General features: G+C 35.7%; 107 protein-coding genes (2 of these 107 cut by a window edge). 54 read left to right on the top strand and 53 right to left on the bottom strand.

The features are described 5' to 3' along the window. The 4 genes in view from gldG to QWY87_RS11900 are tightly spaced (at most 28 nt apart) and all read right to left on the bottom strand, a layout consistent with a single transcriptional unit that may run on beyond the window. Window positions 1-897, bottom strand: the 5' portion of a protein-coding gene (gene gldG, locus QWY87_RS11885) for a gliding motility-associated ABC transporter substrate-binding protein GldG (protein ID WP_290291431.1). The gene continues 756 nt to the left of window position 1, outside the view; 897 of the gene's 1,653 nt are visible here — the first part of the coding sequence; it begins with the start codon at window positions 895-897; its stop codon lies beyond the left edge, outside the window. Window positions 898-912: 15 nt separating this feature from the next. Then, window positions 913-1,635, bottom strand: coding sequence for a gliding motility-associated ABC transporter permease subunit GldF (gene gldF, locus QWY87_RS11890; RefSeq protein ID WP_290291432.1), 723 nt, complete (start codon window positions 1,633-1,635; stop codon window positions 913-915). 28 nt (window positions 1,636-1,663) lie between these two features. Then, window positions 1,664-1,966 (bottom strand): putative quinol monooxygenase, encoded by a 303-nt coding sequence (locus QWY87_RS11895; protein ID WP_290291434.1) that lies wholly within the window; start codon window positions 1,964-1,966, stop codon window positions 1,664-1,666. 8 nt (window positions 1,967-1,974) lie between these two features. Then, complete coding sequence (locus QWY87_RS11900; RefSeq protein ID WP_290291436.1) at window positions 1,975-2,805, bottom strand: SAM hydrolase/SAM-dependent halogenase family protein; 831 nt, start codon at window positions 2,803-2,805, stop codon at window positions 1,975-1,977. A gap of 151 nt (window positions 2,806-2,956) precedes the next feature. Here QWY87_RS11900 and QWY87_RS11905 point away from each other — a divergent pair, with 151 nt between their 5' ends. After that, on the top strand, window positions 2,957-3,901 hold the full coding sequence (locus QWY87_RS11905; protein ID WP_290291438.1) for a PhoH family protein: 945 nt from the start codon (window positions 2,957-2,959) through the stop codon (window positions 3,899-3,901). 21 nt (window positions 3,902-3,922) lie between these two features. After that, complete coding sequence (locus QWY87_RS11910) at window positions 3,923-4,876, top strand: phosphoribosylaminoimidazolesuccinocarboxamide synthase (RefSeq protein ID WP_290291441.1); 954 nt, start codon at window positions 3,923-3,925, stop codon at window positions 4,874-4,876. 37 nt (window positions 4,877-4,913) lie between these two features. Here QWY87_RS11910 and QWY87_RS11915 read toward each other — a convergent pair whose 3' ends face one another. Then, the gene (locus QWY87_RS11915; RefSeq protein ID WP_290291444.1) at window positions 4,914-6,128 is read right to left on the bottom strand and encodes an aminotransferase class I/II-fold pyridoxal phosphate-dependent enzyme; all 1,215 of its coding nucleotides are present in this window, start codon (window positions 6,126-6,128) and stop codon (window positions 4,914-4,916) included. A gap of 166 nt (window positions 6,129-6,294) precedes the next feature. Here QWY87_RS11915 and QWY87_RS11920 point away from each other — a divergent pair, with 166 nt between their 5' ends. After that, the gene (locus QWY87_RS11920; RefSeq protein WP_290291447.1) at window positions 6,295-6,753 is read left to right on the top strand and encodes an Lrp/AsnC family transcriptional regulator; all 459 of its coding nucleotides are present in this window, start codon (window positions 6,295-6,297) and stop codon (window positions 6,751-6,753) included. A gap of 44 nt (window positions 6,754-6,797) precedes the next feature. Here QWY87_RS11920 and QWY87_RS11925 read toward each other — a convergent pair whose 3' ends face one another. The 3 genes from QWY87_RS11925 to QWY87_RS11935 form a co-directional block, all read right to left on the bottom strand. Continuing rightward, window positions 6,798-7,391: a YceI family protein gene (locus QWY87_RS11925; protein ID WP_290291450.1), complete on the bottom strand. Its 594-nt coding sequence runs from the start codon at window positions 7,389-7,391 to the stop codon at window positions 6,798-6,800. A gap of 11 nt (window positions 7,392-7,402) precedes the next feature. Continuing rightward, window positions 7,403-9,664, bottom strand: a complete 2,262-nt coding sequence (locus tag QWY87_RS11930; RefSeq protein WP_290291453.1) for a M1 family metallopeptidase — start codon at window positions 9,662-9,664, stop codon at window positions 7,403-7,405. Between the two features lie 69 nt (window positions 9,665-9,733). Further along, complete coding sequence (locus QWY87_RS11935) at window positions 9,734-10,234, bottom strand: DUF6702 family protein (RefSeq protein ID WP_290291457.1); 501 nt, start codon at window positions 10,232-10,234, stop codon at window positions 9,734-9,736. 75 nt (window positions 10,235-10,309) lie between these two features. On the opposite strand from QWY87_RS11935, the gene QWY87_RS11940 reads away from it, so the two are divergent. After that, a complete protein-coding gene (locus tag QWY87_RS11940; protein WP_290291458.1) occupies window positions 10,310-10,918 on the top strand; it encodes a DNA-3-methyladenine glycosylase family protein in 609 nt (202 codons plus the stop codon). A gap of 8 nt (window positions 10,919-10,926) precedes the next feature. Here the strand turns inward: QWY87_RS11940 and QWY87_RS11945 are convergent, their stop codons facing one another. Continuing rightward, complete coding sequence (locus QWY87_RS11945; RefSeq protein ID WP_290291459.1) at window positions 10,927-11,661, bottom strand: carboxypeptidase-like regulatory domain-containing protein; 735 nt, start codon at window positions 11,659-11,661, stop codon at window positions 10,927-10,929. 136 nt (window positions 11,662-11,797) lie between these two features. On the opposite strand from QWY87_RS11945, the gene pepE reads away from it, so the two are divergent. Then, a complete protein-coding gene (pepE, locus tag QWY87_RS11950; RefSeq protein WP_290291461.1) occupies window positions 11,798-12,505 on the top strand; it encodes a dipeptidase PepE in 708 nt (235 codons plus the stop codon). Between the two features lie 3 nt (window positions 12,506-12,508). On the opposite strand, the gene QWY87_RS11955 is transcribed toward pepE, so the two are convergent. From QWY87_RS11955 to porU, 6 genes are all read right to left on the bottom strand, one after another. Further along, a complete protein-coding gene (locus tag QWY87_RS11955; protein WP_290291463.1) occupies window positions 12,509-12,919 on the bottom strand; it encodes a DUF5362 family protein in 411 nt (136 codons plus the stop codon). 76 nt (window positions 12,920-12,995) lie between these two features. Then, window positions 12,996-14,057 (bottom strand): 3-oxoacyl-ACP synthase III family protein, encoded by a 1,062-nt coding sequence (locus QWY87_RS11960; protein WP_290291466.1) that lies wholly within the window; start codon window positions 14,055-14,057, stop codon window positions 12,996-12,998. Window positions 14,058-14,153: 96 nt separating this feature from the next. Next, entirely contained in the window at window positions 14,154-14,531 is a 378-nt protein-coding gene (locus QWY87_RS11965; RefSeq protein WP_290291468.1) for a group III truncated hemoglobin, read from the bottom strand. After that, window positions 14,528-15,013 (bottom strand): cytidine deaminase, encoded by a 486-nt coding sequence (cdd, locus tag QWY87_RS11970; RefSeq protein ID WP_290291470.1) that lies wholly within the window; start codon window positions 15,011-15,013, stop codon window positions 14,528-14,530. The genes QWY87_RS11965 and cdd overlap by 4 nt, the downstream gene beginning before the upstream one ends. 121 nt (window positions 15,014-15,134) lie before the next feature. Beyond that, window positions 15,135-16,277: a type IX secretion system outer membrane channel protein PorV gene (gene porV / locus QWY87_RS11975; RefSeq protein WP_290291473.1), complete on the bottom strand. Its 1,143-nt coding sequence runs from the start codon at window positions 16,275-16,277 to the stop codon at window positions 15,135-15,137. Between the two features lie 37 nt (window positions 16,278-16,314). Beyond that, the gene (gene porU / locus QWY87_RS11980; protein WP_290291475.1) at window positions 16,315-20,172 is read right to left on the bottom strand and encodes a type IX secretion system sortase PorU; all 3,858 of its coding nucleotides are present in this window, start codon (window positions 20,170-20,172) and stop codon (window positions 16,315-16,317) included. 136 nt (window positions 20,173-20,308) lie between these two features. Between porU and gldJ the strand changes: the two genes are divergently transcribed. Both gldJ and QWY87_RS11990 read left to right on the top strand, forming a co-directional pair. Next, a complete protein-coding gene (gldJ, locus tag QWY87_RS11985; protein ID WP_290291477.1) occupies window positions 20,309-21,979 on the top strand; it encodes a gliding motility lipoprotein GldJ in 1,671 nt (556 codons plus the stop codon). A 71-nt stretch (window positions 21,980-22,050) separates the two neighbouring features. After that, window positions 22,051-23,328 carry a UDP-N-acetylmuramoyl-tripeptide--D-alanyl-D-alanine ligase gene (locus tag QWY87_RS11990; RefSeq protein WP_290291480.1) on the top strand — a complete coding sequence of 426 codons (1,278 nt, stop codon included), beginning with the start codon at window positions 22,051-22,053 and terminating at the stop codon, window positions 23,326-23,328. 3 nt (window positions 23,329-23,331) lie between these two features. Here QWY87_RS11990 and QWY87_RS11995 read toward each other — a convergent pair whose 3' ends face one another. Both QWY87_RS11995 and argS read right to left on the bottom strand, forming a co-directional pair. Beyond that, a complete protein-coding gene (locus tag QWY87_RS11995) occupies window positions 23,332-23,862 on the bottom strand; it encodes a DUF4468 domain-containing protein (protein ID WP_290291481.1) in 531 nt (176 codons plus the stop codon). Between the two features lie 123 nt (window positions 23,863-23,985). After that, window positions 23,986-25,743: an arginine--tRNA ligase gene (gene argS / locus QWY87_RS12000; RefSeq protein ID WP_290291484.1), complete on the bottom strand. Its 1,758-nt coding sequence runs from the start codon at window positions 25,741-25,743 to the stop codon at window positions 23,986-23,988. Between the two features lie 99 nt (window positions 25,744-25,842). On the opposite strand from argS, the gene QWY87_RS12005 reads away from it, so the two are divergent. Further along, a complete protein-coding gene (locus QWY87_RS12005; protein ID WP_290291488.1) occupies window positions 25,843-26,337 on the top strand; it encodes a YkgJ family cysteine cluster protein in 495 nt (164 codons plus the stop codon). Between the two features lie 35 nt (window positions 26,338-26,372). Here QWY87_RS12005 and QWY87_RS12010 read toward each other — a convergent pair whose 3' ends face one another. Further along, window positions 26,373-27,539: an exo-beta-N-acetylmuramidase NamZ family protein gene (locus tag QWY87_RS12010; RefSeq protein ID WP_290291490.1), complete on the bottom strand. Its 1,167-nt coding sequence runs from the start codon at window positions 27,537-27,539 to the stop codon at window positions 26,373-26,375. A gap of 110 nt (window positions 27,540-27,649) precedes the next feature. On the opposite strand from QWY87_RS12010, the gene QWY87_RS12015 reads away from it, so the two are divergent. The 13 genes from QWY87_RS12015 to QWY87_RS12075 all read left to right on the top strand — a co-directional run bounded on the left by QWY87_RS12015 (window position 27,650) and on the right by QWY87_RS12075 (window position 40,497). Further along, the gene (locus QWY87_RS12015) at window positions 27,650-28,885 is read left to right on the top strand and encodes an ABC transporter permease (protein WP_290291827.1); all 1,236 of its coding nucleotides are present in this window, start codon (window positions 27,650-27,652) and stop codon (window positions 28,883-28,885) included. A 72-nt stretch (window positions 28,886-28,957) separates the two neighbouring features. After that, entirely contained in the window at window positions 28,958-30,346 is a 1,389-nt protein-coding gene (gene lpdA, locus QWY87_RS12020) for a dihydrolipoyl dehydrogenase (protein WP_290291491.1), read from the top strand. A 259-nt stretch (window positions 30,347-30,605) separates the two neighbouring features. Beyond that, window positions 30,606-31,244 (top strand): peroxiredoxin, encoded by a 639-nt coding sequence (locus QWY87_RS12025; RefSeq protein ID WP_290291492.1) that lies wholly within the window; start codon window positions 30,606-30,608, stop codon window positions 31,242-31,244. Between the two features lie 37 nt (window positions 31,245-31,281). Beyond that, window positions 31,282-31,590: a thioredoxin family protein gene (locus QWY87_RS12030; protein ID WP_290291494.1), complete on the top strand. Its 309-nt coding sequence runs from the start codon at window positions 31,282-31,284 to the stop codon at window positions 31,588-31,590. A gap of 24 nt (window positions 31,591-31,614) precedes the next feature. Then, window positions 31,615-31,872: a DUF6952 family protein gene (locus tag QWY87_RS12035; RefSeq protein WP_290291496.1), complete on the top strand. Its 258-nt coding sequence runs from the start codon at window positions 31,615-31,617 to the stop codon at window positions 31,870-31,872. 96 nt (window positions 31,873-31,968) lie between these two features. Further along, window positions 31,969-32,469: a thiol peroxidase gene (tpx, locus tag QWY87_RS12040; protein WP_290291498.1), complete on the top strand. Its 501-nt coding sequence runs from the start codon at window positions 31,969-31,971 to the stop codon at window positions 32,467-32,469. A gap of 34 nt (window positions 32,470-32,503) precedes the next feature. Next, the gene (locus QWY87_RS12045; protein WP_290291499.1) at window positions 32,504-32,875 is read left to right on the top strand and encodes a diacylglycerol kinase family protein; all 372 of its coding nucleotides are present in this window, start codon (window positions 32,504-32,506) and stop codon (window positions 32,873-32,875) included. 67 nt (window positions 32,876-32,942) lie between these two features. Further along, the gene (locus QWY87_RS12050) at window positions 32,943-35,369 is read left to right on the top strand and encodes an FtsK/SpoIIIE family DNA translocase (protein ID WP_290291500.1); all 2,427 of its coding nucleotides are present in this window, start codon (window positions 32,943-32,945) and stop codon (window positions 35,367-35,369) included. Beyond that, the gene (gene lolA1, locus QWY87_RS12055; protein ID WP_290291502.1) at window positions 35,356-36,015 is read left to right on the top strand and encodes an outer membrane lipoprotein periplasmic chaperone LolA1; all 660 of its coding nucleotides are present in this window, start codon (window positions 35,356-35,358) and stop codon (window positions 36,013-36,015) included. Before QWY87_RS12050 ends, lolA1 begins: the two co-directional genes overlap by 14 nt. 28 nt (window positions 36,016-36,043) lie before the next feature. After that, window positions 36,044-37,480: an LptF/LptG family permease gene (locus QWY87_RS12060; protein ID WP_290291504.1), complete on the top strand. Its 1,437-nt coding sequence runs from the start codon at window positions 36,044-36,046 to the stop codon at window positions 37,478-37,480. Window positions 37,481-37,490: 10 nt separating this feature from the next. Further along, window positions 37,491-38,636, top strand: a complete 1,146-nt coding sequence (gene ribB / locus QWY87_RS12065) for a 3,4-dihydroxy-2-butanone-4-phosphate synthase (protein WP_290291506.1) — start codon at window positions 37,491-37,493, stop codon at window positions 38,634-38,636. A 33-nt stretch (window positions 38,637-38,669) separates the two neighbouring features. Then, window positions 38,670-39,692 carry a tetraacyldisaccharide 4'-kinase gene (gene lpxK, locus QWY87_RS12070; protein ID WP_290291508.1) on the top strand — a complete coding sequence of 341 codons (1,023 nt, stop codon included), beginning with the start codon at window positions 38,670-38,672 and terminating at the stop codon, window positions 39,690-39,692. Then, window positions 39,685-40,497 (top strand): purine-nucleoside phosphorylase, encoded by an 813-nt coding sequence (locus tag QWY87_RS12075; RefSeq protein ID WP_290291511.1) that lies wholly within the window; start codon window positions 39,685-39,687, stop codon window positions 40,495-40,497. Before lpxK ends, QWY87_RS12075 begins: the two co-directional genes overlap by 8 nt. Before the next feature lie 661 nt (window positions 40,498-41,158). Here the strand turns inward: QWY87_RS12075 and lipA are convergent. The 3 genes from lipA to hutI form a co-directional block, all read right to left on the bottom strand. Continuing rightward, window positions 41,159-42,028 (bottom strand): lipoyl synthase, encoded by an 870-nt coding sequence (gene lipA, locus QWY87_RS12080; protein WP_290291512.1) that lies wholly within the window; start codon window positions 42,026-42,028, stop codon window positions 41,159-41,161. Window positions 42,029-42,113: 85 nt separating this feature from the next. Then, complete coding sequence (locus QWY87_RS12085) at window positions 42,114-42,614, bottom strand: DinB family protein (RefSeq protein WP_290291513.1); 501 nt, start codon at window positions 42,612-42,614, stop codon at window positions 42,114-42,116. Window positions 42,615-42,714: 100 nt separating this feature from the next. Further along, complete coding sequence (gene hutI / locus QWY87_RS12090; RefSeq protein ID WP_290291514.1) at window positions 42,715-43,950, bottom strand: imidazolonepropionase; 1,236 nt, start codon at window positions 43,948-43,950, stop codon at window positions 42,715-42,717. 136 nt (window positions 43,951-44,086) lie between these two features. Here hutI and pta point away from each other — a divergent pair, with 136 nt between their 5' ends. The 9 genes from pta (at window position 44,087) to gnd (ending at window position 53,915) form a co-directional block, all read left to right on the top strand. After that, window positions 44,087-46,174 (top strand): phosphate acetyltransferase, encoded by a 2,088-nt coding sequence (gene pta, locus QWY87_RS12095; protein WP_290291515.1) that lies wholly within the window; start codon window positions 44,087-44,089, stop codon window positions 46,172-46,174. A 1-nt stretch (window position 46,175) separates the two neighbouring features. Then, entirely contained in the window at window positions 46,176-46,727 is a 552-nt protein-coding gene (locus QWY87_RS12100) for a GNAT family N-acetyltransferase (protein WP_290291517.1), read from the top strand. 24 nt (window positions 46,728-46,751) lie between these two features. Further along, window positions 46,752-47,942: an acetate/propionate family kinase gene (locus QWY87_RS12105; protein WP_290291520.1), complete on the top strand. Its 1,191-nt coding sequence runs from the start codon at window positions 46,752-46,754 to the stop codon at window positions 47,940-47,942. A 94-nt stretch (window positions 47,943-48,036) separates the two neighbouring features. Next, window positions 48,037-48,549 carry a DinB family protein gene (locus QWY87_RS12110; RefSeq protein WP_290291522.1) on the top strand — a complete coding sequence of 171 codons (513 nt, stop codon included), beginning with the start codon at window positions 48,037-48,039 and terminating at the stop codon, window positions 48,547-48,549. A gap of 178 nt (window positions 48,550-48,727) precedes the next feature. After that, entirely contained in the window at window positions 48,728-50,431 is a 1,704-nt protein-coding gene (locus QWY87_RS12115; protein WP_290291525.1) for a GMC oxidoreductase, read from the top strand. Next, window positions 50,428-51,054, top strand: a complete 627-nt coding sequence (locus QWY87_RS12120) for a gluconate 2-dehydrogenase subunit 3 family protein (RefSeq protein ID WP_290291527.1) — start codon at window positions 50,428-50,430, stop codon at window positions 51,052-51,054. Before QWY87_RS12115 ends, QWY87_RS12120 begins: the two co-directional genes overlap by 4 nt. 23 nt (window positions 51,055-51,077) lie before the next feature. Then, a complete protein-coding gene (locus QWY87_RS12125) occupies window positions 51,078-52,040 on the top strand; it encodes an SMP-30/gluconolactonase/LRE family protein (RefSeq protein WP_290291528.1) in 963 nt (320 codons plus the stop codon). Between the two features lies 1 nt (window position 52,041). Next, window positions 52,042-52,518 (top strand): gluconokinase, encoded by a 477-nt coding sequence (locus QWY87_RS12130; protein ID WP_290291529.1) that lies wholly within the window; start codon window positions 52,042-52,044, stop codon window positions 52,516-52,518. Further along, window positions 52,515-53,915 (top strand): NADP-dependent phosphogluconate dehydrogenase, encoded by a 1,401-nt coding sequence (gnd, locus tag QWY87_RS12135; protein ID WP_290291530.1) that lies wholly within the window; start codon window positions 52,515-52,517, stop codon window positions 53,913-53,915. Before QWY87_RS12130 ends, gnd begins: the two co-directional genes overlap by 4 nt. 283 nt (window positions 53,916-54,198) lie before the next feature. Here the strand turns inward: gnd and QWY87_RS12140 are convergent, their stop codons facing one another. The 4 genes from QWY87_RS12140 to QWY87_RS12155 all read right to left on the bottom strand — a co-directional run bounded on the left by QWY87_RS12140 (window position 54,199) and on the right by QWY87_RS12155 (window position 59,245). Beyond that, the gene (locus tag QWY87_RS12140; RefSeq protein WP_290291532.1) at window positions 54,199-54,606 is read right to left on the bottom strand and encodes a hypothetical protein; all 408 of its coding nucleotides are present in this window, start codon (window positions 54,604-54,606) and stop codon (window positions 54,199-54,201) included. Between the two features lie 15 nt (window positions 54,607-54,621). Beyond that, on the bottom strand, window positions 54,622-55,167 hold the full coding sequence (locus QWY87_RS12145) for a nucleoside deaminase (RefSeq protein ID WP_290291533.1): 546 nt from the start codon (window positions 55,165-55,167) through the stop codon (window positions 54,622-54,624). Between the two features lie 75 nt (window positions 55,168-55,242). Then, on the bottom strand, window positions 55,243-56,643 hold the full coding sequence (gene fumC, locus QWY87_RS12150; protein WP_290291536.1) for a class II fumarate hydratase: 1,401 nt from the start codon (window positions 56,641-56,643) through the stop codon (window positions 55,243-55,245). A gap of 127 nt (window positions 56,644-56,770) precedes the next feature. Next, a complete protein-coding gene (locus QWY87_RS12155; RefSeq protein WP_290291538.1) occupies window positions 56,771-59,245 on the bottom strand; it encodes a TonB-dependent receptor in 2,475 nt (824 codons plus the stop codon). Between the two features lie 107 nt (window positions 59,246-59,352). Between QWY87_RS12155 and QWY87_RS12160 the strand changes: the two genes are divergently transcribed. Then, window positions 59,353-59,568, top strand: coding sequence for a hypothetical protein (locus QWY87_RS12160; RefSeq protein WP_290291835.1), 216 nt, complete (start codon window positions 59,353-59,355; stop codon window positions 59,566-59,568). 33 nt (window positions 59,569-59,601) lie between these two features. On the opposite strand, the gene QWY87_RS12165 is transcribed toward QWY87_RS12160, so the two are convergent. Further along, window positions 59,602-62,034, bottom strand: a complete 2,433-nt coding sequence (locus QWY87_RS12165) for a TonB-dependent receptor (RefSeq protein WP_290291540.1) — start codon at window positions 62,032-62,034, stop codon at window positions 59,602-59,604. Window positions 62,035-62,133: 99 nt separating this feature from the next. After that, a complete protein-coding gene (arsC, locus tag QWY87_RS12170; protein ID WP_290291542.1) occupies window positions 62,134-62,472 on the bottom strand; it encodes an arsenate reductase (glutaredoxin) in 339 nt (112 codons plus the stop codon). 138 nt (window positions 62,473-62,610) lie between these two features. On the opposite strand from arsC, the gene QWY87_RS12175 reads away from it, so the two are divergent. From QWY87_RS12175 to QWY87_RS12185, 3 genes are read left to right on the top strand one after another with little or no spacing between them, the layout of a single operon-like run. After that, window positions 62,611-63,378 carry a TatD family hydrolase gene (locus QWY87_RS12175; protein WP_290291545.1) on the top strand — a complete coding sequence of 256 codons (768 nt, stop codon included), beginning with the start codon at window positions 62,611-62,613 and terminating at the stop codon, window positions 63,376-63,378. A gap of 9 nt (window positions 63,379-63,387) precedes the next feature. Beyond that, window positions 63,388-63,870, top strand: a complete 483-nt coding sequence (locus QWY87_RS12180; RefSeq protein WP_290291547.1) for a methylated-DNA--[protein]-cysteine S-methyltransferase — start codon at window positions 63,388-63,390, stop codon at window positions 63,868-63,870. A 49-nt stretch (window positions 63,871-63,919) separates the two neighbouring features. Further along, the gene (locus tag QWY87_RS12185) at window positions 63,920-67,336 is read left to right on the top strand and encodes a DUF8818 domain-containing protein (protein WP_290291549.1); all 3,417 of its coding nucleotides are present in this window, start codon (window positions 63,920-63,922) and stop codon (window positions 67,334-67,336) included. A 104-nt stretch (window positions 67,337-67,440) separates the two neighbouring features. On the opposite strand, the gene QWY87_RS12190 is transcribed toward QWY87_RS12185, so the two are convergent. Next, on the bottom strand, window positions 67,441-68,985 hold the full coding sequence (locus QWY87_RS12190; protein WP_290291551.1) for a glycine--tRNA ligase: 1,545 nt from the start codon (window positions 68,983-68,985) through the stop codon (window positions 67,441-67,443). A gap of 197 nt (window positions 68,986-69,182) precedes the next feature. Beyond that, entirely contained in the window at window positions 69,183-70,088 is a 906-nt protein-coding gene (locus QWY87_RS12195) for a DUF8428 domain-containing protein (protein WP_290291554.1), read from the bottom strand. A 148-nt stretch (window positions 70,089-70,236) separates the two neighbouring features. On the opposite strand from QWY87_RS12195, the gene QWY87_RS12200 reads away from it, so the two are divergent. The 7 genes from QWY87_RS12200 to QWY87_RS12230 all read left to right on the top strand — a co-directional run bounded on the left by QWY87_RS12200 (window position 70,237) and on the right by QWY87_RS12230 (window position 78,366). Then, window positions 70,237-70,926 (top strand): ComF family protein, encoded by a 690-nt coding sequence (locus QWY87_RS12200; protein WP_290291556.1) that lies wholly within the window; start codon window positions 70,237-70,239, stop codon window positions 70,924-70,926. A gap of 62 nt (window positions 70,927-70,988) precedes the next feature. Next, complete coding sequence (locus QWY87_RS12205) at window positions 70,989-72,590, top strand: Ig-like domain-containing domain (protein WP_290291557.1); 1,602 nt, start codon at window positions 70,989-70,991, stop codon at window positions 72,588-72,590. A gap of 121 nt (window positions 72,591-72,711) precedes the next feature. Further along, window positions 72,712-73,836 (top strand): Mrp/NBP35 family ATP-binding protein, encoded by a 1,125-nt coding sequence (locus QWY87_RS12210; RefSeq protein ID WP_290291559.1) that lies wholly within the window; start codon window positions 72,712-72,714, stop codon window positions 73,834-73,836. Window positions 73,837-73,886: 50 nt separating this feature from the next. Then, on the top strand, window positions 73,887-74,123 hold the full coding sequence (locus QWY87_RS12215) for a NifU family protein (RefSeq protein ID WP_290291561.1): 237 nt from the start codon (window positions 73,887-73,889) through the stop codon (window positions 74,121-74,123). 199 nt (window positions 74,124-74,322) lie between these two features. Further along, window positions 74,323-75,483 carry a homogentisate 1,2-dioxygenase gene (locus QWY87_RS12220; RefSeq protein WP_290291563.1) on the top strand — a complete coding sequence of 387 codons (1,161 nt, stop codon included), beginning with the start codon at window positions 74,323-74,325 and terminating at the stop codon, window positions 75,481-75,483. 10 nt (window positions 75,484-75,493) lie between these two features. After that, window positions 75,494-76,651, top strand: coding sequence for a 4-hydroxyphenylpyruvate dioxygenase (hppD, locus tag QWY87_RS12225; RefSeq protein WP_290291566.1), 1,158 nt, complete (start codon window positions 75,494-75,496; stop codon window positions 76,649-76,651). 176 nt (window positions 76,652-76,827) lie between these two features. Next, window positions 76,828-78,366, top strand: coding sequence for a YifB family Mg chelatase-like AAA ATPase (locus QWY87_RS12230; protein WP_290291569.1), 1,539 nt, complete (start codon window positions 76,828-76,830; stop codon window positions 78,364-78,366). Between the two features lie 2 nt (window positions 78,367-78,368). On the opposite strand, the gene QWY87_RS12235 is transcribed toward QWY87_RS12230, so the two are convergent. The 3 genes from QWY87_RS12235 to QWY87_RS12245 all read right to left on the bottom strand — a co-directional run bounded on the left by QWY87_RS12235 (window position 78,369) and on the right by QWY87_RS12245 (window position 81,214). Beyond that, window positions 78,369-79,796 carry an FAD-binding oxidoreductase gene (locus QWY87_RS12235; RefSeq protein ID WP_290291572.1) on the bottom strand — a complete coding sequence of 476 codons (1,428 nt, stop codon included), beginning with the start codon at window positions 79,794-79,796 and terminating at the stop codon, window positions 78,369-78,371. Window positions 79,797-79,985: 189 nt separating this feature from the next. Then, the gene (locus tag QWY87_RS12240; RefSeq protein WP_290291575.1) at window positions 79,986-80,822 is read right to left on the bottom strand and encodes an MBL fold metallo-hydrolase; all 837 of its coding nucleotides are present in this window, start codon (window positions 80,820-80,822) and stop codon (window positions 79,986-79,988) included. Further along, a complete protein-coding gene (locus tag QWY87_RS12245) occupies window positions 80,819-81,214 on the bottom strand; it encodes a PAS domain-containing protein (RefSeq protein ID WP_290291577.1) in 396 nt (131 codons plus the stop codon). The genes QWY87_RS12240 and QWY87_RS12245 overlap by 4 nt, the downstream gene beginning before the upstream one ends. 332 nt (window positions 81,215-81,546) lie before the next feature. On the opposite strand from QWY87_RS12245, the gene QWY87_RS12250 reads away from it, so the two are divergent. Beyond that, window positions 81,547-82,395 (top strand): hypothetical protein, encoded by an 849-nt coding sequence (locus tag QWY87_RS12250; RefSeq protein WP_290291579.1) that lies wholly within the window; start codon window positions 81,547-81,549, stop codon window positions 82,393-82,395. Between the two features lie 10 nt (window positions 82,396-82,405). On the opposite strand, the gene QWY87_RS12255 is transcribed toward QWY87_RS12250, so the two are convergent. Both QWY87_RS12255 and QWY87_RS12260 read right to left on the bottom strand, forming a co-directional pair. Next, on the bottom strand, window positions 82,406-82,969 hold the full coding sequence (locus tag QWY87_RS12255) for a protein kinase family protein (protein WP_290291581.1): 564 nt from the start codon (window positions 82,967-82,969) through the stop codon (window positions 82,406-82,408). A gap of 173 nt (window positions 82,970-83,142) precedes the next feature. Beyond that, entirely contained in the window at window positions 83,143-84,027 is an 885-nt protein-coding gene (locus tag QWY87_RS12260; RefSeq protein ID WP_290291582.1) for a dienelactone hydrolase family protein, read from the bottom strand. Window positions 84,028-84,212: 185 nt separating this feature from the next. Here QWY87_RS12260 and QWY87_RS12265 point away from each other — a divergent pair, with 185 nt between their 5' ends. Further along, window positions 84,213-85,103 carry a metallophosphoesterase gene (locus QWY87_RS12265; RefSeq protein ID WP_290291583.1) on the top strand — a complete coding sequence of 297 codons (891 nt, stop codon included), beginning with the start codon at window positions 84,213-84,215 and terminating at the stop codon, window positions 85,101-85,103. Between the two features lie 303 nt (window positions 85,104-85,406). Here QWY87_RS12265 and QWY87_RS12270 read toward each other — a convergent pair whose 3' ends face one another. From QWY87_RS12270 to prfB, 8 genes are all read right to left on the bottom strand, one after another. After that, window positions 85,407-86,048 (bottom strand): toxin-antitoxin system YwqK family antitoxin, encoded by a 642-nt coding sequence (locus QWY87_RS12270; protein WP_290291584.1) that lies wholly within the window; start codon window positions 86,046-86,048, stop codon window positions 85,407-85,409. Window positions 86,049-86,175: 127 nt separating this feature from the next. Beyond that, complete coding sequence (locus QWY87_RS12275) at window positions 86,176-87,243, bottom strand: dipeptidase (protein WP_290291586.1); 1,068 nt, start codon at window positions 87,241-87,243, stop codon at window positions 86,176-86,178. 3 nt (window positions 87,244-87,246) lie between these two features. Beyond that, window positions 87,247-87,711 (bottom strand): hypothetical protein, encoded by a 465-nt coding sequence (locus QWY87_RS12280; protein ID WP_290291587.1) that lies wholly within the window; start codon window positions 87,709-87,711, stop codon window positions 87,247-87,249. Window positions 87,712-87,727: 16 nt separating this feature from the next. Further along, the gene (locus QWY87_RS12285; protein ID WP_290291588.1) at window positions 87,728-88,831 is read right to left on the bottom strand and encodes a D-TA family PLP-dependent enzyme; all 1,104 of its coding nucleotides are present in this window, start codon (window positions 88,829-88,831) and stop codon (window positions 87,728-87,730) included. Window positions 88,832-88,842: 11 nt separating this feature from the next. Next, window positions 88,843-89,307, bottom strand: coding sequence for a RidA family protein (locus tag QWY87_RS12290; protein WP_290291589.1), 465 nt, complete (start codon window positions 89,305-89,307; stop codon window positions 88,843-88,845). Between the two features lie 12 nt (window positions 89,308-89,319). After that, complete coding sequence (locus QWY87_RS12295) at window positions 89,320-90,636, bottom strand: gluconate:H+ symporter (protein WP_290291590.1); 1,317 nt, start codon at window positions 90,634-90,636, stop codon at window positions 89,320-89,322. 473 nt (window positions 90,637-91,109) lie between these two features. Further along, on the bottom strand, window positions 91,110-91,733 hold the full coding sequence (locus tag QWY87_RS12300) for an HAD family hydrolase (protein WP_290291591.1): 624 nt from the start codon (window positions 91,731-91,733) through the stop codon (window positions 91,110-91,112). Window positions 91,734-91,735: 2 nt separating this feature from the next. Further along, complete coding sequence (gene prfB, locus QWY87_RS12305) at window positions 91,736-92,845, bottom strand: peptide chain release factor 2 (RefSeq protein WP_290291592.1); 1,110 nt, start codon at window positions 92,843-92,845, stop codon at window positions 91,736-91,738. 218 nt (window positions 92,846-93,063) lie between these two features. Between prfB and pxpA the strand changes: the two genes are divergently transcribed. From pxpA to msrA, 5 genes are all read left to right on the top strand, one after another. Continuing rightward, entirely contained in the window at window positions 93,064-93,777 is a 714-nt protein-coding gene (gene pxpA / locus QWY87_RS12310; protein WP_290291594.1) for a 5-oxoprolinase subunit PxpA, read from the top strand. Continuing rightward, window positions 93,774-94,505: a 5-oxoprolinase subunit PxpB gene (gene pxpB / locus QWY87_RS12315; protein WP_290291595.1), complete on the top strand. Its 732-nt coding sequence runs from the start codon at window positions 93,774-93,776 to the stop codon at window positions 94,503-94,505. The genes pxpA and pxpB overlap by 4 nt, the downstream gene beginning before the upstream one ends. Then, window positions 94,498-95,400: a 5-oxoprolinase subunit C family protein gene (locus tag QWY87_RS12320; RefSeq protein WP_290291597.1), complete on the top strand. Its 903-nt coding sequence runs from the start codon at window positions 94,498-94,500 to the stop codon at window positions 95,398-95,400. The genes pxpB and QWY87_RS12320 overlap by 8 nt, the downstream gene beginning before the upstream one ends. Window positions 95,401-95,419: 19 nt before the next feature. Next, window positions 95,420-96,454 carry a threonine aldolase family protein gene (locus QWY87_RS12325; RefSeq protein WP_290291598.1) on the top strand — a complete coding sequence of 345 codons (1,035 nt, stop codon included), beginning with the start codon at window positions 95,420-95,422 and terminating at the stop codon, window positions 96,452-96,454. Window positions 96,455-96,636: 182 nt separating this feature from the next. Next, window positions 96,637-97,176 (top strand): peptide-methionine (S)-S-oxide reductase MsrA, encoded by a 540-nt coding sequence (msrA, locus tag QWY87_RS12330; protein ID WP_290291600.1) that lies wholly within the window; start codon window positions 96,637-96,639, stop codon window positions 97,174-97,176. Between the two features lie 30 nt (window positions 97,177-97,206). On the opposite strand, the gene hemN is transcribed toward msrA, so the two are convergent. The 6 genes from hemN to hemA are packed head-to-tail and all read right to left on the bottom strand — an operon-like array spanning window position 97,207 to window position 104,802. Continuing rightward, on the bottom strand, window positions 97,207-98,568 hold the full coding sequence (gene hemN / locus QWY87_RS12335; RefSeq protein WP_290291602.1) for an oxygen-independent coproporphyrinogen III oxidase: 1,362 nt from the start codon (window positions 98,566-98,568) through the stop codon (window positions 97,207-97,209). A 28-nt stretch (window positions 98,569-98,596) separates the two neighbouring features. Then, window positions 98,597-99,622, bottom strand: a complete 1,026-nt coding sequence (gene hemE / locus QWY87_RS12340) for a uroporphyrinogen decarboxylase (protein WP_290291604.1) — start codon at window positions 99,620-99,622, stop codon at window positions 98,597-98,599. 37 nt (window positions 99,623-99,659) lie between these two features. Beyond that, on the bottom strand, window positions 99,660-100,964 hold the full coding sequence (gene hemL / locus QWY87_RS12345) for a glutamate-1-semialdehyde 2,1-aminomutase (RefSeq protein ID WP_290291606.1): 1,305 nt from the start codon (window positions 100,962-100,964) through the stop codon (window positions 99,660-99,662). A gap of 28 nt (window positions 100,965-100,992) precedes the next feature. Beyond that, on the bottom strand, window positions 100,993-101,958 hold the full coding sequence (hemB, locus tag QWY87_RS12350; protein ID WP_290291608.1) for a porphobilinogen synthase: 966 nt from the start codon (window positions 101,956-101,958) through the stop codon (window positions 100,993-100,995). Between the two features lie 11 nt (window positions 101,959-101,969). After that, window positions 101,970-103,550, bottom strand: a complete 1,581-nt coding sequence (gene hemC / locus QWY87_RS12355) for a hydroxymethylbilane synthase (protein WP_290291609.1) — start codon at window positions 103,548-103,550, stop codon at window positions 101,970-101,972. A 1-nt stretch (window position 103,551) separates the two neighbouring features. Beyond that, window positions 103,552-104,802, bottom strand: coding sequence for a glutamyl-tRNA reductase (hemA, locus tag QWY87_RS12360; protein WP_290291611.1), 1,251 nt, complete (start codon window positions 104,800-104,802; stop codon window positions 103,552-103,554). 353 nt (window positions 104,803-105,155) lie between these two features. Here hemA and hemH point away from each other — a divergent pair, with 353 nt between their 5' ends. From hemH to QWY87_RS12375, 3 genes are read left to right on the top strand one after another with little or no spacing between them, the layout of a single operon-like run. Then, window positions 105,156-106,178: a ferrochelatase gene (gene hemH, locus QWY87_RS12365; protein WP_290291613.1), complete on the top strand. Its 1,023-nt coding sequence runs from the start codon at window positions 105,156-105,158 to the stop codon at window positions 106,176-106,178. Between the two features lie 6 nt (window positions 106,179-106,184). Beyond that, on the top strand, window positions 106,185-106,736 hold the full coding sequence (locus QWY87_RS12370) for a CopD family protein (protein WP_290291615.1): 552 nt from the start codon (window positions 106,185-106,187) through the stop codon (window positions 106,734-106,736). A 29-nt stretch (window positions 106,737-106,765) separates the two neighbouring features. Beyond that, on the top strand, window positions 106,766-107,032 hold the full coding sequence (locus tag QWY87_RS12375; protein WP_290291616.1) for a hypothetical protein: 267 nt from the start codon (window positions 106,766-106,768) through the stop codon (window positions 107,030-107,032). Here QWY87_RS12375 and QWY87_RS12380 read toward each other — a convergent pair. Further along, window positions 107,025-107,330 carry a DUF6787 family protein gene (locus QWY87_RS12380; RefSeq protein ID WP_290291618.1) on the bottom strand — a complete coding sequence of 102 codons (306 nt, stop codon included), beginning with the start codon at window positions 107,328-107,330 and terminating at the stop codon, window positions 107,025-107,027. The genes QWY87_RS12375 and QWY87_RS12380 overlap by 8 nt on opposite strands. Before the next feature lie 151 nt (window positions 107,331-107,481). Between QWY87_RS12380 and QWY87_RS12385 the strand changes: the two genes are divergently transcribed. Further along, entirely contained in the window at window positions 107,482-108,786 is a 1,305-nt protein-coding gene (locus QWY87_RS12385; protein WP_290291621.1) for a dicarboxylate/amino acid:cation symporter, read from the top strand. Window positions 108,787-108,827: 41 nt separating this feature from the next. Here QWY87_RS12385 and QWY87_RS12390 read toward each other — a convergent pair whose 3' ends face one another. Continuing rightward, window positions 108,828-109,832, bottom strand: coding sequence for a 3-oxoacyl-ACP synthase III family protein (locus QWY87_RS12390; protein WP_290291622.1), 1,005 nt, complete (start codon window positions 109,830-109,832; stop codon window positions 108,828-108,830). A gap of 234 nt (window positions 109,833-110,066) precedes the next feature. On the opposite strand from QWY87_RS12390, the gene htpG reads away from it, so the two are divergent. Further along, window positions 110,067-111,980 carry a molecular chaperone HtpG gene (gene htpG / locus QWY87_RS12395; protein ID WP_290291623.1) on the top strand — a complete coding sequence of 638 codons (1,914 nt, stop codon included), beginning with the start codon at window positions 110,067-110,069 and terminating at the stop codon, window positions 111,978-111,980. Between the two features lie 255 nt (window positions 111,981-112,235). Here htpG and QWY87_RS12400 read toward each other — a convergent pair whose 3' ends face one another. Further along, a complete protein-coding gene (locus tag QWY87_RS12400; RefSeq protein WP_290291625.1) occupies window positions 112,236-112,937 on the bottom strand; it encodes a M15 family metallopeptidase in 702 nt (233 codons plus the stop codon). A gap of 222 nt (window positions 112,938-113,159) precedes the next feature. Between QWY87_RS12400 and QWY87_RS12405 the strand changes: the two genes are divergently transcribed. Then, the gene (locus QWY87_RS12405; RefSeq protein ID WP_290291628.1) at window positions 113,160-113,801 is read left to right on the top strand and encodes a hypothetical protein; all 642 of its coding nucleotides are present in this window, start codon (window positions 113,160-113,162) and stop codon (window positions 113,799-113,801) included. A gap of 308 nt (window positions 113,802-114,109) precedes the next feature. Here the strand turns inward: QWY87_RS12405 and QWY87_RS12410 are convergent, their stop codons facing one another. After that, on the bottom strand, window positions 114,110-114,892 hold the full coding sequence (locus QWY87_RS12410; RefSeq protein ID WP_290291631.1) for a S1/P1 nuclease: 783 nt from the start codon (window positions 114,890-114,892) through the stop codon (window positions 114,110-114,112). A 126-nt stretch (window positions 114,893-115,018) separates the two neighbouring features. After that, window positions 115,019-115,343: the end of an ammonium transporter gene (locus QWY87_RS12415; protein ID WP_290291633.1), read on the bottom strand. Its footprint extends 911 nt past the window's final position; only the last 325 of its 1,236 coding nucleotides appear in the window; its start codon lies beyond the right edge, outside the window; its stop codon occupies window positions 115,019-115,021.

The following is a 115,343-nucleotide window of genomic DNA, read 5'->3' on the forward strand; positions in this document are numbered from 1 at the left end:
GAAAAGCATGTCAGTAAGATTCAAATCTCTATTAAAAGCTAAGGTTTTGCCGCTTTGCATAAGACTGTCCATTTCAGCATAAACATTATCAATCAACCAAAGGGTTTTACCGCCTTGCATGATGTATTGATCTAAAACCAGTTTTTCCTGTTCATTAAAGCTTTGAGAAGGCTTTACTATGATTGAAAGATCAAACTGATTAAGGTTATATAAGGTTTGTTCAGGATTTGCTTCAACAGAATCTAAAGTAAACTCAGCGAGTTTATAATGTTCTCCAAGGCTTTTAAGAAAGCTGTATAGATATACATCATCGGGTTGTCCATTACCCTTAAGAATGGCAATCGAATTGCTTTTTTCTGTGCTGATCTTATGAATAGCATTGGCAAATTCATATTCGAGGTTTTCTATCGAAGATTGAAGTTGTTGTTCTTGTCCTTGCCCTGCAGCAATGGCGTCAACTAAAAGTGGCACGTTTTCTTCTTTGTCGTCAAATTTGATTATCGCCCATGGAAATATAACCGCCTCTGACATTTTACCTTCTTCCTGTACAGTAAGACGGCTAGGTTGCAGACCTTTTTTGATCAACGCTTTGGAAGCACTTGTGGGGTCAATAAATCTGAACTGAACAAGGTCGTTTATCTCATTGAGTTCCAAAAGAAATTGATTGGTTTCAATCTGAAGGCGTTTGAACTCTGCAGGGAATTCTCCTTGAAGGTATACTTTGATCTGAAGCGGTTTCTCAATACCTTCTATTAGATCTATAGTCGCATCAGATAAGGTGTATCTTTTGTCATGGGTAAGATCGAAACGTTTATAGACGTATAAACTCACAATATTGATCAGGACCAAGAAAATAAGTACAATGAATATGTTGCTATATGATTTATTTCTACTCATAATTGATATAAGCGCTTATTGTTTTAGATCAAAATTTGTTTTGGTTAGAAAAAGAAAGAAAAACGTAATACTTAAAAAATATACGAGGTCTTTCGTATCTATAATTCCCCTGCCAATATTTACGAACCTGGCATGAAGCCCAAGGTTCTTTATTTCAAAATTTCCTATGCTCCCAAGATCTCCAATGGCTTCGAAACCATAGAACATAAAAAATGACAAAACCAGTCCAATAATAAAAGCGACAATTTGGTTATCAGATAAGGTAGAGCTGAACATTCCTATGGCTGTTATAGAGCTGGCTAAAAAAAGCAATCCAAAATAGGATCCAACAATACTGCCAAAATCAACACTATTGGGGGTTCCTGCCAATTGAAAGACAGTATAGACATAAGTTAAGGTGGGCAATAGGGCAATTAGAATTAAGAGCAAGGAGCCAAGGTATTTACCTAGTATAATGTCCCAGCTACTTATAGGTTTCGTCTTGATTATTTCAATAGTACCGAGTCTAATTTCATCAGAGAAAGTTCTCATTGTAATAGCCGGTATCATAAATATGAAAAACCAAGGTGTAATGAAAAAGAAGCTGTTCAAGTCGGCAAATCCTGCATTCAGAATATTAAAATCACCTTTAAATACCCATAAAAACAATCCGTTTATCAACAAGAAGATTGCAATAACCAAATACCCTATAGGTGTTGCGAAGAATAAATTAAGTTCTTTTTTTAAAATTGCTAACATCAATTATTATTTACGATTCATTGATTTGTTAAGGATGATTCAAACTTACAATTTTATCTACACTCCAAGCCTCAGCTTTTTCAGTGAACATTTTTCTTGTATCAGTCCAGACTTCCTTAAAAAAAGAAGATTTTCTATATCGATCAAGGTCGTCTTCTGAATTCCAATAACTATAAGTAAAAAAAATAGCGGGATTCTCTTTATCCTGATATAATTCAAGTAATTGGCATCCTTCGAAATTGATGATTTTTTCCTTAATACTGTGAAAACGATTTTGAAAATCATCTATTTTTTCATCAGCAAATGTCATTTTTACGATTCTTACCAGCATATGATCATTTAAATAAAACGAATTGTAACATTGTCTCGATAGTCAAGGCCGAGCAGGTTAGATGCACCTCCAACTGTTTTTAGATTACTTCGATAGATAGAAATTTCCAAATAGTTGGCACAATTGAAAATGGCCAGCTTTTTACCATCATCTTGTCTTTTGTCAAGAGGAATGTCAAAGTCAACGAGATCATTATATTTCTCGTAAATTTTGATGAATTTATAATTTCGCGCTTTTATTTCAAAAGGCCTTCCTTTTCCAACATTTTGGAAGATTGACTTAGATATATTACTGATTACATTACCAAAATTGTCTATATAAATTATACTCCCGACAATCTGATTTTTTTCTGTATTCACCTGAGGTTGAATCTCATAAATTTTCTTAATGTCGTCAATTCTCTTGCCGATTACTTCTAATGTACCGCCTCTTGCGATATGGCAGGCAACCTTTATGAAGATTCCAAGAATAGATAATTTATCATCTTCAGGTTCTTGTATGGTAATCTCAACAATTTTATCAGGATTGATTTCATTGGTGATCATCGATAAAATTCCATTGTCGCAACAAATGAAAAACTGCTCATCCATCTGAATGGCAATAGGTTTGTTCTCAACGCTGATTTCAGAATCAACACCTACGATGTGTATGGTGCCTGCAGGAAAATTTTTATATGCATTTTTAAGAATATAGGCCGTTTCTGTTATACTGAAAGGAGTGATATCATGCGAAATGTCTACAATACGAACTTCTTTTAACTCGCTGTAAATCGACCCCTTGACAGCACCAACGAAGTGATCTTTAGTACCAAAATCGGTTGTTAAAGTTATGATCGGCATATTTTCTTAATGATTCCGGATGGGGTGATATAATATTTTTAACTATTGGTAAATTACTGTTAAAATGTGCTATTTTTGTTGTACAAATCTAATCAAATTAAAATAGTAAAAAAGCACTTAAGGCTTAATTTTTAATCTAAATATTTTAGGATTGAACGAAAGAATTATTGAATTGGAGGATATAGCTCCAAGTGAATTTTTTGGCACCCATAATCGCAATATAGAGTTAGTCAAAAAATCATTTCCAAAATTGAAGATTGTAGCACGCGGAAATAAGGTTAAAGTATATGGAGAAGCCATCATGCTTGATGAATTTGAAAAGAAGTTCAATTCATTAGTTACTTATTATCACAGGTATAATAAACTCGACGATAATAGCATAGAACGTATTTTATCGACTGTTGTGCAAGACAAAAATTCAAAACTTTCAGATGGTGTATTAGTACATGGAGTTTCAGGAAGACTTATCAAAGCACAATCTGTTAACCAAAGAAAGATGGTTGATCTGATGAAGGAGAACGATATGTTATTTGCAATTGGGCCTGCAGGTACAGGAAAAACCTATACAGCTGTAGCATTAGCAGTTAGGGCTTTGAAAGAACGAGAGGTTAGAAGGATAATATTGACCAGACCAGCGGTTGAATCAGGTGAGAACCTTGGGTTTTTGCCGGGTGACCTTAAAGAGAAATTGGATCCATATATGCAGCCTTTATACGATGCATTAAGAGATATGATACCATTTGAAAAGCTGGAATCATTTCTTGAAAACGGAACCATACAAATTGCTCCTTTGGCTTTTATGAGAGGAAGAACTTTGGATAGCGCCTTTGTCATTTTAGATGAGGCACAGAATACGACGCATAACCAAATGAAGATGTTTTTAACCCGAATGGGAAAACAAGCAAAATTTATTATCACAGGTGATCCGGGTCAGATTGACCTTCCGCGAAAGCAGATTTCAGGTTTAAAAGAGTCTTTATTAGCACTAAAGGGCTTAAATGGAATTGGTTTTGTGCATCTTGATGAAAAAGATGTGATCAGGCACAAACTTGTTAAAGATATTATCAATGCCTATAAAAATATTGAAATAGATTAAGTAATCGAATAATATAATCAAATGAATACCATTAATAATACAGATTTTAATTTCCCTGGTCAAAAAGAGGTTTATAAAGGGAAAGTGAGGGAAGTTTACAATATAAATGATGAGTACCTGGTAATGGTGGCCAGTGATCGCTTATCGGCTTTCGATGTGATTATGCCAAGACAGATTCCATATAAAGGACAGATTTTGAATCAGATTGCCGAAAGCATGCTCAACGCAACCAAAGATATTGTGCCAAACTGGTTATTGGCTTGTCCTGACCCGAATGTTGCCGTTGGACATCTAGCGAAACCATTTAAGGTAGAAATGGTTATAAGAGGATATTTATCCGGTCATGCATGGAGAGAATATCGCGATGGGAAAAGAATTATTTGTGGAGTGGCCATGCCCGATGGAATGAAAGAAAATGACAAATTCCCTGAACCGATAATTACACCTTCTACGAAAGCTGATGATGGGCTTCATGATGAAGATATTTCAAGGGAAGATATTATTGCCCAGCAAATTGTATCTGAAGCAGATTATTTAGTTTTGGAAGATTACACTAGAAAATTATTCCAGAGAGGAACTGAATTAGCAGCCCAAAGGGATTTGATTTTGGTGGATACAAAATATGAATTCGGTAAAAGTAATTCTGGCGAAATAATTTTGATAGATGAGATCCATACGCCGGATTCTTCAAGGTATTTTTACGCTGAAGGATACCAGGAAAGACAAGATAATGGCGAGATGCAGAAACAACTTTCAAAGGAATTTGTGCGACAATGGCTTATCAGCAATGGCTTTCAAGGACTTGAAGGGCAGCAAATTCCAGAGATGTCAGATGAAAAAATTCTTGAAATATCTGATCGATATATAGAATTATTCGAAAACATAACGGGTCGTTCCTTTGAAAAAGGAGATACCAGTAATCTTCTGGAGAGAATAGGAAAAAATGTAAATTCCTATTTGACTAAACTCGCTTGATAAATTATAATATTATACTATAGTTTTTTTATATGGCTCATACGTTTGTATGGGCCATAATTTTCAAACTCTCTAAGCAAAATTTCATATCCTCATAAGTTCGTTCAATGTGATTGTCGAGACCTATAGAGAATCTGATAAGGCCACTAGTCAAGCCCATTTCTTCTTGTTCCTCTATTGGGATTTCAGAGGAAGTCGCAGTTCCGGGGGCGTTGAATAATGTTTTGTAGAAGCCAAGACTAACAGCTAAATAACCAAGATTTCTTTCTTGCATTAATTCCATTAATTCATCAGCTTTCTCCAATGAACCAGCATCAAGAGTAAGCATTCCTCCATAACCATATTCTTCATTATAAAGCGATTGATATAATTCATGCTGTGGATGACTTGGAAGCCCTGGATATATTATTTTGTAGCCATCTTTTTCAAATTGCTGGGCTAAATACATAGCGTTTTCACTATGTTTTTTCATTCTTATATGTAGTGTTCTTAAGTTTTTCAGTACGCTTGCTGCGCGCAAACTGTCCATTACCGGACCAAGCAACATACTGGCCCCATCATTCACATTTTTTAAATCTTCGATGAATTGATTTGAGCCGCAGATTACACCACCTACGGTATCACTTGTGCCATTAATGAATTTGGTAAGGCTATGGATAACAACATCAGCTCCCAGAATGACTGGAGATATTTGCAAAGGAGAAAAGGTATTGTCAACTATTAATTTGAGATTATTCTCCTTAGCTATTTTAGAAAGCGCTCGAATGTCGGCAACTTCCAATAGAGGGTTACTGATACTTTCTATATATAGAATTTTTGTATTTTTTTGGATAGCAGCTGCTACTTTATCCAGATCTGTGATGTCTACAAACGAAGTGTCAATCCCAAATTTTGGTGTAAAATTTTTAAGAAAGGCATAGGTTCCTCCATATATGGTTCTAGATGAAACAATGTGGTCACCTTGAGAACAGATTTGCAATAAGACAGAAGAGATGGAACCCATTCCCGAGGAAGAGACATTTGCGGCTTCAGTTCCTTCCATGGCTGCTAAGGCTTCACCCAAATATAAGTTAGACGGGCTACTGTGCCTTGAATATAAATAACACCCCTCCAAATTACCTTCAAAGGTATCAATCATCGATTTAGCCGCTAAAAAAGTGTAGGTTGAAGAATCAGAAATTGACGGGTTTACCCCTCCAAATTCACCAAAATATTGAAGATCTTGAATATTATCTGCTGGATTGAAACTCATAACGATTGATTTTAATGTTCCTTATAAGTGTAAAATTACGAATCACTAGTGAAAAAATCAATAGTTATATTTTAATATAGATAATAAATCTATTTTTTAACTAAATATTAGTTATATTCGAAGTTTGACTAAAGAAAATATTCGTTAACTAGATAATATATCATTTATGTTAGATACCATTGATAATAGGATTTTGACCTTTTTGCAAAAAGACAGCAAGATTACAACCAAGGAACTTTCGGTACATTTAAACCTCTCAAGCACTGCTATTTATGAACGGGTAAGAAAGCTGGAAAGAAAGGGGATTATTGAAGCCTATTCCATTCGAGTTAATAAAGAACTGGTGGATTTGGGCTTTGTTGTATTTTGTCAAATTAAATTAAAGGAACACAGGAATGAGTATTTGGTAAAGTTTGAAAAGGAAGTAATTAGGTTTGCGGAGGTCCTGGAATGCTATAATGTTAGTGGTGATTATGACTATCTCTTAAAAATTACTGTAAAGGATATGAAGCATTATCATCAATTTTTAAATGATAAGTTAACTTACCTTGACCATATAGGCAGTGCTCACAGCACCTTTATTATAAACGAAGTTAAAAACACCCACGCAATTGATTTTCAATAAAAAAAGGCCCTAAAAGGGCCTTTTATTATTGTGTTTGAACAGAACTACTGCTTAGCAGTCACTTCAAAAGACAATTCAATATCGTCATAGATAAACTTGTCTCCAAGATCAGCAAAGAACGATTTTGATTGGTATTTTACATCCCACTTTGATCTGTCAATTTTAAAAGTTTCGCTTTTTACATGAAGATTTTCACCTTCGTTTTTGACAGACGCGAGAAAAGAAATAGAATGTGATTTCCCTTTGATGCTCAAATCTCCAGTGATTAGAGTTTTATCTCCTTTTATTTCTGTTTTGCTAATTTTAAAAGAAGCTACAGGATATTTTTCAACTGAAAAGAAATCCTCGCTTTTTAAATGATTGACAAGTTTCGCATTATACTCGCTATCAGCATCCATGTCAAGATCAACAATAGAGGTCATGTCAATTTCAAATTCACCACTCACTACCTGTTTATCCTTAACTGTGAAAAAACCATTTTTCACTTTTACCGTACCATAATGATCACCAGTTGGTTTGAAACCTTTCCAATTTAATACTGAAGTCTCGGTATCAGCATTGAATTGAACCTGTGCCACGGTCAAAAACGAGCTAAATAAAAATAGGGCAATTACTGTTCTTTCTAAGATTGTTTTCATGTTTTTTTAATTTAATCAGTTATGTTTTCCTTTTTGAAAGCATCAAACTTTGATTCGCTTTCTTTTCTCGGCCAACTGTTATTTTCAAGATTCACATCAGATGTAAGTTGGTTAGGATCTATTTTGATTCCCGTAATTTCTTTTTCAGTTCCGATGATCTTTTTTATTTCTTTATCGTTGAACCTCCAAATCTCAGCCGGATAATATTTGTTTTCTTTACTACCATCGGCATACGTGATCTCCGCCAAAATAGGCATGACCAAACCTCCTGGTTTCTCAAAAATAATTTCATAGAAATATTTAGTGTCTCTTAAAGCAGCTCTCTCTTCTTTTGAAAAATTATCTGATAGATATTCATTCAAAGCAGGGATATCTTGTAATGAAGAGGTATCTTCAGTAGTAGCTGTCATATCCATTTCAACCAAATACAGGTTATTTCCAAATTGGTCTATGGTCATTCCATAACGCTTAGCTATCTTTTTTGCTTTTTCAGTTGGCTCTTCAGTCACCTTATACTTTTTGATGTCTTTAACGCCTATATCATTATAGTCAGTAGTGTAAAACCACCCTCTCCAAAACCAGTCCAGGTCAGTTCCTGAAGCATCTTCCATAGTTCTAAAGAAATCAGCGGGAGTTGGATGCTTAAATCTCCATCTTTCTGCATACGTTTTGAACGCTTTATCAAAAAGATCATGCCCTAAAACAACTTCTCTTAAAATATAAAGCCCGGCTGCAGGTTTTGAATAAGCATTCGGCCCGCTTTGAAACACATTGTCATGTTGCGTCATAATAGGAGCAATTCTTGCTTGGTCTCCATCCATATAATCCACTACATTTTTAGGATAGCCTCTCGAAGGAAAACCAGGTTCAAAATCTTGTTCAGCCAAGAGTTGAGCGAAGGTGTTTAAACCTTCATCCATCCATCCCCATTGGCGTTCATCCGAATTAATAATCATAGGAAACCAGTTGTGACCCACTTCATGAATAATCACACCGATCATTCCATTTCTAGTTCTTTCTGAATAGGATCCGTCAGGTTTTGGCCTTCCAAAATTAAAACAGATCATAGGATATTCCATTCCTTGACGCTTTGCATGAACAGAAATCGCCTTGTGATAAGGATAGTCAAACATTTGAGCTGAATATGATTTAACTGTGCTTGCAACAACTCTCGTTGAGTATTCACCCCAAAGAGGATTACCTTCTTTAGAATATAAAGATATGGCCATTACAGTTCGGTCACCAACCTTGACTGCCTGCCCGTCTAAAATGTATTTTCTTGAAGATGCGAAAGCAAAGTCACGTACATTTTCTGCTTTCAGGTTCCAGGTTTTGGTCTTCTTTGAAACTTCTTTTTCATTTTCCTCAGCTTCTTCCTGTGTAACGATAACGACTGGTTCATCATATGATTTCAAAGCTTTTTCGTATCGTTTCCATTGCTTAGAACTAAGCATGTCTTTACGGTTTGTAATCACACCTGTTCCATCTAGTATGTGGTCTTCAGGTGTTGTAATATTTACTTCATAATCCCCAAAAACAAGTGCAAACTCACCCCTTCCTAAAAATTGTAAATTTTGCCATCCTTCAACGTCATTATATACTGCCATTCTTGGGAAGAACTGCGCAATAACATAACTATTGTTGCCCCCTTCAAAATGCTCAAAACCAGACCTACCACCGTCAATAACATGGTTTGGGATATTATACCACCACTTTATTTTGAAGCTAACCTTGTCACCGGATTTCATCATTTCTGGCAGATCAATTCGCATCATAGTACCGTTGACCGTATAATCCATTTCAGCATCATCAATATTTCTAACGTAGTCTATATTGAAGCCACCTTGAAATGGTTGACCTAAAAATTCTTCTGTAAATTTCTTAGGGTTATAATAACTTGCCGGACCACCTGCTTTTACATCGCTGGTTTTTGCATCCGGAGCTCTAATATTCTGATCAAGTTGCACCCATAGGTATTCCAATTCATCAGGTGAATTGTTAAAATATGTGATTACTTCTTCACCATAAATCCTTTGGTTCTCATCATCAAGAATGATATCCATTTTATAATCCGCTTTTTGCTGGTAATACTCATGACCAGGGGCACCTGATGCGGTACGGTAAGTATTTGGAGTTGGCAGTTCTTGTTTTAGTTGTCTAAATTTGCTAATGTTAAGATGTCCTGGGGCTTTCTCTTCCTTCACTTCAGTTTCCTGACCAAAAGAATTGAATCCCGTCAATAGGATAACAATTAATAAGGTAATTTTTTTCATATGGATTTATTGCTTTTTTTTGATACGATGCGCCGAAAGTAGGGATTTTATATGTAACAGAAAAGAGCCCTATAATTTTAATTTATCTTTATTGTTTGCTTTTAAAAGTATAAATGTTTTCTGAACATTTTCTATGTTCAGTTTGATATAATTTTGTTGTTCCTCAAATTCTTCAAATAACATTGAATTTTGAATTTCGATGGTTTTTATATCCGATATTTTTTCTATTTCTAAATAGAAAAAGACCTCATTATTTTCATATTCCTTACCGAGATAAGCATAAGCCTTTTCCTCCTCATTAACCCAAACCTTAAATTTTTGCCGGATATAACCTTCCAAAAATTTGTCAGCCATTTTGTTTTCGTCTTTGGTGGTTAACTCCATGGCTTGCCCATGTTTGTTTTCAAGCGCTAATTCGATGTCATCGATAAAGAATTTCATCGTAACCTGAATAACTTTCTTCTCTTTGATAAAGTCTACTTTAGTCAGACTTATATAATGTTTATGAACGCCTAATGCCAGGATGGGAATCACTAATAGTAAGCATAAAAAATAAAGGTTGCGTCTCATTAGAATTAAAGTGTTAATTTTAGTGGTGCAAATGTACTCAGACTGATTAAATAATATTTTAAAAAAAAGTTAAACTTGAGCTCACATAAGAATATTTTACTTCATCTTAAAAAAGATAAAATACTTTTTAAGGCAATTACAAGCCTTGAGACTGAAATTCGTCCTGAATTAGATATCGATATTTATCATTCACTTCTTTCTTCAATCGTATCGCAACAGCTTTCAGTTAAGGTTGTTAAGATTATTTGGAATAGGTTTACCGATTTGTTTGTAGATGGTTATCCGGATGCGGAAAGTCTTTTGTCAAAAGAACATAATTTACTTCGTGAAATTGGCCTGTCAAATAATAAGGCAAATTATGTTAAAAATGTGGCAGAATTTTATTTGGAGAATGATATGAGTTTTGACTATTTGCAAACAATGTCAGACGATCAGATAATTGATTACCTAACCCAAATAAAAGGGGTAGGGAAGTGGACTGTTCAGATGATTTTGATGTTTCCTATGGATAGACCTAATGTTTTTCCTGTTGATGATTTAGGGATTCAGAATTCCATGAAAAAACTTTATACAATTGATCTGGAGAAAAAAGAACTCAAAATACGTATGAATGAAATTTCACTTAATTGGCACCCCTATAAGACTTTGGCCTCAAAATATTTATGGAAAATAATGGAGGCTTAGATTGGTCTTTATTCATCTACAGTTTCCAAAGACTGAAAATATTGCTCCTTAGATTTCAGGAGTACGTCAATAACTTCTATTAATCTTCCCTTGTCATACAGATTTCCAATGTCTTGTGCCAAACAGTAATAAATATAAGTGTCTATATATTCCTCCTCAATTTTAACGGAGTTGATAAAGAATTCATCTTGAAAGTGAGCTCGAATAGTTTTGACGTATTCCATTTTTGAGACATTAAGTTCATCCTCCTGTATCAATTGTTTCAATTTACGGTCTCTCTTGCGGTTTCCTGAAACAATATTATAGATGTCATCAATTCCTCCTTGTTTAAAAAGTAAAGCCTCAAGGATTACAACGGGTGTGCTTTTCTGACTGTAATGATTAAGATTTCTATCGAGCTTGTTAAGGGGTTCTTTACCTGCATTGGGCAATCCGAGTTCTTCAGACATATCATCAAATTGTTGCACAATTACCTCATCCAGTTCATTCGTTAATTCAAGTAAGTTAATTTCAATAAATTTAGTGAGTAAATGATCTTGATTAATAATGATGATTTTATTCTGAAATTGAATGTCTGAGATCATAAGGGTGTCCTTATCTGTCACCGATATTTTGAACTGACCTATCCTGTTGGTGATGGTTCCTTTTTGAGCACTTTTATTAATGATATGAACATTTTGAATCGGAACAGAATCATTTTTTATCTCGCCCGATATCAATACCCTGTTTTCCTGACTTTGCATAAGTAAGATGTTAAAAAGAAAAAAGAACAGGTAAAGTTGTTTCATTATTCAAAGAAACGATTATGACGATAAAAATAAAATTATTAGACTTATAATCTTTTGTTAAAGCGTTTATTTAATTTTGAACAAAAACACAATGAGAAAACTGATCGTTGCAAGCACTTCTACAATACATGGAAGTAGGTTTTTAGAATACTTACTACCTCATTTGGAGAAGCATTTTAAATCTGTTACAAATTTATTATTTATTCCTTATGCAAGGCCGGGTGGCATTAGTCATAGCACCTATACAGGTATTGTGAGCGATGCGCTTTCTAGTTTGCCTTTTACCGTGCAAGGTATTCATGAATTTGATGATCCAATTAAAGCCATTAAAGATGCAGAGGCGATATATGTTGGAGGAGGTAATACTTTTGTATTAATGGATCAATTAATAAGCAGTGGCTTGATTGAAGTACTCAAGAATAAAGTAAAAGCCGGAACCCCTTACCTGGGTACAAGTGCTGGAAGCAATATTGTAGGGCCTAATGTCAAGACAACGAATGATATGCCAATAGTTCACCCGGAAACTTTAGATGCCCTTGATTTAGTTCCGTTTAATATCAACCCTCATTATCTTGATCCAGATCCAGATTCCAAACATAAAGGAGAGACTCGGGAAACCAGAATTAAGGAATTTCATGCCTATAATGATATTAATGTGATTGGCTTAAGAGAGGGAAGCTGGATAGAAGTAAACGGAAGTGCCTACGTTCTAAAAGGACCTATGACAGCCAGGATTTTTAAAAAGAATACAGATCCTTTTGAAATTTCACCAGAAACAGATTTGAATGAAATTTTATAATGTTTAACCCATGGCAAGTGCGCCAAAAGCACCGAAAATGATCAGAAGCAAGTAGAGTGAAATAAAAATGATGAACAAAATACCAACAAATTTATAGTGAGATCGTAATTTCTTTAGACCAAAGGTGAGTAGGTTGTGATCGTCGTCCAATAAAGCTTGTTTTGTTTTTTGTCCAAATTGAAACAAAAAGAAGACAGGAATAAAGTAGATGCCTGCTGCAATAAGATAAAAGAACGAAAAGAATTTTGGTGATAAACCACCAAGGGAACCTTCAGGCATATTTGCCATTATACTTCCAATAGAAAAAGACATAATGATAAGTAAACCTATCGCTATGAATCCAAAAATAGCAATGAAGTTAGCCCATTTAGCGGCTTCTAATAAATATTTTTTGGCTTGATCAGTGAGTTGCATAACTTGGATTTAAATTTCGCCGAAAGTAAGAATTTTAATTTTTCCCGAAGCTTTTTGCTATGATAAATTTGGAATTTTAATATTGATAAACAACAGCATTGATATTCATACCTGCACCTACAGATGCAAGAATGATTGCGTCACCTTCAACTATTTGGTGATCATCAAGTTTATGATGCAATATTAAATCTAGAAGTGTAGGAACTGTTGCTACGGAACTATTTCCTAATTTGTTAATGCTCATCGGCATTATGTCAGAAGGAATGTTGGTTTTGAATAATCGATAAAACCTTTTGATAATGGCTTCATCCATTTTTTCATTTGCCTGATGTATCAATATTTTTTTAACATTATCAATGCCAAGACCTGATGAGTCTAAGGCTTTTTTCATTGCTAAAGGCACTTTGTTTAAAGCAAATTCATATATTTTCCTTCCATGCATTTTAAGATAACGGGTATTATCTTCATCTTCTGCTTTATTGGATTCTCCGAAAAAAATATAATTGGACTCCTCAAACGTAAATGTCTGACTGGCATAACTCAGAATTCCTTTTTTCTCATCCGTTCCTTTTTCTAATATGCAGGCTCCGGCACCATCTGAATAGATCATTGAATCTCTGTCGTGCGGATCTATAACCCTTGACAACGTCTCAGAACCAATTACCAAACACCTTTTTGACATGCCAGATTGAATAAACTGATCGGCTTGAATCATACCCTGAACCCATCCAGGACAGCCAAACACGATATCATAAGCAACACAATCAGGATTTTTAATGCGAAGAATGTTTTTTACTTTAGATGCAAGGCTGGGTAACATGTCAGATTGTTTATTCGAATCATCCATATCACCAAAGTTATGCGCAAAAATAATCTGATCTATACTTTCAGGGTCAATTCCTGCATTTGCTATGGCTTGATGTGATGCGATAGCGGCAATTTCACTATTTAATAAACTACTCTCTAAATACCTTCTTTCTTCAATTCCGGTAATACTTTGAAATTTCTCAATGATACTTGTGTTAGGATCTGTGAGTCGGTCTTTTTTTTCACTGTAGAATTTATTTTCCATGAAGTCCTCATTCTTTTTGACTATTTCAGGGATATAACTACCAGTTCCTGTAATTATTGAGTTCATAGAATATGAAATTTAGATGTGCTTTACAGGGCTCTAAGGTATGACTAATTGATAAGTTTAGAAAATTTAGCAAGTAAAAATAGGGGAAAAGGTAACTTAGATAACCTTAAGTTTTAGCTTCATCACTGTTGCAATTGAAAGAGCCCTACTTTTTATAGTATCTGCATTTTGACCTTTGAAATTGCTATCAACCGCCTTTTTAAAAAGGGAAAGCCACTCATCAAAGTGAAAGCTACTGATACCCTTTTCTGCATGAATGTCAATATGAGGTTTTATGGCATTTTTTTTATAAGTACCTGAATAGAAGAGTGTATTATCCCAGAAATCAACTAGCGTCTCAAGATGGTGTTTTAAAACAATTTCATCCTTAAAAGAAACAAAAAAATGGGAAAGCTCTTTACTGCCTAATAAGTCAATATAAAAATCGCTTACAATTACAAAAAGGTCTTCTCTTGACTGTATGTCTGGTCTCATGACAGCATAGAATTATCAAACATCCATGGAAGAAGGTCCTTTATTGAATAGGCTTTTACAATCTTTCCGGTTTCACCCGCAAAGAATATTTCTATATTTTCTTTCTGTCGTGTTTCATATTCTGCTATGGCTTGTCTGCAGGCACCACAAGGTGCTACAGGCCTGTTGACTTTTGTTTTTTCAGAACGAGCTGAGATGAAAATTTGTTTTATTTTACCATGTGGTATAGCTGACATGGCGCTCCATATGGCTACTCTTTCTGCACAAATCCCTGAGGGATAGGCTGCATTTTCTTGATTATTGCCAAGAAAAACCTGGTCGTTATCAAGTATCACAGCGGCCCCAACATTGAATGAAGAGTAGGGGGCATAGGCACTGTCTCTGGCTTGAATGGCCTTATTTAGTAGTTCATTTTCAATAGAAGACAACTCACTTTGATTATCAAAAACTGTAAATTTTGTTGAAATATGATGATCATTCATAAGCTACCGAATATGTTTTTATAAAATTTAAATATAGGTTTTTAAGCCCAACATTCAAAAAGGAACATTTTGCCATTGATATTAAAACCGTTAATCTATAATGGAATTTATTAATTACATTTTAGAAATAGGCATATGAATCACCAAGATTAATGGTTAAGGAGAATCTAAGTGTGCTCTCCAAAGGGTTGTTTACGTCAGAAGTATTTATAAGGTAAGACACGTCTAAGGTTGTACTTCTAAATTTGAATCCAGTACCTACTGTGAAAAACTGTCTGTTACCCTTATTGGCTGACTCATGAAAATATCCTGCTCTTACAGAAAAAACATCATTGTAAAGGTATTCAGCACTTACCTGCCATATAAATTCTTCCATTTCCTCTTCAAATCCTCTTGGAGCATCATACCATGATTGTACCATCCCAGTAAGGAAATTTACATTATCGTCTTTCCCAGCAATAACTTCACCAGAGCTGTCTCTGATTGGAGGCGTAGGAACTAATAATTTATTTAGTTCAAGATTAGCTGTGATCGTATTGGCATTGTCTAGTATAAAATCAAATCCACCACCCATTTTTAAATTTGTAGGGATAAAAGATTCATCACCACCCAGCACGAGTTCAACTTTAGGTCCGATATTTGAAATGTTGACTCCTGCTCTCCAACGACCGTTAAAGTCACCGAAGTTTTTTTCTTCACTTTGATAGAACATTGAAACGTCAACAGCAAACGTGTTTACGGTTTGTATTTCTGAATTATCTACTCTAACAGCTAAATCAGAATGAATAAACCTCAATCCAACTGCCATTGAAATCACTTCACTAAGTTTTAATGAATAAGCACCATCAATTGCAAATTCATTTGGATTTTCTGAACCGAGACTAATACCTGAACCATCTGTCAATTCAATTGATCCAAGCGAAAAATAAGTCAGACTGGTTGCCCAGGCACTTCTTTCATTGATTTTATTAGAAACAAACAAACTTGTAAGACTTACGTCATTCGTTAAATTTCGCAGCCATGGCGTATAATTCAAGCCAATTTGCCACTCAGATTCTGAAAAGGCATATTTTGCAGCATTATAGTGTAATGAACTTACATCAGATGAGGTTGCCCCACCCATATCGGCAAGACCACCAGCTCTCGCATCAGGTGCTATAAGTAAAAAAGGTGCTGCTGTTGTAATAGGATTTACTTCATCTTGAGCATAGGAGCTAAAAATTCCAAGTAATGTAGCGATTGCAATTAGACTTATTTTTTTCATCTAATGAATAGGATTTTAGGGATTTAGATCTAAATTGTTATTGTAATATGACAAGTTTTTCAAATTTTTCCGCCTTCGCATTTGTAATTTGAGATCTAACATGAAGCTTGTATACATAAACACCCTTACCAATTTTGTTACCAAAATCATCAAGACCATTCCAAGAGATATCTCTGGATAATAGCCCGTCTGATTGTACAGAACGGTTAAGGGTTTTTATTAGTTTACCTGAAACTGTAAAAATTTGTACCTGAACATCTAGTGTCTCATTTGGTTTGTTGTGATTAAACCAAAATTCAGTATAATTTATAAACGGATTCGGGTAATTCAATACATTACTTAATATTAAGTCGTTATCATTGACTACAATAAAACTTAACGTTGATTCTGATGGATTATTGTATGTATCCCAACATTTAAATTTAATCGTGTGTAAACCCGCTTCCAGATTGCGAAACGGGAACTTTACTTTTCCTTTTTGGAAGTCATTTAGCTCTGTTTCATAGTAATCATTTAGTACATAAGGGTTGTTATTGTTGTCATCCAATATGGCTATAATATCATGATCAACCGCAGTAATTGATGTGTTAATTCCTGAAAGATCCTCAAGAACAGCATATAGTACTGGTGATGAATTTGTGTTTCCTCCATCTACAAAAGATTCATCGTTCATAAACAAACGGATTTCCGGACCTTCTGAATCTAAAGGAGCATTAGGGTCGATTCCTCCTATAACAATACTCAAGTCAGCTCCGGTTCTGTCAGTAATTTGATTTTCCGCATACATGCTAATTTTAGAATTTCCATAAGCGATACGAATATCTTTAGGAACTATAAACTCAAATGAGAATTTACCAGCATTAACACTCGCTCTCCCTCTAAAGATCTTACTTTCTATTGCCGTGAACTCCATCTTTTTACCGAGGTTATCATTGTCAAGTGTGATTTTGTCTAATGGTTTATCATAAATAGTGGCACTTAAGGTACCCGTAAAATTCGTTAATACCTGATCATTTTCATCTGTTATGAGGCCTTCAAGCTTAATCTTGGATAAGGCTTTTAAAGTATCTTTACTTTGATTGATTTCCACATCATTCATTTTGGTGATACGAATCCTGGGTTTGGCCTGGGCCATTTTCATTGCTGGGTCTCCAAAGCTATAAACGAAGAATCGCTGTGAAGTAAAAGATTGATGTTTGGTATACATCAAAGCTTCAGAAATACTGTAATCCTGCCCGTCGTAACCCAGCAAATTCCCGATAAGATTTCTATTAAATACTTCACCAACACTGATGAATATTTCACGTGTGGTTGAAATTAAATGAGACGTTCCACCTTGAGAATTCCATAAGGTATATTCACCTGCTGTTGGACGAATTGGATTATCAAATCTTGCAAATTCACAAGTAACGGTAATTAATAATGGCAGCGTATTGAAATTGTTCCAATCTTGAATCTGGGGGATTTCTAGTATTCGTTCCTCAGCCCATCCATTAACCCCTCCATGGCCAAAATAATCTAAAAATAAGGTACCGGTTTCAACAGCATTATTGATGGCTTCATTAACCGTAGGATAGAGTTCACCTCCAGCTGAACTTTCTTGTTGATGGGCATCAGCATAAATTTTCTTAATGTTAAAAGCAGGTTTTTTTAATTCGATCTCCTGCGTAATGCGATCCAAAGCCTGTTGCAGAATAAATTCGCCGGAATTATCCGGATCATCGGCTACAAAGCTGATGGTATTTCTCCAATCACCCAGCGAAGATGTGGCATAGTAGTTCAAGGTTTTATCAATAAGATCCCTAGCCTCCTTTAAAGATGTTACCGGATATCTTCCCATGGCTACGTCTTGCATATCGCCACTGCCCAGTAAACCTTCACTGTCATCCATCAGGCCATAGTAGTCGTCAGTAACATAAGCTGTGGCCAAATTAAAACTCTCATAAGATTGAAAGGCTGGAATAACATTGTTGTTGTCTCCAATTCTATCTTTGAAATCAAATGAAGCATCACCAAAAAGACAAACATATTTGATTCTATTTTGATCAGCGGATGCATTTTGATACAAGAACCTTACAAAATCTCTTATCGCTGTGAGGTCTGGAGAACCTGAACTAAACTCATTATATATTTCATTCAGATCAACAAGTGCTACATTATAACCTGAAACTTCCCTATGATAAGTAGCCAAACGTTCAGCTTCAGACATTAAATAGGACGGGCTGATTATCGCATAGTCGATATCCTTTAAGCTGTGAATATTCTGGTTGGCAACGTCATTGTCTTCAACAGGTTCAGGGCTTAAAAAATCATCGGTACCGAGAATAATAAATTCATGTTCGCCTCCAATTTTTTTAAAAACATAGTCATTTCCATCACTTTCGTTCGAAATTCGTCTCGAATTTAAAGGGTCTGAAACGTCCCATAACTGACTAACGTTAGCCGCATTTTGAATATTGTATTCATATAAAACAGAAGGGTTGTTTGCGTTTGTATTTCGAAAAGAAAACTGTTTCCCGTTGGCTATAAGATTTTTGCTTCCTATAATTTCGATATAGTCTAAATAGGCTCTTGAAGACGGATTGCCATTGTTATTGTAGACGATCTCAATATCAATCTTGTCACTTGTTAGAGAAATGCGCTCTTCATTTTCATCTGATGATGCTTTCGTCAGTGAATTGTTAGGAATGAGGGAGAAGTTGAGGTTCATAAGTTCTTGCCCATTTACCCTGAGGTTCATCTGGGTGTTACTGCTGGAAACAGCTACGGCACGGGCTCTTATATTGACTGGTTCATCCATATTCAAGTCGGTAAAATCAAAACTAAAAATTTGACTTTCTTCAAAACTAAAATCTTCTCCAAGCCATTGTTGACCATTGGCAAACAAATTCACTGATTCCAGCTCATGGAACATAAATTCATGAAAAGTGTTTATTTTGATATCAGCCGGTTCAACTATAGAATTGACTGTTGTGATTCTTTTACCAATACCTTGATCAGTCGTGAGAAAATAATAGGCGTAATCACTGTATATATTTTTGTTATGCCGGGATAATTCGTAATCAGTCCTGTTGATTTCCCAATGGTCCGGTCCTTGTCCATAAAAAAGAATATAGTCTTCATCATCAAAAGAGCCATCCATTTCTCCTTCAACATGAATTGCGTTTTCCTGAAGATCATCATAGCGAAAATCACTATTTAATTGCGGCAGCATTTTTCCACCATTTCCAAAAATTCTCAAAGACCTTGGATCCAGGTTAGCAGTGCTGATGCCGATGCGTTGTAAAAGTTCCTTATCAATTTTGAATACGCCAGTTGTGTCTATTTTAAATTTGAACCAAGTTCCTTTTGCTAAAACTGATTGGTCTGTGACCAAAGCAGTACTATTTTTATTTAATCCTGCTTGCTGGCTATTAGTGTTAAGGGTGTATTCTATAGTAAAAGAGTTAATTTTTTGAATTCTGCCATTATTATTGACAAGTGGGGTTAACTTCAGAACTGCTAAAGATTTATTCTTTACTTTTGTCAAATGAAATTCACTCTTTATTTCATTGGGAATATCTGAAGATTGAATGTTTTTTACGCCTGCCCCGGTAAGGGGTGAAAATTTAACATTTATTATTTGGTATTCCTGTACTATTGCGTTGTTTTGCACGTTAAATACATGAGTGGAACTCGGAATGTTATTTTCATCGAAGAAATTGCCTTCAACCAAGGGTAGAACAATAAATTCTTCCTGTGAAATTTGAATACGGCTTTCATCATTCCATGACAGTGTAAATGTCTTGGATTCAGAAATTTGAGCATATCCGATTAAGCATATGTTAAAGGCGATTAGAAAAAGAAAATACTTTTTTAAGTACATATGGGTCTGAAAACGTTCAAAATTAAACATTTTACAACATTACACATAATAAAGAAATAAAAGAATCGTTATACAAGCATTGAAACCGGAATTATTTAAGGTTAAAGCCTTTTACACCGGTGTCAATAGTTTTTGTATTTATCTAAAAAATAGTCAATCAATAATTATGAAAAAGTTTAGCAGTAACAAATTACTACTCATATTATTAGCATCTGTTCTTCTGGCAAGTTGCTCTAAAAGTAATAAGAGTGTTTCCACTTTAACAGGATGGGAATATAACAATCCCAAGTACGGAGGGTTTCAGGCAAATGCCAATTACAAAGAGCTTGGGCCACCTCCTGGAATGGTTTTAATCGAAGGTGGAACGTTTACGATGGGTAGTGTTCAGGATGACGTTATGTTTGATTGGAATACAACTCCTCAGAAACAACAAGTGCGTTCATTCTATATGGATGAGGCTGAGGTAACCAATATTGAATATTTGCTTTATCTGCAATATTTAGAAAAGGTTTTCCCGCCATCTGATGATACGTACAGAAAAATTTACCAGGCAGCATTACCTGATACTTTGGTGTGGAGAAACACTTTAGGTTTCAATGAATTGTTAACTGAGAATTATTTAAGACATCCGGCTTATGCTGAATATCCTGTAGTGGGAGTATCTTGGAGACAAGCTGCTGAGTTCTGTAAGTGGAGAACTGACCGTGTAAACGAAAAGATTTTAATTGATAAAGGTGTATTACATACTTTATTTGATATGGATTCATTAGAAGTTGAAGGTGCAAATAGATTCGATACAGAAACCTATTTGAGTAATCCGAATTTATTATTTGATGGTGATTCGACTATTTATTATAAAGGAATTAAAGATTTTTCTGAAAAAGATAAGAAATCAGAAGGTTCATTTACTGGACGTCATGTAAAAACTTCAGATGGTATTCTTGCGCAACGTTTTAGATTGCCAACAGAGGCAGAGTGGGAATATGCAGCAAAAGCTGAAATTGAAAACAGAGAGTATAACTCGCTTCGTGGAAGAAAGAAATACTCTTGGAATGGTACTTCCACTCGTGAGGAATCAAGAAGATATAAAGGTGACCAGATGGCCAACTTTAAACAAGGAAAAGGTGATTATAGTGGTTTAGCCGGATGGAGTAATGATGGTGCTGATATTACAATGAGAATCAAGTCATATAAGCCTAATGCTTTTGGACTTTATGATATGAGTGGTAACGTGGCCGAATGGGTTGCCGATGTATACCGTCCTATCATTGATAATGATGCCAATGATTTCAGTTACTTTAGAGGAAATGTTTTCAATAAGAAACAAATAGATAAAGAAGGGAATGTTGTAATAGTAGACTATAACAATGTAGAATTCGATACGCTAGATAATGGAAAAATCGTACCAAGAGATTTACCGGGTAGTGTAAAATACATTCCAGTTACAAAGAGAGATGCCTTTATGAGAAACAATTATGAAAAGGCTTATAATATTGATAATGGTGATGGAGATCTTGCCTCTACGAAACAATATTTCAGAGATGAAGATGAATCAGAAGAGAAACCAAGAATGTACAATTCTCCTGAAATTCCTAGACAAATTGGTGAAAGTGGTCTGATCATACAACAGTATGATACAAAAACCAGAAATACTTTGATCAGTGATCAAACAAGGGTATTCAAAGGTGGATCATGGAAAGACAGAGCTTTCTGGTTAGATCCTGCACAAAGAAGATACTTGCCAGAATATATGGCAACTAACTTTATAGGATTTAGATGTGCAACTGACAAACTTGGTCAAATGTCATATTCAAGAAGAAGAAAAGAATCAAAATAAGGTTCTAAAACTATAAGATTTAAAAGCTCAATATCCATTTAGGATATTGAGTTTTTTTTTACATTTACTTTATGAGAATAGAAGATATATACGGGCTCTATAAATTAAGTTATAAGGTAGTAAAAGATACCAGGGAAGATGTGAAGAACGCCCTTTATTTCTCCTTAAAAGGAGAAAGTTTTAATGGGAATAAATATGCGCTGGAGGCGGTGAAAAATGGTGCTAATTATGCCATTATCGATGAGGCACAATACAAAGTAGATGATCGCTTGATCTTGGTTGATGATGCATTATTATGTCTTCAGCAATTGGCCAGATATCATAGAGCACAATTAAATATTCCTATTCTTGCCTTAACAGGAAGTAATGGAAAGACCACTACAAAAGAATTGATCAATGTAGTTTTAAACAAAAAATTCAAATGTCTTTCAACCAAGGGGAATTTGAACAATCATATTGGCGTGCCACTCACCTTGTTGTCAATGACTCCTGAATATAATTTTGGTGTTGTTGAAATGGGGGCCAATCATCAGCTTGAAATAGAAGCTTTATGTGAGATTGCCCAACCTGACTTTGGTTATATCACTAATTTCGGTAGGGTTCATTTAGAGGGTTTTGGAAGTTTTGAAGGTGTAATTAAAGGTAAAACAGAGATGTACAAGCATCTGAAAGATGCTGATAAAATCGTCTTTGTCAATCAAGAAGATCCTATACAAATGGAAAAATCTTCTGGGATTAATCGAACGGTTTTTGGCGGGGAAGGAGCTGATTGCAATGTGGCTTTTACGGATGCCGATCCGTTTGTGAGTATATCTTTCGAAGGAATTGAAATAAACAGCAAACTCATAGGAGCATATAATTTTGCTAATATTGCTGCAGCTGTTTGTATTGGGAACTATTTTGGAATACCTGCACCTGAGATTAAAGATGCGATAGAAGGATTCACGCCTAATAACAATAGGTCACAGATTATTCAACGTGCATCCAATAAGGTTATTATGGATGCTTATAATGCCAATCCGAACAGTATGGATGCCGCTATATCAAATCTTGCAAGCCTGTCCGATCATAAAAAAGTGGCCATATTGGGTGACATGTTCGAACTAGGCGATGATGCTATATTAGAGCATCAAAAGATAGTTGACCAATTAAGTGCTATTGATTTGGTAGCCGTATATCTTGTTGGGGAAACATTTTATAAAACAAACAGACTGAATAGCAACATGCATAAATTCAGATCATTTGAAGAATTTGTAAAATTGTTTGAAGGCAATTCTTACACGGATACAACATTTTTAATCAAAGCTTCAAGAGGAATGGCCCTAGAAAGGACTTTAGACTATATCTAAACCCTACCAGTCATCTTCATACGTTTCCATCTTATTATTGGAAATGTAATAATTCAAACTTGTAATGGCTTTCATCATTTCAGTATCTATAGGTTCCTCTATTAGAATCTGATAGTCTGTTGGGAACCTTTCAATATAAGTCTTAAGACTCATAGACTGTAAATCACCTTTAGAGATCTTTCCTACTCTGAAATTACTAAAATCGTATTTATACCTGTTGTCTTTAGCTTTAATGGAAACATCAAAGAATAATTCCACATCAATAGCTTTTCTGATAAGTGTCCATCTAAAACGAAAAGTGTTGAGTTGTTTGACACTAGACGAGTCAGTTTTCATTGAATCAATTTGAGTGTAGTAATTACTCAACCATGATTTTGCTCTTGATTGAATCTCTGAACTACTAACTCCTTCTGCCCGCGCAACTTCTTCGTATCTGTATTCGCCAGTTTCACTATCAATCATGATTAATTGAGCCTGACCAAAATAAAAAGATAAAAATAAAATGAGGGGTACAATTATTTTTCTTTTTTTCATAATAATTTAAATCAAAAAAATACACTAAAAAATAGTGTATTTTCACATATAATTAGCTGACGAAGTTACCAATTTAATTTAATTAATCAAAAAAGACTGGTGTTTTTCGTTTTTTAAATCTACTTACATTCTTCCGGGTACTTCGATACCTAACAATTTGAAAGAAGATTTTATAACACTAGATACACCATAAGATAATTGAATCCTCAATATTTTCTCGTTGTTATTATCTGCTCCAAAGATTGGAACGCTTTGGTAAAAAGAATTATAACTTTTCACCAATTCATAAGTGTAATTAGCAATAAGTGCCGGGCTTAAGTTTTCAGCAGCATTTTGAATAATATCCGGAAAAGTCTGAATTAGTTTAATCAATTCTTTTTCTTTTGGATGAAGACTTTCGATACTGATATTTTCTTTAGTATTGAAGTCTGCTTTTCTCAGAATTGATTGTATTCTGGCATATGTATATTGTATAAAAGGTCCTGTGTTTCCGTTGAAATCAATGGACTCCTTAGGATCGAAAAGTATGCGCTTTTTAGGGTCTACTTTTAAAATATAGTATTTTAAAGCTCCCAGACCTATTATGTTATAAAGGCCTTGTTTTTCTTCTTCGCTGTATCCTTCTAATTTGCCTAGTTCTTGAGAGATTTCACCTGCTGTTTTTGTCATTTCGAACATGAGCTCATCAGCATCCACAACAGTTCCTTCGCGAGACTTCATTTTACCTTCTGGCAAGTCAACCATTCCATATGAAAGGTGATGCAGGTTTTGAGCCCAATCAAAGCCCATTTTTTTAAGGATTAAGAACAATACTTTAAAGTGATAGTCTTGCTCATTTCCTACTGTATAGACCAAACCGTCAATGTCAGGGAAATCTTTGATTCTCTGAATAGCGGTTCCTATGTCTTGTGTCATATATACCGCGGTACCGTCTGCTCTTAAGACAATTTTCTCATCTAAACCTTCTTCCGTTAGGTCAATCCATACCGAGCCATCTTCTTTTCTGTAAAAGATATTTTTATCTAAACCTTCAGCAACAAATTCTTTTCCCAGTAAGTAAGTTTTACTTTCGTAATAATTTGTATCAAAATCTACACCAAGGGCCTTATAACTTTCGTCAAATCCTTTGTAAACCCATTCATTCATTTTTTTCCAAAGCGCAACAGTTTCTTTATCACCGGCTTCCCAGTTACGCAGCATTTCTTGTGCCTCCAAAAGGATTGGGGCTTGCTTTTTAGCTTCCTCTTCTGTTTTCCCTTTCTCGATCAGTGCTTCGATTTCCTTCTTGTATTCCTTGTCAAATTTCACATAGTAGTTCCCAACGAGTTTATCACCTTTTAAGCCTGTGCTTTCAGGCGTCTCGTTTTGACCGAATTTCGACCAGGCAACCATACTTTTGCAAATGTGAATACCCCTGTCGTTTATGATTTGTGTCTTGTAGACCTTTTTGCCCGAAGCAGCAAGAATCTCAGCTACAGAATAACCTAATAAGTTGTTTCTGACATGGCCTAAGTGAAGCGGCTTATTCGTATTAGGTGAAGAATACTCCACCATAATAGCGCCGTTTTTTTCCTGAACTGAGCCATAAGAATTGAAATCAGAAATAGCATTGAAATAGGAGATGTAGTGGGCATCACTTATGACAAGGTTTAAAAAACCTTTTACCACATTAAAACCTGTCACAATTTTTGAATGCTCCTTCAAGTAATTGCCAATATTTTCGGCAATTTGAACAGGGTTTCCTTTGATGAATTTAAGAAGTGGAAAGACAACAATTGTAATGTCTCCTTCGAAGTCTTTTCTTGTTTCTTGAAATTCGATCTTTTCAATTTCAAGATCATAAATTGATTTTATTCCTTCTTTAGCGATAGAATCGAGCATATTTTGAACCACAGTGTACTTTGTTTTGAGCCGCAAAAATAATTATTTTCAGTTGATAATGGATAAGATATAGTACTTTTGATTCAAGGACGATTTGATATGGAGAAAATAATTCAAGAATTACCTGAAAAGGCGAAAGAAAAATGGTTGGAGAATAAGAAGTATTTCGCCAAACTTAAAAAAAAGCAGCGTAAAAGATTAGATGTCATGATGAATGAGATCCATGACGAAGAATTTGAGAGAACTGATTGTTTGACATGCGCTAATTGCTGTAAAACAACTAGCCCCATTTTTACCGAAAAGGATATTAGCAGGATTTCAAAATACCTTAAAATGAAGGATGAAAAATTCATTAGCCAATATTTACAGCGTGATACGGATGATTTTCTGGTTTTAAAAACGGCTCCTTGTACTTTCTTAGATCAGGATAACAGTTGTTTTATTTATGATGTGCGACCTAAGGCCTGCAGTGAATATCCTCACACCAATCGCAAAAAGTTTATTCAAATTACTGATCTCACGCTAAAAAATACTGAAATTTGCCCTGCGGTTTTTAATATTGTCGAGACGTTGAAATCAAAATTACCCCTCTAAATCAAGCTACTTGACACTGGATAGAACAAAAAAACTTATTCAGGATATAAAAGATATTTTTCCCTGATCAATTTGAATTTTTCTAATTCAGGTTTCCAGGTTTTACTGATTTCTTGCGCACTCATTCCTGATTCAATTTGTTTTCTGAGATCTTCATTACCGGCATGAATCGTAAATGTTTTGCCGAAAAACTCCTTTTCTTTAGGCGTTTTTTGATAAGCATCAATCAACCATTCCAGATTGACCTTGTTCATCCAGGCTTCATTACTTAAATTATTTCCATGACATACTTCTCCCTTAAATTTAGGATTTTTAGAACCAAAATTTGATTCAGGAATATAAACCAGGTCGGATGAAGGAAAAAAGGGTGCTCCATAACGCTGAAATTGAAATTCAGTTCCCCTTCCTGCATTAATAATGGTTCCTTCGAAAAAACCAAGACTAGGATATAAATTTATAGCATGGTCATTTGGCAGGTTAGGTGAGGGTCTTACAGGCAAACTATATGTACTTCTGTGCTTGTAATTCAAACTCCGAATTACATGTAAATCACATTGAATACTATCTTTTAACCAACCTTCGCCATTTACCATCTGGGCATATTCTCCAATGGTCATACCATAAACCAGTGGTACTTCATGCATACCAACAAACGAACTGTGCTTAGATTCAAGCACTGGACCATCTACATAATGACCATTTGGATTTGGTCTGTCCAGAACAATTAAGGTAATTTCTTGTTCCGCACAGGCTTCCATAACAAGACTCAAGGTTGATATATAGGTGTAAAACCTGACACCAACATCTTGAATGTCAAATAGCACAACATCTATACCAGTCAATTGATCTTTACTGGGTTTTTTGTTTGCTCCATAAAGCGATATAATAGAAAGGCCGGTTTTGATGTCCTTATCATTGGCCACTACTTCTCCTGCATCAACTTTTCCTCTAAATCCATGTTCAGGTGCAAAGACTTTTTCGATATGGATATTATGACTTAACAAGGTGTCAATCAAATGCGAATAATTCTGATTCTCAGTTAAAGACCCCCGACTAACCACGCTTGTCTGATTCGCAACGACTGCAATTTTTTTGTCAATCAGAAAAGGAAGGTAACTATTCATCAGATCGGCAGCTGGGACAATTTTCAATTTGGTTGAATCAGCGGCGGTATAGGCATAAAGGAAATTATCCTTATTCATATTATGTGAGCTTCGAACATTAAAGGAACCTATAACAAAAAGGAAAACGATTAATTCAGTTACTAAAATTAAATATGTATTTTTGGACCGAATTAATCTTTTCATTTCAATTGAATTACGAGTTATTTATAGCCAAGCGAATCATTGCTTCTAAGGAACACAAAAATAGTGTTTCGTCACCTATAATAAAAATTTCTATCCTCGCTATTGCCATAGGAATTATTGTCATGCTTTTTTCGGTAGCTACAGGTGTTGGTTTGCAGAAAAAGATCAAAGAAAAAATCTCTGGATTTAATGGAGATATTCAGATCAGTAATTATGATTCTAATAATTCCAGGGTAACGGTAAGTCCAATTCTAAAGGATCAGGATTTTTATCCTGAATTTACCACTGTTCCTAATGTTAAGAAAGTACAAGCTTATGCCACCAAAGCAGGTATTATCAGAACACCGAATGAATTTGAGGGTATTATTTTAAAAGGAGTGGATAAAGATTATGATTGGTCTTTTTTTGCTGAATATATAAAATCTGGTCAGCCGCCAATATTAACCGGAAAGGTTTCCAATGAAGTACTGATATCGGCAAAAACTGCGGGGAGATTGAGCCTTAAAAAAGGTGATGAGTTCCATATGTTTTTCGTTAAGGATGACCCAAATAAGGCACCAAATTCAAGAAAATTTACAGTTAGCGGTGTTTTTGATTCAGGATTTGAAGAATTCGATGAGGCTTTTATCATTGGCGATATAAGACATATTCAACGCATCAATAAATGGAAGGATAATGAAGTTGGTGGATTTGAATTGTTTGTATATGATTTTGATCAACTCAGAGAAACAGGATTTGAAGTATATGAGCAAATAGATGCCTCTTTAAACGCATATACTATACAGGAGAAATTTCCAGCCATTTTTGAATGGCTAAGCCTTTTTGATACAAATATCATCGTGATTATTGGTATAATGATACTGATAGCGGGAATCAATATGATTACAGCTCTTTTAGTGCTTATACTTGAAAGAACGCAGATGATCGGTATTTTAAAAGCATTGGGGAATAACAATTGGAGTATACGTAAGATCTTTTTGTATAATGCGGCTTTTCTTATTGGTAAAGGCTTGTTTTGGGGTAATCTGATAGGGATTGGACTTTTGCTTATTCAAAAATATACTGGCATTATAACGCTTGATCCGGAAACTTATTACGTGAATCAGGCACCTGTCTATATTAGTATTCCGGCACTGATATGGATTAATTTAGGGACATTAAGTCTTTGTGTACTGATGCTAATTGTGCCTTCGTATATTGTTAGTAAAATTAGTCCTGTAAAAGCCATAAAATTTGATTAAATTTGCATTCCGAAAATCGATTTGATCATAGATCAGTGCGATTTGCTAATAAAAATAAAATATTTTGAACATATGAAATACGATATTATTGTCATTGGAAGCGGACCAGGCGGATATGTGACCGCTATTAGAGCTTCTCAATTAGGATTTAAAGTTGCAGTTGTAGAAAAGGCTGAATTAGGTGGCGTATGCCTTAATTGGGGTTGTATTCCTACTAAAGCTCTTTTAAAGAGCGCTCAGGTCTATGAGTATCTAAAACATGTTGACAGTTATGGATTAAAAGCCAAAGAAATCGATAAGGATTTTTCGGCTGTAGTCAAAAGAAGTCGTGGTGTGGCTGAAGGTATGAGTAAGGGCGTTCAGTTCTTAATGAAAAAGAATAAGATTGACATCATCGAAGGATTTGGTAAGATTAAAACTGGTAAAAAAGTTGATGTTACTGATGATAAAGGCGGTGTTACTGAATATAGTGCAGATCATTTGGTTATTGCTACAGGAGCAAGATCGAGAGAATTGCCATTTTTGCCAATGGATGGTAAAAAAGTTATTGGCTACAGACAAGCCATGGTGTTGCCTAAGCAGCCTAAGAAAATGATTATCGTTGGATCAGGAGCTATTGGTGTTGAGTTTGCTTATTTTTATAATGCAATGGGTACTGAAGTAACTATTGTTGAATTCCTTCCTAATATTGTTCCTCTTGAGGATGAAGAAATTTCAAAACAATTTGAAAGATCTTTGAAGAAATCAGGAATTAAAGTTATGACTAACTCTAGTGTGACGAAAGTTGATACTTCTGGAGCAGGAGTTGTTGCAAGCGTTTCAACTAAAAAAGGAGATATTACGCTAGAGGCTGATATTGTTCTTTCTGCTGTTGGTATCAAATCTAATATAGAGAACCTAGGTTTGGAAGAAGTTGGTATTGTTACAGATAAAGACAAGATTTTAGTAAATGATTTTTACCAGACAAACCTTCCAGGTTATTATGCCATAGGAGATGTTGTACCGGGTCCTGCTTTGGCGCATGTTGCTTCTGCGGAAGGGATAACTTGTGTTGAAAAAATTGCTGGACTAAATCCAGAACCTATTGATTATGGTAATATACCTGGCTGTACCTATGCTAGCCCTGAAATTGCTAGTGTTGGAATGACTGAAAAACAAGCGAAGGAGAAAGGTTTTGACATTAAAGTTGGTAAATTTCCGTTTTCAGCTTCAGGAAAAGCTTCTGCAGCCGGTAACAAAGAAGGCTTTGTTAAAGTGATCTTTGATGCTAAGTATGGAGAATGGCTTGGTTGTCATATGATTGGAGCAGGCGTTACCGATATGATCGCTGAGGCAGTTTTAGGTAGAAAACTTGAAACAACCGGACATGAAGTTTTGAAGACGATACATCCTCATCCAACCATGAGCGAGGCGGTAATGGAAGCCGTCGCAGATGCATACGATGAAGTAATTCATTTATAAAAAAAAAGAGGCTTTTAAAGCCTCTTTTTTTTTGCCTTTTTCTCAAGTATATATTAAGAATAATTCACCCTATTGTTTTATCTTTGCAAGGGTAATTTATCCCTGTTTTTGAGCCCCAAATAAAATGATTTAGGATTATAAAGAAAATCTATTTCAGTATAAAATTTTGAGATGATACTCAGAGTTTCTAAGCTGCTTTATGGCTTAATTTCGCAATCAGATAAAACAATAAAATAATAATCAATAAAAACAATAAATTATGGCTTTAGTAGGAAAAAAATTTCCAGATTTTGATGTAGATGCAATGAACGAAATGGGAGACACATTTAAGATCAATGTATATGACGAAGCAGTAAAAAACGGTAAAAAAGTTCTTCTTTTTTGGTACCCAAAAGATTTCACTTTTGTATGTCCAACTGAAATCAGAGCTTTTCAGGATGCACTTGGAGAATTTGAAGAAAGAAACACAGTTGTTATTGGAGCTTCAGTTGATACAGCAGAGGTTCATTTTGCATGGTTGAATACTTCAAAGGATAACGGTGGCATTGAAGGTGTGACTTTTCCTTTATTAGCGGATACCAATCGCAACTTGTCATCTCAATTAGGAATTTTAGACATCGTATCAGAATCTTATGATGAGGCAACTGGGAATGTAATGATAGATGGTTCTTATGTAACATATAGAGCAACCTATTTAATTGATGAAGAAGGGAAAATATTTCATGAAAGTGTAAATGATATGCCATTAGGTAGAAACGTAGCAGAGTATTTAAGATTGATTGACGCTTATACACATGTTCAGGAGAAAGGTGAAGTTTGTCCGGCTAACTGGGAAGAAGGTAAAGATGCCATGGTTGCTGATAGAGATGGTGTTGCTTCATATTTGAGCACTCACTAATTATTAAGATATTCGTAAGTCAAAAAAAAATCAGATTATGTTGACAGAATTAAAGAGCGATAGTTTGGCTCAAGTTATAAGTGACAAACCAAAAGTAGTGGTTCAGTATATGGCTACCTGGTGTGGGAACTGTAGAATTATGAAGCCAAAATTTAAGAAATTAGCTGCTGAAAATGAAAACATGGAATTTGTTTTAATCGATGCTGAAAAGTTTCCTAAATCAAGACAACTTGCTCAAGTTGATAATTTACCAACTTTTGCAACATTTGTAGATGGAGTCAAAGTGAATCAAACACAGACAAATAAGTTCGAAGTTTTAAAGGACCTTGTTAACGAAATCGTATAATGTATTAACCCTAAATAAACGATTATGAAATTACCGGTAATTAAACATTTGAATACTTTTATTGAAAATAATGATGAAGATTATCTGGTTGAGACTATCGAAGTCTTAGAAGATTTGACAGAGGTCAGTTCATTAAAAGATGAAGAATTGGATGTGATTGGGGAATTGATTTCTAATATGTACGGGGCACTTGAAGTTCATGCCGAGGTTAAAAAAGGTGTGGCTAAAAAAGAGGCACTCAATGGGTTTATGAAACGAGTTTTGGGTTCAATTGATCAATGATTGGTTTTGCCTAATTTTATTTTACAAAAACTCCCTAATTGTTTAGGGAGTTTTTTATTTTATGTAACTTAGTATAGAATTTTAACACTAAATATAATGACTAAAATAACACTTCAAGGAAATCAGATTAAAACGATAGGAAAGTTGCCAAAAATTGGTAAAAAAGCTCCTAAATTTAAACTTGTAAAAACAGATCTTTCAAAAGCAGGATTAAAAGACTTTAAAGGGAAAAAAGTATTGATTAATATATTTCCAAGTATTGATACCGGAATTTGCGCAGCCTCTTTAAGGAAGTTCAATGAGACCGCAGCAGGATTAGAGAATACTGTAGTTTTGAATGTTTCTAAAGATTTACCTTTTGCGCATTCAAGATTTTGTGCAGCGGAAGGGATTGAAAATGCCTTGACACTTTCAGATTTTGCAAAAGGTAAATTTGGCCGTAAATATGGCGTTACGATCAAGACTGGACCTATGAAAGGTTTGTTGTCAAGAGCAGTAGTCGTTGTAAATGAAGAAGGATTGGTTTCATATACTGAACAAGTACCTGAAATAGCTCAAGAACCTAATTATGACGCTGCACTTGAGGCATTGAAGTAGGTTTTTTAAAGATAAGCTCTGTTGAAAATCACTCATGAATAATCAAGAAAATGGCTTTGTCAAAGGAAGGGTAAAGAGTTTAAAATATGCCTTTAAAGGGCTTTGGCTTTTAATTAGTACTGAGCATAGTATTATGGTACAGACTGCTATCGCTATATTTATGGCGATTTTTGGTTGGTGGCTTGATATTTCAGCAACAGAATGGATTTTACAGATTCTCGCTATCGGATTGGTTCTGGTAGCGGAATCTTTGAATACAGCGATAGAGAAAATCTGTGATTTTATCCATCCAGATTATAATGAAAGAATCGGTTTTATAAAGGATATATCGGCTGGGGCTGTTACCTTTGCAGCTATTACAGCAATAATCATAGGATTGATAATATACTTACCTAAATTTCTGTAGATTTCGTTTATTTTAGATTTGAATACGTAGGTTTGTAACCTAAATTATTTATGTATTTTTGTGACCTATGGCTAAAGGGAAAAAAAGAACCTCCAGACCCAAGAAAATAATAAAAAAACCGAATAGTATTGTTAGCTTTTTTAAAAGTCAGCAAACCCATTTGGTTTTTGGCGTTTTGGTATTCTCCTCTGCTATTTTTCTTTTGATTTCATTCTATTCATTTTTGCAACATTGGAAAGAGGATCAAAGTATATTGGCTAATTTTTCTGACAAGACTTATAGTGCCAATAATCTATTGGGAAAATTGGGCGCTAATTTGAGCGATTTCTTTGTTTATGATGGATTTGGTGTCGCTACATTTATTATTCCCATACTATTGTTTTTCACAGGTTTATATATCATTCTGCATATCCCGGTAAAACAACTTTCTAAATCCTGGGTGAATGGATTGATAACGATGATATGGATATCATTAGGGCTTGCTTATTTGAAACCTGAATTGCCTTTGCTCGGTGGAAAAGTTGGTTTTGAAATGAATGAATTTCTTCAGATTTATATTGGAGGAATTGGCGTTTTATTACTTTTATTAATTTCATTTTTTGTTTTCATCATAGCATCTTTTAAGATCACTCCTGCCAAAATAAAGGCATGGATGCCTAAACCAAAACCTAAATTAAAGAAAGATCCCTCTTTGGTAGATGATGTTATTGAAGAAGGCTTTATTACTGAAACTATTGATGATGGCCCGGATGAAGAAATTGAATTGGAATTGGATTCTTTTGAAACATTAGTTCCAGAAAAGGAATTAGAAGAGGCAGTAATTCTTGAACCTGAAATTACATTAACTGCAAAAGAGCCAAAAAATGAAAAAGTCGAAGACATCATAAAAGAGGAAGATGTAGAAAAAATTGAGATAGAAGTAGAAGGACCTGTGCAGGAAGAACATATTGGGAAGAACCTATCAAATACGGCATTAAAAGACTTTGGTGAGTTTGACCCAAGACTTGAATTGTCAAAATTTAGATTTCCGGAGCTAAACCTACTCAAAGATTATTCTAATGAAAACATTCATATTAACAAGCAAGAATTAGAAAATAATAAGAACAAGATTGTAGAGACCCTGAATAATTATAAGATCGGTATTGCTAGTATTAAAGCAACTATTGGGCCTACAGTCACACTATATGAGATAGTTCCAGAGGCTGGAGTGAGGATTTCAAAAATAAAAAACCTTGAAGATGATATTGCCTTATCACTTTCGGCTTTAGGAATAAGAATTATTGCACCTATACCTGGCAGGGGTACGATTGGTATTGAGGTTCCAAATAAGAATCCATCAATTGTTTCGATGAAGTCAGTTCTGTCTTCCCAAAAGTTTCAGAATACTAAAATGGAACTCCCGATTGCTTTAGGGAAGACTATTTCTAATGAAACCTTTGTTATAGACCTTGCTAAGATGCCCCATTTATTAATGGCCGGTGCAACGGGTCAGGGAAAATCTGTTGGTCTTAATGCGGTATTGGCCTCTTTGCTTTATAAAAAACACCCGGCAGAGGTGAAGTTCGTATTAGTAGATCCTAAAAAAGTAGAGCTTACGCTGTTTAATAAAATTGAACGCCATTACCTGGCTAAATTACCGGATACGGAAGAAGCAATTATTACTGACACTACTATGGTAATCAATACACTGAATTCTTTGTGTATTGAAATGGATAATCGATACGATTTACTTAAAAACGCTTATGTGCGGAATATCAAAGAGTATAATACGAAATTCATAGCCAGGAAACTGAATCCAGAGAATGGTCATAAATTTTTACCTTATATTGTTCTAGTGATAGATGAATTTGCTGATCTGATCATGACTGCAGGAAAAGAGATAGAAGTGCCTATCGCCAGACTTGCGCAGCTTGCAAGAGCGATTGGGATTCATTTGATTGTTGCAACCCAGCGTCCTTCTGTAAATGTTATTACTGGAATTATTAAAGCTAACTTCCCAGCAAGGGTTGCTTTCAGGGTAACTTCAAAAATTGATTCAAGAACTATTCTTGATTCTCAGGGAGCTGACCAGCTCATTGGAAAAGGAGATATGTTAATTTCAACAGGAAATGATCTGACACGATTACAATGTGCTTTTATCGATACGCCGGAAGTTGAAAATTTGACTGACTTTATTGGGTCACAAAGGGCTTATCCTGCTGCCTATAACCTGCCAGAATACGTAGGTGAGGAAAATGGCACGAGTCTTGACATAGATATCGAGAGTAGGGATAAATTATTTGGTGAAGCAGCTAAATTAGTAGTTATCGCCCAGCAAGGATCAGCATCGTTACTTCAGAGAAAATTAAAATTAGGATATAACAGAGCGGGAAGAATCATAGATCAATTAGAGGCAGCCAATATCGTTGGGCCTTTTGAGGGAAGTAAAGCAAGGCAAGTTCTTGTTACAGATATGGTAGCGCTACAACAATTATTAGATAATGAACAATTATAAATTAAAGATTGGGCTTAGCTTCATAATGGCTATATTTTTTATTAATGTGGCGATTGCTCAAAATGACGAAGCAGCTAAATCTACTTTAGATGAGGCCTCTGCTACGATGAGTGGCTATAAGAATATATCAATGGACTTTGACTATGTGCTTGATAATAAAGCTGAAGATGTAAAACAGGAAATGTCTGGAGACCTTCTTTTAGAAGGGGAGAAGTATTTAGTGAACCTATTTGGTTCAACACAGATATTTGATGGTTCGAAAACGTATACGATCATACCTGAGAATGAGGAGGTGAATGTTAATGATGCTGATATTGATGAAGAAAACACATTTACTCCTTCAAAATTTTACACATTTTACCAATCTGGGTATACATATAATATGTCTGAACTTAAGCAGGTCAACGGAAAAAAAGTTCAATTTGTAAAGTTAACTCCTATTGATACTAATTCAGAGATTAGTAATATTATGGTTGGCATAGATACAAAAACCAATCACATTTATCAGATAATAGAAATTGGAACGAACCAAACAAGGACTATTTTAACTGCGAAAAACATCAAAACCAACCAACAGATCGACGCATCTGTTTTTGCCTTTGATGAAAAAAAATATGAAGATTTGAATTATATGATCAACAAATAAGTTGGTCTACTGAGATGAACTGTGCTAAATGAAGATCTTAAATAGATATATTCTTAAGAGTTTTCTGTCGCCTTTTTTAGCTACTTTTTTTATCATATTGTTTGTGTTGATTATGCAGGCTTTATGGTTACAATTTGATAAAATAGCCGGAAAAGGAATCAGTCTGCTTATCATTCTTAAGTTCCTGGCCTATATGGCGCTTATGATGGTGCCTACTGCACTGCCTATTGCGATACTTTTGTCTGCGATTATGGCATTAGGTAATATGGCTGAGAATTATGAGTTTGCCGCAGTTAAATCGGCGGGGATATCCCTTCAAAGATTTATTAGACCTCTGGTTGTCTTGATGATCGTACTGAGTTTTGCAAATTTTCTGTTTTTAAATTATGTATTTCCTTATGCATCCTTAAGATCCAAGAACCTCATATATAATATGAAAATGAAGGAGCCGGGATTGGCTTTAGTTGCTGGGACCTTTAATAGAGAGATTCCTAATTACAGTATAAAATTTGAAGAAAAATACGGTGAAAATGAGAACTTTTTAAAGAATGTTCTAATTTATGATTTACGTTCCAATACGGTAAATAACAAGGTTATAACGGCAAAAAGAGGAGAAATTGTATCCGAAGAGGGGAGTCGTTATTTGACACTTATTTTGGAGGATGGTTATTATGCAGAAGACATGATCGGCAAAAAGAATACGACTGAGACAAGAAAAAGGGCTCCTTTTACGAAGGCTCATTTTGATCATTATGAAGTAAATATTGACGTCTCAAGCATTGGTGATTTTGACCCTGATGATGTAAAGTATAAAACAGGGAAGGAAATGTTAAGTCTTAAGCAGCTTGATTTTTTCATTGACTCCTTGCAGGCTCCGTACCATGACTTTGTCATAAACAGGTCAGGAAGAGTATATAAGACATTGAAAGCTAACAGGTTAATGGTAGACACGTTAGGCGGAGAGCCGTTACAGCCTGAAATTTTGGATAACTTCACAGATAAAAATAAGCAATTGGTCAGTGAAAATGCATTTATTGCTATTAATGGAAACCTTGAGAACCTAAGAAGCTTTAAAGAAACTTTAAAAGATAAACGAAAGATCCTTAACGGTTATAATGTTGAATTTCATAAGAGAATTGCCTTTTCTTTAGCTTGTTTGGTATTGTTCTTTGTTGGGACTCCTTTAGGTTCAATTATAAGAAAGGGTGGTTTTGGTTTACCCATGATTATCGCTATTACGATTTTCGTGATTTATTTCTTTCTTTCGATATTTGGGAAGAATATGGCAGAGTCAAATAAAGTTTCACCTTTTATTGGAGGTTGGTTAGCCACTTTTGTGCTGCTTCCGTTTGGGGTACTCTTGATGATAAGAGCAACTAACGATAAGGGAATTTTTAACTTTGATGCATTTATGCAGCCATTTTATAATTTTTTCAACAAAGTATTTAAAATAAACAAAAATTAATTCGGTATACATGGAGAATAAAACGAAATCTACTATTGTGCTTAATTCTATAGAAGAAGCTATTGAGGATATTAAGAATGGTAAAATGGTCATTGTTGTTGATGATGAAAGCAGAGAAAATGAGGGTGATTTTGTTGCTGCTGCTGAAATGGTTACTCCTGAGATGATTAATTTTATGGCAACCAATGGTAGAGGTCTGATTTGTGCGCCACTAACAGAGACAAGATGTGAAGAATTGGATCTTGATCTCATGGTGGGGAAGAATACAGTTTTACATAATACACAATTTACGGTTTCTGTTGACTTGATTGGTCATGGCTGTACCACTGGGATTTCAACTCACGACAGGGCAAAAACGGTAAAAGCATTGACCATGGATGAAACCAGCCCTGAAGATTTAGGAAGGCCTGGGCATATTTTTCCTCTAAGGGCAAAAGACGGAGGAGTTTTGAGAAGAACCGGGCATACAGAAGCAGCAATCGATCTTGCGAGACTTGCCGGCTTAAAACCTGCCGGATTATTGGTTGAGATATTGAATGAAGATGGAACCATGGCGCGTTTACCTCAACTGATGAAGGTCGCAACTAAATATGATTTAAAAATAATATCTATAGAAGATTTAGTGGCTTATCGAATGAGTCACGATTCTTTGATTGATAAAATAGAAGATTTTAGCCTGGAGACCAGATTTGGAAAATATTGTTTGAGAGCTTACAAGCAAACAACAAATGGTCAGGTGCATATCGCCTTGACAAAAGGAGAATGGGAAATGGGTGAAGAAGTACTTGTTAGGGTGAACTCGACTTTGATCAATAATGATATAGTAGGTACACTTACCAATAATCCCGATGATAAGTTGGCTAAAATGTTTAATATCATAAATGAAGAAGGGAAAGGTGCAGTTGTATTTATAAATCAAGAATACCAGTCTTATGATCTGTTAAACAGATTGAAATTTTTAAAGAATTCGCAGCAAGGTAAGGAGTTGTCAGAACCATTATTGCGGATGGATGAAAAGGATTTTGGAATAGGAGCACAGATTCTTCACGATCTTAAGATCAACAAAATTAAACTCATTACGAACAGTAAATATTCAGGAAAACGAGTTGGAATGATAGGTTATGGTTTGGAAGTGGTAGATAATATTTCATTTTAGATTTTCCGTTTGGATTTTTGTATTTTCGTCTAAGTGAATTCACTTCGTAAAATATTATTTCCTTTTGCACTTATTTATGGACTTATTACCAGTATCAGGAATCTGGCTTTTGATATAGGGTTTTTAAGATCTAGGACCTTTGACGTTCCTACTATTGTAGTAGGAAATTTAAGTGTTGGAGGTACAGGGAAATCTCCGATGATAGAGTATTTGGTGGGGCTGTTTCAAGAGAAATATAAAATGGCTGTCTTAAGCCGTGGCTATGGTAGAAAAACCAAAGGCTTCCTGCTTGCTAATCAAACTAGTACTGCTAAGGATGTCGGAGATGAACCATATCAATTTCACAGAAAATTTCAAGACCTCGAAATTGCTGTTGATGAAAAACGCGTCAGGGGAATGGAAAAGCTCCTAAACGCAAAACCCGAGTTAGATCTTGTTTTATTAGATGACGCTTATCAACACCGCTATGTAAAAGCGGGTTGCTATATATTACTGACTTCTTTTGATAAGTTGTACATAAATGATTTCATGTTGCCAGCTGGTAATCTGAGGGAGCCACGTAGCGGTTCTAAAAGGGCTCAAATCATTATTGTCAGTAAATGTCCTGATCATCTTAATGCTGCCATGCGCGACGAGATAGAGAAGAAAATAAATCCTAATTCAAATCAAAAACTGTTCTTTAGCAGGATTGCATATGATGCGGCTATTATCAATAATAAAGGAAGGAAATCTTTAGAGGAATTAAAGAATAGAAAAGTATTATTGATTACAGGTATTGCTGATCCGAGTCCAATGGAGGATTTTTTGAAAAGGAAACTCATAAGCTTTGAGCATTTAAAATATGGCGACCATCAATTTATCGGGGAAGCCGAATTACTGGATATTAGAAGAAAATTGAGTGGTTTAACTGAAGAAGAGAAAATAATAATAACGACTGAAAAGGACTATGTCAGAAATTTTATCGACATAGAACTTCCCGTCTTTTATTTACCCATTAAAACGGAAATAATAGAAGACAGTAAAATATTTAATGATTTAATTCAAAATTATGTATGAAAAAATTAAAGAAACAGCAAGGTTTCTTAAAGACATAGGTATAGATAAGCCGGAATTTGGAATTGTTCTTGGCACAGGGCTCGGAGGCATTGTAAAAATGATTGAAATTGAAAAAAGTATTCCATATCATGATATTCCTAACTTTCCGGTGAGCACAGTAACAGGACATTCAGGAACTTTGATCTATGGTGAGCTATCAGGAAAGAAAGTAGTCGCCATGCAAGGAAGATTCCATTACTATGAAGGCTGGGAAATGTCAGAGGTGACTTTTCCAATTCGGGTTATGCATATGTTGGGAATTACAAAACTGATGGTGTCTAATGCTTGTGGAGGAGTTAATCCAGATTTTAAAGTTGGAGACATTATGATTATAAATGATCATATTAATATGATGCCTGAACATCCATTAAGAGGAGAAAATGATGAAAGATTTGGTCCGCGATTTGTCGATATGCACGAACCTTATAATCGAAAGATGATAAGCTTAATGAAAGCGACTGCCTTTGATCTTAAAATAGAGGTTAAAGAAGGAATATATCTTGCTTTACAAGGACCCACCTTTGAGACACCTGCAGAATATCGAATGGTAAAATTAATGGGTGCAGACGCAGTAGGTATGAGTACAGTACCAGAAGTTATTGTTGCCAAACACATGGGAATGGACTGTTTTGGATTATCAGTGATTACAGATCTCGGAATTGAAGGAAAAATAGAAGAAGTTTCTCATGAAGCAGTACAGGTTGCTGCTAAATCTTCAGAAATGACGATCAGCAGACTAGTCGAAGCTTTTATTGCCAAGCTATAGGTCAAAAAAAAGCACTTCTGGATGATGAAGTGCTTTAGCTTACTAACTCAAAATTAATTTTTAATGAAGTACAAAATTTTTGTGAGGAATTTTGTACGATACGAAAATAAGAAATATTTAAGGTATTCACAAGTAGATTTCTAATTTATTTGATAATTCAGTTAAATAATTAGTTTTTTATTGTGAATTATGGTGGTTTTGAGTGATAAAGCTGATGATGATACAATTTTTCGAATAAATTAATAATTCCTAAAACCTAAAAAGCACCTCTAAGAAGAGGTGCTTTTAGCTTACTAACTCAAAATTAATCATAATGAAAACAAAATTAGTGGGGAATTTTGCTTTGTCTTATTAATTGCAAATCCTATGCCAAAATCAGTTATTAATGTTAATATTTTATTAATAAGTGGTTTTTTTTTGATTATTTGTGTTGAAGCGGCATTTTTTTATGGTGTATTCTCAAATTTTACTCATTTTAAGGTCAACCGTAATTTTTATAAACATAAAAGCACCTCTGTGAAGAGGTGCTTTTAACTTACTAACTCAAAATTAATCATATGAAGTCAAAATTAATGGGGAATTCTGCTTCGATAAATTAACATCAAAATCTATACCAAAAAACTCCTATTGTTGTTAATCATATGTTAATTTGAATAATTTTTTAAATTAAATGTTTTTCAGCCCTATAAGATGATCGAACTAGCGCACCACTTTCTACATATTTAAATCCTAGTTCAAGACCTATTTCTTTGTATTTGTCAAACTGGGCTGGAGTCACAAATTCATGCACTGGTAAATGTTGTTTGCTAGGCTGAAGGTATTGACCTATTGTAACGATATCAACCTTTGCCTTATGCAAATCATGAAGTGTTTCGATAACTTCATCTTCTTTTTCACCCAGACCTAACATAATACCAGATTTGGTTCTCTGTTGCCCGGAATCCTTTAGGTAAGCCAATACCTCAAGACTACGATCATATTGCGCCTGAATTCTAACTTCTCGTGTTAAACGCCTTACCGTTTCCAGGTTATGAGAAATTACTTCAGGAGCTACTTCTATGATGCGGTCAATATTTGTTTTATCTCCTCGAAAGTCGGGTATTAAGGTTTCTAAAGTAGTATTAGGATTTGTTCTTCTGATGGCTTCTACGGTTTCTGCCCAAATTATAGAACCACCGTCTTTCAAATCATCTCTGTCAACAGAAGTTATTACAGCATGCTTGATTTTCATTAAGTAAATAGAACGAGCTACTTTTTCGGGCTCATCCCATTCAACCGTTTCAGGTTTCCCTGTTTTAACCCCACAGAATCCACAGGAACGCGTACAAATGTTGCCAAGTATCATGAAGGTTGCTGTTCCTTCTCCCCAGCACTCACCCATATTCGGGCAACTACCGCTTGTACAGATAGTGTTTAATTTATATTTATCAACTAAACCGCGAAGGTCAGTATATTTTTTACCAACAGGAAGCTTAACCCTTAGCCAATCTGGTTTCTTTATTCTTGGAGTGATAACCGAATTATCCGACATTTTTTATCGCTTTAAGTTTGCAAATTTACGAAGAATAATCTTAAGCAAAGAAGTCGATTTGTAAGGATAATAATGATCTTAGATTCTAAGGTTGATAATCGTTATTCATATTCATTAGTTTTATAATGAGCCCTATTTGCCCGAGGTGATACAAATCATGATGAATCATGCCCTTCATCACAAATGAATAGGAATAGTAACCTTTAAAATCTGTATCAAAATAGGTTTCATCTAGAAATGAATCGTTCTTACTTTTGAGCAGCGCAACAAGTTCGGTTAAACTTGCTTCATAATTTCTAAGCAATTGATATTTCCCAATTGATTTTAGTGCTTCATTAGATTGCCAGTTTGAAGGGTGATCATCTGTGATGCTTCCTTTCCCGGTTTTTATTTTTATGATGGTTTCTTTTCTCCATGTAATGAGATGTGAAATGATTTCGGCAATGCTATGCATACTATTTTCCTGATGATAAAACGCTTTCTCAGTAAGTGATTTTAATTGTTGCTGAAAGTTAACACCTATCCAGTTTTTTCCTCTTTGGATTTGTATAAGTTGAATTATAAGGTCATCAATAAGTATTCTCATGTTTACATGGCTTTAAATGTAATTCAATCGGTAGCTTCAGCTTTTCTAAAGATCTTCTCTAAGCCAGGATTAACAAAAAACGATCAAAGAAGCAGTTGTACTAAATAAAGGCTCCTTTGATCATGACCTTGTCTATCAGGTTGCTACCAAAAGCATAAGGTATAAAATGATAAGAAGGAATATCTTTTGTTATGATAAGGTTCGCAAATTTTCCTCGCGTGATACTTCCGTGAGTTTCACTAATTCCCATGGCATAGGCGCCATTAATCGTAGCAGCGTTTATGGCTTCTTCAGGGGTCATTTTCATTTTAATACAGGCTGTGGCTACTACAAAATTCATATTTCCACTTGGTGTTGATCCCGGGTTAAAATCAGTTGCCAATGCCAAAGGCAGTCCTTGGTCAATCATTGATCTGGCAGGTGTATAAGGGATACTCAAAAAATAAGAGCAAGAAGGCAAAGCAACCGGCATCACATCGGTTCCCTTTAAACTGTCTATGTCTTTCTGCTGCATAACCTCTAAATGATCCACGCTAAGTGCTTTATATTTTACACCGCTTTGTACACCTCCAATGCTATTAAATTGATTGACATGGATCTTTGGCTTTAAACCATGCTTTGCCCCGGCTTTTAAAATTCTTTCAGTTTGTTCGACGTTAAAATAACCAAGTTCGCAAAAAACGTCTATAAAATCTGCTAGTTTATCGGCTGTAACCATAGGTATCATGGTCTCACAAATCAGGTTGATATAAGCATCAGGATTATCTTTAAAAACTGAAGGGAAGGCATGTGCTCCTAAAAACGTTGCCTTAATCGAAACAGGGAATGAACCAGCCAGTGTTTTGATCACTTGTAACATTTTAAGCTCTGCTTCTGGTGTTAAACCATAACCTGATTTGATTTCAATAGCTCCGGTTCCTAATTTCATAACCTCCATAAGTCGTTGAGAAGATTGCTCAAACAGTTCTTGTTCAGAGCTATCTTGTAATTTTTTTGCTGAATTGAGTATGCCGCCACCTCTTTTAGCTATCTCCTCATAGCTCAGTCCATTTATTCTGTCAACAAATTCTCCTTCGCGATGACCGGCAAAAACAATGTGTGTATGTGAATCGCACCAGGCAGGCAGAATGATCTGTCCTCTGGCATCTATGACCTGGTCTGCATTGAAGTCTTCAAGGTCATCCATCAATCCGAAATCTTCTATTTTTTCGCCATCAACTCTCAAATAAGCATTTTTAATTGATGGCAGCTCTTTCATTTCAATTCCTGATACTTTCTTGATACTTTCATCCCTTATTTGTATAAGTTCTTTGATGTTGAAGATTAAAGTTTTCATGAATGTGATTCGAAGATTTTAGTTAAGGCTAATTTAGTCAATAAATGTTGTGAATGAAACGAATAAAGTTATAATTGTTTTGCATAAAAGCAGGATAAAATTATCCATATAAGTATCTTTGTGAAAATTTTTAAAAATGAGTAGAGCCATTTATATCGCTACTGGTGAGGCAGAAAGTGGAAAATCAATCCTGACACTTGGAATGATGCGTATCCTATTAGGAAGAACTAGGAAAGTAGGGTATTTCAGACCCATTATTGAAGTGCCGGATCCATCAAAAAAAGACAATCATATTGAAACCATATTATCCCATTTCAATCTTGAAATGGAATATGAAGAATGTTATGCGCTGACGGGAGCAGAAGTGATTCAAAAGAAGACTGCTGATGAAGACGGAGAAATATTAGATGCCATCATAAAAAAGTATAAAGCCTTAGAAGATAGATTTGACTTTATTCTGGTTGAGGGAACTGATTTTTCTGGCGAAGCAGTTTTTGTAGAATTGGATGTCAATGCAGTCATTGCCAAAAACCTTGGTATTCCTGTTATTCTGGTTGGCACCGGAAAGGACAAAACAACAGATGAATTAGTCACTAACCTGCATCTGGCCTATGACTCTTTTATGGATAAGGAAGTAAAAGTATTGGGTATTGTGGCGAATAAAGTTGATGAAAACCAAGTAGACAACATTGCTCAAATAATTAAGGATACTGTTAAAGAAGAGATTTTTATTGCAGTGATTCCAATGATCAGGAGCTTGAATAATCCAACCATTAAGGAAATTGTTGATGAATTAAAAGCAACTATTTTGATTGGAGAGGACCAGCTTGATAATCAGGTTGAGAATTCTGCGGTAGGGGCAATGCAATTGCGAAACTTTCTGCAACATTTGAAAGCGAATTGCCTCGTGATTACACCTGGTGATAGAGCTGATGTCATATTAAGTTCCTTGCAAGCCAGTATATCTGATAATTATCCTAAGATTTCCGGAATATTACTTACCGGAGGATTATTGCCTGAAGAACCTATCATGCAGTTGATCAAGGGCTTGAGAGAAATAGTGCCTATTCTGGCCATCGAGAAAGGAACTTTTGAAGTGGCAAACAAAATTGGTGCTATCCGGTCACATATTTATCCAACCAATGACCAAAGGATATATACTTCATTAAACACTTTTGATAAGTACGTCAATATAAGTGATTTAACTAGAAAATATTTAACTTTTAAACCTAAGGGATTAACGCCTCGGATGTTCCAGTATGATCTTTTGAAAAAGGCACAAAAAGTTAAAAAACACATTGTGCTTCCAGAAGGAACGGATGAAAGAATTTTATTGGCAGCTGCGCGACTGACTGTTCTGGATATTGTAGAAGTTACACTTCTTGGAGACAAAAACAGCATTGAAGAGAAAATAAAGGAGCTAGGGATTAGTATGAATTTTGATCGTGTAAAAATTATAGACCCTGTTTCTTCACCTCAATTTGATGACTATGTAAAAACATTTTATGAATTGAGAAAGCACAAGAACATAAACATGAGCATGGCACAGGATCTTATGCAAGATGTATCTTTTTTTGGCACCATGATGGTATATAAAGGAGATGCAGATGGGATGGTTTCGGGAGCTGTTAATACAACGCAACATACAATCAGGCCTGCGCTTCAGTTTATCAAGACCAAACCCAATGTTTCAGTAGTTTCATCCATCTTCTTTATGTGTCTAGAAGACAGGGTATCTGTGTTTGGTGATTGCGCGATAAATCCAAATCCAACAGCAGAACAATTGGCTGAAATAGCAATTTCTTCAGCCGATTCAAGTGCTGCATTTGGTATTGAGCCTAAAGTAGCGATGCTTTCGTATTCTTCCGGATCATCTGGTCAGGGAGCTGATGTTGATAAAGTTCGAAAGGCAACTGAGATTGTGAAGGAGTTGAGGCCAGATATAAAAATTGAAGGGCCCATTCAATATGATGCAGCGGTTGATATTAATATTGGAAAGAAAAAATTACCGGATTCAAAAGTGGCAGGCGAAGCAAGTGTTTTGATTTTCCCGGATTTGAATACAGGAAACAATACTTATAAGGCGGTTCAAAGAGAAACTGGAGCGATTGCCATAGGGCCGATGCTTCAAGGATTAAACAAACCTGTAAATGATTTAAGTCGCGGCTGTACTGTAGACGATATTTTTAATACGGTTATTATTACTGCGATACAAGCACAGTAGTATGCGTGAAATGATAGACGGGAGTATCGTTATTAGAGAGGAGGTTCAGGAGGATCAGGCGAGGGTATTTCAACTTGTCAAAGAGGCTTTTATTGATGAAGAGTATAGCGATCATAAAGAACAATATTTGGTCGAGAGATTGAGAAAATCAGATGGCTTTATACCAGAACTTTCTTTAGTTGCTATATTTAACTCTAAGATTGTAGGTTTTGTTTTATTGACAAAAGCAGCAATAAAAAATGAAAAGAGACTACATACAACACTTGTCTTAGCTCCTGTTGCTGTTGATAAGGCTTTTCAAAATAGAGGTGTGGGAGCAGCATTAATCAGTTTTGCACATAAAAAAGCTTCATTAATGGGATATGGATCTATCGTCATTATTGGACACAAACATTATTACCCTAAATTTGGATATCAAAAGGCGTCAAAATTTGGGATCCATTTTCCGTTTGAAGTACCGGATGAAAATGGATTTGTCATAGAGCTTAAAAAAGATGAATTATTAGGGATAGAAGGAGAACTTGTGTATCCTAAAGAGTTTTTTGAAGCATAATTTATAAAAAGAAAAACGTAATACATGAAAATATTAGTAATCAATTCAGGAAGTTCATCGATCAAATTTCAGTTGATTGAGATGCCGGAAAAAAGCGTTTTAGCAAATGGAATGGTCGAAAGAATTGGATTGGATGGATCTAAAATTCAATTAAAAGTAAATGATGAGGAGTTTGAAGAGCTGCGTTCTATAAAGAATCACGAGCAAGGTCTTGAAATGATTGCTGGAATTTTGCTTGAACCATCAGTTGGTTTGCTCAAAGATGCTGATGAAATTGATGCAGTAGGACATAGAGTAGTTCATGGAGGAAGTTCTTTTTCAAAAACTGTTTTGATTGACGAAGATGTTAAGGAGAAAATTAAGGAATTATTCAGTTTAGCACCTTTGCATAATCCACATAATTTTAAGGGTATCGAAGTTTCGGAAAAAATCTTTAAACGCGCTGCACAAATTGCAGTCTTTGATACAGCATTTCATCAAAGTATGCCTGAAGAGGCCTTTAGATACGCCATTCCAGAAACGCTCTATTCAGATCATCAAATTAGAGCTTATGGTTTTCATGGTACAAGTCATCGTTATGTTTCGAAGGAAGCTATTGATTATTTGAAGAAGAATGATTCAAAAATTATTACAGTTCATTTAGGGAATGGCTGTAGCATAACAGCAATAAAAAATGGGAAAAGCATTGAGCATTCTTTGGGCTTTGGCCCAATGAATGGTTTGGTAATGGGTACAAGAAGTGGCGATATTGATCAATCCGTTATTTTTTATATGATGGATGAATTAGGATATAGTTCAAATGAGGTTAAAAAAATCCTTCAGGAAGAGAGTGGGATGGTCGGTCTTACTGGTTACAGTGATCTTCGCGAGATAGAAACCAATGCCGAACAAGGTGATGCGGTATGTAATCTGGCCTTAAAAATGAATGCCCATCGAGTAAAAAAATACATAGGCGCTTATGCTGCTGTTTTGAATGGTATTGATGCCATTGTATTTACTGCTGGAATAGGAGAGAATTCAAACATGATGAGAGAATTGATTTGTACTGACCTTGAATTCTTAGGAATTGAATTGGATCATGAGAAGAATGATGTTCGCGCTAAGGAGCTTAGGGAAATTCAAAAAGCTACCGCCTCTGTAAAGATTTTAGTGATTCCTACTAATGAGGAAATTGAAATTGCCAAACAATCGTATCAGTTGGTAAAGAATTTGTGAATTTGAAAGTTAATACCGACCAATTTTATTTGGTCGATTACATAGATTGGTAAGAATTAATTAAATTAGGCGTTTGAATTTTTAATTTCTGAAAATGTCTATACCTCAAAAACAAGAATATCCTCCTTTTTACCAACCTTATATTGATGTTCTAGAGGGTGAACCCAATTTGATGGATTCGCTTGAAATGTCGCTTGAGCTTTTTGAGCAAGTATTATATGACATTGAAGATTCCAAACAGACATATCGATATGCTGATGGTAAATGGACAATAAAGGAGTTAGTTCAGCATATGATTGATGCTGAACGTGTATTTGTTTATAGGGCATTGAGGTTTTCAAGACAAGATGAAAAACCATTGTCAGGATTTGATGAAAATTCATATGTTACAAACTACGACAGTAATAATCGTGAATTTACAACCCTACTTGACGAATTTTGTTTGCTACGGAGATCTAATATTTTAATGTTTAAAGATTTTAGCGTTAAGGAGCTAAGTTGCGCAGGAACTGTAGAAGGACTATCGATTTCTGTGAGGGCTATTGCATTTATTTGCTCAGGCCATGTATTGCATCATTTAAAAATAATTCAAGAAAGGTATCTTTAGGTTTTATACTATTATTTTGGCAATTTCATAATGAAAACTAGATTCTATAAATTTTCATTGAAGAATTCTGAACATTTGTCAAGGTTAATCGCAGTATTTTGCACTAACATGTAATGCCCGAAAATAGATTTTAAATCAGAATTAAGTAGAGTTAATAAACAAACAAGAGTTGAATAAAATGGAGAATAACTTTGACGCGATTGTTATAGGTACTGGGATATCAGGAGGATGGGCAGCTAAGGAACTTTGCGAGAACGGATTAAAAACCCTTGTTCTTGAAAGGGGCAGGATGGTAAAACATGTGTTAGATTACCCTACAATGCATGATGAAAACTGGGATTTTAAACACAGAAACAGAATAACACCAGAGGAGAAATCAAGACAAGAGAAGCAATCAAGAACAGGATATACTACCGCTGAGGCTAGTAAACATTGGTTTGTGGATGATATTGAACATCCCTATTCAGAAACCAAAAGGTTTGACTGGATGAGAGGCTATCATGTTGGAGGAAGATCGATTACATGGGGAAGGCATTCTTATCGCTTAAGCGAAATGGATTTTGAAGCAAATAAAAAAGATGGGAATGGTATTGACTGGCCCATCCGATATAAAGATATTGCGCCTTGGTATGACAAAGTGGAGGAATATATTGGTGTCTGCGGTACTAATTTGGGATTACAGCAACTTCCTGATGGGAAGCTCACCGAAGCAATGCCCTATAATTGTGTTGAAGCAGATTTTGCCGAAAGAGTTGCCGATAAAATGGATGGCAGGGTGGTGACCCAGGCAAGAGTAGCTCATATTACCGGAGACAAAGCACATGAAGGGAGAAGTAAATGTCAATTTCGAAACAGGTGTATAAGAGGTTGTCCTTTTGGGGGATATTTTAGCAGTAATGCTTCAACTTTGCCCGCAGCCGAAAGAACAGGTAACATGACCCTCCGGCCCAATTCTATAGCCTATGAAATTGTCTATGAGGAAAAAACTAAAAAAGCATCAGGGGTAAGGGTAATCGATACAGAAACAAAAGAAAAATTATTTTTTGAAGCTGAAGTTGTTTTTTGTTGCGCATCTGCGATCGCTTCAACGGCTATTTTGATGCAATCTAAATCAGAAAGATTTCCAAACGGACTGGGTAATGATCATGATGAATTAGGACGTAATATAATGGACCATCAGTTGGGAGTAGGCGCCTATGCTGAGGTAAATGAGCATGAGGATAAATACTATAAAGGGAGAAAACCAGGGGGCTTTTATATTCCTAGGTTTATAAATTTAGATAAAGATACGGAGCATCCAAGCTTTAAAAGAGGATATGGTTATCAAGGCTCAGCCAGTAGACAGAATTGGAGAAGGGCCGTGGCAGAACTTAGTTATGGGAAAGATTTAAAAGATGAACTTGTAAAACCTGGGCCATGGGTAATAGGCATGGGTGGCTTTGGGGAATGTCTTCCATATCATGATAATAAAATAGTATTAAACTACGAGAAAGTTGATAAATGGGGGCTCCCCACAGTTGTTTTTGATGTTGAGTTTAAAGAAAATGAAAGGCTCATGCGAAAAGATATTCAAGAACAGGCTATTGCAATGCTTGAAGCCGCTGGGTATGAAAATGTAAAAGGTTTTGATGATCCTAATCAATTTGCACCCGGATTGGCCATTCATGAAATGGGGGGAGCTAGAATGGGGAGAGATCCCAAAACGTCAATTCTGAACAAATACAATCAAGTGCATAGTGTTCAAAATGTATATGTAACTGATGGTGCCTGTATGACATCTGCCGGATGTCAGAATCCGTCACTTACTTATATGGCAATTACCGCGAGAGCTGCTGATCATGCTATAAAGGAATTTAAGAAAAATGCTAAAAATAGATCATGAACAGAAGAGATATAATTAAAGGATTAGGACTGACCTTTGGCTATGCTGTTGCGGCTCCGTCTGTGCTAAGCATTTTGGAATCATGCAGCACAAAGAAAGAAGATTTATGGGAAGCTGTTTTTTTAAATGGCAACGAGAAACATTATATAAGTCATTTGGTAGATATTATCCTGCCTGCCACGGATACGCCTGGAGGACTAGACGTAAATTTACCTCAATTTATAGATATGATGTCTCATGATATGTTGAGGTCTGAAGAACAAGTGATTTTTAAAGATGGGAGTCTTGTTTTTGCCCAACGGTTTAAAGATAAATTCAATAAGGATATAGGTGAGTCCAACAGAGATGAATTGGCTGAGCTGTTTGCAAATTATTTTGATTTAGAACCTGATGTTCAATCAAAAGTGCTGACAAGACAGCGTAAAGAGCTTGATAAAATAGAGCTGTCCGAAATGGACGATTATAAGATGTATTCTTGTTTGATACAGATTAGAAAGCTTTCATTGTTTGGATATTTTACCTCTGAAAAAATTGGCAGAGAAGTCCTTAATTTTGATCCAATTCCAGGGAGCTACGATCCTTGTATTCCAGTAGCTGATATAGGCAATGCTTGGACCATATAATGATGTTTGAAAAATAAGATTCAATGAAAAGAAAATCAATCCCTGCTTTAGCTGCTATGCTGCTGTTGCTGAACTTTGTGACTTACGGTCAAAATAATGAGAAAATGAAATCTAAAAAAGCCGAATTATGTTATGAAATAGAATCCAAATTGGGTGAGGGAGCATTTTGGGACCATAAAGAACAAAGATTGTATTGGGTTGATATTGAAGGTAAAAAAGTCCATTTATTTGATCCCTCTAAAAAAACAAACACAACTTTTGATACCCCTTCAAGGATTGGCACGATTGTTCCAAAAAATAAAGAAGAAGCGGTCATCGCATTAGAAGATGGAATTTATATCATCAACACATCAAATGGTGAGATTAAATTGTTATCAGATGTTGAAGCGAAAATGACCTATAACAGGTTTAATGATGGGAAATGTGATCCGAATGGAAATTTATGGATTGGATCGATGCATTTAGATCAGTCTGAACCCAAAGCTAATTTATATAAGGTCAACCAAAAAGGGGATGCGAAGAAAATGTTGGATAGTGTAACCATTTCAAATGGTATTGTCTGGACAAAAGATAAAAGCATCATGTATTATATCGATACGCCAACAGGTCATATTAGAGCATTTGATTTTGATGCTGAGAACAGTACGATTTCGAATGAACGTATAGCAGTTATCATCCCTGAATCATTAGGTTTTGGTGACGGAATGACTATAGATACAGAAGATAAATTGTGGGTTGGTTTATGGAATGGCGATGCGGTAGCCCGTTTTGATCCCTTATCAGGGAAATTGATAGAGAAAATTGAAGTACCTGCTCATAATGTAACCTCCTGCTCATTTGGAGGAAAGAATTTTGATACTTTGTACATCACAACTTCAAGTCTAGATATGACAGAGGAGGAAAAGATAAAGTACCCTTATGCAGGTTCATTATTCACTGTGAAACCTGGTATTGTTGGGGTGGCAGGTAATTTTTTTGGTAAATAATATGATAGTTCAGGTTATAGGTGTTAGCGGCTGTGGTAAAACAACCATAGCGAGAAATCTTTCTAAGGAAATGGGAATTCCTTATTATGATGCGGATGATTTTCATCCTAAAGAGAATGTTGAAAAAATGAAGAATGGTCAGGCACTTGATGATTCAGATCGTGCTTCTTGGCTGAGTTCTTTATCAGGGCATCTGCAAAAATGGGAAAAGGAGGGAGGAGCCATATTGGCTTGTTCAGCCCTAAAGGAGAAATATAGAGCTGTTTTATCACAGGGTTTAGAAGATTGCCGTTGGGTTTTTCTTGCAGGAGATTATGACCTGATCTATAATAGAATGAGCAGCAGGAAAGGGCATTATATGAGTGAACATATGTTGAAATCTCAATTTGATGCGCTAGAAGTTCCATCTTATGGAATACATATTGATATAAATAAATCTCCTGAGGAGATTATAAATATTATTAAATCGAGTCTATGAGTGACATAAAGAGTGAATTTGGGGTGTTTGGCCTCGGTGTAATGGGCAGTAGTATTAGTTTGAATATCGCAGACAAAGGCTATGAGTTATCTGTATTTAATAGAGCTGAAGGAGGAGAAGAAGCAGTGGTTGATGATTTTATGAAAGCGAACTCTCATTTGAAAAACCTTCATGGATTCACTGATCTTGATGCTTTTATTGAATCTATGGCTAGGCCAAGAAAGATTCTGATAATGATCAAAGCAGGACCAACTGTAGATCTGGTATTGAATAATTTGATTCCAAAACTTTCTAAGGGAGATGTTATTATCGATGGTGGAAATTCTCATTATATCAATACAAAGAGGAGGTTCGAACTATGTCAGGAACAAGGTGTCGAATTTATCGGAGCTGGAATTTCAGGAGGTGAAGAAGGTGCCAGAAAAGGTCCTTCAATAATGCCAGGAGGCAAAAAGGAGAGCTATGAGGTTGTTTCAAATGTATTGGAATCGATTGCTGCAAAGGACGACTTTGGGAAAACGTGTTGTGCATATATAGGACCTGAAGGCTCCGGACATTTTATAAAAATGGTTCATAATGGGGTTGAGTATGTTGAAATGCAGTTGTTAGCTGAAATCTACGCCATGTTATCTGTTCATAATTCGAACGAAGCTATTGCTAAAGTCTTTGAATCCTGGAGTCAGGGAGAATTATCTAGTTATTTACTTGATATTACCATTCAGATTCTTCGTAAAAAAGAAGGAGATGACTATTTATTAGATAAGATTTTAGATAAAGCTGGTAACAAAGGTACAGGTTCATGGTCTAGTAAGGCAGCATTTGACCTGGGTATACCCAACACAATGATGTCATCTGCGGTTTTTGCAAGATATATTTCGTCGTTTAAAGAAAGTAGGGTGGCGATGTCACAGAAAGTTAAAACGAATACAAATGACTTTAATCTACCTCAAACAGATGTGATCAAAGAAGCCTATAAGATGGCGCGCTTGATTAATCATCAGCAAGGATTTAAGCTCATGGAACTGGCTTCAGAAAGTTATAGCTGGAAACTTAATTTTTCTGATATTGCTAGAATATGGTCTAATGGCTGTATCATAAAATCTCATTTGATGAACTCACTGCATGAAGGGTTTAAAACACAAAGAGATTTGTTTCAAATGGATATGGTTTTTACAGATTTATTGGATCATGAGAAAGACTTAAGAGCGGTTTTGCAAGCTGGCTTAAATTCAAGGAGTTCTTTGCATTGTTTCACAGCAGCTTATTATTATTGGATAGACATGACAAGTGAGCGGCTACCTGCTAATCTCATTCAGGCTCAGAGAGATTTTTTTGGAGCACATACGTACCAGCGTACCGATGATCAAAGCGGTGATTATTTCCATACAAAATGGTGATGAAGCGCCAATTCTAATAAGATCATAATCATTTAGAATTCAGGGGGCTGAGCTCTTAATAAAACAATTGATTCGAATGCAATTATAATAAAAGGTCTGTTTTTTACGTTCTTAAATAAAAAATTGCGTAAAAATGAAAAATGACAGAATTGGAATCTCTAAAGGTTCTGATAAAAAACAGCGCAGTCAAAAGGAAATCTTTAACAGTAAGGCGCAGCGACTAGCAGAAAAGGAATACGAGGAATACTACAACAGGATTAGGCAGCTTAGCCGCGGTTTATAATCACCGATTTTTATAGTAATCTCTCACATAGGCCGATTTTTGGTTATGTGTCATATTTTCAGAGGTTTTAATATCTTTTAATTTAATAGCCATTTGGGGTATTTCGGAAATAAGTTTTTCAAGTCGGAACTTAGTTTGAGCTGGTCCGAAAAGTAATATTTCACCAGCCTTATCTAATTCTTTTAAAACCCGATGTAAGTATTTTTGGGTATACTCTTTAACCCGATTTTCTTTTCCCTTTTCATCTACCATATATTGATCACCAAATCTTCCGAATTGTTTTTTTTCTCCTTCAATTCGAATTCTAGTTTCAACATCAGAATAAATTGTTTTTGAGTAAGTAGTATCTCTACTTAAAGTGATAATATTTGCTTCTTTTTGATCGATCCAAACTCCTACCTTACGCATAATAGAAAAATTAAGTTAATACTCTATTTTATCGTCTTTTTCTTTCCAAGCTTTAAATGCCTTCACGGCGTTTTCTCTGTTGATCTGTTCGAAGGGAATGCTTCTTTTAGAGAGCTCAAGATCTAACTCTTTATATATAAATTCATCGTCAAAACCAATTTCCGCAGCATCGGTTTTGTTGCAAGCATAAAACACTTTTTTAGGTCTGGCCCAATAAATGGCTCCAAAGCACATAGGGCATGGTTCGCAACTTGTGTACAAAATGCAGTCGTCTAATTGAAAGGAATTTAGGTTTTTGCAAGCCTGCCTAATGGCCATAATTTCAGCATGAGCCGTTGGGTCATTATTCGATGTAACCTTATTGTTGCCGGTCCCAATGATTTCTCCGTCTTTGATTATAACACAACCAAACGGACCTCCATCGTTGGCAAGAACTCCTTTTATAGCAGCTTCAATTGCCAGATTCATAAAATTTTCGTCGCTATGAAAAGGTTCATCACCACTTTCATTTAGCGCTTTCGCTGCTTCATCCAAAAACTTTTTATTGAAACTGTTACACATGAATATTCACTGTATTTATGTTAGAAATAGAAGTATAGGTTTATCAATCCTATACTTCTATTTCAATAATTTACCTTATACTTTTAGGCTACCAACCATGTCTTCAGGTCTTACCCATTCGTCAAATTCTTCACCAGTTAAAAAGCCAAGATTGATAGCTTCTTCTCTTAATGTAGTGCCATTTTTATGCGCTGTTTTAGCAATTTTAGCCGAATTTTCGTAACCAATTTTAGTGTTCAAAGCGGTAACTAACATCAAAGAATTATTCAATAATTGTTTGATTTGTGGATAATTAGGCTCAATACCAATGGCGCAGTTTTCTTCAAAAGATGCACAGGCATCCCCAATCAATTGAGCTGATTGAAGTGCGTTTGCAGCCATTACCGGTTTAAATACATTTAGCTCATAATGACCTGTCATGCCACCAACAGTTATGGCTACGTCATTACCAATCACCTGTGCACAAACCATAGTTAAGGCTTCTGCTTGGGTTGGATTTACTTTACCTGGCATAATAGATGAACCCGGCTCGTTAGCAGGAATAATTAGTTCTCCAATACCACTTCTCGGTCCTGATGCCAGCATTCTGATGTCATTGGCTATTTTCATCAACGAAACAGCTAATTGTTTTAAAGCTCCATGTGTCTCAACAACAGCATCATGAGCGGCAAGTGCCTCAAATTTATTCTCAGCTGTTATAAATGGTAAGTCAGTAAAATCTGCGATATATTTCGCTACGAGTTCCGAATAACCTTCAGGAGTGTTAATTCCAGTTCCTACGGCAGTTCCTCCTAAAGCAAGTTCCGCTAAGTGATCTAAGGTATTATTTAATGCTTTTAACCCATGGTCAAGTTGAGAAACATAACCAGAAAACTCTTGACCTAAAGTCAATGGAGTCGCATCCATTAAATGGGTTCTACCTATTTTTACAACATTCGCAAATTCAATTGATTTTTGCTGTAAAGTATTTCTTAATTGCTCAACACCCGGAATGGTTGTTTCTACAATTTTTTTATAAATAGCAATATGCATTCCTGTTGGGAATGTGTCATTAGAAGATTGAGATTTATTAACATCATCGTTAGGATGAATAAATCGATCGTCGCCAGTAAGATCACCGCCATTATTTATATGGGCCTTATTTGCAATAACCTCATTACAATTCATATTGCTTTGAGTTCCTGATCCTGTTTGCCATATCACTAAAGGAAATTGATCAAAAAGTTCTCCTGCCAGAATTTCATCACAAACAGCCGCAATTGCGTCTCTTTTTTCTATTGGAAGCACTCCAAGATCGTGATTTGTATAGGCAGCTGCCTTTTTTAAATAAGCAAATCCTTCAATGATTTCCTTTGGCATGGAAGCTTCTTCGCCAATTTTAAAATTATTTCTTGACCTTTCGGTTTGAGCTCCCCAATATTTTTCTGCGGGTACTTGGACTTCGCCAATAGTATCGTGCTCTATTCTGTATTTCATAAGTAAAAATTTTGTCCTTCTATTAAGGTATAAAGATACAAAATAGCTAGTAAAATCGATTTGAAATAGGCTTGTATTTTAGCTTTTGAAAGGATTAAATAGGGGCAGTAGAATACTGGGTTTCCTATTATGAACCAAACTGTTCACCATCACCACCACCTGATCCATTGCGTTGGCGTTCACGTTGTTTTTTCTGATTGAGTCGATACGTAAAGGAAAGTCTAAACTGTCTTTCTCTCCATTGGAATGCACTATTTTGAATAAAGGAATCCGTAGTCGTTTCCGAAACTCTCTTCCTGGAGTTGAACACATCATCCACATTAAAAACGAGGGTTCCATTTCCTTTTAAAATATCTTTACTAAATGCTAAATTCATTGAAAATATTCCCTCACTTTTAGTCTGAGAATTTTGCCTTGGGCCTCTAAACATCATGGTAGTTTGCCAATCTATATCGGCAGGTAAGGTAAGTTTTGAGCTTAATCTTGCAAACCAGCTGTTAAAACTAGATCCGTAATCGATTCCTTCATATTCTCCGTCTATTGTCGAGTTATAGAAATTAAAACTTCCATTAAATCGCCAATTTTTTTTAGGGGTATAGCTGGCTGAAAACTCCGTACCATATCTATCGTCAGTACTCAGGTTAATCGGTGTCAAACGAATGATTGGGATGCCATCTTCTGTAGTCTCGCCTGTGTCTGTTCGAATAAACTGGAATACATCTGTTGCATGACTATAGTAAACAGATGTGTTAAAGGTTACTTTTTGCCACCTTTTATAATAACCAAGATCAACGCCATGAGATATTGAAGGATCTAAATCAGGATTCCCCTGGAATATTGTCGTTCGACTTGATTGAGAAGGAAAAGGGTTGATAAATCTTGATCTCGGCCTTCTGATTCTGCTGTTATAACCTAATGTCAGGTTTTCACTTTCAGTGAATTCATAAACCAGGTTTGCGGTGGGGAAGGCGTTGACATAATTCTTTTGATTTAATGAATCGATATCTTTCCCTGTTGAACGTATGTCAATATCTGTACCTTCAATCCTCAGGCCGAGAAGCGCAGAGAATTTACCAAACTTATTCCCATATTGACCATATACTGCAGTTATCATTTCGTCATATTCAAAAAAGTTGGTGAGGCTATCATTAATAATAAAATCGCCATCATCATTTTCATCATAAAACTTATAATCATTTTGTCGATCATCACTGTTAATTCTAAACCCCAACTCAACTTGCTGTTTTTCACCAATTGGCAAAACATAATCACTCTGAATCAGAAAACGCTTTTGTACCTCGTCTGAATCAATTATTTGCGAGGGTTGTTCATTCATATCCGGAAAAGTTTCGGCATTGGTGATAAGACTGTTTTCAACATCGCTGTTATCTTGGTATTGCAGGTCTAGATCTATTTGATGTCCTTCTTTTTTGAATTTATGTAAGAAGTTGAGGTCATATTGATATACTTTGTCTTTAGATACTTCGTTTTCAATTCTAAGGGTCGAACTCGCCAGATCATCAAATTCGTCAAAAGCATCGAGCATATTTTCGGATACGCGGTCTCTATCTGAATTTCTGTATAAAAAACTTGCTGTAATAGAGGTTTCTTTCGCTATATAATACTCTATACCGAAATTGAGGTTTAAATTATCTCCACTCCTGAGATATTTAGTCTGTTCATTGGTTGATGCAAAACTGGCATCTGGCGAAAAGTAAGTTGTTTCAGCACTTGAATTACCCGGAGATTCACGATCAGAATAACCAATATTAGTGAAAAAATTCACATCCTTAAGTCTGTAATTAAGACTTGTTGAAAACCCATAGTAATCAGGAGACCCAAGGTTGATGGTTCCAACACCATTAAAACCGGTTATTTTATCCCTCCTTAAGATGATATTTAATATGCCTGCAGTTCCTTCAGCGTCATAACGAGCAGAAGGGCTTGTAATGACTTCCACTTTGGCAATGGCGTCGGCTGGAAATTGTCTTAGCGCCTCTGTATCATTAAGTCCAACCAATCCGCTTGGTTTCCCATTTATGAGAATTCTGACATTTTCATTACCTCTTAAGCTTACAACACCTTCTGCATCTACTGTTACAGAAGGAACATTATCGAGCACATCACTGGCAGTTCCTCCCTTTACGGTCATGTCTTTTCCTACATTGTAAATTTTCTTATCTAGTTTTACCTCTAAAGTGCTTTTTTCAGCTATTATTTCTACTTCATCCAATGATTCCGAGTCTTCTTCCATAAAGATTTCACCCAAATTCATATTTGCGTCGATGGCAACATCCTCAATATTGACTGTTTTAAATGATAGAAATTCGAAGCTAATATTATATCGACCTTTGGGAACTTCAACTAAAAACTTCCCTTTTCCATCACTCATTCCTCCAAAAACCTTATCACCTCTTAAAGGTCTTAAAATGACGGTAGCAAATTCAAGCGGGATTTTACCATTTTTTTCAAGTATTGTCCCTTTTATTTCTATCACTTCTCTTTTTCGTTCTGTGCCGCTGTTGGGTCTTTTGCCTTGTTGAGCCAATCCGATTAAGGGCAAAAAAAAGCATAATAAGAGGGCTATGATAATTATTCTCATGAGAAAGTTTAGCTGTAAGATTTTAAGACTTGAAATATAGACCTTAGTTTAATCTTGTTTTAGTTAAATATTTGTTAATATAAAATACTTTAGGAATTAATTGTAAAATGAAAAATATGTACTATTTTTGTGGCTTATTTATAACAAACGTCATTATGGAAATTGGTCAATTTTTAGGTTTTTTAGTATTCTTAACTGTATTTACAATGGGTTTTTGGATGTTGATCTTTCTTTTGACAACTGTAGTTCCTTATTGGTTGTTTGGTAACCTTATGGAAAGTTGGAAACTGAAGAAAGAAGCTAAAAAAGCAAAATCTAAATAATATAAAAATAAAAGCCTGTGAAAACAGGCTTTTTTATTTTACCTGATCTTCTACTTCAAAAATATTCTTTTCTGTCTCCTTAGCTCTATTGTGTGAATTTCGTCTGCTACTTTTATTAAAGCGATAAGAGAAGGAAAGCAGGTATTGGGTATCAAAAATAAAACTTCTATGGGTTATGGTATTGGCTTCCAGTGAAGTGAAATCTGCCTTACGCGTATGAAATACGTCGTTTATTTTAAAACTTAATGTTGATTTACCTTCCCAAAAATCTTTAGAAATATTGAAATTCACATATTGAAAGGCTTTTAATTTGGTTAAGGCTGTCTTTTGAGTAGATTGATATAGATAATCAATATTCGCCCTCAAAGTATTAGAAATACGGTATAAAAATCTGAAGTTACCATATAAGACCCAATTTTCATAGTCGTAAGCATTATCAATTGTTTCAGATAAAACTGAAAAATAGGGACTAATCAATCCATATAAGCGAATTTTATTATTTGGATTATAGGTGGCTTCTATTTCCAGGCCTGTATAATTTAATGTTCCGTTATTTTTAGGTATGCGCCTGAAAATATCAAACCCATCACTGGTTTGATTACCAGTTTTTTCGAGAACATTCAGAATTCGATCAGTTGAATTGGAATAGAAAATAGCTGTATTTAAAGATATTTTTTCGAATTCATTATAATACTCTAGATAAAAATAATTCGTGTAATAAGGTTGTAGATACGGATTACCTACTAGGATAAATCGTTCATCTGTAAATGAGTTGAAAGGATTTAGTTCTGATATAGTTGGCCTGTCTATATATTTTGTATAACCTAGTGAAATGACATTTTGTTCATTAAAATTATAGGTTAGCAGTGCATTGGGGAATAAATCAGTATAATTATTCTCGAACTCCTCATCGATTGTTTTTTCAGTGATCGTAGTTTCAGTAACTTCTGTTCTCAGGCCAAGACTGAAACTGAAACGGTCGTATTGTCTGCTATAGTTGGCATAAAAAGCATAAATATTTTCTTTGTAATCGATCTTACTCGTAAAGTCAGCAATTGATTCAAATTTTGCTAGTGACGTATTAAAATTACTCGCAGCAAAATCATTACTATAATTACGAAAATTACCTTTAAAACCTGCTTCAAATTTCGCATTATCACTAATAGGTAAGGCATAGTCTATCTTGGTATAGAAATTGTCTACACTCTCATCCTTGACATATTTTTGTTCTGTTAAATCATCCCCGGGAAAGGTTTCAGTATTTAAGATATCAGTGTCATTATCGGCAAGACTGTTATCATATTTTAAGTCAGCAGACAACTGGTGCCCTTTATCATTAAATTTAGTTGCATATTGCACATAGGCTTCCAGAAATCCTTCATCCGAATTGTCATCAACTTCCCTGAAGGAAGATTTGATCAACTCGTCTATTGGCTGGTAATCATTGAGAAACAACTCAGAATCATAGTTTTTATTGGACTTCGTATAAAGTATCGATGTTGTTAATGTATTTTTTGTATCCAGGTAGAAATCACTGCCAATATTAAACAGAAAGCTATTCCTTTGACGATAATCAGTGCGTGTCTGATCAAAATTTCCGGTAGGGTTTTGCGTGTCATCAAGAAAGATCTGCTGGATCTCAGTATCTTTATTTTTGACTACATGATTGAAGCTTAAGGTAGAGTACATATTCACCTTGTCTGTTTTGTAGTTGACAAAGGTTGAAACTCCATCATTATCGGGGATTCCGAGGTGGGCTTCCACTGTTCCGTTATAGCCTTCAATTGACCTCTTTTTTAGAATAATGTTTAAAATACCACCGCCACCTTCGGCATCATATTTAGCAGATTGGGATATGATCTCAACTTTATTAATTGTATTTGCAGGGATAAGACTTAAAACATCAGCACTACTTCTTTGCCCGCCATAAGGCTTTCCGTCAACAAGAACTAAGGCGTTATTACCTCTGATCGTAATATTACCCTGAATATCAATTTGAACTGATGGTGTGTTTTCCAATACCGTTACAGCATTCCCCCCGATATTCGCAATATCTTTTGAGGCGTTGTATATTTTCTTTGTGAGTTCATGATCAACAAGGTTACTTGTTGCGATCAATTCTACTTCTTCTAAATTCTCAGTACTTTGACGCAATTCAATGAGGCCCATTTCCATGTCTTGATTTATGGAAAGAACATTAATTATAAAAGGTTGAAATGATAGTGATTCAACAATACAATAGTACTTGCCGTTCAGCACATTCAATTCAAAATAACCATCTTTATCTGTTACATCTCCTATCAACTCTTGTGTATCCATATTCTGGAATGTCACCGTTACAAACTGCAATGGCAAGTGCGTGTCGGCGTCTTTGACGCGACCGTTAATATGATTTATTTGCATGCTAACCTGACCTGATAAACTGAAGGAGAGGAGAAACATGATCAGGATACTTATTAATTTCATTACAAAATGGTGTAATCCGATAAATATAGATTATTCAGTATTATAAAAAAATAGTGGTTTAGGGGTATTTTTGGTCATTAACATTATGATTGTTAATGATCAGATAATAGTACTTATTTTTTCAATTGGTCTGCCTATCACAGCAGCATCACCATTTACAATAATTGGCCTTTCTATGAGCTTAGGGTTAGCCACCATGGCTTCAATTAACTCATTTTCAGAAAGGTTCTTGTTTTTATATTGCTCCTTCCAGACAGCCTCATTTTTCCTTACAAGCTCTATGGCAGGAATATGTAGCTTTTTTAAAAGATCTTTTAATTCACTTTCGGTCAAAGGATTCTTTAAGTATTCGATAATTTCCAGATCAACATTGGCCTCCCGTAACATAGCTAGACCTTGTCTGCTTTTGCTACATCTCGGATTGTGATAGATTTTCATTTTGGTTAGTTTGTTTGTTGGCTAGCAAAAATAATTCATTTTTTGATCATGATAAAATGAGGAAGGTTTAATTTATATTATAATGAAAAAAAAAAAGACCGCTGGTGAATATTTATTGGGTTCAACTATATTTGTTCCATGATTTTAACTGATACGCATACGCATCTTTACGCTGAACAATTTGATGAAGATCGTGAAGAAGTAATTCTAAAAGCCCTAGAATTGGGCATTAAAAGGTTCTTTATTCCAGCCATCGATTCGAGTTATTACGACAGGATGTTTGCACTAGAAAAGGCATTTCCAGAAAATGTGTTTCTCATGGCGGGTTTGCACCCAACTCATGTGAAGGCTGATTTTAAAGAAGAGTTAGCAATCGTTAAAAAACAGTTAGAAACAAAACAGTTTTATGCGATAGGTGAAATTGGTATGGACCTTTATTGGGATAAATCTTTTATCAAAGAACAGCAAGAAGCTTTTCGCATGCAGATATTATGGGCCAAGGAAAGAAAATTACCCATTGTAATTCATTGTCGTGATGCTTTTGATGAAATCTTTGAAATTATGGATGCGGTTTGCGATGATGATTTGAACGGAATTTTTCATTGTTTTACGGGCAATAAAGAACAGGCTGAAAAAATTATTTCATATGGTTTTAAGCTGGGTATAGGCGGTGTCATAACTTTTAAGAATGGAGGGCTGGATAAATTTATGTCAGCTATTCCTTTGGAACACATTGTACTAGAGACAGATTCACCTTATCTTGCTCCAGCTCCGTATAGAGGCAAGCGGAACGAAAGCAGTTATTTAATAAATGTTCTGGGTAAACTTGTTGATATTTATGGCATAGATCCCGAGGAAATTGCAAAAATAACGACTTCTAATTCTAAGCAAGTATTCGGTATATAAAAGTAGGCTATGAGCGATAATGAACAATGTTTCTTCAAAACTCCCATCGGTACGGCAAGAATTGTAGGAAATCAAGAAGGAATCTCTGAAATATCGGTTTTGAATGAGGAGTTAGACAGTACACAACTTGTTCCGGAAGTTTTACTTGAATGTGTGAAACAGTTAACTGAATATTTTGAAGGAGAAAGAAAGGATTTTTCTATAAAAATAAACCCTAAAGGCACAGATTTTCAAAAAACGGTATGGGATGAATTGTTGAATATTCCATTTGGAAAGAGAACAACCTATATGAAGCAGACTTTGAAATTAGGTAATGAAAAAGCTATTCGAGCAGTGGCAAGTGCCAATGGTAAAAACCCAATCTGGATCGTAATACCATGTCATAGGGTAGTAGGATCAGATGGGTCGCTTACAGGATATGCAGGTGGCTTATGGAGAAAGAATTGGCTACTGGAACATGAAAGCCCTTCTGGCCAGACGAGTTTATTTTAGCTCTTAGACCAAAAGAATCCACAGGTATTGTTTAAGTTTGTTTTACTTCATGAAAAGAATCTTAGTCTTACTAATACTACTATCCAGCGGCATCGTTAGTGGACAGGCCTTACCTGAAGGAGTACTTATAAAAACGTATCTGGTTCAAAGTGATAGTATTCAAATTGACAGTTTGAGCATTAATCCGGGTTATTTCAAATTGTATGAAGACCAAACGAATTTGGTTGACGAGGACTTATTTGAAGTGGATTATGCAAAAGCCATACTACATTTTAAAAACCCTATGTATTGGAAAGGTAAAAAAGTTAGGATAGCCTATTTACCTTACCCTGATTTTATGACTCGTAGTTATGCAGCTTTTGATAGATCGCTAATTGTTGCTCAAGCTACAGATGAATCGCAATTATATAGTTCGCAAGCCAATTCAAGATTAAATAAAAACAAACCTTTTGATGGTCTTTACACAAGTGGTAGTTTATCCAGGGGTGTTACAATTGGGAATAATCAGGATGCCGTAGTTAATTCTAATTTTAACCTGCAGATTGAAGGGCAGTTGTCCGAAAAAGTAGGGATCAGAGCTTCAATTACAGATAATGAAATACCCTTACAATCAGGAGGTTTTACCCAACGTCTTGACGAATTTGATCGTGTTTTTATTGAATTATATGCTGACAATTGGTCGCTTACCGCTGGAGACATTGATTTGAGCAATACTGAAAGTTATCTGATGAGATTTCAAAAAAAGATATCAGGTGTTTTGGTCAAAGGAAATGTGAATAAGCCAGCTGGAAAAACTGACTTTTTTGCCTCAGGAGCATTGGTTAGAGGAAAATTTCAAAGCTATAAGTTTAATGGATTAGATGGCAATCAGGGGCCTTATAAAATACTGGGATCAGATAACCAGCAATTCATAATCATGATTTCAGGTAGTGAAAGAGTTTATGCCAATGGCGTTTTGCTTAGGCGAGGGGAAAATTTTGACTATACTATAGATTATAATACAGGAGAAATCACATTTACAACATTGTATACAGTTAGTTCTAATCTCAGGTTTACAATAGAATACCAACTTTCTGAGCGGAATTACACCAGATTTCTCACCTATGATGGGGTGAAATTTCAATCAGATAAGTTGAAAATTGGTGTTCAATACTATAATGAAACTGATGCCAAAAATAGCCCCATAGACCAAAACTTATCAGATGATCAAAAACAGATATTAGCTGATGCAGGGAATGACAAATCTAAAATGATCGCGCCTTCAGCTGTCGAATCTGAGTACAGTGAGAATCGGGTTTTATATAGAAAAATTGAAGTTGACGGAATTGAAGCGTATGAGTATTCAAATGATCCAGACGAAACACTATATCAGGTTGATTTTTCTTATGTAGGTGAGAATAATGGTGATTATATCTTAGAGACGACATTGGCGTCTGGCAGGGTATATCAATTTACATCAGAAGTTAATAACCAAAAGCAGGGTGCTTTTCTTCCTGTAATTCAACTAGTTGCCCCCGAAAAGTTACAGATGTTAAATATAGAAGCTGATTATGTATTGGGTGAAAAAACCTTAATCGAAACCGAGTTGGCTTTGAGTGATAAAGATCAGAATCTATATTCTAGCATAGACAATGAAATGAATAAAGGTGTAGCTACTAAACTTTCATGGAAACAAAAGATATTAGATAAAAAGTGGAAGTTGAACAGTGATATTGATTATGAATATTTTAGTGAAAATTTTAGATCAGTCGAAAGAATTAGAAATGTTGAATTTTCAAGAGATTGGAATATTATTTCAACAGGATTAAACACGAGTCAAAAGCAGCAATATATCCAAGGGGGCTTGAATTTTCGAAATGATAGTTTAGGGCTTATTCGATATAATTATGAAAACTTGAGTCTGGGTGATAATTACACAGGAGACAGACATAGTTTATTGGCTGATTTTCACCTAAATAATACTGATTTCCATGTTGATGGGAGTATGTTGAAGAATGAGAATGGTCTTGAGGATAACACTTTTGAAAGGTTATACACTGGTGTAACACAACAGATTTCAAAGTTTTGGGTAGGAGGGAAGTTTAATTATGAAAAGAATTTAAGACGGCGTTCAGACAATAATGAATTAGATATTCTATCACATCGATTTGCCGAAATTGAAGGTTATGCCGGTGTAGGAGATTCAACTAAGGTATTTACTGAAATAGGTTATAATTACAGAGAAACCGACAGTGTTCAAGGCGGGGCTTTAGGCCTTGTAAGCAAGGCACATACTTATTTTTTGAAGTCTAGGTTGATTCAAAATATCAATACAGATTTGGCCTTTTTTGTCAATTATCGCGAAGTCAAAAATGTCAATGCACCAGATGACAGTTCTTTGAATGCTCGGGTGAGCTATAGGCAAAGAATTGTAGGAGATTTTATTGGGCTTCAAACTTTGATAGAAACCAGATCAGGAACACTTCCGCAACAAGCTTTTAGCTATGTAGAAGTTGAACCTGGTAAAGGCTTCTATGAATGGATAGATTTTAATGAGAATGGCATTCAGGAATTAGATGAATTTGTAATTGCTAAGTTTCAGGATCAGGCGATTTATGTACGGGTATTATTACCTACCATTTCATTTATAAGAACCAATCAAAATAAATGGAGTCAATCCCTGAATATAAATGCTTCTTCATGGAGAAATAAACAAGGCTTTAAAAAGGTGGCTTCTCATTTTGCAAACCAAACCTATTTTTTAATTGATGCTAAAACGAAACGTGATAAGGATGAATTCAGCATTAATCCATTTGCTTCAGACGATGAAGACCTTTTAGGCTTAGATCAGAATTTTAAGAACAGTTTTTTTTTCAATAGGGGTCTGCAAAAGTTCAGCTTTGTTTATTCTTATTTAAATTTCAGAAAGAAAACCATTTATTCATTCGGAGATCAGGATGTAACGCTGAGAACACATCAATTTCAGTTTATTCATAAGTTGGGTAGTTTCTGGCTGATGGATCTGGGGGCAGGGTTTAATGATAATATAAGTGAGTCAAATAGTTATGCCAATAGAAACTATAACCTGGAAGTCATACAGATAAATCCTAAAATATCTTATTTGTACAATCAAAATACACGATTGGATTTATATTATACTTACAAAGACAAGCAGAATACAATACTCGAAATGGAAACTTTGAATATGCATGTTTTGGGAGCTAATTTTAAATTTGCCAGTAAACAGAGTTTTTCAGTTAATGCCAATGCCAATTTATATTTCAATGAATTTGAAGGAAATACGAATTCGCCTGTTGCCTATCAGATGTTGGAAGGACTGCAACCTGGAACTAACTTAACCTGGTTGTTGGGATTGCAAAAAAGATTGACCTCTTTTCTAGATCTGAATCTGAATTATCTGGGTAGAAAATCAGAAGATTCAAAAACAATTCATACCGGTAATCTGCAGTTGAGAGCTACATTTTAATCCAGTAGCTTATTATTAAGATTCTTTGTTTGCATTAAATCGCAAAAAAAAAGAGTTATTGCAAACGCAATAACTCTTTTTTATGAATATGTTTTGAGCAATGTCTATTGGTTTTTTCTCAACCAATTTGCCATAGAAACTTCAGATGTAATAATGCTACTAAGCGCATCTATTTTAACTCTTTTTTGTTCCATAGAATCACGATGTCTGATCGTTACTGTTTGGTCATTCTTTGTTTCGTGGTCAACGGTAATACAAAATGGAGTTCCTAATGCATCCTGACGTCTATATCGTCTTCCAATAGCGTCCTTTTCGTCATAAGTAACACTAAAGTCAAATTTTAATTGGTCAATGATTTCTCTTGCTATTTCAGGTAATCCATCTTTTTTGACTAAAGGCAGAATAGCAGCTTTAGTAGGTGCAAGCACCGATGGTAACTTTAAGACAATTCTTTCCGACCCATCTTCAAGTACTTCATTTTGTAGGGCTGTTGAAAATACAGCAAGGAACATTCTATCAAGGCCAATTGAAGTCTCAACAACATAAGGAACGTAATTCTTGTTCATTTCATGGTCAAAGAACTGTAATTTCTTTCCTGAATGTTCTTCATGCGCCTTAAGATCAAAATCAGTTCTTGAATGTATTCCTTCCAGCTCTTTAAACCCAAAAGGAAAATTAAATTCAATGTCTGCAGCGGCATTGGCATAGTGGGCTAATTTTTCATGATCGTGAAATCTGTAATTTTCTTCCCCTAAGCCCAAAGATAAATGCCATTTTAACCTGGTCTCTTTCCAACTTTCATACCATTTCAATTCTTCTCCCGGTCTTACAAAAAATTGCATTTCCATTTGTTCAAACTCTCTCATTCTAAATATGAATTGTCTTGCGACAATTTCATTTCTAAAAGCTTTTCCGGTCTGCGCAATTCCAAAAGGTATTTTCATTCTTCCCGTTTTTTGCACATTTGCAAAATTCACAAAGATTCCTTGTGCAGTTTCAGGTCTAAGGTATAAATCCATAGCTGAATCTGCTGAAGCACCTAATTTAGTACCGAACATTAAGTTGAACTGTTTTACATCTGTCCAGTTCCTAGACCCTGAAACAGGGCAAGCTATTTCAAGTTCCTCAATTAGCGCCTTTACATCGCCAAGATCTTCATTCTCAAGAGAGCGGGCCATTCTATTTAGAACTTCTTCTTTCTTGCTCAGGTATTTGACTACCCTTGGGTTTGTTGATACGAATTCATTTCTGTCAAAAGCATCACCAAATCTTTTTGCCGCTTTTTTGATTTCTTTTTCTGCTTTGATGTTTAATTTTTCAGCATAGTCTTCAATCAACACATCAGCGCGATATCTTTTTTTAGAATCTTTATTATCGATCAATGGGTCGTTAAACGCATCCACATGACCTGAAGCTTTCCAAGTAGTAGGGTGCATGAATATGGCAGCGTCTATTCCTACGATGTTCTCATTCATTTGCACCATAGATTTCCACCAGTATTCACGGATATTTTTCTTTAGCTCAGCCCCATTTTGAGCGTAGTCGTATACTGCACTTAATCCATCATAGATTTCACTGGATTGAAAAACGAATCCATACTCTTTGGCATGTGAAACTACTTTTTTGAATTTGTCTTCTTGATTATTCATGTGTGATTTTATATTTTTTTCTAAATCTGAAACCAAAACCATTCTCAATTGGTTTCATTATTTTTTTATTCACCTAAGTGATTATTCATTAAAACCTTGTCGGTTTGATTCGGCAAAAATAATTAATTTATAGGAAGCGCATAAAAAAAGGAAACACAAATTGTGTTTCCTTTTATTTATAATTTTATTAGAGCTGATTACAGTCCTAAGAAAGAGTCATTTAGTTCTAGGTTCGCTGAACCAACTAATTTACCTTCTACATAAACTTCGATAGGGTAGGCACCTGCTGCATACTTATCTCCTTTTCTTTCAACCAACATCACTACATCAAGATCTGCATTTTCGTAATTAACTATTGTTTGATCAGTATACTTCGCTTCAGCACCTTCTTCTAACATAAAAGTTCCTTTTGCATTGATAACTTGTCCACTTGGGTTTTTCAATACGATATAGGCTTCTTTATCTCCCGGATCAGCTATTTCGTTTTCAATTAATCTAAATGCAACTTTAATAGCATCAGTTTTCTGAGCTTTATTTGTTTCAGTATATTTTCCGTTAGAACGCATTTTCATCGCGATAACTTCTACATTTTCAACATTGATCGCTCCACCAATTTCAACTTTCCTAGCCAACTCCATATTTTGAGAGACTAAAGTGTCGTTATAATTTGTTTGAATCTCAAGTTGACTATTGATACTGTCTTTCTCCTCAGTAAGCATATTGTTAGCCAGTTTAAGAGAATCAACTTCGTCTAAAAGTCGGTTGTTGGTTTTCTCCAAAGTAGCCAATTGACCACGGTATCTTCTCAAGACACTTGAATTGATCTGTTTAAGATTTTGAACTGAATCCTTTAATAAAGCAATCTTTTCTTTTTCCATTGTTAGGGAATCCGAAAGGCTTGTGTTTTGAGCAATGGCAACATCATACTTTTCTTCCATTGCAGTAAGGTTCCCAATAATCTGCTCTTTTTCTGCCGTCAAAAACTTGAGGGCTTCTTTATGATCATTGTTGTTATAGAAAGTATAGCCAATAAGGCCGAACAGTAAAACAGTCAAAGCTATTATTAAAATTTTACTGTTTGAAGATTTAGAATTTTCTTCCATAATTATAGAATTAGGTTTACATTTTAGATTAATCTTAACTTATTAAACGTAATAAATCAGAAAAATTGTGTGCAAATTTAATTTTTTTTAAAGATTTAGAACAATTTTTTTTAAGAATTAAGTCTGACTGTTGATAAATAATGTTTTAATGCCCAATATATTAAGGAATATTTTTGATCTTTTTTTTCCGGAAGAATGTCTCAATTGTGGTAGCCTGCTAGAAGTACAGGGAAAATTCCTATGTATATTTTGCCTTTCTGAATTGCCTTTGACACATTATAGTAGGCAGCCAAAAAATCAGTTGGAAATGGCTTTTATTGGCAGAATACCATTAAAAGCTGCTACATCTTTATTCTATTTTGAGAGAAAAGGGGCAGTTCAGAAATTAATACATCAATTAAAATATCAGGGAAAGTCGGATCTAGGTATTTTTTTTGGACTTTGGCTGGCACGTGAAATGGAACAAAGCAATAGATTTGAAGGGATTGATTTTGTAATTCCAGTTCCTATGCATCCAAAGAAAGAAAAGGAGAGGGGATATAACCAAGTGATAGGCTTCGCTTCTGCTATAGCTAAAGAGCTACAGGCTGAATTAAGACCAGATGTTTTACTGAAAGTAAACAACAGAAAGACACAAACTTCAAAGAACAGATTTGACAGACTCAAGATACTTGAGAATGATTACAAGCTCCATAGCTCAGACCAAATTAAAAACGCTCATATTTTACTAGTAGATGACATTATTACTTCGGGCGCAACGATTGAAGCCTGTGGTATACAACTAATGAAACATAACGGAGTTCAGTTAAGCCTTGCCAGTATGGCATTTACGCCATAATTTTGCAAAAAAATAATAGAATAAGGAGAAAAATAATTGTTAATTTGTATTTTATTTAGAGTATGAAATTTCATTATTTTTCTTTACTTATTTGTCTCTTGATTCTTTCGAGCTGCGCAAGAAGAGGACGCCCGGAAGGTGGACCTAAGGATTTTGACAAACCAATTATGGTAAAGGCAGATCCTGATTTCAGAAGTCTGCAGTTTAAAGAAGATCAAATTAAAATCTATTTTGATGAATACGTAAAACTTAAGGATGTGAACTCGCAGTTGATAATTTCCCCACCTCTTAAGAATAATCCAGTGATTACGCCTTTGGGCTCTCCAAGTAAAAGAATCACAATAAAAATAGGCGATACACTTCAAGAGAATACGACCTATACATTTAATTTTGCTCAAAGTATTATCGATAATACTGAAGGAAATGTTCTTGATAATTTTAAATACATCTTTTCGACTGGAGATTATATAGATTCTTTAAAGGTCAAGGGTGCCATAAAAGATGCCTATGACCTTGTCATGATTGAAAACCCAACAATTATGTTGTATCCGGTTGATTCTGTTTATAAAGATTCAATCATATTTAGCCAAAAACCTACCTATGTAGGAACTACAATAGATAGTTTGAATAACTGGGAGATTACAAATATTAAGGCGGGTACATATCGACTAATTGCCCTTAATGACGCTAGTAAGAACTATAAATACAACCCGAAGGAAGATAGAATTGGATTTCATCCTGAATTAATTACGCTGCCAGGCGATACCGTTTTCGATTTGAATCTTTTTAAAGAAAGATTTCCTTTTAAACTGGTTTCAAGGCCTAAAGACATTTCAAAAGGGCATTTGATTTTAGGCTTCGAAGGAGAATCGGAGGATGTTGAGATTAAAATACTATCTGATACACCAGAAGATTTTAAAGCCTTTTATGCAAAAGACAGAAGAGCTGACACACTAAATTATTGGTTTAATCATTTTGAGTTAGATACAATGATTCTTCAGGTGCGTAAAGATAAGTTTCTTGACACAGTGAAAGTACAAATCAATGAAGAAGAAATAGATTCTCTTCGATTAGAATTATCAACCTATGGGATGTTGCACTTAAGGGATACACTTCAGATCGCATCATCAGTACCCATGATGAAAATAGACAGTACCAAATTTCACTTTTGGGATAAAGATTCTGTAGCTGTTCCTTTAAAATTGAATGTATCGAAAAGGCTTGACCGGATTGATTTTGAATTTGAAAAAGAGCTCAATCAGAGTTATAAACTTTTTATAGAACCCGGTGCTGTTGAAGATATTTTTGGAATTCAAAATGATACGATTCAATCTGCTTTAAAAACTGGCAAAATATCTGATTACTGCTCTATTTTCCTTACTATGAGAGGTATTGAGAGATTTCCAGCAATAATCCACCTGATTGATCAAAAAGGTGATCTCATCGCTGAAACCTATGCAACAGGGCCGCAAGAGTTCGAATTTAAATATTTGAGACCTGGAAGATTTAAAATTCGCATTATATATGATGATAATGAAAATCGAATTTGGGATACAGGAGATTTTCTAAAGAACCTGCAGCCAGAACAGGTTTACTATGTTAAATCTGTAATTGAAGCAAAGGCCAATTGGGAAGTTGAGGAGAATATCCTATTGACACCATAATTCCGAATTTTTTGAAATGATTTTTATGTCATTTTTATTTCCTTAATGTGATTTATATTTCTTTTTACTTCAATAGAAGTTAGTATCTTTGTTGTTTAGAATCATTTTAATTAAGCAAGTAATGAGTTTTAACAAACAAGATATATACAATGCCCTAGAAGGGATTACGGCTCCTGGAGAGGGAGTGAATCTTATCGAAAGCAAGGCCGTGACTAATGTTGTGATTTTTGGTAAAGAGATCCTTGTTGATGTGACCATAAAAAATCCATCTCTACAGGCAAAAAAGAAGGTAGAAGTTGAAATTATGAAAGTGATCCATGACGAGGTTGATGAGAAAACTGACATCAAGGTAAACGTAAAGGTAGATGCTCCGGCAAAACCAGCTCCAATTAAAGGGAATGAGATTCCAGGAGTAAAGAATATAATTGCAGTGGCCTCCGGAAAAGGAGGGGTTGGTAAGTCAACTGTTACTGCAAATCTTGCTGTTTCCTTAGCAAAAATGGGTTTCAGTGTTGGCGTATTAGATGCGGATGTATATGGGCCTTCAATGCCCATTATGTTTGATGTAGCAAAAGAAAGACCACTTTCTGTTGAGGTTGGGGGTAAATCTAAAATGCAGCCTATTGAAAACTACGGTGTAAAATTGTTGTCTTTAGGCTTCTTTACAGATCCCAATCAGGCAGTTATCTGGCGTGGTGCAATGGCTTCAAAAGCATTGAATCAAATGATTTTTGATGCCAATTGGGGAGAACTTGATTTCCTTTTGGTCGACCTTCCTCCTGGAACAGGGGATATTCACTTATCAATGGTTCAAGCTGTACCTATTACAGGAGCTGTTATCGTAAGTACTCCTCAGGCTATAGCCTTGGCGGATGCTAAACGAGGTGTGGCCATGTTTCAACAAGAGAATATCATGGTGCCGGTATTGGGCATTGTTGAAAATATGAGCTATTTTACACCTGAAGAGTTACCTGATAATAAATACTATATATTTGGAAAGGATGGCGCAAAAAATTTAGCGACTGATCTTGATACAGCATTATTAGGAGAAATTCCTTTGGTTCAGAGTATTAGAGAAGCCGGAGATGTAGGTCACCCTGTTGCCTTACAAGAAGATACAACGCTTGAACATGCTTTTATTGAGACTACAAAAAATATGCTTACTGAACTGGTAAAGCGAAATGAAGACTTGCCGCCAACTGAAGTTGTGAGAATAACTACTATGTCTGGTTGTAGTCCAAAGTAGCATAATTCCTGATGCCTTTTTGGTAGGGGAGAATTAAAATAATAGAGATTATGGGTCAAAAAGAAATTTTGGATAATATTGAGAAAGCGCTTAGCGAGATCCGCCCGTATTTGGTAACTGATGGAGGAGACATATCATTGGTCTCATTAGACGACGATATTGTGAATATCAAGTTTCATGGGGCTTGTATTGGTTGCAGTGTAAATCAAATGACGCTTAAAAATGGTGTTGAAGCCACTATTAGAAAATATGTACCGCAAATCAAAAAAGTAGTTGAAATAAAATAAAACTCAAGCCACTCTAGATTTTCATATTCTTAAATAATAATCGTTATATTTGTTAACATCGAAAGAACAGATATAAAATGAGCTACTTTTTTGCCGAATTATTATCACTTCTAAAATTATTGATGAAGAGAAACCCCGAATAAATTCGGTTGTCTTCATGTACCTACTTCTTTCTATTACTAATTTTAAAATATAACTTATGCCGAGATACCATACTTTAGGCAGCATTCCATCAAAGCGGCACACAGTGTTTAAGGATTCAGATGGAAATTTCTTATATGAAGAACTATTCGGAACAATTGGTTTCGATGGAATGTCAACATTATTGTATCATACCCAACGTCCTACTCAAGTAAAAGAAATACTGAAATCATATGATGTCAGCCCGAAAATTGCTGTGGAAAAAAATATGAAATCCATAAGTTTAAGAGGATTTGAGGTGGCTCCAGAGGAGGATTTTTTAAAAAGTCGTGTACCAATATTAGTAAATAATGATTGTCAGATTAGTTTGGCTTCTCCAAGTGCTTCTTTAAGAAGTTATTTTTATAAGAATACAGATTCGGATGAGGTGATTTTTATTCATAAAGGGTCAGGAAAGTTAAGAACCATGTTAGGGAATATTGATTTTTCCTATGGCGATTATTTAGTAGTGCCCAGAGGAGTAATTTATCAAATAGATTTTGAAACAAAAGTAAACAGGTTGTTTATTGTAGAGTCAAAAAGCCCGATTTATACACCAAAGAGATATAGAAATTGGTTTGGTCAAATGCTTGAACATGCTCCTTTTTGTGAAAGAGACATGCATCCTCCGAGTGAAATTGAAACTTTTAATGAAGCTGGAGATTTTTTAATAAAGGTTAAAAAACAGGATTATATGCATGAATATATATATGCATACCATCCTTTTAGTGTTGTGGGCTGGGATGGTTATAATTTCCCTTATAAGTTTTCAATTCATGATTTTGAACCTATCACGGGCAGGGTTCATATGCCACCGCCTATTCATCAGACTTTTGAAGCAGCAGGCTTTGTAATATGCTCTTTTGTGCCAAGATTATACGATTACCATCCGCAAGCAGTTCCTGCACCTTATAACCATAGTAATATCGATTCAGATGAGGTACTATATTACGTAGACGGTGATTTTATGAGTAGAAATAATATTGAAGTTGGACAGATTACATTGCACCCGGCTGGAATTCCTCACGGACCACATCCAGGGGCTATGGAGAGGAGTATTGGTAAAAAATCGACTGAAGAACTGGCTGTGATGGTTGATACATTTGCACCGCTAAAGGTAACAGAAGCGGCCTTAAAGTTAGAAGATGATGATTATTATAAAAGTTGGTTAAATCATTAAAACTAAAGTGATGAGTAAGATAAAAAATGTAGAATACGGATTAGAAAAAATATTTGCAGGAGCCAAAGATTTTTTGCCCTTATTAGGAACTGACTATGTAGAGTTTTATGTGGGAAATGCCAAGCAGGCAGCCCATTTTTATAAAACGGCATTTGGTTTTCAATCTTTTGCCTATAAAGGGCTGGAAACAGGAAGTAAAGAAGTTGTTTCTTATGTCTTAAAACAAGATAAAATTAAAATAGTGTTAACCACTCCTTTAAATTCAAAATCAGAAATAAACGAACATATCGTAAAACACGGTGATGGTGTAAAAGTTGTGGCACTTTGGGTAGAAGATGCTAAAAAAGCCTGGGAAGAAACTACTTCTCGTGGTGCAAAATCGTATCTAAAACCAATAATAGAAAAAGATGAACATGGTGAGGTTGTAAGGTCAGGTATTTATACTTACGGAGAAACGGTGCATATGTTTGTTGAACGGAAAAACTACAAAGGAACATTTTTACCAGGCTTTACTGAATGGAAATCGGATTTCAACCCAGAACCTTGTGGTTTAAAATTTATTGACCACATGGTTGGTAATGTAGGTTGGGGAGAAATGAATACCTGGGTAAAATGGTATGAAGATGTTATGGGTTTTGAAAACTTTTTGTCTTTTGACGATAACCAAATCCATACAGAGTATTCAGCCTTGATGAGTAAGGTGATGAGTAATGGAAACGGTAGAATTAAATTTCCAATTAACGAACCAGCGGAAGGTAAAAAGAAATCACAAATTGAGGAATATCTTGATTTCTATGAAGGTCCTGGTGTACAGCATATTGCAGTTGCTACAGATGATATCATTACCACAGTTTCTAAGTTGAGATCAAGAGGGATAGAGTTTTTAAGTACACCTCCAGAAGAATATTACAGAGCGGTTCCTGGTAGATTAGAGGAATTTAGTCATGAGTTAATCGAGGATATTGAAACTTTGAAGAAATTAGGCATTATGATTGATGCAGATGAAGAAGGTTATTTATTACAGATTTTTACAAAACCTATAGAAGATAGGCCAACCTTATTCTTTGAAATCATACAGAGAATGGGAGCTCGAGGCTTTGGTGCGGGTAACTTTAAAGCGCTTTTTGAAAGTATTGAAAGAGAACAAGCCAAACGAGGTACATTATAAACTAGAAAAAACACCGGGCTCAATCAGTTTTATTCTTTATCGAATTGACTGAGTGTAATTTTTCTCATCACCTCACTTCCGATCACCTCGGAGGTGAGGTGATCAGTTTTTGACGGGTCAAAGATTTATATGTTTACTTTCATTCTGAGAGTCACTTATTATAAATCATTTTATCTATGTTGGTTAAAGTCTATGGGAGCGCAGTAATAGGAGTTGAAGCCAGAACGATAACAGTTGAAGTTAATATTGATAAAGGAATTGCTTACCACCTAGTAGGGTTACCCGATAGCGCCATAAAAGAAAGTAGTTTCAGGATTTCAGGCGCACTGAGAAATTCCGGGTTTAAATTTCCGGGAAAGAAGATTACCATTAATATGGCTCCCGCAGATTTGCGTAAAGAAGGCTCTGCTTATGATCTACCTTTGGCCTTGGGTATCATGGCTGCATCCGGGCAGCTAAAATCAGTAGCGCTTGATCAGTATGTTATCATGGGAGAGTTGTCTTTAGATGGCGGTTTGAATCCCATTAAAGGGGCTTTACCCATTGCAATTCAAGCCAAGGAAGATAGCTTTAAAGGATTTATACTGCCAAAAGAAAATGGGAAGGAAGCTGCCGTGGTAAAAGGTTTAGATGTTTATGCCTTAGAGAATATCTCAGATGTGGTGAAGTTTTTGAAAGGCGAGGATTGTATCGATCCATTGAAAGTTGATTTACAAAAAGAGATTCAAGATAATGCAGCACAAGAAGATTTAGATTTTGCCGATGTCAAAGGTCAGGAAACGATTAAACGATGTATGGAAATTGCAGCGGCAGGAGGTCATAACATCATCTTGATTGGGCCTCCTGGCTCTGGAAAAACGATGTTGGCCAAAAGATTGCCTACCATTTTACCGACTATGTCTTTAAGAGAAGCGCTTGAAACGACAAAAATTCATTCTGTAGTTGGTAAATTAAATGGAAATTTAGGTCTGATGCATAAAAGACCATTCAGATCTCCACATCATACAATAAGCGATGTAGCCCTAGTAGGAGGTGGAACCTACCCACAACCCGGAGAGATATCACTTTCTCATAATGGTGTTCTTTTTTTAGATGAACTTCCAGAATTCAAGAGGAGTGTACTTGAGGTAATGAGACAGCCATTAGAAGACAGAGAGGTGACAATCTCACGAGCCAGATTTACGGTTACCTATCCAAGTAGTTTTATGTTAGTGGCGAGTATGAATCCCAGTCAGGGAGGCTACTTTGTAGAGCAGCATGAAGACTCAAATGCGGCCATAATTGATGCCCGAAGGTATTTAAGTAAAATATCAGGTCCTTTATTAGATCGAATAGACTTACATATTGAGCTGCAACCCGTTCCGTTTGAAAAATTATCAAGCAAGCGCTCAGGTGAATCCAGCAATATAATTAGAAAAAGAGTAAAGGCTGCCAGAGATATTCAGACTGAAAGGTATAAGTCGAGAGATGATATACATTACAATGCACAAATGAACGTAAAGCAGATTCGTAAGTATTGTCAAATCGATAAAACATCGCAGCAATTATTAAAACATGCCATGCAACATCTTAATTTATCGGCGCGTGCTTATGACAGAATATTAAAAGTTTCGATTACTATTGCAGATCTAGCTGCATCAGATAAAATATTGCCTGAACATATCGCTGAAGCGATTCAATATAGAAGCTTAGATAGAGAAGGGTGGTTGGGCTAATTTCACTTCCCTTTTGGTTTTATATTCGCATTCATCCTGAAGAAATTGTCAGGGTCATACTTTGTTTTGATGTCAATTAACTTTTGATAGTTGGACCCGAAAGAATCTCCGGTCATATCCTCAGAGCCGCTCATATCACTGTTAAAATTGAAATAGACTTGCCCATCAGAGTGTTCCTTAAGTTCGCTAAAGAATTGTTTCGTCCATTGAATACAATGATCATTTAAAGCATCATCATTCCACATTGTGTCGATACTAACCAGGAATCGTGAACTTCTATCACCAAACGCTGTAGCCTCTTCTGGAACCCTGGAAAGAGCACCATGTAAATTTCTTATGGATAATAAACTTTGTGCTGATGGAGAATCATTGACTTTATCAATTATCAGTTTCATTAGATTTTCGTCTATATCCTTCACATATAAAGATTTCCAATAGCTATTTAAAGTACCTTTTACAAGAAATGGATCAAACATTTTATTTACAGCAGTGTAAGGAATAATACCGCTCAAATCAAGTATTGGAGTAGCAACTTCTCTTAAAGGCTGTAGGACTTTTTCTCCATCTTCAGGAGATCCAAAGTACATGCCGGCAAGCACAGTTACTTTAGTGCCGTGAAGCTCCTCAGGAAATCCAGGATGCGTTGGTATCGACCAATGAATACAATCACTGGTAATTTCGTCCGGAAGGTCTCTTGTAAAATTAATCCAAAATTTCATAATTTTTTCAGCTTCAGCACGAGGATACATGGTTGCGGCCATCATTACTGTTGGACCTAATTCATGCAATTCGAAATGAAAAGAAGTTACAATTCCAAAATTACCGCCTCCCCCTTTGATACCCCAAAATAAATCCTGATTTTCTGAATCAGAGGCATGAATATAGCTTCCATTGGCGAGCACCATATCCACTCCTAGCAAGTTATCAATACTCATCCCAACCTTCCGTCTCAACCAGCTAAGTCCGCCTCCCAAAGTAAGTCCTCCAACCCCTGTGTCAGAAACAACTCCCCCTGCACAGGCCAGCCCAAACGCCTGGGTTTCACGATCTACATCCGCCCAAGTGGCTCCTCCTTGCACTATAGCCGTCTTTTGCTTTGGATTCACCATGACTGTTCGCATATGAGATAAGTCAATCACCAGACCATCATCTATTGATGCATTTCCTGCAACATTATGTCCTGCTCCACGAACAGAAAATAAAAGATCATTTTCGCGGGCAAAGTTCACTGCGTGAATTACATCACTTACTCCTGTACACTGAGCTATTATACCTGGCCGTTTGTCAATTAGTTTGTTCCATAATTCGCGTTCTGCATCATAAGTTTCATTGTCAATATCAATTAATAGACCTCCGAAATTTTCCTGAAATGATTTAAAAGTTTCATTACTGATTTTGTTAACTTCTGTCGATGCATGGTAGGTTTTCATGAAATATTGGTTTTTATGATTGGAATGTTATCTAAATTGTTAATCTAAAATTAATCATATAAAACCTAAAATCTAATTAGACTAGGACGAACAGTATCAAATACTGTCCGAATAGTTTCATTTATTTATCCAAACAATTTATGATTAAGCCTTATCAAATTATTCAAGTTATTTAATACAGAAGTCTTGTTATTGAATTAAAAAAGAGTCATTTTCTTTCCCCAGAATCAACTCATAGTTGAAATTCTTATTTGCAATGCTTTGGTTTAGCATGTTTTCAAGATCAATGTCTTTGTTAACAGGGTCATGATGAAACAGTACCATTTTTTTTACATTTGACAAAGTGCCGAAGTCAATTGCATCTTCCATCGAACAGTGACCCCAGCCAACTCTTCTGTCATATTCCTCATTACGGTATTGGCCGTCATGGAACAAGAGGTCAGCATCTTTAGCTATATTATAGCCACTGCACCAATCGCTTAAATGCGGGAAATTGCTGGAGCCCAAAGCCGGTTCATGATCTGGCATATAGGAAATAATAGTTTCGCCTAATTGGATTCTATAGCCAACCGTAGGACCTGGATGGCATAAGTATTCAGATTTTATTACAAAATCATCTATTTGAAAAGTCGAGTTGTCAATCTCAATAATATGAATTTTAGCAGGTAGTTCGTTGAGTCGAACAGGGAAAAATGGTGGTGAAAAATACCGCCTCAATCTTACGGTTAAGCTTTCAGATGATCCGGCTGGTCCCCAAATATTTACAGTGCAATTAGGATTGTAAAAAGGTTGAAAATATCCCAAGCCCATAATATGATCAATATGAAGATGGGTAAGTAAAATATTTACGACAGAAATATCAGGGCTCAGTTTTTTTCCTAGACTTTGAATTCCCGAACCTCCATCAAGTATTATACAACTATTGTCGTGCTCTAACTGAACACATGCAGTGTTGCCGCCATATTTATTTTTTTCAGGCCCCGGAGATGGCATTGATCCGCGACAGCCCCATATAGTAATCTTCATTTTTCCATTATTTTCCAGAATATTGCAATTGCACCTAAAAACCGATTGGGTCTACCCATAATAGGGAAGGAGGTCACAGATATTTTATATTTTATTCCCTTTAAGCTTTTTATCCAAAACTCTCCATGCGCAGGCTCCTGTTCTGTCATAGTCTGAACCAAAGGTAATTCTTCAGGCGGTAATATATTCCCATGATCATCTCTAGGTGTAAATATGGATGACCATTCAGCCATTGACATGACTCCGGTTTCTTCGTATCTCAAGCCCAAAAGTTCTTCTGCCGGCTCATTATAAAAAATAAGACTTCCATCCGGGTCTACTATAAAGACTGACGTGGATAAGGAATCTGCTAGTTGCCTACTTAGGATAACTTCTATTTCTCTTGAAGACATCTGAAAATTTGATTTTGGGTTTATAAAAATGAATACTTAAGCTCAGTAAAACCTGAACAAAAATTTAATAGTTTGCTGCTTATTCCTTTAAAGGTATGCAAAATTTGCAGAATAGTAAAAACTAAGATATTGCAAGCGATCAATTCAGTAAGAAACATGATTTTGTAAAACACTGTTTATTAGCATTTTAATAACAATAGAAATGTTAAAGCAAACGGCTATTTGCTTTAACCTTGGTTCTGTATTATTGTTCTGAATTTTTAGCGTTGAAAATTTATATTCAGGAAGGAGTTTTCATTATTTATACTATTATTGTAGCTTAAATGGTCTCAGTGCACAAATTATTTCTGTTTTTAGTCTTGTTTTCCTTTTGCCAGAAAGAGATTTTATCTCAAAACGCAGATAGTGTTGCTATTGATAAGCATCCCATACTCACTGATCGATACAGAGTGAATATGGGCTTCTTTGTTAATTTAAAATCAATTAGCATGAATGTGGATGGTGATTTACCAAGTAATCCAATTGATTTTGGTCAAACACTTGGGTTAAGTAGACAAGAAAACACATTCAATCTAAATTTTGACTGGCGTTTTTCAAAAGATAAAAAATGGGTTTTTGGATTTGAATTTTTCACTGTAAGAAATTCTCAAACGGCTACTTTGGAGGATGAAGTTAAATGGAATAATACCGTATTTCCGGGTGGCGTAATTCTCGACACTGGATTTGATATTGAAATGTATAGAATATTTTTTGGAAGAGTTATTTCAATGGGTCAAAAGCATGAGTTGAACATGGGTATCGGAATTCATGCAATGAACATTCACACTTTTGCTGTGGCAACGGCATATATTGGTGGTATTGACTTCGAATTAGAGACAGATAAAAAAAAGATTGACGCCCTTGCGCCAGTTCCAAACATTGGCTTTAGTTATTTGTATGCGCCAAATTTGCGTTGGGGATTTGAAGCCAATGTGGGTTGGTTTTCGCTTAGTATTGGTGATTACAGCGGCACTTTATGGAATCTTGAACCCTCAGTTTCTTTTCAGGTTTTTAAAAATGTCGGGATTGGTGTTGGATATAAATACTTTAAGGCAAAAGTAAACATGAATAGGGATATTTGGCGAGGCGCTGCTGATTTGCTATACCAAGGTCCCTTATTTTCAATAAGTGGAAATTTCTAGGAACATGAATTCAATTGTGGGGTTTTGAAAAAAACTTCCTGTAGCTATTCCTTATCGCATCTCGTATGAGTCCATACACATTAAATATGTGTCTAAAAAATAAACCAGTTTTAACTAGAACACTTTCGGTAAAGCTTAAAAGATTGGCATTCTGATTGTGTATAAAACGAATTACATGGAACCTGGTCACAAGGGTGGCTGCATACCAAAAAACGAAAAAACAATTTTTTTTAAGCGTGGCCCTTTCAAAATCGACTACCCCCACATTGTCTTTTTCGTCTATTATTATGTCCCTTAAGGGAAGAGAATGTCTAGCTACTCCATTATTGATTGTTTCATCAATAATGGATCTTAATTGTTCTAGTGCCTTTTTTGAATATTGCATACAGGGATCTCCTTTCAATCGGGAAATTTTTAAAAAGTATTCTTCATCGGAATAAGACAGAATTTTTGGGACCGCATTGATTCCTTTAAGTAATCCAAGAGCTTGTTTTTCTGTGTAGTATCTTTTTTTAAAACCATACACAGGCTTGAATCTCTTTATCACGAAATCATCGTGCAATTCAACAGACATTTTTGATGTAGAAATAACCGATCGAGTCATTACTATCAAAATTACAAAAAAAAGTATAAGATTAAGAAACGAGCATTCAAAAGCAAGAATCTATTTGCTGTTAGTTTTCGATTTAAACAGAGTTAGTTCCAAGAAAGGTTACACCTAATTTCGACTAAAACCCTTAGCCTGTATTAATTTAATTTTTTCTTAAAGAAATCCATGGTTCTATTCCATGCAAGGCTTGCTGCATCCTCATCATAGCGTGGCGTCGTGTTATTATGGAATCCATGATTGACATCTTTGTACATATACGCTACATAGTCTTTTTTAGCTTCTTTTAAAGCCTTCTCGTAAGCTGGCCAGCCTTTATTTACTCTTTCATCTAAGCTTGCAAATTGTAACAGTAAAGGAGCATTTATTTGATCGATTCCTTCAGTAGGCTGCGAGCCATAAAATGGCACGGATCCAGCTAAATCAGGTACTTTAACCGCCATCATATTTGAAATCCATCCCCCAAAGCAAAATCCAACTACGCCTACTTTCCCATTACAGTCAGGATGAGCCCGCAAGTATTCAAAGGCTGCGATAAAGTCTTCTAACATTTCATTTTTGTCCCTTTTTCTTTGCAATTCTCTTCCTTCATCATCATTTCCAGGGTAACCTCCCAGAGGCGTCAATGCATCAGGGGCGATTGTTATAAACCCTTCCAGGGCTGCTATTCTAGCCGTATCTTCAATATACGGATTAAGGCCTCGATTTTCATGAACTACAACTATCCCACCCATTTTTTCAGTCATATTTGATGGTTTTGACAATAATGCTTTGATATTACCACCACCTTTAGCGGAATCGTAATTGATAAATTTTGATTCTAACCTTGGATCATTGGCTTGTACTTGAATAGAGTTCACATAGTCAGGCATTACAAAGCTTAATAGAGAAGATACTGTTAAGCCACCAACCGCATAAGCTGACAGTTTTTTTACAAAATCTCGTCTTTGAATTTTGTTATGTGCATATTGGTCATAGAGGTCAAGCACGCCTTGGCTGATATCTTTTTTATCTAATTTTTTCATGACTGTGTTGTTTGGTTTAATTTGAGATAAGACTTAGGTCTTTTCGAATCGCTGGTTTCGTAAATATAAAAAAAAATTAAATCATTTCTCTGTGATAGCATTTGAGTTAATGCTTTGATCTTTGCATAACGGTAAAAGTCCAATTATCAATTAAAAATTATTATTTTCAAGCTTTCAAACGAAATATGGTTAATTCAATTCTAGATAAAGCTTTTAAAACAGCTAAGAAAGTAACTTTTCCTAAAGATGCGAAAATCATATTTTTTAGTGATCTCCATAAAGGAGATAATAGCTATGCCGATGATTTTAGGCATAACATTAAGGTTTATGAATATGCATTGCAAAATTACTTTGACGAAGGCTATACTTATATTGAATTAGGAGATGGAATTGAATTATGGGAGAATCGATCGTTTAAACCTATTTTTGACGCCTATAAGACTGTTTTTGATCTTTTAGAATCATTCCATAAGAAAAAAAGACTTTATCTCTTATGGGGTAACCACGACATGGAATTTAGGAACCCTGTTAAAGTAGAGCAAATCATACGCACTTTTTTTCCTCCCAAAAACATTATTGATAAGGATGCTTTTTTTGATTTGGAATACCAGGAAGGTTTATTGCTTTATTTTGAACAATCCGACAGATCTATTTTTGCCATTCACGGACATCAGGCTGATTATATGAATTACAGGCACTGGAAGTTTAACAGGTTCTTCGTTCGGTACTTTTGGAAGTACGTTCAAAAATGGTTTGGAATTAGCGACCCAACCAGTCCGGCAAAAAATTATAAGGGCTTGGTCAAAGTAGAGAGGAAGCTAAATCAGTGGATCGTTAACAATAATCAACAAATGATAATTTGTGGCCATACCCACCGTCCGCGCTTCCCTGACCCTGGTGATATTCCATTATTCAATGATGGCAGCTGTGTACATCCTAAATCTATTATAGGGATTGAAATACAGGATTTTCATATTTCACTTGTGAAATGGTATATAGAGGATCCAAATGAGCCAGACAGTGTCATTTTAAAGACTGTCTTGGAAGGTCCGATGTCTTTGAATAAATATTTGTAGTTGCATTGCGTCATTTATGACATCAGATGTCGTCGTGTAATTTGAAAATGAAACTTATCTTTGGGTATTGGTTAATGAAACATAAAGTAAATAAGTTCATAAGTATGAGAATTTCCCTAAGAAGAAACATTAACCAAATAAAGCGTGTAGAATGTTGAAATTAAGGCCAATAAGGGGCTCTGATTTGGGGTAAAAAATAAATTCTACATACCATAAAGCCTTATATATGGTATGTAGAATCATTTTGATGACATTTGATAAAAAATAGGTTACTGAAATCTCAGTGAATTTATGCGTAACGACCTACAAAGGCCTTCCGTTTTCAAAAGTCAAAGTTTCCACTAATTCACCAGTTTCAGAATAAGTTTCAAAAGTTCCATCTTTTTTGTCTTTTTTGAAATAGCCAATTATTTTAAGCTGACCATTCTCATAATATTCTTCATAAGGGCCTTCTTTTACATTGTTAGCCCAAGTGACTAAAGATTTTTTTTGACCATTTTCGTAATATTCTTCAATAGATCCTTCAAGAAATCCATTGTCATAACTCCCTGATCTTAAGATTTTACCGTTATTATAGAAGACTTCAAAGTCTCCGTCTTTTTTATCCAGTGCATATTGTGAAATTACTTCAGGCTTACCGTCTTCGTAGTATTTTTCATAAGGTCCGTCTTTTTTGCCTTCTTTCCACATGATTTTTTCATCCACTTGCCCGTTTGAATAATAAATGGCACTGGGGCCATGCTCTATGCCATTTGACATTGTCCATTCTCGATGAACCTTACCATTTGAATAGTTTTCATAAACAATTCCAGAAAATTTTTCACCTTCTAAATAGAATATGCCTTCTGTAATTTCAAATTTTGATTTTTCAACTCGTATTTCTTTCTGACAACTTATTGCGAATAAAAAAAGAGTAAGAAAAAGTGTGGATAATATTTTTTTCATGACTAAATATTTTTTTTTGGTATAAATCTTTAACTTTTCAAAGTTATAAAAACTTGTTTATTCAGATCATTTTTTGTCGTAAAATTCACATAAACAATATCAATTTTCTGAACTTATTATCATCTTTTCAAGATGACCAAGTACGTCTGAGGAAGTTAATGAAATTAGTACTTAAAATGTTTTCAATGTCTTTGGCATCATAGCCTTTTTGTTCCAATTTTTGAGGAAGTATTTGCAAATCAGCTATTGTCTCTAAGTCATCTGGGCATTGTTCTTTACCAAAAGCGCCGTCAAGATCAGTTCCTATACCCACATGACTTGAGTTTCCTGCCAATTGACAAATATGATCAATATTGTTAACCATTAGGTCTAAGGTAACATTCATCTGTTTTGGTGTTGAGACCCCTCTGACCCAGTTAGGTACCATCATCCAAGCGTCTAAGGCTATGCCAATGACTGCCTTGCGCTGGATAAGTTCTTCCATTTGTTCGTCTGAGAACTGCCTGTTGTGATTGACAAAAGTTCTGCAATTGTTATGACTTGCCCAGACCGGACCATCATAAATTTTCATGGTCTCCCAAAAACTCTGATCGCAGAGATGCGTTGCATCTAAGATGAGTCCTAGCGAGGCTATTTTTTTTAATAAATCTTTTCCTTTTGTGCCGATGCCGCCAACTGAATCTGTTCCATGTGCATAAGTTCCTGGCCCATAATGTGCCGGACCAATGGCCCGTAGACCCTGTTCCCAGGCTTGGTCTAAATAGTCAGGTGTCACGATAGAATCAGCACCTTCAAGACTTAATATATACCCTATAGCGGAGTCTGCCTTAGAATTATCCCAAGTTTTGAGATGTGTTTCAAGATCTTGTATGTCTCGAATTGATTTTAAATAGCCTTCTTTTTCCATTTCTCTATACCAAGCCAGCTGTCCTTGCGTCTGAGCCCATGCTTGTTGGGGTGAATTCCATCCAGGCAAGGTGCTATCTCTTTTCACATAACGTGCAATTTGGGTAGCAACACATAGACCGATATTACCACGTCTCATCGCCTCGAAGGAAACGGTGTTCTTAGCCCTATCAGGTTTGTCGTCCATTCCCGCTTCACTTTTTCTAATTTCATCGACTGTCCATCGCAAGTCGCGATTCCATTCCAAAGCATTCATTGAAAGGTCAAGATGTGCATCAAAGATCAACATAGTTTATTGCGGTGTTTTAATTCTAATATATTTTTCCAGTATATAGCGGTCTAGGCCAGCTTCTTCAATTTTTTCATGCCCTTGTTGAATCAAAGAATCTCCTTTGACTTCAGCCTTAAATGGAAACACATGGCCTCTGTAATCAACCGCGCCTAAAAAATCGAGTGTTTCAACATAGTCTTTTCCATCGTAAGTATAGGTTCCTCCACCGGCCACAAAATTTTCACTACTGCCCTTATCTTGATTGAAAAAAGCAAAGTGACTTGCGTTGATGATTTTGATGAAATCCGATTTTTCCAGGTCTTTTATTTGAATGGAATCATTCTCCTCTATATGAGCATAAACCAATTTCCAGGATCCTTCAATTACCTTTTTTTGATCTGGTTCAATTGTTGGTTTAATTATTTTATTTTCTGAGCAGCTAAATAGTGTTAATAATATAACTAGCTGTAAAATAGTATTTTTCATTCTTTTAACTTAAGTTTTATTTTAAATAATGATCGCGTGCTGCAACTTGCCATTTACCACTTATTTCATGATTTTTGACTGAAAAAACATAGGGGTATTTTGCCACCGTAGGGCAAATATGTATCGGTAAGGCATAGTGTGCGTCACCGATTTTGAAGGTTGAATTATCTTTACATTCAACCACCAGATGTTCTTCACTTTGAGAAATTTGTGTAAAAGAATCTTTGTTGCCTAAAAAATGAACTCTTGGTAATTTCATTTCTGAAGCTACCGATTTATGGCCAAGATCAAAGCATAAAAGATTAGGTCCAGGTTTGCTGATAATCTTGGTTAACAATACAGCTGCAGGTAAAAATTTCAAATCTTGATAATTGATTCCGTAGCCATGATCCCATAATAATGGGGTGCCTGGGCTTAACTCAACGCCTGGTCTTTTTTCGTGAATGGGAAAAGTGGGCGTACCCCCTGCAATAATCAGGGGTTTAGGGAGGTTCAATGCTTCAAGTTTCTGGCTAAGTAACTCAACATCAAGAAAGGCTTTGTCACATTCATCCTCTCTATCTTTAATTTTGCTCGTATGGATGTGTCCGTCGTACACATGAAGTCCTTTCAGTTTAAGGCCAGGTAGGCTCAGAAGCCATTTATAGAGGTTTACAGCCTTGTTGTCAGGGCTGATGCCTGTTCGGTTCATTCCATTGTTAATATCAAGCCAGATGTTCGCATTTTGTTTTTTTCCTAAAGCTTGTTTGTTTATTTCTTTTGCTGATCGTTCATTGTCAACCAAAGTTGAAAAAATAGCATTTGGATAATCATGCGTAAGGCTTAAGAATTTTTCTATCTGAACTCCAACGGGTTGCATAGCCAGCAAAATGTCTTTTGCACCACATTTACCAAGGAGCGCAGCTTCTGAAAGGGTAGCGCACTTGAATTTAGAAATGCCTAGTTCTAACTGAATTTGGATAATTTCAGCCATTTTATGTGTTTTAATATGAGGTCTAAGACGCTGAGGGTCTTTTGCTATTTTAAGCATAAGCTCCGCATTGTATTGAATCCGGTCAGGATAAACCAATAATGAGGGGCTTTCAACCTTGTTGCTACCTTTCAATTCATACCAATCCATTATTCGCTTTTTTAATATAACTCAAACATGGCCTCAACTTCAACCGGAATCCCGTCGGGGAGCATCATGCCAACTGCGCTTCGGGCGCCAATCCCGTATTCTTTGCCAAATACTTCAGCCATCAATTCGCTAAAGCCGTTCATGACCAAAGGTTGCCGCTGAAAATCAGGAGTGCAATTTACCATTCCCAGTACTTTAACGATTCGTTTTACCTTGTCAATATCTCCAAAATGGGTAAGAATAGTGGATAGCATCGTAAGTCCGACTTGTCTTGCAGCTAGTTTCCCTTCTTCAAGGCTTATATCGTCGCCAACGCGACCTTGCATTAAGGAGCCATCAAAATTTACCGGAGCCTGTCCGGATACATATAAGAATTTATCAATCACCAATATTGGCCTGTAAACCCCAGCTGGTTTGGGGGCTGGCGGGAATTGTAGATTCATTTCTTTAATTTGCTGAGATACGAGTTTGTTCATGGGGTTTTGATTTTATACAAATAAGTTTAAAATAAGTACGCCAGTGATTCCAATTAGGCCGACCATAGTCTCCATGACTGTCCAGGTGCGGAGCGTCTCTTTGACAGATAGGTTGAAATATTCTTTAAACAGCCAGAAGCCACCATCATTTACGTGAGAGAGCATTAAGCTTCCAGAGCCGATAGCGATAACCATTAATTCTGGCTTCACTCCGGATCCACTGACAAGTGGAAGAACGATCCCTGCTGCTGTAAGGCCCGCAACAGTTGCTGATCCTATGCAGACTCTCAGGATAGTAGCTATTAGAAAGCCTAAAACAAGTGGCGGAATACTTGAACCACTTAATAATGCTCCTAAATAATCACTAACGCCGCTGTCTACGAGGATTTGTTTCAGGGCGCCTGCTCCGGCAATAATGAGCAGTACCATGGTGATACTTGCTACAGAGCTTGCAACTGAATCCATAACTTCTTTCATTTTCTTCCCTCTGGCTAGGCCTAAAGTATAAATGGCTACCAATACAGATATTAACATGGCCATTACTGGATTCCCTACAAATATGATGAGGTTTCTCATGGGGAAATCACTTGGTAAAATATAATCTAAGATTGTTGAAAACCCAATTAGGATAACTGGTAATAAGGCAGTTAAGATACTTACACTCATTTTTGGCATCTCCTCATCTTTTAAAACGATAGGATTGTGAAATTCAGGAAGGGGAGTGGCTACTATTTTTTTAATCGTTCTCGAAAATAAAGGTCCTGCAATGACGATGGCGGGAATGGCAACTATTATGCCGTACATCATTGTTTTTCCAATACTTGCATTGAACATTCCCGCTATTGCGGTAGGTGCTGGATGCGGTGGTAAAAAACCATGCGTAACAGACAAAGAAGTTAGCATAGGAAGCCCAACATAGATCAATGGAAGGTTGGTGGCAGCCGCTACCGTGAAAACCAAAGGGATTAGAATTACGAACCCTACGGTGTAGAACATGGGTATGCCTACAATGAAACCAGCCAATACCACTGCCCATTGTATGTATTTGATGCCGAAACTGTCAACTAATTTGGTCGTAATTCGTTGCGCGGCTCCACTATCAGCAACTAGTTTACCAAGCATGGCTCCTAAGCCAAGTATCAACACAAGGAATCCTAATGTATTCCCTATGCCTGTTTGAATGGATTGTATAATACTGTTGAGTTCCATTCCTTGCAAGACGCCAACTAGCAGGCAGACGATGATAAATGATATAAAGGCGTTAAGTTTAAATACTGCGATGAGCAAAAATAAGAGGATAATTCCTAGTACAACGAATAGTAGAGGCATAGATGTTTTTTTATGTTTGGAATTGATAAAGCTAAACTAAATATTAAATATCCGAAAGAAAATAATAGAAGATAGAAGGTTGGAACTTGTCGACGAATAGCATTTTTTTTGAAAACCCGGCTGGTGAATTCGTGCATGCATATTATTTATTGCAAAGTTTTAAGCTCAATTTTCATACTTTTTTTAACAAAAAAAGGTGAATTTATGGTGATCTGAAAGCTCAATCATATAGTTAATTTAATGCTTTAGGTGGCTAATATAAATGTCAGATTAACAACATTTTAAATATATACTATAAGGTTTGTCTATAGTGGCAAATACGATAAATAATGATCTTTTTTAGGAAAAGAAAGACCTGTTTTCAAATGACAGATTTAGTAAGTCAATGTAGCGTTGTGTCAGGCCTAATTATGGTATGATTAAAGTGTCAACTTTGCGTTTTGGTTTTAAAAACCGAAGATTTAAACTGCTATTTAAGGCAAGACATTATGACGTTGAAGGGCTTTTTTTAGTTGTGTCGAGCTTTTGTAGTGAATCCCATTTATGCCCATTTTCCGCGCACCTTCAATGTTTTCGAGACTGTCATCAATAAAAAGGCAATGCGCTGGCTCTAAATTAAACCTGTTTAAAATCGTCTCATAAATTTTAGCATAAGGTTTTCTAGTGTGTTCTTCTCCGCTTACTACAATGCCTTCAAATGATTTCAGGAAGTCAAAACGCCTTTTTGCAATGGGAAAAGTCTCCGAACTCCAGTTTGTCAGAGCATAAAGTTTTACTTCGCTCAAGTCTTTTAATTGATTTAAAATCAATACAGTATCTTTAATTTCGCCTCTTAGCATTTCTTCCCATCGATCGAAGAACATTCTGATTTCACTTTCATATTCAGGATATGTTTTCAGTAAAATTTGAGTACCTTCTTCGAAGGTTCTACCTGCATCCTGTTCCATGTTCCAGTCTTTTGTACAAACTGTATTTAAGAACCAATCCATTTTATCCTTGTCTCCATTGAATACCTTTTCGTAAAGATATTCAGGGTTCCAGTCTGCTACAACACCTCCTAGATCAAAGATGACATATTTTATATTAGTTTCTCCCATGGTTAAAGTTCGTTATTGGCATTTGTTTTATCTGAATTTTCCATCAAAAATGCTTTTATAAAGTTGTCTATTTCTCCATTCATGACAGCATCTACATTTGCAGTTTCCTCTTGGGTTCTTACATCTTTGACAAGCTTATAAGGGTGCATCACATAGTTCCTGATCTGAGATCCAAAATCAATCTTCATTTTACCAGCTTCTATGCTATCCCTTTTTTCTCGTTGTTTTTGGAGCTCGATCTCATAAAGCTGTGATTTTAGCATCTGCATTGCTTTTTCACGGTTTTCAAGTTGAGATCTCGTTTCTGAATTCACTACCATGATACCTGATGGCTTATGACGCAAGATAGCCTTGGTTTCTACCTTATTCACATTCTGCCCACCGGCTCCTCCTGATCGAGCAAAATCCCATGTTATATCAGCCGGATTAATATCAATCTCTATCGTGTCATCTGCCAGGGGGTAAACATAAACCGAAGCAAATGAGGTGTGTCTTTTGGCATTGCTATCAAAAGGTGAAATTCTAACCAGTCTGTGAACCCCATTCTCACCTTTTAAATAGCCAAATGCAAATTCACCATCTATTTCCAATGTAACAGTCTTAATTCCGGCCACATCACCTCCTTGGTAATTGAGTTCTTTGATTTTATAGCCTTGTTTTTCGCTCCACATCATGTACATCCTCATCAACATCTGAGCCCAATCGCAACTTTCAGTACCTCCTGCGCCAGCCGTAATCTGAAGTACCGCACTTAGATTATCTCCCTCATCTGATAGCATGTTTTTAAATTCCAAAGACTCAAGTAAGGCAATGGTTTTGGTATACTGAGCTGTTATTTCCTCATCAGAAGCCTCATCTTCTTTATAAAAATCAAATAACACGTTTAAGTCTTCTCCATCAGATTTCACCTTGTTATAGTCATCAACCCATTTCTTTTTCCCTCTCAATATTTTCATGATCTTTTCAGCTTCTCTTGAATTGTTCCAAAAGTCTGGATCTGAAGCTTTTTCCTCTTCATTAGATATTTCAATGAGTTTCTTATCAATGTTGAGATAAGCCCTTAAGTTATCTACACGCTGTAAGATGTCTTTTATTTGATCTGCTGTAACCATGGGGCAAAAATAAACTAAATAATGACAATTGAAATTCTCCATTGAATTTAATAAACCAATCGCTATGATGAAGCTCCTTCTTGCTTCGGGGTCTTTCTTTAATTTTATAGTAAAGCCGCATAATTTTAAATACAATTAATGAAAATTCACTTATTATTTATTTATTGGTTTCATTATATTAGATGTTGTTTAGAGGAGTCTTAAGCTTTGTAATAATTATGGATATCAATTGTGATTTAGGAGAAGGAATGCCAGGTGAAGAAAAGCTTATGGCCTACATTGATTCTTGTAATATTGCTTGTGGTGGTCATTTTGGTGATAAAGCCTCCATGACAAATTCTTTGAAGCTGGCTCAAAAGATGGGAGTTAAGGCTGGTGCGCATCCCTCATTTGTGGATAAGGCAAATTTTGGAAGGAAATTAGTAGCTATTCCTTTGCAGAAACTAAAAGAGCAAATAATTCAGCAAATAGCAGCATTGAATGAGATTGCGGCAGCATTGGGCGCCTCTTTACATCATGTAAAAGCCCATGGAGCACTCTATAATGAAGCCGCTCGATCTGATGAATTGGGAAATGTATTGATCGATGCAGTTGTTTTTTTCAAGCAAGATCTTTGTATATTCGTTCCTTACGGATCAAACCTGCACAAACTCGTTAAAAAAAGGAGTATTAAGCATTGGGTTGAAGTTTTCGCAGATCGCAATTATACGAATGAATTAGAACTCGTTTCAAGGGCTCATGGCAACTCAGTTATTAATGATCCAATCGAAGTAAGGCAAAGGGTTAGAAAGATGATTGAAGACAGATCAGTGATTGTTGAAGATGGCAGTGAAATAAAGATAGATTTTGATACCATATGTGTTCATGGTGATCATCCAAGAGCATTAGAATTCCTAGTCGAATTAAGTGTCTTAAAAAAGAATAAATTTTGAATTTATACAAATTAAAATACAAGCCCTTAGGCAGCATAGCCGTTCTGATTGAATGGCCTGGGATGATAGATCCGGAAATCTTAAAAAACATCCATCTTTTTAGGCATAAGATTCGGGTTGATATGGGTGAATATGTCTTGGAGACAGTTCCAGCTTATAATTCATTAACTGTTTTTTTTGATACCGGGAAGATCAAATATTCATCAGTTGTAACTGATCTTAAAGAAATTTATGCCACTAAAGACCAAAAATTACTCACCGCCAATAGGATCTGGAAAATTCCAGTATGCTATGATAAGGAGTTTGGTCTGGATTTGGAAAATTTGGCAAAAATTAAAAAGCTGACCAGAGAAAAAATCATTTCGCTGCATAGTAGGCCATTATACGATGTCTACTTCATAGGGTTTTTACCTGGATTTCTATACTTAGGCGGACTGCCGAAGGTTTTGGAACAGCCAAGAAAAGACAAGCCCAGATTGAAGATTAATAAGGGAGATGTGGCTATTGCCGGGAATCAAACAGGTATTTATCCCAGAACAAGCCCAGGTGGCTGGAATATCATTGGTAATTCACCACTATCTTTTTTCAATGTGGATGAATTCCCTCCTTGTTTTGCAGTTTCAGGAGATAAGGTAAAATTTATTCCAGTTGATAAAATAAAGCATGATGAGATTAAGAAACAAGTTGAGTCAGGTGATTACCAAATAGAAAGCGAGATTCATGGATAATAATATTTTAATTTTATCAGAAGGTCTTCACACTTCGATACAAGATCTTGGCAGAAAAGGATACCGCTCTTATGGTGTACCCATTTCTGGAGCTATGGATAAATACAGTGCCATTCTTGCCAATAAGTTATTGAATAACGACGAAAAGCTCCCTGTTATGGAAATGACACTCATGGGACCTAAGATTTTATTTGAAGATCATTCATTGATCGTTGTGACTGGAGCAGACATGTCTCCAGAGCTCAACGGGGAGGCAGTGAAGATGAACTTCGTATACGAAGTAAAAACCAGTGATGTTTTGAGTTTTGGTACACTTAAAACAGGCGCAAGGAGTTATTTAGGAGTTAAAGGAGGTTTTCAAACCGAAAATAAATTAAAGAGCTTTTCTTATTATGACGGGATAACCAGCAAAGAGAAGGTTCAAAAAGGAGACAGGTTGAGGATTGCTTCATATAATGCTGATCTTCAGGTGACTTCATCAAAAATAAAAGTAAAAAGCGCTCATTTTAATGAAAAGAAACTCGAGGTAACCAAGGGGCCTGAGTTTAACAGACTTACAAAAAAACACCGTGAATTATTGTTTTCAAAGGAGTTCAAAATAGATCCTCACCATAATAGGATGGGCTATCAGTTGAAGAATAAATTTCCGCCTATTAAAAATGACGGTATTATTACGTCAACAACCATTCCTGGAACGGTTCAATTAACACCTTCCGGTAAACTAATCATTATGATGAGAGATTGTCCTACAACAGGAGGATATCCGAGAATTTTGCAATTGACAGATATTGCTATCAATCAATTGGCTCAAAAGAAGGAAAATGATGTGCTAGAATTTGATTTAGAAAGCAGCTTTGATTTTCTAGGTAGATTGGTAAGTCGTTTTAAAGATTGAAATTGCTAAATAAAGTGAAATGATCAAGGAAGAAATAAACCTAATAAGTGATACGATTACGCGCCCTACTAAAGAAATGCTGTCATATATGATGCAGGCAGAAGTAGGGGATGATGTTTTCGGGGCCGACCCAACTGTGATTCAGCTTCAAAAAAAAGTATCAGCAATGTTTGGTATGGAGGCTGCCTTGTTTTTTCCATCTGGCACGATGGCAAATCAGACTGCTATTAAAATTCATACCCAACCAGCTGAACAAATCATTTGCGACAAGTGGTCACACGTGTATAATTATGAGAGTGGCGGCGCTTCCTTTCATTCAGGTGTTTCTTGTAAGTTGATTGACGGGCATAGGGGTATGTTCAAAGCCGAACAGTTGGCAGGAGTAATTAATGATCCGCAATTATACTATTTGCCAATATCTAGTTTGGCTGTAGTTGAAAATACCACCAATAAAGGAGGGGGTGCTTGCTGGGATTATTCAGAATTAGAAAAAATTAAAGCTATTTGTTCAGACAAAGGATTGGCTTATCACCTTGATGGAGCCCGATTATTTAATGCCTTGGTCGCTAAAAACGAAACTCCCAAACAGTATGGGAAGTTATTTGATTCGATTTCAATTTGCCTTTCAAAAGGTTTAGGTGCGCCGATAGGTTCATTATTACTGTCATCAGAAGAAAATATTCAAAAAGCCATCCGTATCAGAAAATTATTTGGAGGCGGTATGCGCCAGGTTGGTTATTTAGCTGCAGCTGGTATATATGCTTTGGATCATCATGTAGAAAGATTAAAAACAGATCATGACCGAGCAAAGAGAATCGGTATTGCTTTGGAGAAATCTGATTGGGTGTTGAAAGTAGAACCCATAGAGACGAATATTATAATTTTTAACTTACATAAGCATCTTGATGAAGGAGTATTCCTTAAAAACCTAGAAAAGGAGCATATTAAGCTCATATCAATGGGGGAGGGCAAATTAAGAATTGTTACACATCTCGATTTTACAGATGCCATGCTTGAGAAAGTAATTGATGTTCTCGATAAAATGCCGATCTAGGTGCTACTCACATTTTAAATAAGCAATATTTTATATATTCGAAATAGGTTATTTTTGTAATGAGACGATCTTCTCATCGTCAGATAGATAAATAATTTAAGAAGATGAAACAAGTGAGATTTATTTTGCCTTTAATTCTAGTAGTAACTTTAAGTTTATCCGCTCAAAAAAATAATAAAACTATGAACAATCAATTGGCTGTGGCTACCTTTGGAAATGGATGTTTTTGGTGTACAGAAGCCATTTTTCAGCAGTTAAAAGGAGTTAAAACTGTCTTACCCGGATATATTGGAGGGGAAGTTAAAAACCCCACTTATAAGGAGGTCTGTACAGGAACAACCGGACATGCCGAAGCTATTCAAATCACTTATGACCCTGAGGTGATTTCGTACAGAGAATTATTAGATGTGTTTTTCTACACCCATGATCCAACAACACTCAATAGACAAGGAGCTGATGTTGGTACGCAGTATAGATCAGCTATCTTTTTTCATAATAAAGAACAAGAATCAGATGCGGTTAAAATAATTGAACAGTTGACTGCAGAAGGTGTTTATTCAGATCCTATCGTTACTGAGATAACTGCTTTTGATATTTTCTATGACGCAGAGGAGTACCATCAAAATTACTATATCAACAATAAGAATCAAGGTTATTGCAGGGCAGTAATTAATCCTAAGTTGGATAAATTCATGAAAAAATATGGTTCAAAGACCAAATAAGTCTTGTTTCGGATTTGATTTTCAGAGAAATTAGATTGTCATAGAAAAAATTCTGGTTTCAGGCTTATTATCAATCAGCTTTAAGTCAAAGGCCATACATATGTTTCTGACAAACATCCGTCCTTTTTCTTTAACGATTAATTTGTTTCCCGAAATTTCTATAAGCCCATCATCAAAAATCTCCTTTAATCTTTCCAGAATGCCTGTTTTGGTATCCTCATCGAGATCCAAATTCCATTCTGTTTCAAGATCGCACATCAAATTAAGAATGTGTTTTCTGATGATAAGGTCATTTTCACTGAGTAAATGGCCCCTGAAGATTGGAATTATACCTTGATTTACCTTTTCAGTATAGTCTTCTACTTTTTTCTCATTTTGCGCAAAGGCATACCAGGAATCACTTATCGAAGACATCCCCAAACCAATCATAAGTTCGGTCTTGCCAGCTGTGTAACCCATGAAATTTCTATGTAATTTCTTAGATTCCATGGCTTTATACAGAGAGTCTGTAGGTAAAGCAAAATGGTCCATACCGATTTCAACATACCCTGCGTCAAAGAAAAGTTGTTTTCCTAATTCATATAAATGACGTTTTTCTTTATCCTTAGGAAGATCACTATCTTCAAATCCCCGTTGACCAACTCCTTTGATCCACGGTACGTGAGCATAGCTGTAATAAGCTATTCGATCCGGTTTAAGCTCTATAGTGTTCTTAATGGTGTTTCTGATACTTTGCTCTGTTTGAAACGGAAGGCCGAAGATTAAATCATGACTAATAGAAGTATAGCCTACCTTTTGAGAGAGTTTATGAATTTTTTCTATTTGCTCAAAACTTTGGATTCGATTGATGGCTTTCTGAACCACAGGATCATAGTCTTGAATACCAAAACTGTTTCTTCTCGAGCCCAAGTCATATAAAGTTTGTAACTGGTCTTCAGAGGTATGGTTAGGGTGTGCTTCATAGCTTAATTCAAATTCCTCGAATTTTTCGGCCCTTTTAAAAATACCGTCAATTAATTTTTTTAGATTTTCAGAAGAAAAGAAAGTCGGTGTACCTCCTCCTAGATGAATCTCTCTTATTTTCGGTTTATCTATCAAAAGATCACAGTAGAGGTCCCATTCTTTCAATACAGTCTCGATATATGGCTGCTCAACACTATGTCTTTTTGTAATTCTTTTATGACAAGCACAAAAGGTACAGAGGTTTTCACAAAAAGGTAAATGAACGTATAAACTGATCCCTTCCTGGTCATTACTTTCCTTAAAAGCTTTAACTGTAGAATCTTTCCAGTGTTCCATAGAGATTCCCTCTTTGTCCCAAAAAGGTACCGTTGGGTAACTCGTATATCTGGGTCCTGGTATATTGTATTTTTGGATGAGTTCCTTGTTCATTTTTTCTTCTTTCTTTCATTAAAGGCGATTAAGCCCCATATTCTTTTACGGCGTCAATAAAGGCCTTTGCATTGTCTACAGGGATATTAGGTAAAATACCATGGCCCAAATTTACAATGTATTTATCTTTACCAAACTCGTTGATCATGTTTGTTACTAACTTCTTGATTTCGGCCGGAGGAGATAATAATCTTGAAGGATCTAAGTTTCCTTGTAAGGTCACACTATTATTGGTCAATTTTCTTGCTATTTTCGGACTTAGCGTCCAGTCAACTCCAAGGGCTGAAACATTAGACTTTGTCATTTCCTCAAGGGCAAACCAACAACCTTTTCCAAATGCTATGACGGGGGCTTCATTGTGAAGCGCATCAATAATCTGTTTGATGTATCTCCATGAAAATTCCTGGTAATCTGTTGGAGATAACATGCCTCCCCAAGAATCAAAAATCTGAACAGCGTCAACTCCCGCTTTCACCTTTTCTCTCAAATAAGCAATAGTTGTATCCGTAATTTTTTGAAGTAATTGATGTGCCGCTATAGGTTGTGTAAAACAAAATTCTTTGGCTTTGTCAAAAGATTTAGATCCCTGGCCTTGAACGCAGTAACAAAAAACGGTCCAAGGGGAGCCTGCAAAACCTATCAAAGGAATCTCATCGTTGAGCATTTCCTTGGTCATTTTGATGGCATCCATAACATAACCCAATTCTTCATTGATGTCAGGAACGATTGTCTGGTCAACATCTTTCTGTGACCTGATAGGATTTGGCAGATAAGGACCAAGACCTTCTTTCATTTCAAAGGGAATGTTCATAGCCTGAGGCACCACAAGTATATCAGAAAAGAGAATAGCTGCATCCATACCATATCTTCGGATGGGTTGAACCGTAATTTCTGATGCGAGTTCTGGAGTTCTACAACGGGTAAAAAAATCATATTTTTCTCTAATGGCTATAAATTCAGGTAAATACCGGCCAGCTTGCCGCATCATCCAAACGGGTGGTCTCGGAACAGTTTCGCCTCTTAAGGCCCTTAAGTATAAATCGTTTTTGATCATAATTATATTTCGTGTCTTACAACAATTTTGTTGTCAATTACTTTTTTTCTATTTGTTTTTCTGAGACCTTGGCCATTGCTATATCTATAGCTATCTCAATATTTTTAAGGTCTTTTTTGCTCAAAGCAGATGATAGGAACCAGGCTTCAAATTGTGAAGGTGGCAAAAACACGCCATGTTCCATCATTTGCCAAAAGAAAACTTTAAAACTATCTGTATTACAAGACTGTGCTGAACTAAAGTCAGTAACCGTTTTATCTGTAAAAAATGGATTAATCATTGAGCCAAAATGATTCACCTGTAATGCAACCCCATGTTTTTCAGCAGCCGATAATAACATATTTTTTATTTTATCAGCTTTCTTATTAAATGCTTTATATGGATTTTGCTTTTTTAATTCCTTTAAAGTTGCTATTCCGCCAGCCATTGCAATCGGGTTCCCTGAAAGCGTTCCTGCCTGGTACATGGCACCTAGTGGCGCAACCATTTCCATGATCTCATTTCTCGCCCCGTAAGCACCTACAGGAAATCCTCCTCCTATAACTTTTCCAAGACAGGTAATGTCAGCCTGAATTCCAAGTAATTCTTGTGCTCCGCCAAATTTTGACCTAAAGCCTGTCATGACTTCATCAGCGATGAGAAGAATCCCTTTTTCCTGTGTAATAGATCTTAACTTTTGGATGAATTCCTGGCTTGGTTCTATAACGCCCATGTTTCCGGCGATAGGTTCAATAATTACAGCCGCAATATCTTGATTCTCATCAATGTGTTTTTGGACACTGTCAAGGTTATTGTATTCGGCAATTAAAGTGTTTTTTACCGCTTCGTCAGGAACACCAGCACTGCCTGGTAAACTCAAGGTAGCCAATCCAGAACCTGCTGCCACTAATAAGGCATCCATATGCCCGTGATAACAACCTGAAAATTTGATAATTTTATTGAATCCGGTATAAGCTCTTGCTAATCGTATGGCACTTAATACAGCTTCAGTTCCAGAATTGACAAAACGTACTTTGTCCATTCCCGGAAATGCATCGCAAACCATTTTTGCCAATTTGATTTCTTTATTGGTTGAGGCTCCAAAACTATAACCTTTTTTTAAGGCTTTCTTTATGGATCGTTCAACTTTCTCATGACGATGACCTAAGATCATTGGCCCATAGGATAAGACAAGATCAATATATTCATTACCGTCTACATCAAATATCTTACTTCCTTTTGCATGGTCGATAAATACCGGAAAGCCACCTACTGATTTAAAAGCTCTTACAGGTGAGTTTACTGCTCCAACAAGATTTTTTTGACCTTTAGTATAGAGTTCTATAGATTTTTCTAAGTGCATTTTTTTATAGTTTCCTTCTGTGATTTTACTAATTTTTTAATAAATATTTTGCAACGTCTTTTGCAAAATAAGTAATAATGATATCAGCTCCGGCTCTCTTCATTGAGAGTAAACTCTCCATCATTACTTTCTCTTCATCGATCCATCCTTTTTCAGCAGCCGCTTTTATCATTGAGTATTCTCCACTCACATTATAGCAGGCAACCGGACGGTCAAAGTTATTTTTTATATCTCGAATAATATCCAAGTAGGAGAGTGCTGGCTTGACCATTAAAATATCAGCGCCTTCCTGGTCATCAAAATTAGCTTCTCTCAGGGCTTCATCTCGATTAGAAGGGTCCATTTGGTAGGTTCTTCTGTCGCCAAAACTTGGGGTTGAATCTGCAGCATCTCTAAAAGGTCCGTAAAACGCAGATGCATATTTCACTGCATATGACATAACCGGCAGATTCGGGAATCCAGTTTGGTCAAGTGCTTCGCGTATTGTTGCAATCATTCCATCCATCATTCCTGAAGGAGCAACCATATCCGCTCCGGCTCTGGCATGCGAGACAACTTGTTTGGCTAAATTGACCAATGTAGCATCATTGTCAACGTCATTATCGTGAATGATACCACAATGTCCATGACTCGTGTATTCACAAAAACACACATCAGTAATAACATAAAGTTGTGGGTAATGCTTTTTAATAAAGCGAATGGACTTTTGAATTATTCCTTGCTCGTTCCATGTTTGGGATCCAATCTCATCTTTTGAGCTAGGGATGCCAAAAAGCAATACAGCAGGAATATTCAAAGCTGAAACTTCATCCAGTTCTTTGGATAGCTTATCCAGTGAAAACCTTTTAATTCCCGGCATTGAAACTATTTCTGTTTCGATATCTTTTCCCTCTTCTATGAAAAGTGGGTAAATAAGATCATTGAGCTGAAGGCTGTTTTCTCTTACAAGCCTTCTGATATTATCTGTTCTACGAAGTCGCCTGGTTCTGTTCATAATCAATGTGTTTATTTTGAAAAATAAGCATTAACCGAATTTAATACACTTTCAACTGACGGTAATTTAGCCTCTATTACTGTTTTAAAGTGTTTTTTAGCTTCCGTAGCAGTTGTATTTCCTATACAAAAAGCCACTTCTTCTCCAATAATGTTTTCGCTTAAAAAGCTTTCAATACCCGAAGGGCTAAAAAAGAGAAGGCCATCGTATTTTTTACCTAATTTATTTGGGCTTAGCAAGGTTTTATAAGCGATAACCTCATTCAAAGTTATTCCAGCTTTATCGAGTATACCTGGCAATTCATCACGTCTTTTGTCTCCACAAAAATAGGTTACTTCTTCGCCTTTTATATTTTCAGCAAGATAATCGGCTAACTTTCCGGCAGCGTTTTCTACGTGCGCTACTTTTCCTATTTTTCTTTCAATGAGTCTTTTAGTTCTTCTTCCTACACAATAAATATGTTCAAAGTCTAATTCATCGGCCATAAAGCTGTCTGAAAGGGCTTCTACGCCATTCTGACTCGTAAAAACAACGTGTTTTATCGGTTTTTTTACTACCGCTGTTTTCAAACGATTGAAACGTATGGTAATAAAATCACTCATGTCAGTACCAATCTCTTGATTTAAAGCGCTTTTTTGACCAATTGATAGGTTCTTAGTTGAAAAAATATTGATGTCTTTTTCTACTTCTCCAATTTTACGCATTAATTTTCTCCCACCTCGGTCAAGAATATAAGAGGCGGCAAAACTTGCAATATCAGTAGTGTGATTTACAGGAACTGCTTTTGAAAATTCTATTTTCTGTTTCCCGTCTAGTCCAAAAAGTGCACCCTTGAATTTAAGTTCTTCATCCTTTATCATTGCCAAAGCTCCGATTGGAGCAGAACAACCTCCTTCAAGTTTATTCAGGAATTCTCTTTCAATTCCAACGCACATTTCAGTCTCCTTGTCGTTTAATTCAGCACAAACTTCTAAGAGCTCAGTATCTTTTTCCAGCGCAGCAATCATTACCGCTCCTTGAGCAGGTGCCGGTAACATCCAGTCTAGTTTAAGTAAATTATCCGGTAACAAGCCAATTCGTTTCAGGCCAGCCATTGCAAAGATGGCACCGTTCCAGTCATTTTCTTCTAACTTTCTTAATCTTGTATTTACATTTCCTCTTAAACCAGTAATGTTATGATGTGGGAATCTGTGAAGCCATTGTGCCTTTCGTCTTAAACTTCCTGTTGCGATAGTGGCTGTTTTCTGGGTAAAGAACTCTTCATTATCTTTTAATACCAGAATGTCATGATGCAAACCTCTTTTAAGCACTGCAGCCTGAACAATTCCTTGTGGTAAAACAGTGGGAACATCCTTTAAAGAGTGAACTGCGATGTCAATTTTGTCATTCAATAAGGCTACATCGAGATTTTTGGTAAAAACACCGGTTGTCCCAAGCTCGTAAAGCGGCTTGTTTAAAACCGAATCTCCAATAGAATCAATTTTAACGATTTCTGTTTCATGCCCTAAGTAAATGAGTTGATTAGAGACAGTATTCGCCTGCCAAAGTGCCAATTCACTGGACCTGGTTCCAATTCGTATAGTTTTTTTCATATTAGTTTTCTGTGGTCTCTAAATCAAATACGTCTTTCATCACTTTAATACTCTGGTTAGCTTGAGTGTTTTCAGACTTTAAGTGCATCGCAAATTTAGATACGATCTTATTAATCATCTGCGATGTGACATTTTCAAGAAGTTCCTCATTCATTTGCTGATGCTTTTTAGAATGTGTAGAAATGGCATCTTGTTGGATGACTTCAAGAGATTTTTTAAGAGAATTTATGGCGGGAGTACTTCTTCTGAACATCAGCCATTCGTAAAATTCAGATTTATATTTTTGAATAATTTCTTCTGCTAAAGGGATCTGTTTTTTTCTCTCCTCAATAGTTTTTTTAGTCTTCTTCGATAAAACATCTACATCAATAACATTAGTGTTTTCAAGTTCATTTATCTGAGGCTCTGCATTTCTTGGTATAGAAAGATCTATAATCAATTGCTTTTTATCGGCCGGGATCATATCACTCAATACCGTAGGATTAGCAGCACCTGTAGCCACAATTACGATATCTGAATCATTTATTTTATCTCTTAGTTCGTCATGTTCGGCTACATTAATAGCAACTTCTTTTGAAAGATCGTGTGCAACAGAATTTGTTCTGTTGATCACCGTGATTGTATGTGCCTTTAAATATTCTGAACAACTTCTTGCTGTGCTCTGGCCTATATCACCTAAGCCATAAACTAAAATGTTTTGGGGTTGCTTTTTACTGTAATGATCTTTTATATATTGAATCGCTGCATATGAAACCGTAGTAGTTCCAGAGCTTAAACTTGTCTTGTTTTTTGTCTCTTTACTGGCGTGAAGCGCAACATTAAAGAGTCTTTCAAGATAGGCGTTTAAGGTGCCTGCTTGTTTAGCAAGATTAAAAGCATCTTTAAGTTGACCTACAATTTCATAATCTCCAAGGATTTGACTGTCTATTCCGGTAGCTATCCTAATAACATGTTCAGATGCATCGCTATTTTTGTATACATATGAAACTTTGGCAAAATCCTCAACAGTACCTTTTGAATACTTACAGAGTAAAGAAATCAATTGGAAAGGATGTTTCGCAAATCCCATAATCTCAATCCTGTTACATGTAGATAATATGATAACACTGTTTATGTTTTGCAATTTCGCTTCTGAAAGGAGTAGCTTTTGATTCTCTTTACTGAGACTAAAATTACTTCGGGTGACAACGTCAGCCTTTTTGTAATTTAAGCCAATCACATAGAATTTTTTGCAATCTGAATTTTTTGTCATATCAGGATGAATCTTAGGAATCGAGGTTTGTAATCGTTACATTCATTAATTTCAAACCAAAATTACGCTATAAGAATTTTTTAAACCATGATTTATATCACATTCCAATTTGTCATTTTTAATATCAAGAAACATTGTGGAATACAATAAGTATAGGCGGTTTCATAAATACTATAATAATTGTACGAAGCAAAAATAGAGAGATAGGTTTGGAAAAGATATCGTTTGAAATAAAAAAAATAACGATAAAAGTTTTCAAAGTATTGCTTAAAAAAAATTCATCATGCTTCAATTTCAAAATTGAAAACTAGTATATTTACCACTGAAAATTATTAAAATTAAAGAAACTTAATTTGGGAAAGAAAGGTGTGTTATTGGTTAATTTGGGTTCTCCGGATAGTACCAAAGTAAAAGATGTCAGACGCTATTTGGATGAATTTTTAATGGATGAAAGAGTAATTGATATTCCGTATTGGAAGCGGTTTTTACTCATAAAAGGAATTATATTAAATGTTCGGCCAAAAAAATCTGCTGCTGCATATAAAAAAATATGGTGGAAGGAAGGTTCTCCTTTAGTGGTCATCTCAGAAAGATTTGCTGACAAAGTGAAGCTAAATTTGGATATGCCTCTTGCATTGGGCATGAGATATGGTTCTATGAGTATCGAGAAGGCATTGAATGAACTGAAGGAACAGGATGTGACAGAGGTGTTTTTGATACCATTGTATCCGCATTATGCCATGTCATCTTTTGAGACAGTAGTGGAAAAAACAAAAGACCTTATTAAAGCGTCTTTTAAGAATATGTCATTAGAAGTGAAGCCCGTTTTTTATAATGACCCGGAATATATTAGGGTGATGAGTGAGAATATGAAGGAACAGTTAAATGGATTTGATTATGATCAGATTTTGTTCTCATATCACGGCATTCCAGAAAGACATATTTTTAAAGGTGATCCAACAGGGTCTCACTGTAAATTGGATGGGACTTGCTGTGAAGTTAGCTCAGAAGCACATAAGACCTGTTATAGGCATCAATGTTTCGAGACGACAAAAGGAATGGTGAAAGAATTAGGTTTAAAAGAAGGAACCTATAGAAATTCATTTCAATCTAGATTGTTAAAAGACCCTTGGCTTAAACCCTATACTGACCATGAATTGGAAGCCATGCCTGAGCAAGGAATAAAAAAATTGGCGGTTATAACACCTGCCTTTGTGGCCGACTGTTTGGAAACCTTAGAAGAAATTGCCATGGAAGGAAAGGAAGAGTTTCTGGCCTTTGGAGGAGAAGAGTTTAAGCATATAAGTTGTTTGAATGAGAGTGAAGCCTGGGTTGAGGTTGTTAAGAAATGGATAGGAGATTGGAATTCTAAATAAAGTATATTGACTTACCTATACATTAAATCATTGCATATCATATTTGTAACCACATGGTTTGCAGGTCTTTTTTATATTATCCGACTTTTTATTTATTATAAAGAAGCAGAAGAGAAAGAAGAGCCAAGTCAAACGATTCTTAAGGATCAATATGCGCTGATGAGCAAAAGATTATGGTATATTATCACCTGGCCTTCAGCAGTGCTGGCTACAATATTTGCAATATGGTTATTAATCTTACAGCCTTATTGGTTAGAGGCAAACTGGATGCTAATTAAATTGGTGTTTGTAGCCTTGTTGTTTGCTTATCATTTATCTTGTCAAATGATGTATAATCAGATTGCTAAAGGTTATTTGAATTATTCTTCGAACGGCTTAAGGATATGGAATGAAGTGGCTACCATCATACTGTTTGCCTGCGTTTTCTTAGTGGTTTTGAAAACAACATTAGGTTGGGTTTTTGGTGTTGTTGGTATTGTTGGGGTTTCAGTATTGCTTATGTTAGGCATTAAGCTATACAAGCAAATCAGAGCGAAAAATAGCTGGGATAACCAGTAAATTAAACTAATCATTAGCGCTCATTTTTTATGGAAGATCTAAGTAAAAAACAAAAATTACTACTCGGAATCTTATTTGATGTGATAGGAATGGCATCTTATATTTTTCCTTTAATAGATATAGTTTGGGCCCCATTATCAGCATTTTTAATGATCAAACTGTATAAGGGAAATGTAGGTAAGATTGGGGGTTTGATTTCATTTGTCGAAGAAGCAATTCCGGGATTAGATTTTTTCCCGTCTTTTACTTTAACCTGGTGCTACGTATACTTATTGAATAAAGTAAAGCCTACTTAATAAAGCGGCCTAAACCCATTCTTTGAAGCATTTTCTTTTCAAAATTCCAGAAAAAAGTGAATTGGCCAAATACCCATCCCACAAGAGGCAAAGTGACCTGATAGATAGGGAAGATCAATAGAATTCTCAAAACGATATAAAGAAAATATGGTTTCGTTGTTTCGGCACTTAACCCAAAGAAATTGGTTATTGGCCCCGCTACCCAAGCAGCAAATGAACCATTAATTGCGAATACGATGAAAATGGCAATTACCTGCCAATTTGAATTTATTCCCCATCGTTTTTTCAATTTCTCCATTATAATCCTAATTTTCGGCAAATGTAAGTATAATATATAAATGAGCAAATTTTGACTGTTAAATATAGGATGCTCAAAATTAGCAGGTGTAGTATCTTTCTTGCAAAGAACAACTGATATTTTTAGTATCTTCCCGCAAATAATTAGGCATATGAAGAAATTAGCTTTACACTGGAAAATATTGTTAGGAATGGTACTTGGGGTTGCTTTTGGTTTCCTTATGGTTAGTTTTTCAGGTGGAAAGGAGATTGTTCAGGATTGGGTTAAACCTTTTGGGACGATATTTATAAATGCCTTGAAGCTGATTGCCGTGCCCTTGATATTAGGGTCTTTAATTTCTGGTGTATCCGATTTGAAGGATATTTCAAAGCTGTCTAAGATGGGAGGGAAGACCATATCGATTTATCTACTGACAACTGTGGTGGCTGTTAGTATAGGTTTATTGTTGGTTAATGTGGTTGTACCTGGTGATTCAATAACTGAGGCAACAAGAACAGAAATGGTGTCCAATTATTCTGAGAACACTCAAAAATATAAAGATGAAGCCGCGGCGCAAAAAAATAGCGGGCCTTTGCAAGCGTTAGTCGATCTGGTTCCAGACAATATTATTGGAGCTGCTGGGGAAAACAGGAATATGTTACAGGTTATCTTTTTTGCCGTTTTCTTTGGAGTAGGGCTTATTTTACTGCCTGAAGATAGGGCTAAACCGGTCAAAGATTTTTTCAATAGTTTTAATGAGGTTATATTAAAAATGATAGACCTGATCATGTTAGCTGCGCCCTATGGTGTGTTTGCTTTATTAGCTGCATTGATCGTTGAGTCGCCAAGTGCAGATCTTTTTAAAGCCCTTGGGTGGTATGCATTAACAGTGGTTTTTGGTTTGTTTATCATGATTGTATTTTATACAGTCTTGGTTTTGATTTTTACCGGGAAAAAGCCAAAGGAGTTTTTGCAAGGCATATCTCCCGCTCAATTATTAGCCTTTTCTACAAGTTCGAGTGCAGCAACGCTTCCTGTTACGATGGAAAGAGTGCATGAGCATCTTGGTGTTGATGAAGAGGTATCAAGTTTTGTTTTGCCAATCGGGGCTACGATTAATATGGATGGAACAAGTTTGTATCAAGCTGTTGCAGCCGTTTTTATTGCTCAGGCATTTGGTATGGACTTGTCTCTTGGTGTACAGTTAGGAATTGTTGCTACGGCAACTTTAGCCAGTATTGGTTCAGCAGCTGTGCCTGGGGCAGGAATGGTTATGTTGGTTATTGTATTGGCCCAAGCCGGAATTCCTGAAGCTGGATTGGCGCTTATTTTTGCGGTTGACAGGCCACTGGATATGTGTAGAACAGTAGTCAATGTTACCGGAGATGCGACGGTTTCTATGCTGATTGCCAAATCTGAAGGGAAATTAGGAAAGCCAAAAGTTCACGATTGGGATGACGATTATCAAAAATCATAAAAAAAAGCGGCCCTAGGGTCGCTTTTTTTTATGACTGAATATTACCATCTTATGAGTACGCTTCCCCAAGTGAAGCCGCTACCAAAGGCAGCCAGAAGAACGATGTCATTTTCTTTAACTAGGCCCTTTTCAGATGCTTCACTTAAAGCAATAATAATAGAAGCAGCTGTAGTGTTTCCATAATTCATGATATTGTTATATACCTGATCATCTTTCAGTTTGAATTTATGCTGTATGTACTGGGCAATTCTCAAATTAGCCTGATGTGGAATGAATAAATCAATATCTGTAGATTGCATTTGATTTGCAGCTAAAGCTTCCATGATCACTTCACTAAACCTAACCACGGCATTTTTGAATACGAATGTTCCGTCCATATAAGGGAAATAAGAAATGTCTTCTTCTTCAGCGTTGATGATTTCGGGTACCCAATGTTTTATACTTGGCGATGTTACAATTAATTTGTCAGCATATTTTCCCTGACTATGTAAATGTGACGATAGTATACCTTTATTGTTGTCTTCAGTTCTTGAGAGTACACATGCGCCGGCTCCATCACCAAAAATTACCGAAACACCTCTTCCTCTGGTTGTCTTATCGAGTCCGTTACTGTGATATTCTGAGCCGATTACAAGTATATTTTTATACATACCGGTTTTGATAAATTGGTCAGCTGTAGAAAGTGCATATACAAAACCAGAGCATTGATTTCTTATATCCAGAGCACCAACCGTATCCATTTCAAGCATGTCTTGTATTTGCACGCCGCAGCCAGGAAAATAATAATCAGGGCTTAAGGTAGCAAATATGATAAAATCAATATCGTCTTTAGTTAAACCAGACTTCTCGATTGCCCTTTCAGCAGCTTTAGCTCCCATCGTAGAGGAAGTCTCATTACTTCCTTCTTTGATCCAATGTCTTTGTTTGATTCCGGTTCGTTCTTGAATCCATTCATCATTGGTATCCATCATTTTTGATAGATCATCGTTGGTAACAATATTGTCAGGTACGTAAAAACCGAGTCCGGTTATCTTAGAGTTATACATGTGTAGAATAAATTTATTTTTTTGTCCTTTAATGGCGGTTTAACCTCAAAAAATCATTGAGTTTCATCGGGAAAGCCGCAAAGTAAAGATAAGTAATTTATTGGATTCTCATAGGTGAGTCAGATCAGTGTCTGGCCGTTTGAAATTATTATTCTGTCATCTTGTCATAATAGATGGTTTGGTATTTAATTTGATTAGGCAAGGTGTACATATTAAATTATAAACTAAGAAATTATGGCAAAAGGAAAAATAAATGTAGCTGTTGAGAATATATTTCCGCTAATTAAGCGTTTTTTATATTCTGATCACGAGATCTTTTTAAGAGAATTGATCTCTAATGCAACAGATGCAACTTTAAAATTGAAACACCTTTCAACGATTGGTGAGTATAAAGGTAATATTGATGATGCGAAACTGGAAATTAAAATTGATAAGGAGGGGAAAAAACTTCATATCATTGACCAGGGTATTGGAATGTCTCAGGATGAGGTGAAAAAATATATCAATGATATCGCCTTTTCAGGAGCTGAAGAGTTTCTTGACAAATTCAAAGATGAAAAGAATGATTCAGGAATCATAGGGCATTTTGGTCTTGGATTCTATTCAGCGTTTATGGTAGCTAAAGAAGTTGAGATACACTCCAAATCTTTTAGAGAAGAGGATGCTGCTGCACATTGGATCTGTGATGGTTCACCTGAGTACACTTTGAAAAAATCAAAGAAAGAAGACAGAGGTACTGAGATTATATTGCATATAGATGACGATTCATTGGAGTTTTTGGAAGAAAGCAGAATCAATGAGCTATTGTCTAAATACAACAAATTCATGCCTGTTCCAATTAAGTTTGGAACTGAAGAAGTAGCTGATCCTGAGCATGAGCCAGCAACAATTACTGATGCAGAGGGTAAAGAGACAAAGGAACCTCAAAAAATGATCACTGTTGACAGGATTATTAACAATCCTAATCCAGCATGGACAAAACAGCCGAGTGAATTGAGTGATGAGGAATACAATAGCTTTTACAGAGAGTTGTATCCAATGCAATTTGAAGAACCGTTATTTCACATCCATTTGAATGTTGATTATCCGTTTAACTTAACAGGAATACTTTATTTCCCTAAGTTGACCACTAATATGGATGTTCAGAAGGATAAGATTCAGCTATATCAAAATCAAGTATTTGTAACTGATAATGTGGAAGGTATTGTTCCTGATTTTCTTCAGATGCTTAGAGGTGTTATCGATTCTCCGGATATTCCATTGAATGTTTCAAGAAGTTATTTGCAAGCTGACGGTGCGGTGAAAAAAATATCATCATACATCAGTAAAAAAGTAGCTGACAAATTAAGCTCTTTGTTTAAAAATGACAGAGAAGGATTTGAGAAAAAATGGAATGACATCAAAATCGTTATAGAGTATGGTATGTTGTCAGAGCCTAAGTTCTTTGAAAAAGCGCAAAAATTTGCTTTGTATCCAACAACAAAAGATGCATTTTTCACTATTGAAGAATTGAAAGAGAAATTAAAACCTTTGCAAACTGACAAAGACGGTAATCTTGTTATCCTTTATGCTAACAATAAAGATGAGCAGCATAGTTTTATAGAAGAAGCTGAAGCTAAAGGTTATGAAGTTTTACTATTGGATTCTCCAATTGTACCGCATTTGATTCAGAAGCTGGAAAGTGAAGGCGAAAAAATTAAATTTGCCAGAGTGGATGCTGATCCAATTGATAAGCTGATTCCAAAAGATGAGGATCAAATTTCTAAGTTGTCAGATGACGATCAAGAGAAGCTAAAAGGAATTATTGAAGGTATTGTACCGAAAGAAAAGTATTCGGTTCAGTTGGAGCCAATGGATTCTAAATCAAACCCTTTTATCATCACCCAACCTGAATTCATGAGAAGAATGAAGGAGATGCAGCAAACCGGTGGTGGCGGTGGAATGATGGGTATGGGCGGATTCCCTGAGATGTATAATCTTGTGGTGAATACGAATAGCGATCTGATGCAAAAGATATTGAAAGCCAAAGGAAAGCAGACTGAGTATGTCAATCAGGCCCTTGACCTTGCCAGGTTATCACAAAACCAATTACAAGGAAAGGAAATGACTGATTTTATTAAAAGAAGTTATGATTTGATGAACAATTAGATTAGACTTTATATTGTTTAAAAGGCCATCCATTAGGATGGCCTTTTTTTTGTGCGTTACCGAAGGGCTCGGAGGTGAAGGGTTCGCAGGTGAAGGGTTCAGTTCTCACCCCTTCACTTCCGATCACCTCGGAGGTGAGCACCTCACCTCCGAGGTGATCGCTAAATGACCCCTCAGCTTAATGAGTAATTGTGATCCATAAAAAAATCCGATTGAGTGATCAATCGGATTTTAAATATTTTATGTTAACTATTTTTATTCTACTGGAAAATCAAAATAAGTATTTGGAAATGGCTCATCTTTTAAAGTGAAATGCCACCATTCTTGAGCATAAGATTGCCATCCGTGTTTTTCCATTCTCCTTTTTAATAATAGTCTAAGTGAATGTTGATTTTTAGATATGGATGAGGTGTGATCTGTGCTAGAGACTTCATCAAACAAGTCATAAGGACTTCCCATATTTAGAATTTGTTTGGTCTTTAAGGATACGATAGTTAAATCAACTGTACTTCCTCGGCTATGCCCGGATTTTGTTGAAATATATCCCTTCGCAAATAGGTCTTTTTTATCTAGATTTGGGTAGAACTCCATTTTTGTCGAAGTATCTGAAGCGTCCTCAGCCCATTTCATAAAATGATCTGTTGCTCTCTGTGGTCTATATGCATCATATATTAATAAACCAAAGCCAAGTCTTTCAAGCTCATCCTGCACTTTTTTCAGTGCGGCTGCTGCTTCTTTAGTTAGAAGTACTTTGGGTTCATTATAACCTTCGATTGGTGTTCCAACAAAATTATTGGAACCGTAATATCTGAGATCAGATCTTAGGTTGGGCATAAGTTCCTTTAGGTCGATAAAATCTTCCTTGGAAGGCGGCCCTTCGTTATTACCATTGTTCACAGTGGTAAAACTTAGTAGTGCTATGACTACAAAACTCTTTAAAATTATATTCAATTTCATTGTTGCAATTGTTAAGAATGCTTGTTTAGAACGAAGATTTAACATTTTTAGTATTTTTTAACAGTATTTATTTAACATTTGAATTAACTGATAGTGATTTTACTTATAACTGAAGTGAAGTGCGGGCCTAGATGAAGAAGAAAAATTGAAAAGATTTATTTGTATTAATTTAAGTATTTACCTTAGAGGAATCATTAGCAGGTATAATCAAATTAATAGGGCATGTTCAAGATTAAAAAGAAAGCAGCAGCTACAAATGCAGAGTTAGAGCGAGGAAAAGAGATCTTATTTAGTTTAAAGATCCTGATGAATGTTTTATTCACTTTACTTATTTTTCAGACTTTTTTAATTCTTCCTAGGCCTGAAGATCCAGATCTGGAATACTTTACTTTAGAGCAGATTTTTGCGGAAAACATTCCTAAGCTAACTGTTATGCTGGTGGGGCTTATTTTAATAGGAATTTATTGGATTCAAATTAACAAACAGCTAGGAAATCTTGTGAGGAGCTCAGGGGTTCATGCTTCAGTGGGCTTGGCGCAAATGGTTTGCCTGATGTTGTATTTATATTTTGTAAGGTTTGATATGGAATTTGATGGTTTGAGTATCGCATTACAGATGCAAAGTGTTTTTTTAGCTCTTGCAGGATTATTAGGTGTTTTTAACTGGTTCTACGCAAGAAGTAATAAGTTAACCTCCGATCAGATTAATGATTCTGAAGAAAAACGCATGTTTTATCAAATGCTTCCCGAGCCACTGGCGGCATTATTTTCACTGCCTTTTGCAACAATGGGAGGAGAGGTCTGGTCATTGTCTTTTTTGATTATACTGCCATTGTCGTTTATATTTAATAAAATAAGTAAGTAACAAATGAAGACTATCCCCAACAGGAACAGCGTTAGGGATTTCCTTGAGGCTGTAGTGAATCAGAAAAGCCAACGCTGCCGAAATGGTTCTATTTTTAGAAGAACTCACCGGATTTTCACCAAGAAAACAGAACCTGGTTGTCTATATCATGAATGGTTGTGAGCACTAAAAGGAAAAGTTAAAGGTATTGGGCACCTATAGGGTTGGGAAAATCATGCCTATCTCCTAAGAGTCTTTATGATATAGATCTAGACATCTTAAAAGTAAGATTATAGACTCCATCCAATTAATGCAAAAAATATACCTAGTTATATAAAGATGTCATTCAAGACTTTTGCCAGTCTTATCCCAGATTTTTGCAACTGTGAGGTGACTACTTCAAAATGGTCGTAAGAATATCTATAACTCAATTTGGCTTCTGGTTTTGCGGAAGCATAAACTTTCTTGGCAAGACCTTGTGATTCATAGGTCCAATCAAGAATGCTCCCTTTTTGAATGCTCTCAACCTGAGCTTTTGATAGTTTTTTTCGGTTGCTTACCAACTCAGAATAGCTCATATTGTAAAAACTGATCATCTCAGAATCCCAAACCCGATGCAGGTTTGATTTTTTACGATGCCATTCTAATTTAATATCATTTCCTCCTCTGTCTTCTTCACGTCCAACGTGCAAAGGCTGGTGAAGGTCACCGATTAAATGAACGAGGAATTTGAGAAAAAATACTTTGTCTTGCTCAGAGGCATTAGGATCTTTTAAAACGTCGATACAATGATCTATTCCTATAACAATATCACCTCTTTTATTTATTTTGCTGTCTTCGTATTTTGTGTCAAACGGAAAGTTTACAAAGTGCCAGGTGTAGTATTTGTCATAAGCATCGTCTGATTTAATGTCGTCTCCAAAGGTAGAAACTAAAGCCAGGCCTTGTCCTCCAAGTAGTTTTTCAATTTCCTTTTTTGCTTTTTTACTTAAATGAAACTCTGCAATTTCGCCAATAGCACGATGCCCTGTGGAGCCCCAATCAGGTTTGTTAACCGCGTAAGAGGTGTTAAAAATAAAGGATAATGTAAGAAGTAGGAAGAAATTTTTCATGATGCATTTTTGTTGGTGCTAAGGTATAAAAAAAGAGGGCTTATTTTTTAAATAAACCCTCTAGTTACACAAATTTAACCAATTCAGCGTATTTCTGCTGAAAGATCTTTATAAAGAGACAAACTCTTAATGTTCATTCATTCTGAAGTCTGGATAAGCATCCATACCATGCTCAAATCCGTCAAGACCTTCAAGTTCTTCTTTTTCAGAAACTCGTATGCCTACTGTTTTCTTCAGCGTATATAGAATGATAAATGAAGAAAGGATACAGAATACTGCATAAGAAGCGATTCCAACAAATTGACTGATCAACTGATCTATGCCAGCCAGGTTTCCGAAAATTCCTACAGCTAAAGTTCCCCATATTCCACAAATAAGGTGAACTGCAATGGCTCCAACAGGATCATCTAATTTGATTTTATCAACTAAGGCAACAGCAAAAACAATAATT

Source organism: Lutimonas halocynthiae, from assembly GCF_030409835.1.
In the GTDB taxonomy this organism is placed as follows: domain Bacteria; phylum Bacteroidota; class Bacteroidia; order Flavobacteriales; family Flavobacteriaceae; genus Lutimonas; species Lutimonas halocynthiae.

Coding starts and splice junctions, on each gene's coding strand:
- QWY87_RS12270 (WP_290291584.1), bottom strand. CDS start 86,048: ATGAAAAAAATATTATCCACACTTTTTCTTACTCTTTTTTTATTCGCA.
- QWY87_RS12320 (WP_290291597.1), top strand. CDS start 94,498: ATGGATAATAATATTTTAATTTTATCAGAAGGTCTTCACACTTCGATA.
- QWY87_RS12025 (WP_290291492.1), top strand. CDS start 30,606: ATGGCTTTAGTAGGAAAAAAATTTCCAGATTTTGATGTAGATGCAATG.
- QWY87_RS12295 (WP_290291590.1), bottom strand. CDS start 90,636: ATGCCTCTACTATTCGTTGTACTAGGAATTATCCTCTTATTTTTGCTC.
- QWY87_RS12185 (WP_290291549.1), top strand. CDS start 63,920: ATGAAAAGAATCTTAGTCTTACTAATACTACTATCCAGCGGCATCGTT.
- QWY87_RS12405 (WP_290291628.1), top strand. CDS start 113,160: ATGTTCAAGATTAAAAAGAAAGCAGCAGCTACAAATGCAGAGTTAGAG.
- QWY87_RS12050 (WP_290291500.1), top strand. CDS start 32,943: ATGGCTAAAGGGAAAAAAAGAACCTCCAGACCCAAGAAAATAATAAAA.
- fumC (WP_290291536.1), bottom strand. CDS start 56,643: ATGAAATACAGAATAGAGCACGATACTATTGGCGAAGTCCAAGTACCC.
- QWY87_RS12375 (WP_290291616.1), top strand. CDS start 106,766: ATGGAAGATCTAAGTAAAAAACAAAAATTACTACTCGGAATCTTATTT.
- QWY87_RS12275 (WP_290291586.1), bottom strand. CDS start 87,243: ATGTTGATCTTTGATGCACATCTTGACCTTTCAATGAATGCTTTGGAA.
- QWY87_RS11995 (WP_290291481.1), bottom strand. CDS start 23,862: ATGAAAAAAAGAAAAATAATTGTACCCCTCATTTTATTTTTATCTTTT.
- QWY87_RS11935 (WP_290291457.1), bottom strand. CDS start 10,234: ATGAGACGCAACCTTTATTTTTTATGCTTACTATTAGTGATTCCCATC.
- QWY87_RS11915 (WP_290291444.1), bottom strand. CDS start 6,128: ATGAGTTTCAATCCAGCAGATAATATTCAAGATCTTCAATATTTTGGT.
- QWY87_RS12280 (WP_290291587.1), bottom strand. CDS start 87,711: ATGAAAAATACTATTTTACAGCTAGTTATATTATTAACACTATTTAGC.
- QWY87_RS11910 (WP_290291441.1), top strand. CDS start 3,923: ATGAATACCATTAATAATACAGATTTTAATTTCCCTGGTCAAAAAGAG.
- QWY87_RS12110 (WP_290291522.1), top strand. CDS start 48,037: ATGTCTATACCTCAAAAACAAGAATATCCTCCTTTTTACCAACCTTAT.
- QWY87_RS12145 (WP_290291533.1), bottom strand. CDS start 55,167: ATGTGTAACAGTTTCAATAAAAAGTTTTTGGATGAAGCAGCGAAAGCG.
- QWY87_RS12180 (WP_290291547.1), top strand. CDS start 63,388: ATGAGCGATAATGAACAATGTTTCTTCAAAACTCCCATCGGTACGGCA.
- QWY87_RS12075 (WP_290291511.1), top strand. CDS start 39,685: ATGTATGAAAAAATTAAAGAAACAGCAAGGTTTCTTAAAGACATAGGT.
- QWY87_RS11955 (WP_290291463.1), bottom strand. CDS start 12,919: ATGCAACTCACTGATCAAGCCAAAAAATATTTATTAGAAGCCGCTAAA.
- QWY87_RS12010 (WP_290291490.1), bottom strand. CDS start 27,539: ATGAATAAGGATAATTTCCTTTATGCCTATACCGCCGCTGATTCAACC.
- QWY87_RS12175 (WP_290291545.1), top strand. CDS start 62,611: ATGATTTTAACTGATACGCATACGCATCTTTACGCTGAACAATTTGAT.
- QWY87_RS12240 (WP_290291575.1), bottom strand. CDS start 80,822: ATGAAGATTACTATATGGGGCTGTCGCGGATCAATGCCATCTCCGGGG.
- QWY87_RS12260 (WP_290291582.1), bottom strand. CDS start 84,027: ATGAAAAAATTAGATAAAAAAGATATCAGCCAAGGCGTGCTTGACCTC.
- QWY87_RS12200 (WP_290291556.1), top strand. CDS start 70,237: ATGCCCAATATATTAAGGAATATTTTTGATCTTTTTTTTCCGGAAGAA.
- QWY87_RS12035 (WP_290291496.1), top strand. CDS start 31,615: ATGAAATTACCGGTAATTAAACATTTGAATACTTTTATTGAAAATAAT.
- argS (WP_290291484.1), bottom strand. CDS start 25,743: ATGCTCGATTCTATCGCTAAAGAAGGAATAAAATCAATTTATGATCTT.
- QWY87_RS12115 (WP_290291525.1), top strand. CDS start 48,728: ATGGAGAATAACTTTGACGCGATTGTTATAGGTACTGGGATATCAGGA.
- QWY87_RS12390 (WP_290291622.1), bottom strand. CDS start 109,832: ATGTATAACTCTAAGATAACCGGACTCGGTTTTTACGTACCTGACAAT.
- QWY87_RS12205 (WP_290291557.1), top strand. CDS start 70,989: ATGAAATTTCATTATTTTTCTTTACTTATTTGTCTCTTGATTCTTTCG.
- QWY87_RS12190 (WP_290291551.1), bottom strand. CDS start 68,985: ATGAATAATCAAGAAGACAAATTCAAAAAAGTAGTTTCACATGCCAAA.
- pta (WP_290291515.1), top strand. CDS start 44,087: ATGAGTAGAGCCATTTATATCGCTACTGGTGAGGCAGAAAGTGGAAAA.
- hemC (WP_290291609.1), bottom strand. CDS start 103,550: ATGAAAAAAACTATACGAATTGGAACCAGGTCCAGTGAATTGGCACTT.
- QWY87_RS12100 (WP_290291517.1), top strand. CDS start 46,176: ATGCGTGAAATGATAGACGGGAGTATCGTTATTAGAGAGGAGGTTCAG.
- QWY87_RS12410 (WP_290291631.1), bottom strand. CDS start 114,892: ATGAAAAATTTCTTCCTACTTCTTACATTATCCTTTATTTTTAACACC.
- QWY87_RS12245 (WP_290291577.1), bottom strand. CDS start 81,214: ATGTCTTCAAGAGAAATAGAAGTTATCCTAAGTAGGCAACTAGCAGAT.
- QWY87_RS12385 (WP_290291621.1), top strand. CDS start 107,482: ATGAAGAAATTAGCTTTACACTGGAAAATATTGTTAGGAATGGTACTT.
- QWY87_RS11965 (WP_290291468.1), bottom strand. CDS start 14,531: ATGAGACCAGACATACAGTCAAGAGAAGACCTTTTTGTAATTGTAAGC.
- QWY87_RS12210 (WP_290291559.1), top strand. CDS start 72,712: ATGAGTTTTAACAAACAAGATATATACAATGCCCTAGAAGGGATTACG.
- lpdA (WP_290291491.1), top strand. CDS start 28,958: ATGAAATACGATATTATTGTCATTGGAAGCGGACCAGGCGGATATGTG.
- QWY87_RS12380 (WP_290291618.1), bottom strand. CDS start 107,330: ATGGAGAAATTGAAAAAACGATGGGGAATAAATTCAAATTGGCAGGTA.
- gnd (WP_290291530.1), top strand. CDS start 52,515: ATGAGTGACATAAAGAGTGAATTTGGGGTGTTTGGCCTCGGTGTAATG.
- hemL (WP_290291606.1), bottom strand. CDS start 100,964: ATGCACTTAGAAAAATCTATAGAACTCTATACTAAAGGTCAAAAAAAT.
- QWY87_RS11900 (WP_290291436.1), bottom strand. CDS start 2,805: ATGCCGATCATAACTTTAACAACCGATTTTGGTACTAAAGATCACTTC.
- lolA1 (WP_290291502.1), top strand. CDS start 35,356: ATGAACAATTATAAATTAAAGATTGGGCTTAGCTTCATAATGGCTATA.
- QWY87_RS11925 (WP_290291450.1), bottom strand. CDS start 7,391: ATGAAAACAATCTTAGAAAGAACAGTAATTGCCCTATTTTTATTTAGC.
- msrA (WP_290291600.1), top strand. CDS start 96,637: ATGAACAATCAATTGGCTGTGGCTACCTTTGGAAATGGATGTTTTTGG.
- QWY87_RS12285 (WP_290291588.1), bottom strand. CDS start 88,831: ATGGATTGGTATGAATTGAAAGGTAGCAACAAGGTTGAAAGCCCCTCA.
- tpx (WP_290291498.1), top strand. CDS start 31,969: ATGACTAAAATAACACTTCAAGGAAATCAGATTAAAACGATAGGAAAG.
- QWY87_RS11960 (WP_290291466.1), bottom strand. CDS start 14,057: ATGAACTCAATAATTACAGGAACTGGTAGTTATATCCCTGAAATAGTC.
- QWY87_RS12085 (WP_290291513.1), bottom strand. CDS start 42,614: ATGAGAATACTTATTGATGACCTTATAATTCAACTTATACAAATCCAA.
- porV (WP_290291473.1), bottom strand. CDS start 16,277: ATGAAAAAAATAAGTCTAATTGCAATCGCTACATTACTTGGAATTTTT.
- QWY87_RS12030 (WP_290291494.1), top strand. CDS start 31,282: ATGTTGACAGAATTAAAGAGCGATAGTTTGGCTCAAGTTATAAGTGAC.
- QWY87_RS11920 (WP_290291447.1), top strand. CDS start 6,295: ATGTTAGATACCATTGATAATAGGATTTTGACCTTTTTGCAAAAAGAC.
- pepE (WP_290291461.1), top strand. CDS start 11,798: ATGAGAAAACTGATCGTTGCAAGCACTTCTACAATACATGGAAGTAGG.
- QWY87_RS12325 (WP_290291598.1), top strand. CDS start 95,420: ATGATCAAGGAAGAAATAAACCTAATAAGTGATACGATTACGCGCCCT.
- QWY87_RS12300 (WP_290291591.1), bottom strand. CDS start 91,733: ATGGGAGAAACTAATATAAAATATGTCATCTTTGATCTAGGAGGTGTT.
- hemA (WP_290291611.1), bottom strand. CDS start 104,802: ATGACAAAAAATTCAGATTGCAAAAAATTCTATGTGATTGGCTTAAAT.
- QWY87_RS12265 (WP_290291583.1), top strand. CDS start 84,213: ATGGTTAATTCAATTCTAGATAAAGCTTTTAAAACAGCTAAGAAAGTA.
- prfB (WP_290291592.1), bottom strand. CDS start 92,845: ATGGTTACAGCAGATCAAATAAAAGACATCTTACAGCGTGTAGATAAC.
- hemB (WP_290291608.1), bottom strand. CDS start 101,958: ATGAACAGAACCAGGCGACTTCGTAGAACAGATAATATCAGAAGGCTT.
- gldF (WP_290291432.1), bottom strand. CDS start 1,635: ATGTTAGCAATTTTAAAAAAAGAACTTAATTTATTCTTCGCAACACCT.
- ribB (WP_290291506.1), top strand. CDS start 37,491: ATGGAGAATAAAACGAAATCTACTATTGTGCTTAATTCTATAGAAGAA.
- lipA (WP_290291512.1), bottom strand. CDS start 42,028: ATGTCGGATAATTCGGTTATCACTCCAAGAATAAAGAAACCAGATTGG.
- QWY87_RS12215 (WP_290291561.1), top strand. CDS start 73,887: ATGGGTCAAAAAGAAATTTTGGATAATATTGAGAAAGCGCTTAGCGAG.
- hemE (WP_290291604.1), bottom strand. CDS start 99,622: ATGATCAAAAACGATTTATACTTAAGGGCCTTAAGAGGCGAAACTGTT.
- QWY87_RS11990 (WP_290291480.1), top strand. CDS start 22,051: ATGAGAATAGAAGATATATACGGGCTCTATAAATTAAGTTATAAGGTA.
- QWY87_RS12220 (WP_290291563.1), top strand. CDS start 74,323: ATGCCGAGATACCATACTTTAGGCAGCATTCCATCAAAGCGGCACACA.
- QWY87_RS11930 (WP_290291453.1), bottom strand. CDS start 9,664: ATGAAAAAAATTACCTTATTAATTGTTATCCTATTGACGGGATTCAAT.
- porU (WP_290291475.1), bottom strand. CDS start 20,172: ATGTTTAATTTTGAACGTTTTCAGACCCATATGTACTTAAAAAAGTAT.
- cdd (WP_290291470.1), bottom strand. CDS start 15,013: ATGAATGATCATCATATTTCAACAAAATTTACAGTTTTTGATAATCAA.
- hppD (WP_290291566.1), top strand. CDS start 75,494: ATGAGTAAGATAAAAAATGTAGAATACGGATTAGAAAAAATATTTGCA.
- gldJ (WP_290291477.1), top strand. CDS start 20,309: ATGAAAAAGTTTAGCAGTAACAAATTACTACTCATATTATTAGCATCT.
- QWY87_RS12155 (WP_290291538.1), bottom strand. CDS start 59,245: ATGAGAATAATTATCATAGCCCTCTTATTATGCTTTTTTTTGCCCTTA.
- arsC (WP_290291542.1), bottom strand. CDS start 62,472: ATGAAAATCTATCACAATCCGAGATGTAGCAAAAGCAGACAAGGTCTA.
- pxpA (WP_290291594.1), top strand. CDS start 93,064: ATGGATATCAATTGTGATTTAGGAGAAGGAATGCCAGGTGAAGAAAAG.
- QWY87_RS12195 (WP_290291554.1), bottom strand. CDS start 70,088: ATGGAAGAAAATTCTAAATCTTCAAACAGTAAAATTTTAATAATAGCT.
- QWY87_RS11895 (WP_290291434.1), bottom strand. CDS start 1,966: ATGCTGGTAAGAATCGTAAAAATGACATTTGCTGATGAAAAAATAGAT.
- QWY87_RS12160 (WP_290291835.1), top strand. CDS start 59,353: ATGAAAAATATGTACTATTTTTGTGGCTTATTTATAACAAACGTCATT.
- QWY87_RS12120 (WP_290291527.1), top strand. CDS start 50,428: ATGAACAGAAGAGATATAATTAAAGGATTAGGACTGACCTTTGGCTAT.
- QWY87_RS12255 (WP_290291581.1), bottom strand. CDS start 82,969: ATGTCTGTTGAATTGCACGATGATTTCGTGATAAAGAGATTCAAGCCT.
- QWY87_RS12005 (WP_290291488.1), top strand. CDS start 25,843: ATGGAGAAAATAATTCAAGAATTACCTGAAAAGGCGAAAGAAAAATGG.
- QWY87_RS12140 (WP_290291532.1), bottom strand. CDS start 54,606: ATGCGTAAGGTAGGAGTTTGGATCGATCAAAAAGAAGCAAATATTATC.
- QWY87_RS12230 (WP_290291569.1), top strand. CDS start 76,828: ATGTTGGTTAAAGTCTATGGGAGCGCAGTAATAGGAGTTGAAGCCAGA.
- QWY87_RS11945 (WP_290291459.1), bottom strand. CDS start 11,661: ATGCAAAGTCAGGAAAACAGGGTATTGATATCGGGCGAGATAAAAAAT.
- QWY87_RS12400 (WP_290291625.1), bottom strand. CDS start 112,937: ATGAAATTGAATATAATTTTAAAGAGTTTTGTAGTCATAGCACTACTA.
- QWY87_RS12105 (WP_290291520.1), top strand. CDS start 46,752: ATGAAAATATTAGTAATCAATTCAGGAAGTTCATCGATCAAATTTCAG.
- QWY87_RS12235 (WP_290291572.1), bottom strand. CDS start 79,796: ATGAAAACCTACCATGCATCGACAGAAGTTAACAAAATCAGTAATGAA.
- QWY87_RS12165 (WP_290291540.1), bottom strand. CDS start 62,034: ATGAAATTAATAAGTATCCTGATCATGTTTCTCCTCTCCTTCAGTTTA.
- QWY87_RS12290 (WP_290291589.1), bottom strand. CDS start 89,307: ATGAACAAACTCGTATCTCAGCAAATTAAAGAAATGAATCTACAATTC.
- htpG (WP_290291623.1), top strand. CDS start 110,067: ATGGCAAAAGGAAAAATAAATGTAGCTGTTGAGAATATATTTCCGCTA.
- QWY87_RS12045 (WP_290291499.1), top strand. CDS start 32,504: ATGAATAATCAAGAAAATGGCTTTGTCAAAGGAAGGGTAAAGAGTTTA.
- QWY87_RS12125 (WP_290291528.1), top strand. CDS start 51,078: ATGAAAAGAAAATCAATCCCTGCTTTAGCTGCTATGCTGCTGTTGCTG.
- QWY87_RS12060 (WP_290291504.1), top strand. CDS start 36,044: ATGAAGATCTTAAATAGATATATTCTTAAGAGTTTTCTGTCGCCTTTT.
- hutI (WP_290291514.1), bottom strand. CDS start 43,950: ATGAAAACTTTAATCTTCAACATCAAAGAACTTATACAAATAAGGGAT.
- hemN (WP_290291602.1), bottom strand. CDS start 98,568: ATGAACAAGGAACTCATCCAAAAATACAATATACCAGGACCCAGATAT.
- QWY87_RS12130 (WP_290291529.1), top strand. CDS start 52,042: ATGATAGTTCAGGTTATAGGTGTTAGCGGCTGTGGTAAAACAACCATA.